Genomic DNA, 115,343 nt, shown 5'->3' with positions numbered 1-115,343 from the left:
TTCAGTAAAGTCTACTAAATCTATTTCTTTTATAGGTTCTAGCATGAATAAACCTACTAAAATAAGAGCTGGTGCTGTAGCCGGCGATGGTATCATTATGAATAATGGAGATAAGAATAATGCAATTATAAACATTACTGCTGTGGACACAGCTGTAAGTCCAGTTCTTCCCCCTTCTGCTACTCCTGAGGCACTCTCTACATAAGCAGTTACCGCACTAGTACCAAATACAGCTCCTAGAGTTGTACCTATAGCATCTGCTAATAAAGCATGTTTAGCTCTTGGTACATTTCCTTTTTCATCTATCATATTAGCCTTTGTAGCTACTCCAACTAAGGTTCCTATAGTATCAAATAAATCCATAAATAACAAAGTAAATAGTACTACCAGCATATCTAAGCTGAATACATGGTTCCACTCAAACTGCATGAAAGTAGATTTTATGGATGGTGGCATACTTACGAAGCTAACAGGCACCTTAGTTATTCCCATAGGTAATCCTATGATGGTGGTAATTATTATTCCTATAAGCAATGCACCTTTTACATTTCTAGCTATGAGTATGCTTGTTATTACAATACCTATGATAGCTAATAAAGCTATAGGCTCTTTTAAATTTCCAAGAGCTACTATAGTTCCACCCTCTTGGTGTATAACAATTTTTGCGTTATCTAATCCTATGAAGGCTATGAACAATCCAATACCTACAGAAATAGCTTTCTTTATATTAAGAGGTATACAATTTATGATAGCTTCACGAACATTAAAGGCTGTTAAAAAAATAAATATAATTCCTTCTAATAAAACCGCTGTTAAAGCAAAGTTCCATGAATATCCCATACCCTTCACTACAGTAAAGGCAAAGAATGCATTAAGCCCCATACCTGGTGCTGCGGCAAAAGGTAGTTTAGCGTATAAACCCATTAGCAAAGTAGTAATAATAGCTGCTAAGGCCGTAGCTGTAAATACTGCTCCAAAATCCATGCCTGCTTGGGATAATATAGCTGGGTTAACCACTAATATATAAGCCATGGTCATGAAGGTTGTAATTCCTGCTAATATCTCTGTCTTTATATTTGTATTATTTTCCTTCAATTTAAAAAAGGACTCAAACATATAAACCCTCCTATAATATGAGATTGATTTTCAACACAATTTAAAATATTACTATTAAAAATTAATTATGTCAATAGATTTACGAATAATTTTGTATTAATATAAGATATATTTCGTAAAATGCTTTTTTATTGACGATTTTTGTCTTAATTTTTCCTGCTATATAATTATGAAATTAGTTATTGACAATTACGTAGCGGAATGAACTATACTAAAATTAATAAAAGTACTTTTAAAAAACAAATTATGAAATGGGGCCTTTTAATGAATATAAGAGATATCTCTAAAAAATATAATATATCTGTAAGAACTATAAGGTATTATGAAGAGTTAAATTTAATAAAAGCTGAAAGAAACTCTTCTAACATAAGAGAATTTTCTCAGGTAGAAATTAATAAGCTAGAGATAATACTTATTTTAAAAAGCTTGCACTTTTCTTTAATAGAAATAGATGGGCTTCTTAATAAGCATGATGAAAAAGACTTAATAGGTCTTCTTGAGGAAAAAGCTCATGAAGTTCAGAAAGAAATAAACACTCTAAACAACACAAAGCAAAGCCTCTACAGTATTATGACCTTAATTCACCAAAGAGGGCTTGAGAAGCTAAATATAATGGATTTTATTAAAGAACAGATTTATATAAACAAAAATAACGAGAGGATGTTAGTTATGAACAAAGATGAGTTAATTATAGAAATAGGCGAAAAGCTAATCCCTTTTGCCGATAAACAGCAAGATGGAAGTCTGCTTGATGCTATAAAGCTATTAAGAGAAAAAATGGACAAAGAATCCGGATTCAAATTACCTCTAATAAGGGTTAGAGATAACATAAAAGACTTAAAGCCTTTTGAATTTAGAATTATGAAAGGAAGCGATACACTGATTAAAAAGGATCTAGAAGGAATGAATATACTTAGCTGTAGTTCTATAATTACGGAGGAGTTAAGCCTTAAGTATGAGGAACTTAATAGATAACTTTTAATAGGCAACAAAAATATACTTCAGTAATTTTGCTGAAGTATATTTTTTATGGTTAATTTTCTAAAAACATTTTTTTAGGCTGATTTTTTAAATATTTTTCATAAATACTATAGGCTATATACAAAAATATCAATCCAAGCAAAATGGAAACCAACGCATTTCCTAGAGGGTTAAATACAAAAATATAATCTGTAACACCAGTGAATGCTACTATAATAACTATGAAATTATTTAAAAAGTGTGCAAATATACATAGGTATAAAGATCTTGTCTTAAAGTATATATATCCAAAAATTAATCCAATAAAAAATGCATTCACTCCCTGATGTAGATTAAGATGAATTATGCCAAATAGTAGAGAGGAGAAAAATATAGCCTTTTTGTAATCGTATCTCTTTAAAATCCCAGATAGGATCATTCCTCTAAACAAAAACTCCTCGAATATAGGCGCAACGAAAACTATATAAAGAGCACCAATAACAATATCTCCTCCTTTAATTCCCTCTGCAAACCTTACTAATGTATCCGACACTGAAATTAAATCCACTAAGGCTCCAATACTGCCGCTATATATATTAAAATAAGCTAGGATTATAAGTAGCAGTAATACTAAATGAATAGCTTTAATATTGAATCTCTCTTTAATAGTTATAGGTTCCTCTTCAAAAACCTCAGTATATTTTCTAACCGCTCTCTTTACCATAAAAAAATATACAATAATATTCAAAACAAAATCAACATAGAGAAGCACCCTTGGACTTCCTAAAGCATAGTTTAAAATCGCATAAGGCATCAATATTAGTGATCTAAGTATATCTACATACAAAACTAAACCCAAAGCCCGCCAAAACCCTAAGGCTCTTATACTTATCTTCCCCTCTTCCATCCTTTCAAATAGATTCATTTTTACCCCCTTATACCATTATTTATATATCCTTAATCTTTTATTATAGACTTTAGTTTTTCTATCTGCGCATCTCTTCCATCTATAATATCTTTTGCAGTTGTATATACTTCTATATCTGGAAATAAGGTATTATCATCATTTTTCTCCTTATCAGGTCTTATCCACTTTTTATGGGAGACAGAGAAAACTAGCTTTGCATTAGGGGTTTGAAAGCTCAATATATCACCATAGCTAGAAGGGGCATTGCCTGTAGGCTCTCCTAAAATAGTTCCTAGTTTATTATCCTTAAAAATTACTCCAAACCAATTAGCAGAGCTAAAGGTGATATTAGAGGTTAAGATATAAACCTTTCCTTTAAAAATTAAGTTTTTATTCTCTATCTTTTCATTCTTCACCACATTACCATTAAAATCTTTAATTCCTGATTCCTTTTCATAGCCTCTTTGTTCTACAGCCTCTTTTGAATATCTTATGGTACCTGAAAAGTCCTTATATTGCTTTACATCTAAGTACTTTACGAATTCATTTATTACCCTGGAGTCCCCTCCCATATTATTTCTAACATCTATAGCAATATTCTTTATGTTCTCCTTATAAACTTCTTCAAAAAAGTTATTTAAAAATGTCTTATAGGAGCCATTAAGAGAACATTGATTTATAGTAAAGACTCCTAAGGAATCTTCCTTATATATATTATAGCTAAACCAAGCCCCATTTTTATCACTGCTATTTGCTTTTTCAGAGCGAAAACCCAATAGATAATCTCCTCTTTTTCCATCTCTCTCAACGGTTATAGGGACTTTATCCTCTTTTAACATATCTAAATGCCTTAAAAAGCTTTCCTGTATTATATCTATTGGCGTAAAAACCTTTATAAAATAGTCATTTTCCGAGGGTATTATTTTTTTCATTTCTTTTAATAATTCCTCTTCCCTTAGGTTTCCAATGCTTAGTATTTTGTCCCCTTTCAATAAAGGTGCCGCATCTGCACTTACATAAAGTCCTTCCTTAAGCCATACCATAGGCAGATTAAGCCTTCTATCCTTCTCCGTGCTTTGTATGCTTATTCGAGTATGAGCATCTTCAAAGGAGGATACCACTTCATTTGCTATAAAATAAAACTCTCCCACATTCATAGGATTGTTTATTCTGCTATATGCATTTTCTATAAGCCTTTCCTGCTCCTTTGAAAATCCCTGTATAGATTTTGGATGAACATTTTTAAGCTTCTCAATGATATAATCCATGTCTGCCTTCATTTCCTCCAAGGACATTATACTATCTGCAGGCTTTTGAGGAAGAATTACAGGAGCTGAAGGTGATTCTGAAATAGACTTAAAGGTTCTAGTCCTAAAATTAAGTATATATATTAATCCTGCTATTAACGCTAACAAAGTCAATCCTGATAAAAGTACTGCTCTTTTTTTCATAAATACACTCCTTTGTATGAAACATCAAAGTCATATACTTAATTATAAGTTATATTCTGGAATAATTCTATAAAAAAATAGATAAACAATTTTTAAAAACTGTTTATCTAAATACTTTGACTATATAAAACTTTTTACTGGGTCTTTCTTAATTTAAAGTCTTCATTCCTAGAAGAAATATAAATTATCACCACAAACATCATTGCCCCTCCAAGTATTGGAAGTATATAGGGAGGTAATACATTTATTAAAGCTCCAGACAATATTAATGCTATGGGTGCTGTAGTTTTTACAATACTCATTAAAAGACCCATAACTCTTCCTCTGATATGATCTGGTATAGTCTTTTGTAATATATAAGCTATAGGTACATCTATAAAGGATATAACCACTCCCATTAATCCCTCTGCAACACAATAGTAAACTGTAAAAAAAGTTTTATTAGCTGTATTGACAAAGGGCAATACTGGTATAGCCGCAATAATCATACCTACACAAAGTAATATACTGGTAAAAGCTATAAGCTTATAATAATTAAATTTATCAAATATCTTGTTTATTATGATAGCTCCTATTATAAGCCCCACAGGAAAAGCCCCTTGTATTAATCCAAAAGCTTTATCTCCTAACTTTAAAATATTATTTATAATATAAGGTATAGGCACAGTTAAAGCTAGACTAATAAAGAAATTTAGTGCAGTAAAATATATACTTAAGGTTACATTATCCTTTTTTCCAAGCAAAAATTTAAGTCCTTCCTTTATATCCTCCACCATATTTATTTCTTTTTTCTCCAGACTTTCTTCCTTAACATTGAACCTAAAGTTTATAAACATTTCTGATATACCTGACATTATAAAAGATATACCGTTTAATATAATAATAGTTCTCATATCCGTAAAAGCGAATACAACTCCACCTATCATAGGTCCACAAATAGAGCATAAGGAGCTTATTATTTTACTTACAGCATTTATATCCATAAGTTTTTCATCTGAAACTATATTAGGCTTTCCTGCTTCCATGCTTATATCAAATATGGCGGTAAATACTGAAAGAATGAAGGTGCTAATATAAATTAAAGTGGTATTTAAACCATACATGGAACTTAGCAAGTATATAATCACTAACAATATACCACTAAAGATGTCCATCCCCACTACCAACAGCTTTTTATTAAAGCGATCTGCCATTAAACCTGCAAAAGGATTTATTAGAACCATAGGCAATAGCCCACAAGCTAAGGTGGCTGCAAAGGATAGTCCAGAACCTGTTATTTTTAGCATATAAAGCCCTATGGTAAAGGTGTATATGGATGAACCTAGTAGGGATACTAACTTACCCGCAGAAAATAATATGAAATTTGCATTTTCCTTAGAATTATTATTTAGCTTTGATGTTAACTGAGCAGTAGTCATTTTAATCCTCCTCTATTTATAGAGAAACAAAGGTCAACCTTAACTTGTACATATTTCAAAATGGCATCTTTAAGCCATTATGGTGCATATATAAGTTAATAGTTGAACTTGCTTCTCTAAATGAAAATTTTGTAACATTTTAATTTCATATATAGATAGTTTATAGTTAAGAAAAGATCAGCTTAGGGGAAACCATAAAAATTTATTTTAGACTTTTCTATAAGAAAAGTTTCCTTGACTACAAACTATCTTTCATCTAAATTAATTATAAATAATAGGCTTAACACCATCGCTATAGGTATTTTAAAAAATTTTTACCTTAAAACAAAGAAAAGATAGGGTTAACCCTACCTTTTTCCATAAAGTATATAAGAAAATACATATTCTCCTTTTTTAAAATAGCTTTCATAAACTCCACCTTCGTCTAAGGACTCTGAAATATGCTCCTCCATAGGCTTATATCCTAGCTTTCTTATCTCTTCCTTTATATTATTAATCATAAAATGTTTTCTATACTTTACATCAATAATATTATCCATTCTAAAATTCTTAAATGAAAGGTAGGAACCTATTAAATAAGAGTTATCCTTAAAATAGTGGTCCATAGCTTTTAATAAAAACTCTTCATTACTAAAAGCATAATTGCTAGTTCCCGTATAATCAAAAATTATATCAATAGCTTTATGTTTTAAAGGCAAATGTAAAAAGTCAGCGCATATAAACATAACTTTCTTTTTAATACCTGAAGCTTCTATTATAGCTTTCAAAAATTCCTGCCTCTTAATATCATGATCCATAGCTATATAAGTCAAATCGTCAGGAAGACTTTCATATATATATCTAAGTAAAAATCCCATACCTGAACCTAGATCTATAGCTACTTTCCCCTTAAATTCCTCTAAGTTTATCTTTTTATAAGTCCATTCTAAGCCTATAAACATCTTTGTAAGATAATTAGGACTAGTACTATTAATATATTCTTCTATGTATGCATAGTTATTCCTATCTCCGCTATGCTCTAAGAAGGTGTTGCCTATTAAAATTCCATCATCTATAATATATTCTTCTCCACAATGGCACCTAAGCTTGCCACTTAATATTTGATTGTTAGATACCTGAGCATCATGAAGAACTAAATCTCCTCCACATTTTGCGCAGGAAAAAAGATTTAACGCTGTGATGTCAATACCTAGCTTAAGCCCCGAAGCTTGGGTTTTAGTAGAAAGCCTAGCTATTTCCTCCTGGAGCTTTTCCTTTACCTCCTTTAATTCTTCCAGTTGTTTCACTACACTAGCGTACTTATTGTCAAAAAAAGCTTTATAATAACCATCTTGCTCATAGGGTGTAAGCTTTGCTAGTCTTTTATATAAAAATATAGATTTTATTTCACTTAAGGAAAAACCTAATTCCTTTAAATATATTATATCCGATAAATCCTTTTGGCATCTTTCATCAAAATCATATTGACCGCCTTGTTTTTCTGGTACTATAAGTCCTAAATCCATATAATGTCTTATAGCATCAACGCTGAGATTATTCTCTGAAGAAAACTTGCTGATCTTCATTATCCTATCCCCCATATCTATAAAATAGCTTATCTCTACTTCTATAATTAAATATACCATAAAACATGATGTGTAATAAAAATAACTCATATTATTTCAACAATCTTCCCGCAGAATTAAGCTTAACCTTAACCTTTAAATCTATAATGGCCTCTTCAAAAGAAGAATTTAGAGTTTTTAGCTTATTGCGCCCAAATTTAGCATAAGAAAACTTTTCAATATCAAATACATCGATCTTATACTCCTCTTGGGCCTTCTTGATAATAGCCTTCAAATTTTTCTCTAGCTCCTGCTCAAAGCTTTTCTCTACCTCCTCTATATCTTTCTTATCTAAAGCCACCTCTGTATGTTGTGTATCTAGCTTAATTTCGCCTTTTATATTAACTCTTATATCATATTTTATCTTATTGTCTACGTAGGAAACCTTTACCTTACGCCTTGAAGTACCATAAATATCTATATACTGATTTTTAATAGGTGTCATATTGCTTAGATAAGACTTTCCTTTGTGATTTCTTAGAAGATTTACGTATAATGCTTCATTTATGGGAATAATTCTAATCAGCATATCCTTATCAAAGACTGCAAGTCCTGATATTTTCACTATATCCTTTTCTTGTTCTATGTAGGGAATTATCATCCTCCTGCCTTCTTGATAATACATATAAAGTATATCTTTTAACTGATTTTTTTTATTAAAAAAATAGGCATCTGCTGAAGTTTCAATCATTCCTTCTAAGGCCTCAGAACTGGTGATATTTGATTTTGGTGTTAATCTTAATATATCCTCTGCCTTCCCTTTACATATGGCTACTACAGGAGTTAAGCTCCTTTCATAATCCCTTACATAAGAATCTAGTAAATCTTTAATACCTATTCGCGCCCTTTGCTCTCCTATTAAATATATTCTAACATTGCTTATTAAGGTTTTTTTAGGTATCCTTAAATGTCTATCATTTCTATTTCCGTAAAGGGTATTTCCCAAAGAAGAAATTACATTTTTTTGAATAGTTTTATTACCTCTAAAAAGCAAATACTCTATAGAATTTACATAAAAATCATTATCAACATCATATCCACTTCCTGCAGTCAAGGTTAATTTTTCAATAGGTACCCTATCATAGCATCCTCCCATAAAAAGCAAGGCTGACAGTAATATAAAAATTTTAATTCTTTTCATGAACTTCACCTGTCTTTTTCATAAAGCTTAAAATAAGTGTTAATGAACTCCAAAGCACAATAAATATTATTTGAAACTTCAAAGTTTTATTTGCAAAACTGCGTCTATTAGCCTCCGGAACCAGTATAAAAGTTACTAGGAATACAAGAAGTGAAGATAAGACACAGGCTTTTTGATAAGGCATCCTTGTAAGCTTTGAAGCACAATAGGATACTACAAATTGTTCGCAAGCAAGAGTTTTAATTATTACTCCACTCCATAGAAATAAAAATAGGGATTCAAGGTTTGATATTACAGGCAGTTCCCTAGTACCTACAAGAAATACCAGTGGATACTCAAGCTTAGAAGCTAAATTCCATCCAATACAGCCTATGGTTATAAATACTGTAAAAGTATAGATAAATATGGTTATTATACTTCCCATAATACCTGATTTAAGAGTTTTACTTTTATCTGTAACAAAGGATATAGAAAAAAATATCACCTCTATACCAACATAAGCCTCAAAGCTCCCTGGAACAGCTTTTAAAAGGCCCTTTACATCATCTACTATGGGTAGAAGGTTAGTACTGCTTATATTATTTATAAACAATGCAGGCATCAGTAAAAGTATCAAGGTAATATAAAAAACTAGCTCTGTTAATCTTCCTACGTTAGTTAATCCGTTCATAGTAGTTATAATTAACAATAATAAAGTGAAAAAAATGATAATGTAAGGTGAAAAAAAAGTTAGTATAAAAGATTGCAATACATTAGCAAAGCCTGCCAATAACAAAGCCTCTGTAACTATATAATGAATAAAAAACAAAATAATAAAAACATAGGATAAAGTTTTGCCATAAATTTTTCTGCACATTTCAAAAAAATCTACATAATTAACATTCTTAAATATTTTATTAACTATAGTTATAAGATATATAGGATAAGCTCCCCCTAAGAATGCAGCTATCCATCCAGAGTGGTGAGCTTTTTCGCTGACATCCGCTGAAAGAAATAAAATACCTATACCTATCATTGCCCCTTGAACCAAAAATAAATATTGATTTTTAGTTATAGAGTTACTCACCTTGCTCATCCTGATCTTCCCCCTTGTCAGTTATCTCATAACTCTTAGGCTTTTTAATTGTCCTCATTAAGGGGAACCTGATTAAGAAATCCTTTAAATCCTTTTGCCTTACAGGAGCTATAGGTGAAAAATAAGGAACTCCAAAGGATTCCATCTTAATTAATACAATCAACATTAGGTAGACCCCAAATATAACTCCATAAAATCCAAAAATCTGCGCCAATAAAAGCAATGGAAATCTCAACAGCCTTATAGATAGTGCCATTTCATAATTTGGTATCAAAAAACTTGATATTACAGTAATAGCTACTACAAACAAGGTAGAATAGCTGGCTAAATTTGCCCTGGTGGCAGCATCACCAATAACTAGTCCTCCTACTATAGCAAGAGTAGTTCCTATGGGACTAGGTAGCCTCAGTCCCCCTTCCCTCAAAATTTCTACTGCTAGCTCCATGCCTAGAATTTCAAAAAAGGGCGGCAAGGGTATATTAAGCCTTGAGTCTATTAGAACCGCTACCAGCTTAAAGGGTAAAAGCTCTGAATTATAGGCTAATACAACTAAGTAAATGGGGTCTAAAATTAGTACTAAAAATACTCCTATTAATCTTAAAATTCTTGAGAATGTGGCTATAAAGACCCTTTGAGAATAATCGTCAAAGCCTTGAAAAAACTCAATAAAGGTTGCAGGGACTACAAGGGCTGAAGAGCTTTCTGCTACTAATATTGATGCTTTTCCTTCTAGCAGATCCGCAGCTACCTTATCTGGGCGTTCTGTACTTTTAGCAGTGGGAAAAATATTCAATGTATAATTATCAATAAACTGCTCTATAAATCCTGCTGACAGCATAGAAGGAGTTTTTACTGAGGATATCCTTACTTTTATGTTTTCTAATACTTTTGCATCAATAATCCCATCTATATACACTAAATATACTGGTGTTTGAGTTATATCTCCTAGGATGTATTTATCCACCTTTAAACTATGGCTTGAAATTTTTCTTTCCAGCATGGTTATATTCATTTCTATATTTTCCACAAAGCTTTCTCTAGAAGCTTTTACAGATTTTTCTGTAGAAGATTCCTCAATAGCTCTATAATTATCGCTAGCAGTGTTACAAATAATAGCCTCTGCATATCCCTCTATTAAAATAATAGATTTTCCCTTTAATAAACTAGCACATAAAAATTCTATACTTTCTGACCTTTCACAACTGCTTGAAACTAAGTATTTCATCATAAGCTCTGATAGTAAGTTTTTATCCTGATTTAAAGGCTTCTTGATAAAAAATAATAGAGGATGTACAATGCATTCTTCAATATATCTTCTATCTGCTATATGGTTTACATATATTATGAAGCATCTAATACCTTCATTAATGATGATTTCTTTCTTAGTAAAATTATGATTATTGAAAAATCTCATGGTTATTTCATTAACATTATCTAATAAATCTATAGTTAACAATTTTTTATTCATAATCTCTCACCTTTAAATTAGTATTAAAACCTAAGGCAAAGTCATGTACCACCAGCTGAGCTGGTGGCTTGATTAAGCCCTATAAGGGCATGGTACTGGCGGCGCTACTCGCGCTCTGAAAAAACCGCCAATCGCAAAACTTTTACAGCGGCCACCCTCGTTGGGTGGCTTTTTTATTTGCTACCTTTTGCTGGCTCGCCCGTGAACGGGTCAATATATTCTTTCATACTTATCTGTTCTGCTATTTGATCTTCTTGAAGTTGATTTTGTATATATTTTGCAACTGCAGTTTTATTTCTTCCAACTGTATCTACATAATATCCTCTGCACCAAAAATGTCTGTTACCATATTTATATTTTAAATTTGCAAATCTATCAAAAATCATCAAGCTACTTTTCCCTTTTAATATTCCCATGAATTTTGATACACTCATTTTTGGTGGAATACTTACCAGCATATGTACATGATCTGGACATGCATTTGCTTCTATTATCTCTACTCCATTTCTTATACATATCTCTCGTAGTATCTTGCCGATTTCTGCTTTATATTTCCCATATATTATCTGTCTTCTATACTTTGGCGCAAATACTATATGATATTGACACCTCCATTTTGTATGTGTTAAGCTTTCTATGTCGTTACCCATACGACACACCTCCTATGATATTTTGTTTTGCGATTGTCAGTCGCTTTCATTTTATCATAGGAGTTTTTTTGTTCAGAGCTAAAGCCATTTTATCCACTGGCATAGCCAGTGGTTATCAAAGCAAATATACAAGGGCAAAATTCCTATTTTAGAATTTTGCCCTTGTATATCTTGAAATAACCTTTTTAATCTTCTTTACCCATTAGCTTTGTTATAAGCTCTAATACTTTTAAGTATATCCATATAAGCGTTACTGTTAATCCAAAAGCAGCATACCACTCCATATACTTTGGCGCACCTGCTCTTACATTCTGATTTATAAATTCAAAATCTACAATTAGATTTAAGGCTGCAATAATTAGAACTATAGCGGTAAAGGCTATGCCTATAGGTCCATTGCTATGAATATAGGGTATACTAACCCCAAATAACGCTAAAATAAAGGTTAAAAGGTATATCATGCCAATAGAAAGAGTGGCAATAATAACAAACTTAGAAATTCTAGCCCCTAGCCCTGGTACCGCCCTATATATTAATAGCATGGTTATAGATATAGCCATAGTCAATAATATAGCTGGAAAAACTACCCCTGGATACCTCTGATTTACTAATTGGGACACTACGCCTAGTACTACCCCCTCAGAAACCGCGTACAGAGGTGAGGTTATAGGAGCTAATAAAGGAATGAAACTAGTGATAAGTGTGGTTATCATTCCTATTACTACGGCTATTCCCATAAAAATAATATGAGTTTTGCTATAAAGTGAAAAATTAAAATATGAATAAAAAGCGCTTAGAGCTACAAGGATAACCAAAATAAGAGCTTTTATTTTCGTACCTCCTAAGGTCATATCATTATCATAAGCATTATGCTTAGTCTTTTTAAATCCATTTATCAATATAGTATTGGCTTTCATTTTCTATACTTCCTCCTCTCATATTTTAGATTATATATTAGTACTCTTAAACTAAGATTAAAAAAATCTTAAATTAACATTAAAATACTTTTATTGTATATCATATAGTTTTTAATAGGTTTATTATTTCCTTAACATAAATTATTAAGAATATGCTCAACATATAAATAACATTTCTTAATATTAATTGCCTAGAATTTAACATGAATTTAACAAAAATAGACTCTTATACAATGATATAATTATTTTGGAATTATGAAATATTAATTTCAAAGTCACCAAGACATCGGGAGGGCTCTCCCAATATTTTAAATTATTATTTTTTCTACTGCCCAAATACATATTTTTTATCTATATTTTTAGATATGGAGGATTCTTATGAAAGAGTTGATTTTTGGACTTATAGGCGGAACAGCATTATTAATGTATGGTGTTGACAAGATGGGAGAGGGACTTGAAAAAGCATCAGGAAATATGATGCGTAAGATCCTATCTGTGCTCACCGGAAAAGTATGGAGTGCCTTTTTAGTAGGTACTTTCTTAACTGCTCTAGTTCAGAGTAGTACAGCCATTACCGTATTGACAGTAGGCTTTGTAAATGCAGGTCTTATGAAGCTTCCTCAGGCTATTGGAATTATTTATGGTGCTAATATTGGAACTACCATCACTGCTCAGCTTATGGCTTTCAGCTTTAGCTTTAAATTAACCGATATCGCTCTGCCTGTACTTGGCGTAGGTTTTTTGGTAAGCTATTTTGCTAAAAACAAAACCCTTAAAAACTTTGGTGAAGCCTTAATGGGCTTTGGTATGATGTTCCTTGGATTAAAAATACTTAATTCAGGTATACCTTTTATGAAGGATAACGAAACCTTGAAATTTTTCTTTGAAACTTATGCTTCTATACCTGTAGTGGGAATATTATTAGGTGCCGCAGCTACTGCTCTAGTTCACAGCAGTAGTGCAACGGTAGGATTAGTAATGGTGCTAGGCCAAGCGGGTTTGATAGATATACAAACTGCGGTTTGCATAATGTTAGGAGATAATATAGGTACTTGTATAACTGCTCAGCTTGCAAGCCTTACTGGAAATATTCATGCAAGGAGAACAGCTTGGGCTCATACCTTATATAATATATTCGGTGTGGCTTTAACCTGGATTACACTGCCACTTTTTGTTAAGCTAGTTGAAATTACTACGGTTTATCTTCAACCAACATCAGACATAAGCGCACAGATTGCAAACTCTCATACTATATTTAATCTAATAAGCGCATTGATATTCCTTCCACTTACTAAGTATTATGTTAAATTCTTAGAAACCGTAATTACAAGCAAAGATGAAAAGCTCCAAAAGACCATGGTTTTGGATAGATTACTATTACATACCCCCGTAGCAGCTATTAAGGCCACTATATCTGAAATTACAAAAGGTACTGAGGTTACAAAGAAAATGGTAAAGCAAATTATAACTTCCTTCAGGGATGGTAATGAAAACATCATTGGGGAAGTAAGTGATAAAGAAGCTATTGTAAATCAGCTTCAAAAGGACGTTATTGGCTACATTGTAGATATATCTAAGCAGCCCTTAACAGATTCAGAGTCCTATATGGTTCCAGCTCTTATGACAGGTATCAACAATGTAGAGAGAATTGGAGACCATGTAATGGATATAAGCGTTTTGGTGAACAGCTCCATTCGAAATAATCTTTCCATCACAGAGGCTGCTAAATTAGAATTAGGTAAGCTTGAAAATGTATTAATGGATATGTTTGACAACACCATAAAGGTCTTTACAGAATATGATGAGGGTCTAATATCTAAAATCGAAGCTCTTGAGGATGAAGTGGATAGGCTATGTAAAGAATTTGAAGAAAATCACTTAAATCGTCTAAATAACAATGAATGCAGCATTGAGTCAGGAGTTGTATTCTTAGATATAATAAATCATCTAGAGCGTATAGCAGACCATATATACAAAATTTCTCTACTAACTAAAGAAAACTTTAATGAAATGATAACTAAAGCATCATAAAAAAAGCGACGAAAGTCGCTTTTTTCAATGCACAAGGCATAATTACAGTGTTCTTATAGCTTCCTCTAATCTATGCATTGCTTCTTCTATATAACTTCTAGGACATCCTATATTCATTCTTTGGAATCCCTCTCCTGCTTCCCCAAACATAACTCCACTATTAAATTTTATCTTAACTTTGTTAAGCAAGAATTCATCCAGCTCTTGTTGCTTCATTCCCAATGCCCTCATATCTAGCCATAGAAGGTAGGTCCCCTCTGGCTTAAACATTTTTATATTAGGTATTCTTTCTTCTATAAAGCTCTTTACATAATCCACGTTTTCCTCTAGATATTGCAATAAGTCCTTCAAGTAATCTTCTCCATATTTATAGCAAGCTTCCAAGGCAGTTATGCCAAATACATTTCCCCAGTTCATTCCTACTCTTGAGGCTATAAAGGTATCTCTTAATGAGTCATTAGTTATAATAGCAAAGGCTTGGCTTAGTCCTGCCACATTAAAAGTCTTGCTTGGTGCCATTAAAACTATAGAATTTTGAGCAAATTCTTCTGATATGGCTCCAAAGCAGCTATGTTTATTCCCTTTATATATTATGTCTGAATGTATTTCATCAGATACTATAATCACATCATTTTCTATGCAAGCATTTCCAAAGCTTATTAGCTCTTCCCTGCTCCATACTCTTCCCACAGGATTATGTGGACTACATAAAATAGCAAGTTTAGTATCCTCTTCTTTACATAATTTTTTTAAATTTTCATAGTCCATCACATACTTTTCGCCCGCAAGCTTTAATTGGTTGTTTTTTGAAACCCTTTTTAGACCTTTTACCACATTTTTAAAGGGATGATATACAGGTTCTTGTATTATAACCCCTTCTCCTTCTTTAGAAAAACCTTGCACTGATGAGGATATACCATCCACTACTCCTGGTAAAAACACTATCCATTCCTTTTTTATCTGCCAGCCATAATTCTCTCTTACTCTATCTATAATAAGCTTGTATACCTCTTCTTTTGGGTAGGTATATCCAAAAACAGCGTGGTCAGCTCTGCTCAAAATAGCTTCCTGCACTTCCTTAGGGCAAGGCAAGTCCATATCCGCTACCCACATGGGTAATAGTTCTTCTCCAGAACAATTTAAAGCTTCATCCCACTTTACACAGGTAGTATTTTTTCTATCTATAATTTTATCAAAATCATATATCATAAAAGCACCTCCAGCTTATTTTATTTTGAATGAATGTATTTAGGCATCAGATGGAAAATAGCAAATCAGGTATATTATTATGCTGAATAAGTATTTTTGAAGATGCCTTATCTTTAATTATAGCATTAAAATAAATATAACACTAAGAATTTACTGGGAGCTTAAAGTAAAAGACCACAAATATTTATTTGCAGCCTTTTAACATTATATACTTCTTTATAAAACTTTCTTCTATTAATACTATCTAAATACTAAACTTTTTAATCATGTTCTTTAATTTTTCAGCCATCTGCGATTGATCTTGAGCAGAAACAGCTAACTTTTGTATTAGGTTTGTAGTCTCATCTACACTGCTTAATATTTCTTCTGAGCCTGCCGCAGATTCCTCTGCCGTTGCAGAAACATTTTGTATAGCCTCATTAACCTGCTCAATGGATTCCAGCATCATTTTACTAGCAGAAGCGATGCCTGTAGCGATTTCGTTTACAAACTCTGCATCCTTTTCATACTGCACCCCAGTTTCTATAAGCAGCTCATAATTAGGCTTAACATTGTTTAGCATATAATCAAGTATATCTTTTCCACTATTTGAAAGATTGTCAAAGGCCTGTTGAACTTGACTTACTATACCTTGAATTTTATTCACAGCCGTTGAAGATTGTTCTGCTAACTTTCTAACTTCCTCTGCCACCACTGCAAAGCCTCTTCCTTGCTCTCCAGCTCTAGCTGCTTCTATAGCTGCATTTAATGCTAATAAATTAGTCTGCGCCGCAATATCACCTATGGAGTTGGCCATGGTCTTAACTTCTTCTACAATCCTTCCTTCTTCTATGGCCTTTACTATATTGGCTTCATTTTTAGCATATATATTATTTCCTGTTTCAATAGCCTTATAAGCTTTCTCCTTTATATCCGTAGCTCTATCTTTAATTTCTTCCGAAGAAAGCTTGGCCCCGTTAGCCTTATTTGCAAGCTCTGAGGTTGTAGAGCTGATTTCCTCGGCGGAGGCACTGACTTCTTCTGTAGTACTACTTAAATCTTCTGCTCCTTTAGAGATTTGCTTTGTGGATTCATTTACATTGACCATTCTATGTGAAATTACCTCCATGGTATTGTTAACCTCTAAGGATGACTTTACTATATTATCAGTGGTATTGGTAATCTCCTTTATTAGGTTTTGTAAACTTGAAATCATCTTATTATAAGAAGAAGCAATCTGCCCTATTTCATCCTTACTGTTAATATTAATTCTTGAAGTTAAATCTCCTTCGTTTTGTGCCAATTCATTTAATCTGTCTGATATATCTTTAAGTTTTGATATCTTTTTATATAAAATTACAAAGGTCATTATTATAAATATCCCTAGTAAGGCTACTAAAAAATTTGTTACATAGAGTGCTATATTTAAATTCCTTTTTGCTACTGAAGCCTCATTAGCAGCTCTTGTATTCATTTTATTTTGAAACTCGCTAATAGGAGCCGCGATTATATTTTTATTATTATCATAATTACTGCCAAACACTAATTTTCTAGCCTTATCATAGTCCCCTTGCGCCACTGCCTTCATAGCCTCATCTTCTATAACTACTAAGGCATCAGAACTACTCTTAGCCTTTTCTATTAGGTCTAGCTCTTCCTTAGGAGCATTTAAATCTTTTAATTTTTGTACCACTCTATCCCTAGTTTTAGTTTCGTTCACTTCTCTCCAATAGTTATCATAGTGGACTTTTTCGCCAAACTGTACGTATCTCCTTACTTCATTAGTAAGATAATCTGAGGCAGAGGCTAAATCTATACCTAATTGCTTGAACTCAGCCTGCCTTGCTACAGCTGTCCTTTCTTTTCCAAAGCTCACATTTAATACATATACACTGGAAGCTGTCATCAATAGAATGACCATAAAAATTCCGCTCATTAATTTCAGAAGCTTTGAGATACTCATCTTTTTCACTCTCCCTAAATATAAAAATAAATCAATTTTTAATAGTAACATAAGTTCAATTTAAATATGCACTATATCACTATTAAATTTTTGATATATATTCGATATTTTTTTACTAATTCCTTTATTTTTTTCACATTAAATTTTAGTTACTTATAGCCTTAAAACATCAATATTGGCAATATTCTTGCTGTAAGTATAAAATTCATTGCAATAAAAAAGTTGTAAAAATAGACATTTTTCTACTTTTACAACTTAATTAAATAATTATTTATTTACCAGAACGTACACTGTTCCATAGTAGGCTTTTCTTTGCATATAGTTCCTAGCGAATACTCCTCATCATCTTCCTCATATTGCTCTAGACTTATCAAAGCACCAATCAAAGCCGTTACCTCAGCTTCAATATGAAAACCTTCTATACTTAAGGTTTCAATATTCCCGTTTTCATTGATACAAGTAGCTACTGTATCAAAAACGTCTTCCTCAGAATTATATACTATATTAGTGCTTAAAATTTTTAGTTGTGCCCTTCTGATAATTTTTCTGTACTCTTCTGCATTTTCCTCATCACATACATCTTTCTCCCCAAAAAAAGCTTTAAACAAAATGCCCCCCTCCTTTAACACTATTTAAAGTCTTTTAGCAGCTCTAAAGCTATTTCTTTTTGATCTCCTCGAACTAAAACTCTCATAGGTACTCCCATCAATCCCCCATGAAGAGTGGAAAACTGTTCTCCTTGTACAAAATAAACTATTTCATTTGCCTCTAATATAGATTTTATTAAAGCCACATCTAAAGGTTTATACACATTTAAAATGTGCTCAAAATCTATAGGCTTTTCTTTTTCCATAGCTTTTTCTTTCATTAATATACTCACTCCTTTAATAAAGTTTTTATATCTTTCCATAAGAAGCCATATTCTTTATACAGCTTACCTCCTATCTCCACTTCTTTTTCTTTAGACCTAATCCCACCCATAGCCTCATAAAATCCGCAGGAAGGATTTTGCTTTAAGGCCCATATTATCATAGAATTAACCTTTAACTTGCCTTTTAATGCTTCACAAAACTTCTTAATTAATAGTCTTCCTATTCCTTTTTTATGATATTCCTTTAAGATGTACAGAGCATATATCTCTCCAAAATCCTTGCCCACATCCCATCTTGCAAAGCCACCTGCAGCAAAACCTACTACAGTGCCTCCTGCCTCTGCTACATAAATTATGTCATCTATATTTTTATTAATAATCCGTTCTTCCCAAGCTTTTTCTTTACACTCATAGTTAAGCTTATTTAAAAAATCTTTATCTATTATTCCCTCATAAGCACTCTTCCAGCTATCTACATGAACCTTTGCCAAAGCATTACAATCTTTTAATTCTGCTTCTCTTATAATAACCATAGCCTTCACCTCTTCTGTAAAATTCTCCTTATATAAAGTTTACCAAATTAAATGACGTATTTCAAAATTTTCTTAAAATTCTTTTTTTACAGCACATAACTTTATTAAATTGCCTTCAGCAATACTTATTAGCTTTTTTGCTGTTAAGTGAATAATTTTGCTATAACTGCTTAAAGTATTATATATAGGAGGATGTGAAAAACATAGGTGTTCTTTTTCACGGACCGCTCATGGGGCTCCATGCGCGGTGTAGGGAAACCTATAGAACACCTTTTTTCATAACCTCCTATAAAGCTACACCTTCATAAGGAGGACATCTAGTAATGAATGGAGAAACCACCGGCATACTTTCTAAACTCTTATGGATTATTATTTTAATTATAATAAATGCATTTTTCTCAGCCTCAGAGATGGCTATAGTTTCTGTAAATAAAGCAAAGATTGCACTTTTGGCTAACGAGGAAGATAATAAAAAAGCCCAAGGCTTATTAAAGCTGCTTGAAGAGCCAAGTAAATTTCTTGCTACTATCCAAGTGGGCATAACCTTGGCAGGATTTTTAGCCAGTGCCTCTGCAGCAACTTCTCTATCAAGGCCCTTAGCAAAATTTTTAGAGGATTTAAAAGTACCTGCTAGCACTCAATTAGCACTACTCATAGTAACCATAATATTATCTTACCTAACCTTGGTCCTAGGAGAACTATTTCCTAAAAGGTTGGCTCTGCAAAATTCAGAGTCCATAGCTATGTTTGCAGCAAAACCCATAGCTCTCGTATCAAAGATAACTCTGCCCTTCGTTAAGGTACTTACCTTCTCTACCAATATATTAATGAAGATATTCGGCATTGATATTAACAATATAGAAGAAAAGGTATCAAAAGAGGAAATCCGTATGATGATTGATGTAGGAGAAGAGAACGGTGTACTAAATCAGACAGAAAAGGAAATGATAGATGGTATCTTTGAATTTGATGACACTTTAGCTAGGGAGGTTATGACTCCTAGAATTGATGTTTTTGCTATTGATATAAATACCCCCATAGAAAAAATAGTGGAAGATATTTCATCAGAGCAATATTCAAGAGTGCCTGTATATGAATATGATATTGATAATGTAATAGGCATATTATACATGAAGGACTTATTTCCTAGAGTTATAAAAGGAGACTTAGATGAAAAAGTTTTAAGAAATATATTAAGACCAGCTTATTTCGTGCCAGAAACCAAGAATATAGATACCCTCTTTAGAGAACTGCAGTTAAATAACAGTCATATAGCCATATTAATAGATGAGTACGGAGGCTTCTCTGGTATTGTTACCATAGAGGATCTGATTGAAGAAATCGTTGGAAACATCTTCGATGAATATGATGAGATTGAAAATGAAGATATAGTAAAAATAGACCAAAATACCTATGTAGTAGGAGGATTAATACCCATTGATGATATAAACGAAACCCTGCATCTGAAGCTTCCTTCAGAGAATCATGATACCATAGGAGGCTTTGTAGTAGATCTTTTAGGTACCATCCCCAAGGATTCTGATAACCCACTAATAGAATATGAGAACATAACCTTTAAAATAGAAAAGGTGGAAGAGAAACGCATTGAGGAATTGATTATATATATTAATTGATATATAAACTTACAAAAGCAAGCATACCTAACATTTGTATGCTTGCTTTTATTTTGTTATATTAATGAATCATCTACTACTTTCTGTATCTCTGACTTTGTTAAATTATTGCCTTTTACTTTTTTAGCTGCTAATATATTTTGACTTATTAGTTTAATATTATCTGATTTTACTCCTGTTATTCCCAAGGTTGTATAATAACTTAGGGTTGTACTTCCTTGATTTATGTTTGTAAGTGCACTTGCTATTACATTTATATTACCTTGCAACTTACTTAGTGTACTGTTATCTTTTCCCTTTACCGCTTCGTTTATATCTACTAAGTTTATTTCTGTTACATTTGTTACTCCTACAATTTTATAGTCTTCTAAAGTTGCTAGTCCAGCATTTATTCTTGCAAATGCTTCATCTATACTCTTCAATGAATCATCTACTACTGCCTTTATTTCTGCCTTTGTTAAATTGTTTCCTTTTACCTTTTTAGCTGCTAATATATTTTGACTTACTAATTTAACATTATCTGATTTCACTGTTGTTATTCCTAAGGTGGTATAATAGCTTAAGGTTGTACTTCCTTGGTTTATGCTTGTAAGTGCAGTTGCCACTCCATTTATATTATTTTGTAATTTACTTAATGTACTGTTATCCTTACCCTTTACTGCCTCATTTATATCTACTAAATTTATTTCTGTTACACTTGTTGCTCCTACTAATATATAGTCTTCTAAAGTTGCTGCTCCGTTATTTATTCTTGCAAACGCTTCCTCTATACTCTTCAATGAATCATCTACTACTATCTGTATTTCTGCCTTTGTTAAATTGTTCCCTTTTATCTTTTTAGCTGCTACTATATTTTGGCTTATTAATTTAACATTGTCTGTTTTCACTGTTGTTATTCCTAATGTTGTGTAATAACTTAATGTTGTATTCCCTTGATTTATGTATGAAAGTGCGGTTGCCATTGCATTTATATTATTTTGTAATTTACTTAATGTACTGTTATCCTTCCCTTTTACTGCTTCATTTATATCTACTAAATTTATTTCTGTTACATTTATTGCTCCTACTAAAGCATAGTCATCTAAAGTTGCCGCTCCAGCATTTATTCTTGCAAATGATTCTTCAAGACTCTTCAACGAATCATCTACTACCTTCTGTATCTCTGCCTTTGTTAAATTATTTCCTTTTACTTTTTTAGCTGCTACTATATTTTGGCTGATCAATTTAATATTATCTGCTTTTACTGTTGTTATTCCTAAGGTTGTATAATAACTTAGGCTTGTACTTCCTTGATTTATGTTTGAAAGCGCGGTTGCCATTACATTTATATTACCTTGCAACTTACTTAGTGTACTGTTATCTTTTCCCTTTACCGCTTCATTTATATCCATTAAATTTACTTCTGTTACATTTGTTGCTCCTACTAATATATAATCTTCTAAAGTTGCTGCTCCATCATTTATTCTTACAAATGCTTCTTCAAGACTCTTCAATGAATCATCCACTATCTTCTGTATCTCTGCCTTTGTTAAATTATTTTCTTTTACTTTTTTAGCTGCTACTATATTTTGGCTTATCAATTTAATATTATCCGCTTTTACTGTTGTTATCCCTAAGGTTGTATAATAGCTTAGGTTTGTACTTCCTTGATTTATGTTTGAAAGCGCGGTTGCCATTACATTTATATTACCTTGCAACTTACTTAGTGTACTGTTATCTTTTCCCTTTACCGCTTCATTTATATCTATTAAATTTATTTCTGTTACATTTATTGCTCCTACTAAAGCATAGTCATCTAAAGTACCTATTCCTTCATTTATTCTTGAAAATGACTCTGCTACTTTATTAGGTAATTCTAATATTATTTGCTCTATTTCAGCTTTTATTAAATCAGTTCCCTTTAATCTTCTTGTTATCTTTACCATTTCATTTACTTGCTTTAAATTATCTGCAGTAACACCTTCCACTCCTATTGTTTTATAACTATTTAAAGTTGCTGTACCTGCATTTATTTGTGCAAAAGCTGCTTTGATATTTAGTTCTATTGTAATCTGATTTATGGCATCAAGCACATTCACTTGCACATTACTTGCATCTAGTTCTTTTCCTTTAATTCTCTCATTTAATAAATTTAAATTATTAATTTTTTTACTGTCTATTCCTACTATTTCATAATCTTTTAAGGTTGCATTGCCTAAGAATATATTGTTAATAGATTTTCTTATTTTATCATCTTCATATACTGGAACATTTACATAAAGATAATCCTTTTTAGGATAGTCCCCGGAGTTATATGGTGGTATTGTCACCACTTCAATATGATGTTTACCTGGGGTTAAATGCTTTACAACAAATGCCTTAAATGTATCATTACCTACAGTATTATAATCTATTAAATTTTCATCCTCCTTTCCTATTTGGTTTCCATCAACATATACATAAGTATAATTGGTATTATTTGTAATTTTAGTTTGTATTATAACTTCTTTTGTACTTACATTATATGTTTTTCCTGAAAAGTCTACAGCTTGCATGTTTTGCGGCTGAAAAGTAAATTCATCATATGTAAAATACCTTCTATTAGCGTCACCAACTTGAGTTATTTTAAAACTCCAAGTCGGGCCAGCAAGTGCCTGTACTTGTTTTGCACCTAAAGCTACTAATAAAACTGCTGGAATTAAAAATATTATCATAGCTCTTTTGAATTTTTTCACATTTATATCCTCCTTTTTCCTAATATTATATATATTAACCTATTTTTCTATATAAATCAAATTAATTTTTATTTTTACAAATATTTTCGAAATAATTTTAATTATAATCTAATTTATTATAAATTTATGCTTTTCGGCACATGTAATAATAAATCCTTTTATTATATTTCCTGATTTTTTTACGCCACTTACAATATTATATGAATAGCTATTTTTTTATTTTCCAAATCTTTATTATTTTTGTATATTAAGTATTTTGTTTAATATACGAGAATATTATTAAATTTAATCTAAAGGAGAATTGTCATGGAAAAAGTAAATACTAATACTAGTAATAATTATCAAAAACTTAATATTAATGGAAATCAAAATGTTTATCAAGTTTCTGCAAATTCCACATTAAATAAAGATGAAGTTGAAAAGGTTAAATATGCTGATAAAATAGAGATAAATGAGAAAAACGACAATATAATCAATGTAAAAAAAGCCCATGATGCTTTTAAAGAAGCTTGTTCTGAATTCGGAACTGTACAAACCTCTATGGGTGGTTCTTCCGATATGAGTTATTACTATAATACGGTTGTTGAGATAATGAAGTCTCGCGGCATCCCAGTATCAACTTTTGTTCTTGATGGACAAAATAACTCTAACTTTCTAGATTTCATAGATAAGGTAAAAGATTTTGCTAAAGAATTATCTATATCTAATCCCAACTTTTTGCCTGATGGCTTCTCTAATTTTTGTGACTTGTTTAAAGATAAGCTTACACAATATGGATGTAGATAAACATAAAAAGCACTATGCTACTAATAAAATTACGGAGATTTGTTATGGAAAAAATAAATGCTAGCACTAATTATCAAAAACTTAATATTAATTATAATCAAAATGTTTATCAAGCTTCTGCAAATTCCACATCAAATAAAAATGAAGTTGAAAAGGTTACATATGCTGATAAAATAGAAATAAATGAGAAAAATGAAAATATAATCAATGTAAAAAAGGCTCACGACGCCTTTAAAGAGGCTTGCTCTGAATTTGGAAGCGTCCCAACTTCTATGGGTGGGCTCTCTGATATGAGCTTGTACTACAATATGGTTGTGGATCAAATGAAATCTCGTGGCATCCCAGTATCCACTTTTGTTCTTGATGGAAAAAATAACTCAAACTTTCTAGATTTTATAGATAAGGTAAAAGACTTTGCTAAAGAATTATCTATAGCTAACCCTAACTTTTTACCAGATGGCTTCTCTAATTTTTGTGACTTGTTTAAAAATAAGCTTACACAATATGGTTGTAAATAAATTAATGCACAATGCACAGTTCACAATTCACAATGAGGGAATTTTTTTCTCCACTGACGCTGCGAAAAAATTGAGAATTTGTAAAGCGTGGCTAATGCTTAGCCACGACTTTCTTAAAGAAGTGGCGTAGCCACATAAAAAATATAATCATAGATTTTGCGTAGTGTAACGGAGAAAAATCCTCCTCAATTGTGCATTGTGCATTTTGAATTGTGCATTGAAAAAAGCGATCTGAGTTTTTAGTGTTGCATCAACCCATTATTTGGAGTGTTGACATCTAATTGAAGTAAATACAAGTAAAAAATAGCAGGAATTTAACCAATGTTTAGGTTAAAACTGCTATTTTTATTATAATTATTTACATTTTTATATTGTCAACTGGAATAAATTACTTTAATGCAACAACAGAAGATCTGAGTCGCTTTTTTCTTAAAATCTTCACCAATATTAATTTAAAATCTCTACTTCAATAACCCTATCAAAGCATCTAACTGATTACTTATGTTTTGTAATATTGGAGTTTTTCCTGTTTGCATATCAGGAACGGCTTTTAGATCCTTTAAAAGCTCTTCATAGTTTTTAGCTTGCCTATCTTCCTTAATTTCTGTGTTTTTTGCTTTTATTCCTTCATTAATAGCTTTTAGCTTTTGCTGTTCTGCTTTTATAGCCTCCTGCTGAGCTTTTATTCCATCCTTTTTATCTTTTAAAGCTCCAGTTCCTTTCAAACCCTTTGTTAGGTTTTTGGCTTCTTGCTTCTTTTGCTTTATAGCATCCCTTAAAGCTTTATTCGCATCTTTATTACTCTTTATAGTCTGAGTAATAGTCTTAATTTCTTGACCATAAGGATTCTTAGCCTTTTGTGTACCTTCTGCACGCACTATAGTAGCTGGAACTATTAATGCCGCTGCTAAAGCTAATGGTGCTAATCTTAACATAGTCTTTTTTGCCATAATTCTTACCTCCTGTAAGATTTATTTTTACAATTATATTTTATCCTACAATAATTAAAAAGTAATATTATAAAAATTAAACTTTATTAAAAATAATAAAGTCGCGGCTCATAAGGAATTTAAATTTACCTCTTTAATTTTCTAATTTTTATTTCCGCCCCAATAAATACAATAAAAAAAAGTACAACTTGAAAAGATATCCCTAAATAAGTAAACAATTGTGCGGCTTCTGCTAATTCCTTAGTATTCTCATAAAGAAGATAAGCTATGCTAACTACAAAAAAACCTACAGGTGTAGAAATAAAGGTATAATCTTTCATATTAAAAAGACACGCAATCCCCTTGCATGAAGCTATTAAATAGCATGAAGACTTAACAAAAACTCCAAATATAAAACTTAAAATTATAATTAGCTCTATTCTTTCAAAAAAGTTTCCTATACTAATCCTTCTTAAAGATGTATATGAAGGAAAGTAGGAAGATGCAAAAGTACTGTATCCCAAAATCATAATATCAAATATTGTCATGGAAAGAAGCATTAACCCTGAAAACAACACACCTTTAGTAAAAATTTTTGAAGTCAAAGCTTTATTTTTTGGTGAGTTATATATCATTAGAAGAACAAGACCCTCTGTAAAAGGAAAACTAATTGCAGATAATGCTCCATTAATTACGGGTTTTACGCCATCATACATAATAGGTAATATATTTCTAGGTGACATATTATTTATCGATAATATATATCCCATAGTCAACATAAAGACTATTATAGGAACGAAAAAAACACAGAATCTTCCTAATGTACTTAGACCTTTCTTTAACATATATATACATAATAGTATTACTATGGTCATTATAAAAACTTGAGATATCTCTCTAATAGATACTACTCCGGTTATATATAAAAATTCGCCAAAATCTCTTATTATAAGCGCGTTAATTAATATAGCATATAGCATAAATAATGAAATAAATATTTTACCAAATATCTTGCCAAATACTATTTCACATATTTCAAATAAGTTTTTACCATGAAACTTCTTTGATAGTCTTGCATGGCATAAGCCAATAATTAAAGATATTATTATAGCAAGAATAATAGAAATCCATGCATCTACTTTAGCAGGTCTTGCTACTCCTAAAATAATTGATGATCCAAGTATACATAAAAAAATAATGCTTACTGCCTGTTTATCAGTTATTGTTTCCTTCATATGTTTTCACCTTACTAATAGAAAGTTATTTATTTCCTATAAAAAAACCTGACATAGCCTTTAAAATACTTCTTGGAAGTATTTGAAAATATGAAAGTGAAGAAATAATTATTAAAATTGTAGTTATTACACTATATATTATTAGCTCTTGCTTTTTCTTATGTTTATATAAAGTTACTATTTCAATAATCACAAAGAATAAACATATCACAATCAGTAAAAACAACATATCTCTACTCCTTAATATCAAGTTGTTCAGATATTGAAGCAGTACCTTTAAGTTTAACATCTACGCTTACATTAAACCTCATAGCTTCAAATACATTTGGCCAATCTTCTTCATATTCCTTCCATGCTTTAGAATATTTTTCTTTAAACTTTTTTCCAATACCAATAGAATCACTTTTTAAAGAATGCTGAAGTTTAAACATTAGCTTTTCAATATCTGTTATAATTTTCTTTTCTGTTTCCTTTTTAAGCTTCTCTCTTCCATTACTACTTAGAACATCTACTTTATAATTCATTATTTCTGCAATTTCAGCTTTGGTAGTTATTTTAATATTAACATTGAGTTCTTTGTTATTATGAGATGGTTCCAGTTTCACTTTACTTCTAAAAACTTCAATAGTTACCTTTTGTAATTCATTATCTTCAACCCATTGTACAACAAGTAATCCACCTTTCTCTTTATTTCTTAGAAGCCTTAAGGTTTTACTTTCATTCTCATTTAATACTCCCACCATTTTATCTTTTTTAAACACTGCAACACCATAAATTGGTTGTTTTTTTTCAGTTATCATAGAATTCATACTAAAAAGAGGTAATACAGCGCTTTTTCCTTCATAGCTCATGTCTTCCATGAGTTCATAAAATTTAACATAATCATATTTTGAGACTTTATCAACATTTTTCATAGTATTATTAATAAAGCTTGATACTGGTTCATTAATCTTTTTCTTTCCCACATAAAATATATTATATGCAGTTTCATCATCTGAGATAATTACTGGAAATTCCTTTCTTATATGAGCACTTCTATTGAAATGGTCAAGTATAGGAGCTATACCTTCCTTGGCAATGTCCTTACTAATAATAAAAACTTTTAGATGAGTCCAGTAGCCTCTCTTACCTAGTTTAGTACCTAAATCTCTAATTCCATCGAATACAGTTAATCCTTCTACTTGCAGTATTTCAGTCCTAACTTGATTTTCCTTTTCTTTTGAAGTTTGTTGAGGTTTGAAAACTTCAACTGTTAAAAGATATTTACCATTATCCGATTTATCAACGGCAACTCCAAGAACTAATGGTAGATCATTTATTTCAATATAGGCAGTACAACCAGTAATATTTAAAAGAAGTGTCACCAAGACAAAAGCACAAATTAGCTTTTTATATTTTTTCAATGTAACCCCTTCCTTCTCTTACCCATTCGAACTCTGTTTTTTACAATATATTTTGGTCTATACTTCATAAGCCAGTGTGGTGCTCTAAATGCTGTATCCTGTAGATTCTCTTTGCTTATCATATCAACATATTCCATGTAGTTTATCCCAAAGGATTTTATTGACATTAAGTAAGTAAAAAGTCCAATTACCACAAATATATATCCATATAAGCCCAGCATGAATGAAGCAACTAAAAAAGTGAACCTCAAAACTCTTACAGCTTCCAAGGCTTGAGGAATAGCAAAACCAGATATTCCGGTTAATGCAACAATAATCACTATGGGCGCACTGATGAACTTGGCTGAAACAGCAGCTTCACCGAGTACAAGAGCACCAACTATGCTTATGGCCTGACCTATTTGTTTTGGAAGTCTAGTTCCTGCTTCTCTTAATATTTCAAATATCATAAGCATGACAATAGCTTCAAGTATTGTTGGAAAGGGAACTCCTTCTCTTGAGGAAGCAATACTCATAAAAAGACTTGTAGGTATCATTTCTTGATGGTACGAAACAAGAGAAACATAAACTGCTGGTGTACTGGTGGCTAAGATAAAACAAAAGAGCCTCAAAATTCTATTTAACGAAGAAAATACGTAATTATTATAATAGTCTTCACTTGCCTGAAATAACTCAATGAATAAGTAAGGAAGAGACAAAACAAAGGGAGTTCCGTCACAAATAATTACAACTCGACCTTCTAATAACTTTCCTGCAGCCACATCTGGTCTCTCAGTAGAGCCCACTGTTTTAAATATAGATAAAGGTTCATCTCTAATAAATTCCTCAATGTACCCTGATTCCAAGACTCCATCTATATCAATATCCTCTAATCTTTTTTTCACCTCATTAACAATCTCATCAGGTGCAATATCTTGAATATAAGTAATACAAACTTTAGTTTTTGTTCTTCTTCCTATTTCTTTAAATTCAACCTTTAAATTAGAGTCTTGAATTCTTTTTTTTATAAGGCCTATATTTACTATAATATTTTCTGTGAAGCCTTCACGGGGGCCTCTTACTACATTTTCAGAGAGTGGAATGCTTACAGATCTTTCTGAGCCTCCTTTAGTGTTTAAAATAATGGCTCCAAAAACACCATCTATAAAAAGGGCCGTTTTACCATACATGATGGATTTTGTTATTATATCTACATCCGTAGTCTCTTCAATTTGGTCACATAAGATAATATTATTCTTAATGTAACTGCATAGTTCATCTCCTTGTAAAGAATTATCATTTATGAAATTTACAATAGGCTTAATTATATTTTCATTTATAATCCTTCTATCGCTTAATCCATCTGTGAATACAATAGCGCATCTTAATTTAGAATCCTTACTATTAAAAGCTCTAAATTTAATAACATCATCTTTTAAGAAAAGCTCTTTTAATTGGCTTAAATTTTCTTTCAGCTGTGAACTTAAATTGAACATAATATTTTCATCCTTAGTATTATTTATAGTTTTCCTTAGTTTTTCACAAGTTATCTTTGAATATTCATTTTACTCATATAATGGTGATTGAGTAATGGCAGCATAGGAAGAAAATGCAAAAAGCAGCTTACGCCGCTTTTTTAAGGTTTTTATTAATATTAATTATATTATACTCATTATATCTAAATTATTCTATTAAATTTATCTTTCAAAGCAACTTATGCATATTTAAACTTCTATATTTACTTACAGTCCTAAGCAGCTCCTCCATATTGATTTCATCATTATAGTTCCCATTTCTCACAGCAGTACCTACATGAAAATTAGTATTTTTTAATTGTCTGAATAAGGATTCTAAATTGCTATTGCTTACTCCGCTTCCTACTAGTATATTAATATGCTCTCTATTTTCTATAACAGCCTTTAACACCTCTACATTATCTTGAGCTTTCCCTGGTCCTCCAGAGGTTAGGATAGTATCCACTCTATCATAGCTCTTTAATATTTCTAATGCCTTTAAAAGGTCAGAGCATTCATCAAAAGCTCTATGAAAGGTTATTTTTGCATCTGTAGAGGAAAGTACATATTCCATAGCCTTTATATCTGGCAATCCGTCCTGGTCTAAAATACCCATCACTAGGTTATTTGCTCCTAATTCCTTTATGATTTTTGCATCCTCTCTCATTACCTCCAAATCATACTTAGAGTAATTAAAGCTTCTAGAATGAGGTCTCACCATGACGTTTACAGGAATTTTTACTTTTTGTGCCACTTCCTTTACGGTTCCATAGCTAGGGGTTAGCCCTCCCTCCGAAAAGGCTTGAATGAGCTCTATCCTTTCTCCTCCTAAGCTTTCGATGGTAATAGCATCCTCTACACTTAATCCGATTATCTCTAACATATTTCTTATCCCTCCTAATTAACATATACACTAAAAATAGCTATAGTTATTTATTTGCTTAATTCTACTAAAGCCCTAGCATATATTCTCAAGGCTTTCTCTAATGAAGCAATCTCAATAAACTCATCCTTCTCATGAGCTGTATTAATATCATCTTTAAATAGTGGTCCAAAGGCTACGGTATTAGGCATCAGCTTTGCGTAAGTGCCTCCTGAAACGGCTAAAAGTTCAGCCTTTTCCTTTACTTCAGACTCATAGGCTCTTTTTAAACCTTCTATCAAAGGACTTTGTTCTTCAAAGAATAGAGGCTTTAAATGATTTTGTTTTACTAGCTTAAATCCTGTACTCCTAATCCTATCCTCCAATCTCTCATATATTTGCTCATAGGTTATGGAGTTAGGATATCTTATATTAAGCCTTAAGCTTATTTTACCATGATTAAAGCTTACTATTCCAAGGTTTACTGTTAGATTTCCCAAAATATTGTCCTTATGCAAGATCCCTAGTCTTTCTCCAGTAAAATCACCATTAAATATAAAACTAAAGTCTTCTAAAAAATCTCCAAACGAATCTCTAAAGCAGAGATTATTATTTAGAAACATAAAAAGATTAGATATAGCATTTACACCTTCATAGGGAGTACTGCCATGAGCAGCTTTTCCTAAGGATTCTATGTTTAGTCTTTTCACATCGTCAATTTTTCTATTTTCTATTACTTTAATATTTTTATTGTCTCTACTATAGCTTTGCAAATCATGTAATTCTGAAGACACCCTACTGCTTAAAGCGCCTAGTTCAACTATTGCTTTATCAGGAACTATGTTAGACCTTGTCCCTCCTCTAATGTCCACAATACTATATCCCTTCGTTTCTTTTATGTCATATTCTAATAAGAAGGTTAATATACCTTTTTCGCTGAACACTATAGGAAAATAAGCATCTGGCGTAAAGCACATAATTGGCGGTTTTTCCGCTTTTAAATAATATAAAATATCACTATCCCCAGATTCTTCGTTGCATCCAAAAATAATCCTAACTTTTTTATTTAGTTTTATGTTATTATCCTTTAACAGCTTTAAAGCATACAGAGCTGTAAGAATTGGCCCTTTATCATCTAATGCCCCTCTTGCATAAAGCTTTCCATCTTCTATTTTAGGATTAAAAGCTTCTTTATAATCATTAGCAGGTACCACATCTATATGACCTAATACCCCTATATAATCCTCTCCTTCTCCGTATTCAGCATAACCTATGTGATTATCTAAATTTTTCACTGTAAAACCATAGCTTTCAGCTATTTCTAAAACTTCCTTAAGTGCTAGGGCTATCCCCTCCCCATAAGGAGCATAAGCTTTTTCTTCACTTTTAACGGAATCTATTTTTAATATTTTAAATAAATCCTCTAAAAATCTTTCATCCAATTTAAAAGCTTTTATTTTATCATCATCCATTTATTCTCCTCTTAACCTTATATATATTCCTATTTACCTAAGTTATATACAGCATTAGCATAAATCTTAGCATTTAGCACAATATCTTCTATGTCCATGTACTCATCTATATTGTGAGCAATACCCTTTTGTCCTGGAAAGGATGGTCCGAAGGGCACAATATTGGGTATAATCTTAGCATAGGTTCCCCCTGTAGTGGTTACAGGAGTTCCATCTAAGTTAGTTACTTCCTCATAGGCCTTCTGCAGACTTTTCACTAAGAAGGACTCCTTGTCAAATACAACCGGATTGTAATTTTTTATAATCTCCATCTTTATTTCTTTATAAAGTTTTTCTCTTATGTTTTCTAATATTTTTTCTATAGTTATACCCCTGGGGTAGCTTATGTCAAATTTAAATACTAATTCATCCTCTTCTATATTAAAGCTGAAATTTCTCATTTCTAAGATTCCAAATTCACTGTCCTTATAATCTATTCCTAATCTCTCTCCATTAGGATTTCCCTGCAGGAAAAAGTAATTAACCTTTTCAAATAACTTATTAGCTAATTCCTTCTCGTTTTTTACTTTTAAGGCTATCTTTGTTCTGCCTCTTTCCCCATATACTACTGGATATTTACAATCTGGCGTAAAGCCATATATAGGGGGTTTTTCTTTGCTTAAATAATACATGGCATCCTTAAAGCCACTTTCCTCATTGGTACCAAAGATTATCCTTACTGGATATCTTAAATTAATATTCAATTTTTTTATGGCATAGAGCCCATAGAGCGCAGCAAAAATAGGGCCTTTATTATCTAGCACTCCTCTGCCGTATATCCTGTCATCCTTTACTATTCCCTCATAGGGCCCAAAGTTCCAACCTTCCTTAGCCTCAACTACATCTAAATGCCCAAATATTCCTATGTAATCTTCTCCTTCTCCATATTGAGCATAGCCCATATAGCCATCTATATCTTTTGTGATGAATCCTAAATTACCTGCTATGTCTAAAGCCTTATGTAAAGCCTTAGATACCCCTTCACCAAAGGGTTTTCCTGGTTGAGCTTTGGCTTCCACGCTCTCAATTTTAACTAATTCTATTATGCGCTTAATTAAATTATCCTTTTCTATTTCCATTATTTCATTTAGTTTATCCTTCAAAGCCCTATACCCCCTTTAAAATTCTTTATTAAAAAGTAGCCCTGAGGCTACTTTTTAATAACATATTTCTTTAATTCTATTTTCTTTATCCATTCCAGTATAGGTTATTCTTGCAGCCTCTATTATATTTTCTAAAGCTTCTGTTAAACCTGTTCCGCCTTTTTTAGGCATCTTAACTATATGAATTTTATCCTTATAGGCATCAATTATATCCATATTTTCTTTTGACATGGCTGTTATAGCTTTAGTTTTTGTTCTTCTATTTATATTATCTGCTAATATGGCACACATTCTTGAATAGCCAGCATAATTATAAGAGGGTCCTAGAATAACTATATCTGGGTTTAGTTTATCCATGCTTTCCACTACTTTATTTATTACCTTTTCTTCGTTATCGCTAAAGAATTTATCTCCTGAGTAGAAACATGCTATGATTTTATCTTCTTTATCTAGATGAGGTTCTATCATACTGCCGGCGCCTATAACTATACTGCTTGCTCCTAGGCTTAGATCATTTCTTTCTTTTCCTCCAAGACCAGCTTGAATCTGGTCGAAAAACATTATTATTCTCATTTTATAAATCACCTAGGGATAAATCTTCTAAGTTGATGGAATCCTCTTCAGAAACTTTTTCTTGATAGTTCTTTTCATCATCTAGATATTTTTTGTCAAGAATTTTAATAAATGGATAGTATACTAAGCAGCCTAGAGCTAGTAGGATAATTTGCCATATGCTTGCCACTATACTTCCTGTAGATAGGAATCCTGAGAAGCCTATGGGTGTCGTCCAAGGAAGAGTTATTCCCGTAGTATAAGGAATAATACCTAATTGTGTAACTATAGCTGACAACACTGTATTCATCACTGGTACAGTTAAAAATGGTATTATTAATATTGGATTTAATACTATGGGAAGTCCAAATATTATAGGTTCATTTATTCCAAATATTCCCGGTACTATAGATAGTTGTCCTAATTGTTTTATTCTTTTTGATTTACACAATACTAACATCAATATAACAAGTGAAAGAGTACTTCCTCCTCCTCCAAAGTTTCCAAAGAAATCTGAAAAAGTTGAAGTATATATGTTTGGTAAAGCTGCTCCTGCCTGGAAAGCTTCTAAATTTTCTACTGTTAATATTTTAAATATAGGTGAAAATACTGTATTAGTAACTGCTGGTCCATTAATTCCAAAGAACCATAGGAAGGTACTTGCAAATTGATAAATAACTTGCGCAGCTAAGGTATTTCCTGCACCCTTTAATGGGGCTTGCAAAAGTTTATATATTAAGTTATGTGCAGTCTCAAAGGAGGTCATACCTATTAAAATTCTAACTAAGAAGAATACAAAAATAACTATGGCACTTGGTATTAAAGCTGCAAAGGAATCACACACTGCTGGTGGAACTCCTGGTGGCATTTTTATAACCCAGCCCTTCTTGTAAACCCAAGTAAATATTAGCACTGATGTTAAGGAAACCACTAAGGCTAAGAATATTCCGTTTGTTCCTATATACTCGAAGCCAAGGGCACTTATAGTTGCTGGTCCCTTTGCTCCTTCATAGGGTATTCTTGTAGGCATAAGTATTATAAAAGCTACTAATGATATGATAGCGCCTTGTATTTTTTCCCCTTTTAGCTCTCTGGCATAAGCATAGCCTGTACCTACGCAAGTTAATATTGCTATAACGCTAAAGGTAGCACGAGAAACATTTGTAAAACTATTCTCCCACCCTTTTCCAAATATATTTGAAAAGAATTCAGACCAGCCTGGTATTGGAAAGTTTGCGATTAATAAAAATATTGAACCCACTATAATTAAAGGAGTAGTAAGCAAGAATCCGTCTCTGATTGCCACTAGCACCTTATTGCTTCCTAGCTTATCTGCTATAGGCATTAAAACTTTTTCCATAGATTTAAACATTATTATTCTTCCCCCTTTTGCTTAAATTTTTTCATTAATAGAACTGCTGCTTTTAAAGCCTTTTCTCCATCCATTCTTCCATAAGTTTCTGAATCGATTACCCCAATAGGCCTATTGTATTCTTTAAACTTCTCTATAGTATCTTCTAGTAAATATTTAACCTGTGGTCCTAATAATATACAGTCTGGCGTGTCATTAGCTACTATGTCCCCAATTTTGTTATGTGGAAAAGCTTTAACCTTTATGTCTAAATTAAATTTATCCGCTACCTGCTGCATCTTTTGTGCTAGTAAGCTTGTGGACATTCCATTAGTACAGAATAAATACATCTTTTTCATGTTTTCACCCCCTTCCTATTATGCTTTTATATGAATGTTTTTATAAACATTTATAAGCTCCTCTACTACTACCATTAAAGTTTCTACCGACATTAATTGATCCTCTGAATGCATTAACAGCAAATTGATTTCAACTTTGTTTCCCTCAGCCTCTTGCTGTATAACCTCCATATGAATGTCATGAGCCTTTAATAGTTCTTCCTTTGCTTTCTTTATAAGTTCTTCTCCCGTTTCATATTCTCCTTTTCTAGCTTCCCTTAAAGCCTGCATTAAATAGGACTTTGCCTCTCCGGCTGCGCTTATTATTTTAAAACATGTTAATTCTATATTTTCCATATATGTATCCTTTCTAATCGAAGAAAAGTTCTTCTTTGATTCTTTTACTATAGGCTTCAAGCCATTCTTCTGAAGCTTCCTCATAGGTGGTTTCACCTTCATGGTTTTCACATACATACACTGTGGTTTTGTGCTTCTCCGAGCTATATACAAAAGAGAAATTTTTAATATTTGTAGCTACTCCAAACTCTCCTTGATTATTTAGTGCTACTATAGATATCTCTCCTATTTTGCTTCCCTTAGCCTTTATTCTTCTTATAAACTCATTTAGGGCCTTATCTGCCGCCTTTTGGGGACTTAATCCCTCTGCCATAAGTCTCACTATCTCATAAGATAGACAACCCTTCATTATATCCTCTCCGAGGCCTGTAGCAGTGGCTCCCCCTACCTCACTATCCACATAAAAGCCTGAACCTGATACTGGTGAATCTCCTACTCTTCCTCTCTTCTTCATAAATAATCCGCTGGTAGAGGTTCCTACGGTCATGCTTTTTAAGCTATCTAATGCTATTATTCCTACAGTATCATGTCCATCATAAGGACTTAGCCCTTTCTCTTCTATATCTCTCTTTCTTATCTTATAATGAGTTTCTGCTCTTTTGGTTAGCATTGGTCTCTGCTCAAAACCATTTTGCTTTGCATATTCTTCTGCTCCTTTTCCTACCAAGAAGCAGTTGAATCTTTCCATGGATAGTTTTCTTGCTATGCTTATAGGATTTTTAAAATCCTTTATGCCTCCTATGGCTCCAAAGCTTAGGGTGTCTCCATCCATAAAAGCTCCATCTAATTCAACCTCGCAATGTTCATTTGGAAGTCCTCCATAGCCTACGGATTTATAGAAGGGGTAATCCTCCACCATTTTTATTGATTCCTCTATAGCATCTTTACTATTTCCACCAACACTCAATATCTCTGAAGCCTTCTCAACGCCTTCAAAAGCCATCCTCCAGGTTGCTACCATTGCCCATTTCATATGTCACATTCCTCCTTTACCTTTAGACATCCCCAAAACAATAACTGATCAGTCTACTCGTCTATTTGACTAATTTTTTTACGATGCCTTATGCTTTAATATATAGCAATCACCATGCCAATACATAAAAAAGCTTAACACCGCACTGAAAACCTTTACTTTTCAATGATTTAAAATATATCTTTTTAAAAGAAGGAATTAGTGTGTAGTAAATCGAATTTAATTTTAATACTTTTATACATTAATTTCACTAGTGTATAGTATATGACATATAATTTATACACTAAATTCATATTATTTACACACACCTTAGAAAGGATTTGATGGATAAATGAAAAAAATAGATATTATTTTAGACGCGGTTAAAACCTTAGCTGCTCAAGAGGGCGTTACCACTCAAGATCTAGCTTCCTTTCTTAAGCTTGAGAGGTGTAATGTTAGTAGAGCCTTAAATGAACTAGTAAAGAAGGATATCCTTTATAAAGATAATGGCAGACCTGTTAAATATCACTTAAAGAATAATTTTAATACTTCTAATATCGAAAGCCTTGATCAGCTAGCAGAACTTTATCCCTCTTTAATTCCTTCTATAAAGCTAGCTAAAACTGCTATTTTATATCCGCCTAATGGAATGAACTGTATTATCTTAGGAGAAACTGGTGTAGGTAAGAGCCTATTTGCCAGGCTCATGCATGAATATGCAAATTCCTTAAATAGGGCTGACAAGATGCCTTTTATACATTTTAACTGCTCTGACTATGCTAATAATGTTCAGCTTCTATCTGCCCATTTATTTGGTGTTAAGAAAGGTACCTATACAGGGGCTACCGAAGATAGGATTGGTTTAATTGAACAAGCGGATGGCGGAATACTTTTTTTAGATGAGATTCATAGCTTGCCTAGCGAAGGTCAGGAAATGCTATTTATTTTTATGGATACCGGCTGCTTTAACAGATTTGGTGATTCAAAGCACACTATAAAATCTAGCGCTAGAATAATTTGTGCTACCAATAAGGATGCTAATAGCTCCTTGCTGGAAACCTTCATAAGAAGAATTCCAGTAAAAATCAATCTGCCTAGCTTAAAGGATCGTTCCATAGAGGAAAGGCTCACATTGATTGAATATATTATAAGACAAGAAAGCCTACGCTTTAATCTTCCTATTTATATATCCTATAATTCTATGCTTGCTTTTCTGTCCTATGATTGTCCTTACAATATCGGTCAGCTTCAAAACGACTTAAAGCTAGCTGCTGCAAATGCTTATGCTGATTACTCCATAAATAATAAGAAGCAAATAAAAATAAACAGTCCTGATTTAAATGAAAGATTAACTAAATATCTACACACTCCATTAGCTAAGGAAAGAGAACTCTTGAACTCACTAGATAGACTGGATGGCTATTTCAAATATGACAAAGATAATGTAATAACAAGTCATTCCTATTTGAAGAAAAGATATACCATCATAGAAAGCTACAAAAAGCTTCTAAGAGAGGTTTCCATTGAGCTTTCTTTAAACTCTCCTAGCCTAGATAAGGCTAACAACTATTTTAATGGATACCTAACCACCGTAATTGAGAATATGTCAAATTATAATCATAATTTAAACACCAGAGCCTTCGATGAACTAATTGATGCTTTTAATGAATCCTTACATGAAATAAAGGATATCCTTAGCGATGATATAATAAAAAATTTCTTTCATATACATCTTGATATGATATATGAAAGAAACTCTATAATGAACATTAATTGTACAAAGTCTTTAGCAAAACTAAAAGTCTTACACTCACAAAACCATCAATATGCCCTAGCATTAAAGTCTCTAATAGAAAAAGTCTACAATATAAACCTAATAAACTCAGAGATCCTTTTTCTAAACCTATTTATTAATTATTTAAGATGCCAGCTCTCGCTTTAACTTCAGCGAGCTGCTGGTACCTATAGGAGGATGTGAAAAACATAGGTATTCTTTTTCACGGGCCGCTCGTGGAGCTCCACGCGCGGCGTAGGGAAACCTATAGAGCACCTTTTTTCACATCCTCCTATAAGGAAACAACTTCAACTATTAATTTATACATGTACCATAATGGCTTAATGCTGCCATTTTGGAACATGTATAAATTAAGTTTTCGTAGCGTTTCCTATAACTAATCCATCTTTTGAACATTAATGGCTTGAGGGCCTTTTTCTTTTTCTACTATATCAAACATCACCTGCTGCCCTTCATGCAAATCCTTATTATGATTTTTTTCCTTAACCTGAGTATGATGTACAAAAACATCCTTTCCATCATTTCCAGAAATAAAACCATAACCCTTTTCATTATCAAACCATTTTACTATACCAGTGTACAATACTATCACTCCTATTTTTTGCAATTTTATAATTCTTAATTCCTCATAAAATATATTATCATTATAAAAATTAGAATTATTTTTTGTTACGAAAATATTATTCCCTGATTTTTTTATATTATTTTGCATAAATATACTTATTATTTTCACTTTCTCTATTATGTCATCTTTCCATATAGCTTACATTTATGAAACACACTTAAAAGGTTTATGAATAATTATGCAAAATTTATAGTATTTTTATGTAGATTTTCATTAAAATTTTAACAAAAAAATTTGCAATTTAGCATTGAATTCCTAAGATTTTTATGTTATATTTTATTGCAGTTATAAATATGCACAACACTTACATTTTCTTGCATATTTATAACCCCATTTAATAAATCTCTTTATTGTTTGTTTTTGGATAAGCATTCAGTGTTTATTTATAAAATAAGGAGTTTTTATTTTTTTTGTAAAAATTTTTTAAAAAAGGAGTTGTTAAGGTGTGACAGGGGATGTTTTTGTTCAGTTGGCACAGGTTAGTAAAAGTTTTGATTCAGAGGAAGCAGTAGTTAAAAATCTGAACCTAGATATTAAAAAAGGAGAATTTTTGACTTTACTGGGTCCAAGCGGTTGTGGCAAAACTACCACATTACGTATGATCGCTGGTTTTGAAACACCAAACAGCGGTAGAATTTTAATTGAAGGTGAGGATATAACGTATAAAGCACCCCATGAGAGAAGTGTAAACACGGTATTTCAAAACTATGCTTTATTTCCTCACATGACCATATTTCATAATATTGCCTTTGGTCTAAAGATGAAAAACACACCGAAGGAAGAGATTAAAATTAAAGTATCTGAGATGTTGAAAATGGTACAGTTAGAAGGCTACGAAAATAGGATGCCTTCTCAGTTAAGTGGTGGTCAGATGCAGCGTGTAGCTATTGCTAGAGCCATAGTTAATAATCCTAAAGTATTACTTTTGGATGAACCGTTAGCAGCCCTGGATTTAAAACTTAGAAAACAGATGCAGCTGGAATTAAAGCATCTTCAGAAAAAATTAGGTATAACCTTTGTATTTGTAACTCACGATCAAGAGGAAGCTCTTACTATGTCCGATAGAATCGTTGTTATGAACGGTGGAATTATCGAGCAGGTAGGCACTCCAGAAGAGCTTTATGAAAAGCCCACAACAAAGTTCGTAGCAAACTTCTTAGGAGAGACAAACCTTCTTGAAGGAGAGGTAACAAAGGTTAAGGATCGTGAGGTACTTCTTCACCTTCCTATAGAGGATGATATCATAAGAATACCTAATTTCGCTTATACCTTAGGAGATAAATTTACCGTATCCGTAAGACCGGAAAGAATAAAAATAAAAGAACAATTTGAAGAAGACGATGTATATCTTCAGTGTACTTTCAAGGAAAGAATATATACAGGCTCCTCTATAAAAACAGTGCTTACTATGAAAAATGGAAGAGAGATCACTGTTAATGAACCTATAGGACAAAATTTCAACTTTAAGAATGATAAGGAACCGATTTATGCCACTTGGAAATCAGTTCATACCATTGTAATTAGAGCTTAAGGAGGGGATTTACATGACTGAAAAAATCTCCATAAAAAAATTAGCTCATTCACCAAAAAAAATAATAGGACCAGCTTTAACCCTATTGCCTATAATATTATGGATGTTAGCTTTCTTTTTAGTTCCTTTAATGTTCATAGTGGTGGTAAGCTTTTGTACTAGAGGTGAAGTAGGGGATATAATATATACCTTTACCTTAAGCAATTACACAAAGCTGATAAATCCTTTGTATATAAAAATATTTATTAACTCAGTACTCATAGCACTATTTACTACTATACTGTGTTTAGTATTCGGTTATCCCTTTGCCTTTATTATTGCAAAAGCGAAAAAGAAGTTTAAGCCTTTTTTACTGCTTTTGATAATATTACCCTTTTGGACAAATTCTTTAATTAGAACCTATGCCATGATAATACTATTAAGAACAGAGGGCTTGCTAAATTCATTTTTGCTATACATTGGCATAATAAGGGAACCTTTAAAACTTATGTATAATGACACTGCAGTAATGATCGGGATGCTTTATATGATGTTTCCCTTTATGGTGCTTCCTCTATATTCTTCCATTGAGAAGCTGGACATGAGATTTATTGAGGCTGCCAAGGATTTAGGAGCCAGCCCACTAAAGGCCTTTTTAAAGATAACTCTGCCCCTTACTAAGGGTGGAATATTGTCTGGTTCCTTACTAGTATTCGTGCCTACTTTAGGACTGTTTTTTATAACAGATCTTATGGGTGGAAGCAAGGTAGTACTCATGAGCAACCTTATAAAAAATCAGTTCCTTACTGCTAGAGATTGGCCCTTTGGATCTGCCATATCTGTAGTACTTATAATAGTTATGATATTATTTATGTCCCTATATACAAAGCTAGGCGGCACTAAAGAGAAAAGCGGGGTGTTATAGGAATGAAGAAAAAGAGTGTGTTAAAAAATTTATATGCATTTTTGATGTATATGTTCCTATATATACCCATCCTGGTGCTTATAGCCTTCTCCTTTAATGAGTCAAAGCTAAATGTTCAGTGGACAGGATTTACTTTCAAATGGTACAAGAGTTTAATGGGAAATGTAGGTATTTTAGAGGCTTTAAGAAACTCTTTTATTGTAGCCTTTGCCAGCACCATATTTTCTGTTATCATAGGTACTTTAGCCTCCATAGGCTTATATCGCTATAAATTTAAGGGCAAAAATTTATTGGATACCCTGCTATATATCCCTTTAGTAATTCCTGAGATAGTAATGGGTATATCCTTATTAGCCTTCTTCGCCATGGTAGACATTCCTTTAGGTATGACTTCCTTGATTATAGCTCATATTACCTTTAGCGTGTCCTATGTTATAAGCGTAGTTAAAACAAGATTAGATGATTTTGATAGATCTCTCGAAGAAGCTGCGGCAGATTTAGGGGCTACCCCTGCTCAGACCTTTTTTAAGATTACTTTACCAATAATAGCTCCTGGTATAGTAGCCGGCGGCCTTCTTGCTTTTACATTATCCCTAGATGATGTTATCATAAGCTTCTTCGTAGCAGCGCCAGGCAGTACCACCTTACCTTTAAAGGTGTTCTCCATGGTGAAGTTCGGAGTTACCCCTGAAATAAATGCATTATCTACCATTATACTGCTATTTACTTTAGTAGCTATTGGACTATCCGTAATGCTTCGTAATGTGCATTTAAATACAAAGAAGATTTCTATTATACTAGCTTCCTTATTTTTAATAGTGAGCACCCTAGGCTATGGCTTTTGGTCCGCTGGTAAAAAGGTAGCTCCAAAGGAAGTTCTAAATGTTTTTAACTGGTCTGAATATTTGCCTCAGTCCGTTATAGACAAGTTTGAGGAAACTTATAACATCAAGGTAAATTACAGCACCTTCTCCTCCAATGAAGAAATGCTAGCAAAGCTTATGGCTGGAGGAGCTCAATACGACATAGCTGTAGCCAGTGATTTTATGGTGGAAATACTGATAAAGCAAGGCATAATTCGAGAAATAAATAAAGACAATCTTCCTAACCTTAAAAATATAGGCTCTCAATTTTTAAATCTACCCTTTGATAAAGGAAATAAATATAGCGTGCCTTATATGTGGTTAGCAGGTATCATAGCCGTAGATACCTCAAAGGTCCCAGATGGAGCCGTAACAAGCTATGCAGATCTTTGGAAAAGTGACTTTAAAAACTCCATAACCCTTTTAGATGACGAAAGGGTCATCATAGGAATGACTCTTAAAAAGCTTGGCTATTCATTGAATGAAACTAGCCCTGAAGCCCTCGCTAAGGCTAAGGAAGAGCTTAAAAAGCTTCAAGCAAATGTTAAAGCCTATGACAGTGACAGCCCTAAAACCTCTTTAATAAACGGTGAAGCAAAGATGATTTTTGCTTGGGGTGCTGAAGGAAACTTAGCAAAAAGAGAAAATCCAAATATAAAAATGGTAATTCCAAAAGAAGGTTTATTCCTTCAACAGGATAACTTTGTAATACCAAAGAACGCTCCTAATGTTAAGGCCGCAGAGCTATTTATGAACTTCTTAATGGAGCCCGAAATAAGTGCAGAGATATCCCAAGCTTTCCCTTATGGAAACACCAATACCGCTGCTTATCCATTAATTGATAAGAGCATTATGGAGGATGAGGGAATATACCCACCAGAGGAAGAGCTTAAAAAAGGAGAATATCTTAAGGATATAGGGGATTCTATAAAGCTTTACGATGCAATCTGGTCCGAGGTAAAACAATAAAAGTTGCAAGGCAACTTTTATTAATTCACAATGCACAGTGCACAATTCACAATTAAGGATGTTCTTATTAACTGCATTAAGAAAAAATTCAATATACGATAACAAAAAGCTTACGGCTAATATTTAGCCGTAAGCTTTTTTAGTACAATAAATTATACAATTGTAGATTTTTCGTAGAGAAGTAGAGAAAAATCCTCCTTCATTGTGCATTACCTAACAATATCCTCTACTGCCTTTAGCAGCTGGAAATTAGTTAAATCAAAATGTAAAGGTGTTAAAGTAACATATTTTTCTCTTATATAGTCCACATCATCTTCTTCAAATTTCTTTTCATTCATAGTTCCCCTAACATTATAACCTCTGCCCTTTTCATCTACGTATTCAAAGTAACTGTGTCTATAGCTTGTTTTCCCTACCTTACAAACCTTAAGACCTTTTATTTCTTCTTCACTGCACAAGGGCACATTTAAGTTTAACACCACATCTTCTCCTAGAGGCTTATCCTTAAGCATTTCTAATACTTTTAGGGCATACTTAGCTGCGACCTCATACTGCTCCTCATCTCCATTTGTTTCTTGTGAAACCGCTAGGGAAGGTACTTCATATATAGCTGCTTCCATAGCCGCCGATACAGTACCAGAATATATCACATCGGTACCTACATTTAATCCTCGATTTATACCAGATACCACCATATCAACTTTACCCTCAGACAGCATATCTAAGCCCATCCTTACGCAATCTGCCGGAGTACCGCTTATGGAATATGCTTTTGACTTTATTCCCTCTAGCTTACACGCCTTTATGATAATAGGACTTGTTATGGTAATAGAGTGACCGCAAGCGCTTCTCTGATTGTTTGGTGCCACCACTATAACCTCATGAACCTTTTCTAATTCCTTAACCAAGGTATATATACCTTTTGCATCTATTCCATCATCATTTGCCACTAATAATCTCATATAATCACTGCCTTTCTTATAATATATTACAATGCAAAATCAAAAACAGATTTTACATTAATTTTTAATTCAGGAAACCTGTCTGTTTTAATTATACCATTATACCTCTAAGTATGGTCTATTTTAAGGCTAAATATATACATTATATTAAGAATCTGCAAAAAATAGCTAAGGAGGAAGCATTCCTTCCTCCTACAATATCAAATTCACAGCTCCACCTAGTGGGTCAAATATTACTCTTTGTATACCGTCATTTTCTCCAATATCTATTATATCTGTATGAAAAATAATTTTATGAGCAAATTTTTTAATTATATTTGGCACAAATCTACTCTTAGTTAAAACCTTCATAAATTCTCCTGGATATAAATGAGCATATATCTCTACCACCATAGAGCCACTAGAAACCTTAAATTCCTTACCTAAAAAGTCCCTATAACTTTTTCTTAAATATCTAGAAAGCTTTAGAGCTGCTAGCTTTTCTTTCTTTAAGTAGGCTCTAAAAGCTTGGTCATTTACTATATGGAAAGCTCCACCTTCCATAGCTACCTTTATTAAATTACCATTGATATTTATAACCTTGTTTACCATAACTAACAGCTCCCTTTCTCTAATCTTTAATTTAGGCATCTCCAAAAAAATAACTAGTCAGTCTACTCGTATGTTTGATTAGTTGTTTTTTACCATGCCTTAATTATAAGAGAAAGGCCTGTCCTAATCCATTGAACTGAATTACAAAAGCATATTCTAAGCTTACATTGTTGTAACTTTGAACTCTAACTATTACTCAAAGTCATTCTAAGTCTCAAATTAGCATTTCGTTGTGGATACTGCTTTACATGTTCCTTACATGCCTCAGAACAGAATCCCTGATGTAATTTTTCACACTCTTCGCAGCAAATGTGCTGATCATGGCAATCATCATTACTGCAATTTATATATCTGTCACTAGGCTTGCCACAATACTTGCACTGGCTTATAACTATATCTTCTTCTGTATTATTTATTTTTACAGCTATTCTTTCATCGAAAACATAGCACTTTCCATCAAAGAGCCTACCTTCTACCTGAGGATCCTTACTATAAGTAACGATACCTCCCTCTAATTGAGCTACATCCTTAAATCCCTTATTTATGAGAACTCCAGTGAGCTTTTCGCATCTTATACCGCCAGTACAGTAGCTTATAATCCTCTTATCCTTATATTCACTCAAATTTTCTTCAATCCACTTAGGAAATTCCTTAAAATTCTTTACCTCTGGCCTAATGGCATTTCTAAAGTGTCCTATTTCGTATTCATAATCATTTCTTCCATCTACCACTATGGTGTTTTCATCTTGAAGAGCCTCATAAAATTCCACAGGACTTAAATACTTTCCTGTAAGCTCCTGCGGATTTACATCATCCTCAGGCTTTAGCGTTATAATGCTCTTTCTTGGACGAACAAACATCTTCTTAAAGGTATGTTCCTCTACTTCGTCTATTTTAAATACCATATCCTTAAATCTTTCATCTTTATGCATAGCCATAATATATTGCTCTGTAGCTTCAACAGTTCCAGAAACGGTCCCGTTTATACCCTCTTCCGCCACAAGAATACGGCCTTTAAGCCCTATAGACTTACAGAACTCTAGGTGTTCCTTTGCAAAATCCTCTACATTATCAAGCTTTACAAATTTATAATAAAGCAAAACTCTATAATTTTTATCCATATAAACTTTCCTTTCTCTATGAATTGCATATTCATATTGCTATATACATTTCAAAAGTTCTAATACCCTTCGACCAAGATATAATTAAGAACTTTAACATTATGCATATAGTACATATTATATGATAATAATTATCATCCGTTTTGTAAATGGTAATATTTATTAATTGATATAAATTATCAATATTCGCTTTACCATATAAAAGTATTGAATTAAGTTAAATCAACTGATATCATATTTTATAAAAAGCTTTTAAGGGGGGGTACCTTTGAATTCACTACTTAAAATCATTATCTCTATGATCATTTGGGGAAGCATCGGACTTTTTGTAAAGAATATAGACTTGCCTTCTATGGAAATAGTATTTCTAAGAGGAGTCATAGCAAGTGTTTTTCTTATTTTATATGTAATCATATTTAAAAGAACAGAGAAGAGTAAGTTTGAAAAAAAGAATGTAATATTATTAATTTGTTCAGGCATAGCTATATCTATTAACTGGATCTTTCTATTTCAAGCCTACAAATACACCACTATAGCCAATGCTACTCTAAGCTACTATTTTGCTCCAGTATTCATAATACTTTTATCTCCTATAGTTTTAAAGGAACAGTTTACTAAAGCTAAGCTTATCGCCGTTATAGGTGCTATGTTTGGCTTATATTTGGTACTTAGCAATCAGATCATCGATACCACTACCTCCTATAACCACAGCTTAGGTATTACTTTTGGGATTCTGGCAGCCATATTCTATGCCTCAGTAGTATTGATGAATAAATACATAAAAGGTTTGTCAGGTTACATAACCACCCTGATTCAAATTTCAACAGCCACTTTAATACTGCTGCCTTTTATAATTTATAGAAATAACTTACACATTTCTAATTCAAACACTATTTTCTTTATTTTAATTGTAGGCATAATACATACGGCACTGCCTTATGCAATGTATTTTTCTTCTATTAAAGATATAAAGGCTCAAACTGTAGCTTTAGTAAGCTATATAGATCCCATATCCGCAGTGGTTTTTAGCACTTTGTTTTTAAAAGAAAACTTGACTTTACTTCAAATCCTTGGAGGGATTCTAATATTAGGTTGTACTTTCTTAGGTAATAAGAAAAATTCTTAGGATTTTTAGTTATCGTATGATTTAGCCTTTTACTCTTAATAAAAAATGTATGGGAGGAAGCTATTACTTTGCGCTTCCTATCCCATACATACTATCTATTTTAAGGTCTATTCTATATTTAACTCTCTTAACACCTTATGAATTCTACTTTTATATAGCTCGACACCTTCCATACTTCCAATGTAAAGATATCTAAACAGTATATCTGCATCCTTTAATAGCTCTTCATAAGCATCTCCCTGCTCATGATAGTTTCTGCAATTTAATATCATTTTACTAACTAATTCTATCTCTTCCCTTGTAAAGCATCCTTGAACTCTCATTAATCTTTCGACTTCAGCTGCACAAACTCTAGTATTTACTTCTTCTTTAATTTTATAAATTCCATACTCATAAAGCATGGCTGCTATAGCACAAAGCTCCACATCAAGCTTTCGTCTTTGCGCTAATAACTTAGCAAAAAGACAGGTTCCATTAAGCCGTAACGTCCCATACATAATCTCGTTCTTATCTTTAGACTCTTTTAACATATTGTTTACACAATCCTGTATAATTCTAAATTTCTTCATTCTATTAGTACCCTTCTCTTAATTATTTTAAAAGGCTTTACTCCCCTATATAGTGATAATATTTATCTATACTCTTCAGTACCTTCCTTAAGTCTCCAGTAGATTTATTATATATTTGTAAAAAACTCTCCTTTTTTTCTTTCCTCTCTCCAGGGCTTATTAATACCTCTAAAGCCTTTTTATATAAGATATATTCCTCAGAACTCTTAAACTTTAACTGCATACCTTTTATATTCGCCTTCAAGGCTTCCTTATCAATTTTGTAGAAGCTTAAATTACAGCTATCTAAAAACTCCTCCCAAGACTCTTCTAAATAAAGCCTTAGTAATACCCCCTCAAATCGCATATCCTTACCATACTTATTCTCTTCTAAGGCTTTACCATACATCTTTGAGGCTTCCTCTAATTTACCTAATCTCCTATAGTTCAAGGCTATATCAAAATAATAGTAATAGGGTATGTGCTCTCCTTTTAATTTATCATATTCCTTTTCTAGCAGCTTAGCCTCCTCTACATTTAAATCTTCTAAGCTGCGAGTCTCTATTTTAAAAAGGCTTTCTATAAAATAGTCTCTATCCTTAGTAATATCATATATAGCATTGTTTAGCTCAAGAGCTTTTCTAACATCTCTATATTTCGATTCTTTGAAGTCCCTATCATAAATCATACCAGCAGAATAGATAGTTAGCAGCACTTTAGCATCTTTGATATTTTGAGGATTTTCAGACACTGACTTTTCATAGTACTTAAAGGCCTCTTCATAATCACCCTTAGCTATAAGCTTTTCGCCCTCAGAAAGTTCCCTAGGGGCTTCTTTTATGCTGGTTATATCTTTGGGATTTGATATATGAGCCTTAGAGCTATTTATAAGATTTCCTTCCTTATCATAAGCTTCTATATATACATTAATGCCCTGACCAGGTAGCGGTCCTATAAAATATTCTGGATTTATCTTACCTTCATCAGATATAGTGCGCGACATTTGAGCTTGTAATAAGTCGTTGTAATTTAAATCAAGTTCCTCTTTCAATATATTTTCAGCAAAAATTCTACTTGCTATTGCTCCACCCATATTCATATCGTATCCGAGTCTGTAATAGCTAGTCCCTTCCACTTTAGGCCAAGCTAATTTAACCTTTCCATCCTTGGGTATGACTTCTCCTTTAGGACTTAATGAGAATATCTTTACAAAATTATAGTCTTTATTTGTAGTTTCTCCAGTTCTTATATTAACATATCTATAATCACTTCTCTGAAGTACAGCATCTGTAAGAAGATGTCTTGGCACATATAGGCCCTGTACATAAATTCCCGCTTCTACATCTTTAATCACATACTCTCCTTGAGAATTAGTAATAGCAAACCTTCCTCCATCTAATCTCCAAGTATCAAAAATCGTACTATCATCCTTATCAATCCATACTAAGGCAAAAGCTATGGGTTTACCGTCTACTATTACCCTTCCTCTCACTTCTCCTTTTCCTTCAATAGTTTTATCCTCATAATCCTCGTTACTCCTCCTATTATAGGGTATGACTAAAGAATACCAAAAGGAAACGTAATTTTCAGCTTTTTCATAGTTATACCCCTTATTACTCTGGGCTGTCCAATATTCTTTTGCTTTATCCTTATCTCCCTTAAAGTAATATATATAGCCTACTATTATATTTAAATCCATATCCTCTTTATTGTTTTCTAATAACTTTAACCCTAGATCTTCTGCTTCCTGCTCCCTTCTCTCTGATAGTAAATAAATTATTTTATGCTTTGAGGCTACTAGGCTTATATAATTTTTTTTGTTAATTCCTTCTTCTATAAGTGATTGAGCTTCCTTATGATTTCCGTTCAAGTAATAAAGCCTTATAATGCCATTATAAGCTCTTTCATAATAGAGATTATCCTCTCCTAGCTCCATAACCTTCTTATAGCATTCTATAGCATTATCAATATCACTTTTCTTTATAAGCTGAGTTCCTCCAGGATTAAAGTGTCCATTGCTTGAAATTATACTATTAAGATTGTTTGGTTTTATACCAGCTAGCTTATATAGTCCTTCTCCCCTCTGTGCTTTAGTGAGGCTCATAGAGGTATATATTTTCAATAATTTATTAGCTGCATCAGGATTTTTTTCTGCTATCTTATCTGATATATAGACAAGGGCTTTGGGAATCATAAGAATCATGAAAATAATACAACACATTAAAATTAATATATGCTTCACCTTAAGGGTTATTTTTCTCATAAAGCTTTTTCCCTCCCTGTTCTTTCTCTGATACTATAATATTAAAGGTTCCTACCGTTACTATCCTTTCTTTTGGTATGGTTTTATATTGAAGATTTAACTTATTATAATTCACCATAATATTTATAGCTGGAAGAGAGATGAATATTAAAACAATACCCAATGCGAAAGCCGGTAAGGACAGGGTTATTTCTTTATTTAAAAATCTTTTAAGCCAGTTGGCTTTTGAAGTTTTATAAAGTATTTGTTCTCTTAAGTCCTTGGACATTTTTATATCTCCTAGTTCCTTTTCTAAGCTATCTTTTATTAGCTCCTTAAAATCCTTCTGCTTCATTGGCTATTCCCTCCTTTATAAACTCTTGCTTTAACAATTCCCTAGCTCTAAATAGCTTTGATTTTATAGTACTTTCTTTTTCCTCTAATACTTCAGCTATATCTTTGATGCTTAAGTCCTCAAAATAATATAAAAGTATTACCTCTCTATAGATAGGCTTAATGCCTGTTATTATATCCTTTATTTTCGCTGAACTTATTGATCTTACTACACTTTCCTCTAAACTCAACTCTTCTTCACTGAAGTCATTGTCAACTAAAAGATTTATTTCCTCACTATCAAAATAAACCATCCTGCTATGCCTTTTAGCATAGGTCCTGCATTTATTAATGGCTATCTTATAAATCCAAGTATAAAGGGAGCTTTCTTCTCTAAACTTACTTCTGCTTTTATAAACTTGAATAAATACTTCTTGAGTTAAATCCTGTGCCGCATGGAGATCTTTCAATATTATATAGCATAATTTCAATACTCTATCTCCATAGCTTTCTAATACGCCTTCCATAAAATCCATAATTTACCCCCTTTCACCCTTTAGACTACTATAAGGATAAAAAGGTTGCAATAAAATAAAGCCTTATCTGTAGGATTTTATTGCCTAATAGTCTCTATCCTTTGGTTTTTAGCAAGAGAGATTAGCCTTGACCTGAATGTGTCTACAAGAACCTGCACAGAGCTAGCTTTCGGAATTTTGGGTTATGCCTTTGCACTCTCTTATCTTAAAAGGAAATATTAGTTACAAATATGGTTTAAAATGGTATTATATATGAGGGTACCTTTAAAAGTACTCACTAAAATGAAAAATTTAACCCTATAAAAAGCTCAAAAATTAAGTAAACAACTTCAACTAAAAAGCAAAGCTTACAGCTAATTATTTAGCCAAAGCTTTGCTTTATAATTTATATTTTTTCGTAACGCAGTGGAGAAAAAATTTCCTCAATTGTGAATTGTGCATCGTGCGTTGTTAATTAGCCCTAGGCCATGCTCTTAAATCCGTCTCCCAAGGTTTCAAAAACCTCAGTAACATTGACAAAAGCGTTTTTATCCACAGTCCTTATAAAATTCTTTATCTTTATGAGTTCCTTTGTATCTACCACAGTACATAGCACCTCTATGTCCTTTTGGCTAAAGGAACCTTTAGCATAATAGGTAGTAGCCCCTCTGCCTAATTCTTTTAATATAAATTCCTCTATTTCCTTATTCTTATTGCTTATGATTCTAATTTCCTTGCAAGAGTTTAAGCCTTCTATCATTCTATCTATAACCACTCCATTTAATATTACAGATAATAAGGTATATAATCCCTCTTGTAGACCAAAGGTAAAGCCCGCTAGCAAAGTAACACTTAAATCCGCTGTCAGAACCCCTTTACCTATGTTTATATGTAAGTATTTATTAAGAATTTTTGCAATTATATCAGTACCTCCTGTGGAGGCATCCTCATTAAATATTATGGCCATGCCTACACCTTGTACTACTATACCGAAAAACAGCTCTAGTAAAACATCATTAGTAAAGGGTCTATCCATTGGATATATATATCCAAATAACCATATAGCACCCGAGAGCGAAAAACTGGCATAGACTGTTCTTGCTCCAAAGCTTGGCCCTATAACCAAGAAAGCCACTACGAATAATATTATGTTCATAATTATCATAAGAGCTCCCACTGGTATTATAGGGATGTAATGATTAATAACCATGGCTAAGCCATTAATCCCTCCGGCTATATTATTAGGCATAAGGAAAAAATATATAGCTCCAGCCACTAAAAATACGCCTAAAGTAATAATTAAATAATCTTTAATCTCTTTTTTTAAATCCCACATAAACTCTCCCCCAATCTCACCAAATCAAAGTTGATGAAATCCTTTTCAAAAGTAACCATACTTTTTTACCTATGTATTAGAAAATACTAATATTACAATTTAATTATACATTTTTGCAATTTATCAGTCAACACACCTTCATTTTTGAATAAATTACGTTAATTATTTTATAATTATGCACACTTCTCATAGTTTCTATGAATATTTTTATATCTAAAATATTCACGCTAATGCCACCTAGCTAAATTACATCAAGTACATGCATTTACATTAAATTCTTGTATAGTAATGCCTCTTTATGCATTTTTCTATAAAAATTGCATAAAAAATCCTTTAAATTATTTTCAATTTAAAGGATTTTTCTACAATTTATTTACTTGTCATATATGAAATAAGAAGTTTAATATTGTTTTCTATGGAAGAAATATGAGTTCTCTCATAGTGATGAGTACCTTCAACCCCTGGTCCTACACAAGCAAATTTTAAATCTGCTCCTTGATGTATAGCTTGAGTAGCATCTGAGCTATAGCTATTGAATACATCTATTTTATAGTCTATAGCATTCTTTTCTGCTAGATCTATAAGTTTTTCTCTGAGTTCAAAATCATATACAGTCTTTTTATCCTTTGCTGCTATGGTCACAGCATACTCTGAAGATTGCTGACCTTCACCTACTGGAGCTATATCTATTGCTACCATTTCCTTAACCTGCTTTGGTATGCTGCTCATGGCAACACCATGTCCCATTTCTTCGTAATTGCTGATAAAAAAGTGAGTGGTATATTCAGGTACTAGTCCATTTTCTTTGAAATATCTAGCTATCTCAAGTACCATAGCCACTGCCGCTTTATCATCTAAGTATCTGGACTTTATAAATCCACTTTCAGTGATTTCAGTTCTGGTATCCATGTAGATAAAGTCCCCTACATTAATACCTAACTCTAATACATCTTTTTTGCTATGTACCTTTTCATCTAATCTTATGGTCATATTGCTTTCATTTCTTTGACTATTTGCTATCTCTTGTCCATAGATATGAGTAGAAGCTATTTTAGGTATTACAGAACCTCTTATATGCTTTCCTTTTCTAGTTATAACAGTGCAGTTCTCTCCTTCTATAGCACTCCAGCAGCCGCCACCTATTCTATGATATTTTAGCCTGCCCTCTGGAGTTATATCCTTTACCATAGCTCCTAAGGTATCCATGTGAGCCGTTATCATTATATGCTCTTCTTGGTTTTTACCCTTAAGAGTGGCCATTAATGCGCCCTTTTTAGTTATAAGGGTTTCTAACCCTAGCTCTTCAAAATCCTCTTTAACCTTGCTTATGGCGTTATGAGTGTATCCTCCAGGGCTTGGTATCGCCATGTACTTCTTCATTACTTCAATAAAATTGCCCCTATTTATTTTCATGAATATCCCCCTCTTTTGTTTCCATATATTTTGAATATTTATAATTATTAGTTTTTATAATTATAGCACAAAAGAGCATGCTGGTAAAAAATCCAACATGCTCTTATTAAAATCCCTAGGACATTATCTTATTGTAACTAAACCCTTCTGCCCTTTTCTCACTAAAGCTCCAGTTTTAACCTTTATTGCTTTTCCTTCAGGCAAATTAGTAAAAATTATTGGAGTTATTATTGAAGGTACCCTTCCTTTTATGCTTTCTATATCAGCCTTTAGGATCAACTGACCTGCTTTTACTTTATCGCCTTGAGATACCTTAGCTTCTAAGCCCTCACCCTTTAAATTAACTGTATCAATTCCAAAGTGAACTAATATCTCTAAACCATTGTCTGAAGTTATGCCTATAGCGTGCTTTGTAGGGAAAACTGTAGCTATAGTTCCATCTACTGGAGAAACCACCTCTCCGTTTTCTGGCTCTATGGCAAATCCGTCTCCCATTAGCTTTTGAGAAAATACCTCATCTGGCACTTGAGATAGATCTAATAATTTTCCATCCATAGCAATGGCAATATCCTCACCATCATTTAATGCTGCTTCTTTTTTATCATCCCTTAACTCTATAGGTTCTTCTACTATCTTTCCTGCCATGACATCTTTTATTTGGCCTTTTAATTGATCTGACTTTGGTCCAAAAATAGCTTGAATATTATTTCCAACTTCCATTACACCAGAAGCACCTAATCTCTTTAATTCTTCTTTATTTACATCTTTTATATCCTTAACACTTACTCTTAATCTGGTTATACAAGCATCCAAGTTACCTATGTTTTCTCTTCCGCCTAAAGCCTTTAATACTTGAACTGCTAATTGATCGCCTTTAGCTGAAGCTGCTGTTGTAGCTGCCTCTTCATCGGGCTCTCTACCTGGGGTCATTAAATTCCATCTTCTAATGGCAAATCTAAAGCCAAAGTAGTATATTACTGCAAAGCCTAAGCCTACTGGAATTACTAACCACCAGGCAGTTCTTCCTGGCATTATTCCAAATAGAATAAAGTCTATTACACCGCCTGAGAAGGTCATACCTATTTTAATATTTAATATATGCATTATCATAAAGGAGAACCCTGCAAATATACAGTGTATTCCAAATAATACTGGCGCTACGAATAAGAATGAAAACTCAATAGGTTCTGTAATTCCTGTTAAGAAAGAAGTCAAGGCTGCTGAAGCCATAATGCCCGCTACCAGCTTTTTCTTTTCTAGTCTTGCTTCTTTATAAATAGCATAAGCTGCTGCTGGTAACCCGAACATCATAAATGGAAACTTACCTGTCATGAAGGTACCTGCTGTGAAGGCAACTCCATCCTTCATTTGAGCAAAGAATATTTGCTGGTCACCATTTATCACTTGCCCTGCTTTATTAACATATTCTCCAAATTGATACCAGAATGGATTATAGAATATATGATGTAACCCAAAAGGTATTAATGCTCTTTCAATTATTCCAAATACAAAAGCTGCTAAAGTTCTATTAGCATCTATCATATTCTGTGAAAATGCATTAAGTCCATTTTGAATTGGAGGCCATATAATAGTCATTATAATACCTAAGCCTACTGCCACTGCTGCTGTAACTATGGGTACAAATCTTTTTCCTGCAAAGAAACCTAGGTATGGAGGTAATTCTATGTTATAAAATTTCTTATAAACCTGTGCTGCTATAACCCCAACTATAATTCCACCAAAAACTCCTGTTTGAAGGGTAGGAATGCCTAATACATTTGCATAAGCCTTGCTGGATGCTACTATTTCAGGAGTTATACCTACGATAAGTCCCATTGTAACATTCATGATTAGGAATCCAACTATAGCTGCAAGTCCTGCTACACCTTCTCCATCCGCTAAACCTACTGCCACACCTACTGCAAATAGTAATGCTAAATTAGAAAATATAATTCCGCCTGCTTGTTCCATTACTCTGGCTAAACCTTGAAACCAAGCTACATCTAATGCTGGCACTGCCCCTAAAAATTGAGGGTTTTGAAACATGTTACCAAAAGCAAGTAACAGTCCTGCTGCTGGCAATAAAGCTACTGGAAGCATCAAGGCTTTTCCTACTTGTTGTAATACACCAAAGGATTTTTTAAACACTTATAATTCCCCTTTCATTATTTATAACTATTTTTTAAAGTAATAATATTTTATCTTTGTTTACAACAATATATACAGCAACTTTTGTGCCAACATTAGTGTATTAATTTTTTAGTGATAAAGGCTTTGATTTCTCTTAAATATTCTATGAAAATAATTACATATTAATACACTAATACACTTGATTTTACTTTTTAATACACTTATCTTATTTTTATTACTTATTTGCTAAGTTTTAATACACAAAAATACCCTTCGGCCAATTGGATTTTATCTACTACAATTTAGCTAAAGGGTTATTCTATTTATGAGACAGTAGTTCTATAAAAAACTATTGTAGACTTCTATAATACTCAGGATATTTTTGCGACTTATTTTTTTCACAAATAGCTATGGAGTCCACCTTGTTCAACGGGAGTATTCCCTTTGCTTCTTTATATACTTGTCTATTTATTTGCTGAGCAAAACATCCATTCTTAGGTATTCCCATGGCTTCGTTCATTTCTTTCCATAGTGTTTTAATACTTTGCTCTCTCACGCTGCCAAAATTCATGGGTACGAAATCACAGGGGTATAGATGACCTGAAGCACTTATATAGGAATGCTGAGTACCTGCTCCACAGCCAAATTTTTCTTCACTTTCCGTATAAGCAAAGGAGGTGATTTTAGGAAAACCCTTCATTTTATTTGCTTTATGCTGTATCTCTATCAGCGCTGCTCTGTCTTTTTTCTCGTACAATATATCCTTTAAATTCTGCTCCGTTAGAAGATTGCCGCTTAATATAGGCTCTAATATTTTAACTTCGTGAGCACCATTTTCTTTTGCTAATTTAAAAAGTTTAAATAAACTGTTCTCATCTATATCTTTTTTTAGAATTACTGTCTGTGCCATAGTATAGAGACCTGCTGCTCTTGCGTTTTGAAGGGCCTCAAGAGCATAATCAAAGGCTTTTTCATTATTCCTATTTGCATTATGTTTATTCTTATCATAGGAGTCTAGGCTTATTCCTATACCAAATAATCCGCAGTTCTTAAGCTTCTTTGCTCTTTCTAGAGTAAGATTAAATCCACTGGTAAACAGTATAGATGTACTTCTATCATCTATAGCCTCTATGATTTCATATATATCCTCTCTAACCAAAGGTTCTCCCCCTGTAATCCCTATAATGGGAGTTTTCATCTCTTGAAGATCTTTTATAACCTGAAGCCATTCTTCCGTAGTAAGCTCTCGCTCTCCATTTCTATTTTTGCTGCTGCAATAAATGCAGTTGTTAGGACACTTATGGGTTATACATAAATACATGGATATGGGACCACTTCTTTTGGCATAAATCTGCTGGGTAAAAATGTTTTTCGATGATTTTACTGCTAAAAGATTTTCGATAAAAGCTCTGGAAGGAAAGGGAGGTAAAAAGGTGCTCAGCACATATTTGTCCTGAAACTTTACTATCTTTTCACCCTTTAACATATTATAGATTAATTTAATATACTTTTTTATATTAAAGCTCTTATCCTCCTTTAGGATATTGTACATATGAAATAAGTTCTTTATAACCTTTTTATCCACTGCCATTTTCGCCATCATTCTAATATCAAGCCTCATGCTATCCACCTACACCTTTCTAAAAATGCCATAAGCAAATTTATGGTTAATGCTATATCTACCCTCTTTACATTTTTCTCCTTTAATTTCCTCTACAATCTTATCCTTCACCATATCATAGTTTCTAAAAATCTGAGCCGTTCCTGCCAAAGCTCCTGTTTTATTTAACCACTCTAAAAGTTCCTCGGGTTTATTAAATAGAAACTCCACTTCATTCTCTTCAGTTTCTAAGGCTTCAAAACCATACTGCTTGAACCACCTGATTAATCCTAAACTCCCTTTTGGTAAATTAAATCTTATATCCATGGGCTTTATAATCTCTTCACTATTTTCCTTCATTACCTTTAAAAATATTTGCTCCATTCTATAAAGAGTTCCTTGAGTATTTGTTATTATAGCTACTACGCCTCCCTTATTCAATACCTTATTAAATAAGCTAAAGAGCTCCTTATAATTAAAATATGAAAGGGCCCATCCAAAGAATATAATATCAAAACGCTGTTCTGTATTTTTCAGAAATTCTATGCCATCAGCATGCACCACATTTACTCTATGTCCTAAATTTACTCCTTGTTCTAAGGTTTCTCTCCATTCTTTTAGCATGTTTTCAGAAAAATCTACCGCCGTTATTTCACCTTTAAAGTCTTTCTCTAAAAGGCTTCTTGTTATGTATCCTGTACCGCAGGCGAAATCCAGTATTTTAGATTCTTTAATTTCAAGTATGTGCTTTGAATTTATTATTCTATCCGTATACTTACCCATTTCCCTAAGCCAGTATTTATAGGTTTCAGCTACTTTATTATATTCTTTTACATAGTCTTTTTTATTTACTACCTCTCTCTTTAATAACTTGTATCCCATCTTAGTATAGAACACTAATTTATTTAACATATTTTTTCTCCTTGAATCAAGAAATAATACCCTCTATCTACAAACTCAGTTACTAAAAATCTTTCCCTTAGCAATTCTATTATTTCTTTGCTAGTTCTAAAATAGAGCCTTCCAAACAATATGTATTCAAAATATTTTAGTATTTTGGCCTTCAAATTATTCTTCTCAAAGTCTAGTATTACAAGCTTTCCATCCTTTTTTAAAATTCTATGTAGCTCTTCTATAAGCTTTGATTGTTCCTTTATGTGGTGGAACACATCTGAAAGTATAACCCTATCAACGCTTTCAGTGCCTAGCTTAGTGTTTAATGCATCACCCAACATGGCTATAACACCGTCTCCAGCCTTTATTTTCGAAAGCATGCCCTGGCTCTCATCTAACACATAAACCACTTTGCATTTACCCTTTAAACACTCTGCTAGGCGCCCTGTGCCTCCCCCTATGTCCACCACAACCTCATTACCCTTTAGCTTCAGTAAATCAGTTATTTCCTCTACCTTATACAGCTTAAAAAGCTTCATAAAATTATCATAGTGTTTATGTACCCTATCAAAATCTTTCATATATCTCTCCACTATCCATTTTATTTATATAATACCATATACTTGCTAAATAGTTCTTCTTAAATTTTCATATCTTTAAGCTCCTGAATTATCTGAGAAATACCCTTCTCTATATGCTCTTCCTTTACATTTGTGGCGTTTAATTTAAGCATTTTTTCTCTTGGGAATGAACTTAAATAATGCCCTTGCTCTGTAGCTACTATAATAGATTTCTTCTTTAATCTACTTATGAGCCTCTCCCTGTTTATTTTCTCATCAAAGGTTATATAGGTGTGTATGCTAGGATTTTTAATAGACTCATATTTAAAAACATCACTATAAGCTTCATATTGTTTCTCTAAGGTGGACGCTAAACATTGACTTCTCAAGGAATAGGAGTCTTTAATCTTCTGTTTATGACGCTGAAACATACCACTTTTTATATAGATCTCTAAGGCTGCTTGAGAAAGCATAGGACTGTCTACATCTATAAGCCTTTTATACTTACCAAAGCTCTCTAAAATTGCATCAGGAATAACCGCAGCCCCTATACGCAAACCAGGAAATATAATCTTTGAATAGCTCTTTAAATAAATAACATGAGAAAAGTCACCATAGGCATATAAAGGATCCGCCTTTGAGTCTTCTTCTAAATCAGCTAAATAATCATCCTCCACAATAAATACATCATATTTTTCGGCTAGCTTTACAATAGCCTTCTTTTCCTTTTGAGAATAAGAGGTGCCTAAAGGATTGTGAAATCTTGGCATAGTGTAGAAAAACTTAATACTTTCTGTTTTAAATATCCTCTCAAGTTCATTTAAATCAATGCCTTTACTGGTTCTTTTAATGCCTATTACAGGAACCTTATGAGTTTCTAAATAATCTATAAATAAATGATAGCTAGGCTGCTCTATTAAAATAGCCTCTTTCTTATTTGGAAAGGTTAAAGTAGTCAGTATGGCCAAGGCCTGTTGAACCCCAGAGGTAATAAAAATATTATCTTTATTTGTGAAGACCTGATAATTAGCTAAATGCTTTTGCATAATATTAATTAAAGAAGGTAATCCTTTAGAGGTTCCATATATAAATAACTCATTTTTATATATATCAATGGCTTCATTAATGCAATGCTGAAAATCTAAATAAGGAAAAACCTGTGGATCGGGAGCAGAAGACGCAAAATCCAATAACAATTCTTTATTACTATTAACAGTATTTTTTCTCTTAACCACATAATATCCGCTTTTAGGTACAGAATAGACCCTATGCTGCCTCTCTAGTTCCTCTAAAGCTCTTATGATAGTACTTTTATTACAGCCATAACTCTCGGTAAAAGCCCGAATAGAAGGTAACTTATCTCCTTCTTTATACTTACCAGCTTGAATTAAGCTCTCCAGATGATTTAATATTTCTAAATATTTATACATAGCTTTCCACCTCTATATTTAAATCTGTCCCGGTATAGATTGTTTTTATTTGTATTGTACCATAACTACTAATCTACTAACATATAAGTATGCCCTATGGTATAAATTTAAAGCTATAGACATCTATGGCTCTAGGAGGAATATATAATGAAATTTTCACATAAAAAAAAGGCCTATATTGCCGCTATGCTATACGCTCTTATAATAGGCTTCTCATTTTTATTCTCAAAACTAACTCTAACTTTAACTAGCCCTCTTGATACGCTAGCTCACCGCTTTACAGTATCTTTCATATTCGCTTCCATACCTGTTCTATTAGGATGGATTAAATTAGATATAAATAAAAGGGATCTACTTCGCATTCTTCCCCTTTCATTGTTCTATCCCACCATGTTTTTTGGCTTTCAGATTTTTGGACTAGTTTATATTTCCTCTTCTGAAGCAGGGATTATTCAAGCAACTATCCCCATTTTTACAATGATATTTTCAACAATCTTCTTAAAGGAGCGCCCTAGCATATTACAGAAAATATCAATGTTGTTATCTGTGGCAGGGGTAGTATATATCTTCTTCATGAAGGGTATAAACTTAAAAAGCAATATTTTTATAGGTATAGTGCTAATTCTTTTATCCGCTCTTTCCTCTGCTGGTAATAATGTATTGGCGAGAAAGATGACCGGAAAATATACCCCCATATGCCTAACTTATATTACAACTGCTATAGGTTTTGTATCTTTTAATATTATGGCTATTATTGACCATGCTCTAAAGGGAACTCTCAATGCTTACTTTAAGCCCTTTACCAATCCATTATTTGTGGGCTCAATAGTTTATCTAGGCATATTATCTTCACTTATCACATCACTGCTTGTAAACTATGCGCTATCTAAAATAGAGGCTTCTAAGATGAGCGTATTTAATAATCTTTCTACCTTGATAACTATGCTTGCAGGGGTAATATTTTTAGGAGAAACTCTACAATATTTTCATATCCTTGGAGCAGTGATGATTATTCTTGGGATAATTGGAACTAATTTTGGGGATAGAATACTATTTTCACGTAAACACTCTTAAATTCAAAGGGTGTTGAGGATATGGAACCTACCTATAAAGCATTGATATATCTGCCAAACTCTACTGAATCTAATGGAGATAATTCTGCTTTAACCATAATTCTAAAAGATAATTTAGTGGTTAGCTATAAAATTGATGACTTTAACGGGTTACATTACTCTTATATACCAAATATATTTAATAATTAAAGAAAGATGGCGGAAAATTAAGTAAATTTTCCGCCATCCTAATATATCTAGCGTTAATTGTATACAATGTAGATTTTTTTATTTTGAACGCGGCTTAATAGGTCTAAAAATTTCAAGTTGTCCATAGCCTAATATCTTATCACTTGTTGGAGAACCTGCAATATGATACATAGGATAATGTCCTAAACGGTCATCTGTCTCAAAACATCCGCTGTTTACTATCCAATCATAGATCCCATTCATTACTCTCGCACCATCATCATGATCTCCATCTTTTGATATGGCAGCAGCATAGATACCTCCTTCAAAGTCAATAATCTCAAAACCTTCAGTATCCCTTTCTGTTACCCAGTCTTCTATGGCATACCACCATACCGTTCCTTTGGTTTCTGGGTCATACCACATAAAATCTCGAGCAAAAAACCTGTCTTTTCTTTTTTCATCAAGTCTTGTCCACATTCTATCAAAGCGCATTAGTGTGCCATCTGGCGAGAAAAGGTCTGGCTCTGTAGATGTTCCTGATGTTACCATCCTGCATTTTGGAAATTCAACAATCCTGATATCTGGCTTTTTTTCCAGTTTTTCAGCTACATCAATAAGTCGCTTTACTGAAGCAGAATTTCCATTATAATCTACATTGACAATTTGCTGCTCAATATCCTTTGCTTTTTCATATAGAAGCTTAACATCACTATCATTCTGAAAATCAAATTTTTCAATCTGTTTTATAAAATCAAGTATAATGTCCTTTAACTCGTGCAACAAAGCAACCTCATCGTCAATATCTGTTACCTTTTGAGTAAGAACTTCAAGAACAACATCAGAGCTGTCAGAATTAAAAATTCTTTGAATATCCTTTACTTTAATATTAAGTTTCCTTAAAATAAGAATTTGTTCTAACCGTTTTATTGCGATTTCATCATAAAGTCTATATGCATAGTTATCGCTTCTTGTGCTTTGTATGAGCCCCATATCTTCATAATACTTTAATGCACGGGCAGAAACATCATACTTTAATGAAACTTCTCGAATTTTAATTAAATCACCCATATTCAACACCCCTGTTAACATTTCTTACAACTATGATACAGTGCGACGCAACGTTGCAGTCAATAGGTTTTTGAAAAATATATAAATATTTTTTGCACAACTCTAAAATATCTTATTTTATATCATATAAGCCTTTTCTTCCGTAAGCTTCTTCCCAATCCTTTTCAAACTGCTCTATACTCCAATCTGTTAAAGGATGTTCCAATAATTTATCCATTAAATCTGCTGCGATAGTTATGGCATGAACCCCTCTTTTAGCTACTTCATGAACTTGTTGAATATTTTTAAAGGAAGCTGCCACCACCTTAGAAGGTAAGTTGTAATGATTTATCCCCTTTAAAATATCCTCTACTACCTGTACCCCATTGCCGCTTATATTATCAATTCTGTTAACATAAGGCGCTAGATAATCCGCTCCTGCTACTGCTGCCATAAGAGCTTGAGAAGGAGTGATTATGGCTGTGGCAGTGACATTAAAACCCTCTGCCTTAAGCTTTTTTATAGCCTTAATTCCTTCTGCCATCACTGGAATTTTTATATATACCCTATCATCAATATTCTCTTTTATATAGTAGGCTTCTCTTATTATCTCCTCTGCTGTAGAACCTAGAGTCTGTGCATGAAGGGTTAAATCTTTTCCGATAATTTTCCTGATAGTCTTTAGATGTTCTATGGGTTCCCTTTTTTCCTTCGATAATATGGTAGGATTAGTAGTGATTCCTGCTATGGGATAATAATCTAATGCCCTTTTTATATGTTCTATATTGGCAGTATCTAATAAATAAAGCATAGTCCTTCTCCTTTCTAATTTTATACCATCTCTAAATGTTCAAACATCTCTCTAGATATCAATATGCTTATAAAGCTTATAAGTGTATTGTATATTATAACTACTAAGTAAGAGGTATATGCACCAAACAAAGGTCTAAAGGTGGTCATAAACACTATGGATACCACAATGCCTGGTATCGCTAATATTATTAATATAATTATTTTCAAAAATACCGTTACCATTTTGCTTAGCTTAGAGCCTAAAAATCTTCTTATAACCAGATCCACATACATAAATAATGCTCCAAAACTAGCATAGGCTAGGGCTGCAAAGATTCCTGCTATTATGTCCGATTTAAATAAAATGGAAGATATTATGAATATAAATAATCCATCTACTAAATTTTTAATATTATCCGCCATGGTTGCATAAAATATCTTTGATTGAGAGGAGCAAGGAATTAAATATATATAATGCTTATCTAATTCCTGTGACCATTTGCCTTGGAAGGAGAATATCAAAAGCATATAGGCAGAAAAATATAGTACCGACATAATGCTCTTTTCTGGCCCAAAATACCCAAATACCACGCTGCTAAAGGTTATGATAAAAGTATTCTTATCTACAAAGATCATACCTAACTTTCTCTGCTCTAAAATCTGTTTCTGGAATATAGCTTTTGCCCCGGAAGCACTGAAGTCAGCCTTTACTTTCCTTACCTTGGCATTCTTAGCTGCAAGGGCTGCTCCACTCTTTCCTTCCTTTGCCATCCTATATAGCTCTTCTCTAGTTTCAGTGGCAGAAAGAGCATCCTCATAATAATCTGTATTTATATTATAAATAATGTAAAGTAATAGTATTATAAAAGCTATGGACAATAATAAATAAACAATAGACATAACATCTATACCATTTATAGCCGATATAAACAAGGCTCTTAACCAGCCAACAAAGGGCACATAAGCAAATATATCACTGCCCATATAATTAATAAGAGCAGTGCTTAAATCCTTTGCTTTTAAAAGATTCAATAAAAATCCCCCTGCTAATAAGGCTAAAACACCGTATAATGCTCTTTTTATATTCTCCCTTATAGCTAGGGATTTTGAAGCTATGGAATAAGTGAGAACTCCTAATATAGAGCTAGCAAAAGTCAATAAGAATATAGCTAAAAATATTAAAAGTGCTCCATAGTCCTTTATAGGAAAAAAATTATATAAATTAGGTATCTGAAATAGAAGAAAAAATATCATTATTATGGAAGCATATATCTGCTTAAGAAAGCCATATATTAAAACTCTCTGTGGCGAAATTGGCGCAGTAAATAAAAAATTCACATCACTTAGCCTAAAAAAGGTTCCGCCCTTCTTCAACCCTGTGCTTATTGAGGTATATAAAGAAAAAAGAACAATGGCTAGGGCCCCAGCCTTATACATTTCAATGGCATTCTTTAAATAACTTTTATTTGCTGGTCTCTTTGTGCCGAAAGTTATAGAAAGCACCATTAAAGCTATGAAGATTACATATACTATAAGCTTGGCAGGGTGCTTTTTCAGTTCTTTAAGGCTATTTTTAGCACTTTTCTTAATTATATATATTAAGGGTTTCATAGCTTATCCCTCCGTAACCTCAAAGAATATTTGCTCTAGAGATTCGTTCTTGTCGACTAGCTCTTGTCTAGTCCTTGCGAAAACTACCTCTCCATCTTTCATTATAAGAGCCTTGTCCCATAATTCGTCCACACTATCTATGATATGAGTGCTTATTATTATAGCCGCTCCCTGCTCCCTAAGCTCTAAAAACACCTTTTTTAGTTCCTTAATAGCCTTAGGATCCAACCCTACCATAGGCTCATCAAATAATATAACCTTAGGACTAGTTATAAGAGCACAGCAAATACTTATCTTCTGCTGCATTCCCTTGGAGAGTTCTTTTCCTAATTTATCCCTTTTATCACTTAGCTCAAATCTTTCTAAAAGCGCCTCTGCTCTTTCTTTATAATTCTTAATATCATAAGCCTTAGCCATGAATTCTATATGCTCATATACCGTAAGCAAGTCGTACATGGAAGGCACCTCTGGCACATAGGAAAAATCTCTCTTAGCCTGAAGAGTCTTGTTGTGCTTATCACAAATATTTATATCCCCTTCATATTTTAAAAGCCCTGTAACGCATTTTATAGTAGTACTCTTACCTGCGCCATTAGGTCCTAATAATACAGCGATTTCTCCAGCCTCCACCTGAAAGCTTATACCCTTTACCGCTTCAACTTTATGATAGGTTTTTCTAAGATTAGTTACTTTTAGCATTTATTTTCCCCCTTAAAACCATATAACCTTATTGTAATACTTAATTGTAAAAAAATAAATTAAATTTGCCTTAAATAGCATATTTCCCTTTACCCCTTTAAAGAAACAAAAAAAGCCCCTAGTATTATAAGTCCAATACCTATCCATCTTGTAAAAGGTATTTGCTCCTTAAAAAACAAAAACCCTACCAGTGCAGCTAACACATAGCATAAGCTTTGAAGAGGATATACTAAGGATAACTCTCCCTTAGATAGTACGTAAAACCATATTAAGGTAGCTACGATATAAATCAATAAACCTATAAAGATATAAGGATTAAAAATTAAGCCCATAAGTGTTTTAAAGGAAAGGTTTAATTCTTTGCCGCTTAACCCTGCTTTCCAAAGACTTTGACCTAATACCAGAAGTATTATATTGATAAAAATTAACCTGTACATCATTTATCCAACCTATTCCCTTCGCTTTTTAATATTCCTATTTCTTGAGTTAAACGAGTTATATTCCTTTGCATATTGGATATTATTATGGTCATATTTAAAATTAGCAGAAAACAAAATAAAATTCCTATCAAAAAAAGTAAAGAAGGTGCATAATTCACATTCATGGCCAAAGAAAAATACTCAATTATGTTCTTATTTAACGATATCAGCAGCATAGCAAAGCTTATAAATATCCACAAAAGGCTATATCTTATATCTATCAATCTTCGCTTAATAAAAAATAAAGTAACCATAATGAACATCAATGACATAATTACACAAAAACTATAAATACTCATAAATCATTCCTCCCTTGCCTATGAACTTTAAAGTAACTATACAGCTTAAGCCCAAACATCTCTGTTCTCAGCTTAGTATTATCCTTTAACTGCTTATTTATAACAAATAGACAAAAATAAAGGATTTATCTCTGTAAGGCAGTGATAAATCCTTTATTTTTTATCCTATAGACTTATATTTATCTTTAACATCATTTTTAATCTTCATATTTATTTCCTTATTTACTATATATAAAGGCCTTTTATTATTTTCATCATAAATTCTTACTATGTATTTACCTTCAATGCCTATAGCCATTAATATTATTGAAGTTATAAGATTTATATAAGTAACTACATAGAAAGCTGGGGCAATATTTCTTGAAACTATCAATGCTACAAAAATGTAGATCAGTTGGAGGAAAAATATCCCCATAAATAATACACCTAATTTAGTAATCATCTTTATAGGCTTATGAGAAAAGGATATTATGCCATCTTCAGCCAGCTTTAGCATCTTCTTTAGAGGATACTTAGTCTCGCCTGCAAAGCGTTCCTGCCTTGTAAACTCTACATAGGTTTGCTTAAAACCTAGCCAAGAAACCATTCCCCTTATAAACCTATTTTTTTCAGGCATATTCTTAAATACTTCCACAACCTTTCTATCCATTAATCTGAAGTCCCCGGTGTCTTTTGGTATGTCTATATCTGACATAAAGTTTAAGAATTTATAAAAGTATTTTGCAGTTATAAGCTTAAAAAAAGTTTCTCCTTCTCTCTTTTTCCTTTTTGCATAAACTACTTCATAACCTTCCTCCCATTTTTTTATCATGTCATATATAAGCTCTGGAGGATCTTGTAAATCTGCATCTATAACCACTACGGCCTCTCCCCTAGCTCTATCTATTCCTGCGGTAACTGCTATTTGATGACCAAAATTTCTAGAAAAATCAATTACTTTTACTCTGCTATCCTTCTGAGCTATATTAGAGAGCATCTCTAGAGTATTATCTGTACTTCCATCATTAACAAATATTAATTCATAATCATATGAAGAGTTCTTCATAACCTTTGTTAACCTAGAATAGCACTCGTTAACTACCTTCTCTTCAAAATACATAGGTATAACCACTGATATTAATTTATTCATAAACTACACTACCCTTTCCACTTAAACTTCCTTTATTTCTTCTATGTTAAAAGTCCAAAATTTATTAGCCAGATAATTAACTATCATACCTGATGCTATAGCTCCTACTTGGGCTATGGACTTATTAAAATCTAATATTGAAACCATGCCATATAGCACAGCGCTATTTATTGCTAGAGATAATATATTTACTGATAGAAACTTTATAAAGGTTCCTATCTTATTGCTTTTCATTTTAAAAACCCAATTATTATTTAGAATATAGCTATTAATGGTACCAAACCCATAGCCTATCACATTGGCTATTAAATAATTGACACCTAAAGCTACTAATAAATTGTAAATTGTCATTGTTATTAAGGTATTTATTACCCCCACAAAACCAAACTTCATCAATCTTTCCATAGTTTTGTCCTTTCTCCCGCTGTTAAGGCTAATATTAAAAATAACCAGCAGACAATGAATGAATATCTATCTTGGGACTCTGTTATTAGATAAAGCAAACCATATCCGCAAAATATGATGTAAAACAAATTAATAATAGGATTATCTAAGTATTGTTTTTTATTAAAAAGTCCTTTATAAGCTAGGAATAGTAATATACAATAAAACATCTGCATATACACTACAGCATTTTTTTCCAAATCTAACTTTATATCCTTTTCCTCAACACCTTCCTTAGCCCAGTAGGTTCCTGAAAAGTCTCCTTCTATCCATTGAAATATATATTTTCTAGCATAAAATTTAGCCAGCTCTCCTTTTGGTGTACTTGTGAGTCTATGTCTTATAACTTCTTTTGCTGCTTTTTCTACCTTTTCATAATCCCCATCATATTTATCTGGCAAAGCAGCATCTTCTTCATTCCATCGTCCTCCATGCTCAATGTTTGTTCCTTTTAAAACTGAGGTCCAAGAAGGCTCACTGCCCTTCCAAAGCTGAAATTCCGTAATATCTAGAACTCTTAAAAGATTACTTACTAATATCAAAGGTATTAAAAATCCACCTAATATATAAAGAGCGCTTTTTCCTTTATCCTTCAATTTCTTTTCCCCATATATGAATAAGTACATTAAATAAGCAATAACCATTACCGGTGCTACCATTCTGAACAAGTTACCTATAGATAACAACAGGGCTGAAAACAACAACCAAGTATCCTTTTTCTTGTGCTTCATCACTAATATAAAATAGTAAACACTAGCTAAATAAAAAGGTATGGCTATATTTTCTGTGCAATACACCGCTACATAAGTTATTAGTGGAGGATATAAAGCTGTAATAAAAGCTCCCCACAACGCTTTTCTCTCATTATTAAATACCTCTTTTGCTATAAGGTATATAAACAGTACATTTAATGTAGAAAATAAAGCGTTGAAAATTTTAATCACCATTAGTGGATAAGCAAAAAACTTTTGTATAAAGGCAAAATATAATACAAGTACAGTTAAATGAGGAAATCTAGCTATATAACCAGTACCTTTAAAAGCACCATAGCTTCCCTCTAAAAAATGACTTCCAGATTCATAAATTATTCTAAAATCTGATATAGGACGACTATTGATGGACAATATCCAAGCTATTCTAATTAGTAGAGCTCCTAATAAAATTAAACTTAATACTATTTTTTTATTATATTTGTCCCTTGTTTTTATATATAGTAAAACGGCTAACCCTATAAAAACCAATGTCATAGCTATATTAAAAGGCTGTATTCCGTTCTTGCAATAATCTATAAGCTTTATAAAGGAACTTATTACTATAAGTGAAATCAATACCTTCAAAGCTATATTGATAAATTTTGTAAAATTTCTTGCACTGCTTCCCATGTCCTTCTCCCTTCACTCTTTAACTAAAGTCTGCAAACTTTAAAATAATGATGCCTTATTTACTACTTTAAACCATAATTGTTTATAAAAACTTATAAAGCTATTTCAATACTCTTACAAAATTATTAAGAATTTATTAAGGTCTATGAAAAGAAGCGATGTAAATGATTATTATCTAATAAATGATTACATTTGCTAGACTTTGTTATATAATATAGGTATATACAGCATAATATGATAAAATATGGTTTTAACTGTAAAAATCTGACCTTTTTCAGCTGTATCAAATAATATAATTTGGGGAAAGTGATTTAAATGAGCTATACTATTGCCATATGTGATGATGACTCTGCTCAAGTAAAGATAATAGAAAACTATTTAAAGAAATTTATGGAGGAATCAAAAAAGGAAATATCCATTATAACCAGCTCTAGTGGGGAAGAAACTCTTAAAAAAATAGTAGGTAAGACCATTGATATTTTTCTGTTGGATGTAGAAATGAAGGGTATGGATGGATTAGAATTAGGTAAAAAATTAAGAGAAATAAACCCTAAAGCCATTATAATTTTCATAACTGGCTTTAAAGACTATGCCCTAAATGCCTTTTCTATTAGAGCCTTTGATTATATATTAAAGCCTATATCCTATGATAAGTTTAAGCCTTTGCTGAAAGAATGTATGCAAAGACTTAAAGAGATTCGTAGTTTATCCTCTACAGAAAAGCTTTTTCAATTAAATACTAAAGATTATACCAATAAGATAAAATACTCTCATATATGCTATTTTGAAAAAATCCTAAGAAAGGTTAAAGTAGTATGCTCTGATAATGAGTATGAGTTTTATGGTTCCTTTAAAAATTTAATGGATGAGCTTGATATGGAGTATTTTACTCAATGCCACCAAAGCTTTATTGTAAATAACAATCACATTGCTTCATATAAGAATCAGCAAATATATGTAAAAGATGTGGACAAGTATCTTCCTGTAAGCAGAAATTTTATAAAAAATGTTAAAGAATCTCTAAGCAAATCTTTATTTAAGTAGGAGGGATTCATAATGACATTACCTTGGAAAATTTTCGAGTTTGTTGTAGCTGTAATAGAGGTTTATTTGCTATATATATTTTCAAACTCCTTTTTAGAAGAAAGAAGCTTTAAAAGTATACATAAGTTTTTAATCTTTTTACTTCAAGCTTCTATCATTTTCTGCGCTAATTTTATTTTTGGTGTTGCTAGCCCTTTTGTAGTAATTACATCTATAGTAACTATAACTATAAACTTTATAATTATTTTTAAATCAAATTTTATTTATATACTTTTAAATATATTAACATTTTTAATTCTTATTTCTTTGTTTGAATTTATAGGTGTACTTATTGTTACTTCTGTGTTTAATGTTAGCACAAACTCAATCACCCAATATACAATTTACAGAGCTATATCATCCGTATTAATAAGGTCTCTATTCTTCATATTTATACTTATATTAAAAAAATTAAAAATCAAAGTAATAACTTTAAAGAAAGTTCAAATATATGAGATAATTATCGTTTTACTCTTCTCTATTAGTTTAGTTATATCTATATTTAATTTGTACAAAAGCGAATATATAGCTAACACAAAAAAACTAGTGGTATTCATAATAAGTCTTGCAACTATAATTTTTATATCAATTCTTATAAAAATTATAAATGAAATTATAAAATTTTCTCAAGAGGAAGTCGAATGGAAGTTAAGAGAGACCGAATACAAAAGACAAATAAACTATATTAAAAGCATGGAAGATTTAACTCATAGCCTTAGAGCTCAGAGACATGATTTTAATCACCATATTGGCTGCATTTATGGACTTTTACAGACTTGTAATGTTGAAGATGCTAAGCTTTATACTGAAAATTTAGTGTCTACCATGCAAGAGATCAATACTATCGTGAATATAGATAATGCAATCATTGCTTCCATATTAAATTTTAAGTTTGCTATAGCTAAAGCTAAAAATATTGATCTAGAGGTAGACGTAAAAATTCCAAAAGAGCTAAGGATTGATTCTACAGATATCAGCATAATTTTAGGAAATGCTTTAGATAATGCCATAGAAGCCTGTGAAAAATGCAAAGAAAAGAATATAATAGTAAAGATGTACATACAAAGTGATCATCTAATAATTAAAATATGTAATAATAAAAATTTAGATTTTATAAATTCTTCTCTTAATACTACAAAAGAAGATAAAGAAAACCATGGCTTTGGTATTGAAAATATACGCTATGTAGTTGATAAATATGATGGACTTCTTAAAATTGAAGACTTGGGAGACAAGTTTTCAATTAATATAGCACTATAGGAAAAAGCGACATGAGTCGCTTTTTTAGTATACAATTATAGTTGACTTTTACTCTAAATTCTTCTTCATATAACTTCATATAGTTACATTAATTTCAAACAATCGTCTAGTTATTACATTTCAACTACCTCTTTTGCAAAACCCCTTTTAAATTTAGTTCCGCTGCTATAAAATAAAAATTGAGATGGACAAGCCGTCATATTAATATTATGAATAGGTGAATTTTATGATTAATACTATGGCTAAAAATTTATCAAAAAAACTCGTAAACCTAGACATCATAAAATTTGATGACTATGATGTCATCATTTTCGGTTTAGAAGTTATATTATCAACTATTTTCGAAATATTAGGACTTTTGATATTAGGGTTCTTTTTAGATTCTATTATGGAATTAATTGTATTTATAGGCTTCTTCAGTTTATTGAGAGTGAATTCTGGCGGCTACCATGCTAGTACTTGCTTTAGATGCTTTATTATTTCAAGTGTATTAAGCTTTTCAAGCATATTGACCTTTAAAAACATAGCTTGGCTCAATAACTCTTTAACTTTATTTTTACTAATCATAGTAGCTACGGTAATCACTATAATTTACGCTCCTATAGATACTCCTAATAAGCCGTTTTCTAAAGAAGACTATGTTATATATAGGAAAAAGAGCTTATTAATTCTAAGTTTTGAGGTTCTTTTAATAATATTATTCTTTGTTTTAAATAAAGAATTTATTATATATTGCAATATAGCAGCAGCGTCAATTTTTTTCCAAGGCATTACCTTAATACTTGGAAAAATACAAAATAAATCCTTAAAGGAGTGAATCCTATGTCAAAGAAATTATTAAATTTATTAGCATCTGCTGCAAAATCAGGTGCGGACTTCGCAAGTACTAATGCTTGCATAATGTTAACTTATCAACCAAAGATGCCTGATAAGCTAAAGAAACAAAAATAAGGAATGTATAAATTATCATTCTTTATTATAAATTCTAATTTATTCACATAACTTAGAATTTAATGTTCCTCAAACTTACTAAATTACATCTATCTCTGCACATTTCACACCTGAATGTGCAGAACACCGTATAAAATTAAATTTATATATAAAAATTTAAATCACTCTTCCCTTTCCCTCATCTGAATTAGGATGGGGGAATATTGTTATGGATTTGGATTTTGGTTTAGGGGGATTTTCAATGAAATTTTCAAATTACAACATAGTTATGGATTTGGAAGAGGACTATTCTATTATATATAATACCTATTCTAAGGAATACATTGTATATAATAAAAGTGAGAGTTCAATTATAAAGGAGTTGATGGATAATTTAGTAAAAAGAAGCTACAATGTTAAAGAAATTAATTGCCTCGTTAAATTATTGGAAAAAGGAATTGTATTAAAAAAGAATATTAACGAATTAGAAAAATTGAACTTCCAATATTTAAAGGAAAGGTTTAATAGTAAAACCTTAAGAATAAAAATACAAACCAATTTAGATTGTAATATAAAATGCGATCAATGCCATTTTAAAGGAAATACGCATATTAGTAATGACACCCTAAATAACATTTTAAAATTTATTAATAACAATATGGGCAATTATAATAAGATACAACTGGTTTGGTGTGGCGGCGAACCGTTGCTTAAGGCAAATCAAATTTTAAATGTATCAAAAAAGATAGTGGATTTATGCGAAAATAATAATATAGCTCTTGAAAGCAGAATTATAACTAACGGTTATCTATTTAATGAAGATATTATAAAAAATTTAAAAAGTATAAAGCTAAAAAATGTACACATTAATTTACCCTTGGGAAGTCGTCAGGACAACGAAGCCCTGTATACAAAATATATGAGATCCTTATATAAAGCTATAATATCTAATATAAAAAAAATTCTAGATAACTCTATTGATGTTAAGCTTACTCTAAACATAACAAGGCTTAATTATGACATTCTTCTTTCATGTATAAAGTTCATACCATTATATTATAGAAAAAATATAGATATTAAAATAAACTTAATGGACTGTTCAAAGGACATTCCCTCTGCTTATGAATTACATAGATATTTAATTGACCAAGGATTTTCTTTTGACATGGAAAAAGCTTACTTAAATCATTGCCCTGCTTCTAATAATAATTTTATAACTATAAATCCTGATGGAAAAGTAGTTCCCTGTCCTGTTTCATCTAGCCTAGGCTACTATTATGGACATATTAGTGATCAAGGAGAATTTATAATTTCTGAAGAAGAACTTTATTATAGACATAAGAATATGGCATTGAATAACAAAGAAAAATGTATTAATTGTGCCTACCTGCCCTTACATTCAGGAAATTGTGCTATGGCCAAAGAAAATACATTAATAAAATGCCCTTATAATAATCATCATTTCTTAAATCCAAAGGAAAAAATATTATTACATTATTATAACGATTTAAAACATAAGGAAAACTTTAAAGAAAATATTTTAGAGCTATAGCATAGGTTCATTATCTATAGGAAAACTTAACTTGTATATGTTTCAAAATGGCATCTTTAGACCATTATGAGCCATATACAAGTTATTAGCTTAAGTTGTTTCCCTATAGACTTTTTATTTTTTTTAAAAAATAGGTGACATTTGAAATAAATATGGTATAATATAATTAATAATAATTATAAAGTAATATTAATTATTATTAGCTAGTGGTATGAATTTTATAATTCTTATGAGGGTAATATATTTATGTATTTGTAATTATATAAATATATTGCTGATAAACAATTTTCTACAAATTATAATTGTTTATCTTTAAGGAGTGAATCATATGGGAATATATACAAAAACTGGTGATAAAGGTAGCACAGGAAATCTTTTAGGTGAAAGGATATCTAAAGCCAGCAATTTTATAGATTTACAAGGTAGTATTGATGAAGTAAATTCACATATAGGCTATCTAAATGCTTTAATAAGCAAAAATGAAATTATTGATGAAAAAGAAAAAGAGCATATAACTAATTTAATTATAGATATACAGAATGCTCTATTTAATATGGGTGTAGAGATATCTATGAACTTTACTAAAATTAAAATATCCAAAGAAAATGTAGGAATTTTAGAAAAGGAAATTGATAGAATGGCCTCTATTATGCCTATTCAAAGGAAATTTATTCTTTATAGCGGCAGTGAGGAAGGAACCTATGCTCATGTGATTAGATCAGTGGTTAGAAGAGCTGAGAGGGTTTTCGTAAAATATTTAATTGAGAAGGAAGTCAGTGAATATCCTGAGAGCTATTTGTATATAAATAGATTATCAGATTTTATGTTTACACTATCTAGATTTTTAAACTTCCTACAAAACAAACCGGAAACCATAATGAAAGAATGGGTTTAATCCCAATATTAAATTCGCAATTATCTTTTTAAATAGATACACATTATATCATATACTTCCATTAATTTCCCATCCCTTCAAAGTCAGGTGAGTCCATCACCTGACTTTTATTTTTAAGCATATTACATACTAGACCTTGCCTTTTATAACATATTAAAAATTAATTCTCTAGTAAGCTCTATGTCCTTAAAGCTTACCATTTCTTCATTAGTATGAAGATATCTACAAGGTATGCACAAGGTGCCTGTTTTTACTCCATCTACTTCTTTATGAATGGTTCCACCCTCTGAGGCATCCTCTCCTACAAAATAATTAATATCTAATTCCATTTTATTAGCGGCCCCCTCTATAATATTCTTTATTTCATGATGCATTATAAGAGTCCTATCCATTATTTTAATGGCTGGTCCTTTGGATAACTCAAGCTTTCCTTTAGCTCCTATACAGTCTTTAGTGTCTTCCATATCTATTACTATGCAATATTCAGGCTCTATGGCATAGGCTGCAGCTCTGGCCCCTCTTCCCCCTAAATTATTTTGTGTAGTAAATGCAAAATATAGCTCTTTATCTATATTAGATAAAAACTCTTTATTTTCTACAAGCTTTTCTATGGTCTTCAATAATATATAGCAGCCTACTCTATTATCTAAATTAGGGGCTGTTATAAAATCTTCATTTTCTAAAACATATCCATTTATAGAGGCTACATGCCCTTCTTTAATTTTCTCTAAAGCCCCTTCTCTATTGTTTACTGCAATATCTACAAATAAATCCTCTATATCTCCACCATCTTTTTCTATACCAACCCTGCCCAAAACTCCGTTTTCAAATTGGACAAAATTGTTTACCATGTTAGCTGGCTTAAAGCCCCCTAGCGCTCCCATTCTACAAAAACCCTTTGAATCTATATAAGTACAGATCATTCCTATAGAATCCATATGAGCAGTAAACATATATTTTTTATTATCTTGTTTTCCTTCTTTATTATTAAGAGCAACTATTAGATTACCCATCTTATCTATAGTATAGTTTACCTGAAGTCTTTCTAGATCCTCTATAATAATATTTCTTACAGCATCCTCATGTCCGCTTACACCAAAAGCAGTAACTAATCTATTTAATAATCCATCCATAAATATTACCTCTCCCTCTCCCTATAATGTTTTTAAATACTCAATCATCAATTTTTTTGTATTTTCTATGTCCTCAATAGAAGCTACAGATACAGAAGAATGAATGTACCTGCAAGGCACTGATACTGTAGCTATTTTAGCTCCGTCATTAGACATATGAATAGCACCAGCATCATTCCCCCCTGCTATAGCTCTTCTTCTTTGAAAGGATATGTTATTCTTTTCTGCTACCTTAATAATATCTTCTGCTATATCATCATTGAAAATACTAGTCCTGTCCATAATAGATATAGCCGGTCCCTTCCCTACCTCTGTAGCACTTAAATGGGGGGGAATGTTAGGCATATCTGCACAAATTGTGCCTTCCAAGGCAATACCTATATCCGGCTTTACATTGTAAGAGGCTACAAAAGCTCCTCTTTCGCCAATTTCTTCTTGTACATTAAACACTCCATACAAATCACAGTCATAACTTTCCTTCAAAATCTCTATTAAAACATAACAACCCATTCTATCATCAAAGGCCTTTCCTTTAATAAGTCCATGGCCAAAAGTTCCATACTCTGTAGGAAAAACTACGTACTCACCTAGCTTTATTAGCTCTTTTGTTTCCTCTTTTGAGTTTGAACCAATGTCAATACAGCAATCACTATAGCTTATACCTTTTTTTCTCTCCTCTGAGGATTGAAGGTGAATTGGTTTTAGTCCTATAACTCCAGGTATTTTGTCTTCTCCAATAGTCACTACCTTTGAAGGAATTATTTTATTGTTAATTCCACCTAAAGCCTGAAATCTAAGGGTCCCATCCTCATTAAAGCCTGTAATTATAAAACCTACCTCATCCATATGAGCATCTACCACTACTTTAGGACCCTTTCCCTTCTTATGAGCTATTATATTCCCCATTTTATCTACCTTTAGCTCATCTACATAATTTATAATTTCCTTTTTTATAAGCTCTCTTACTTCTCCTTCATAACCAGAGGGTCCTGCTGCATTGCATAAACTTTCTAAAAGCATAAAATCTCCTCCAATACTTCAAAGTTTAGTTTCTCAATAAGCTTTGCTATAATTCTTCCTGTATTTTTTATATCCTTTAAATTTACCATCTCCACTGAGGTATGCATATACTTTATAGGTATAGATAGTAATAACGTAGCAATTCCCTCTCTGGTTATCTGAATGTCCCAAGCATCCGTGCCTGTATTACCTGGTTCTACTTCTACTTGAAAAGGAATATTGTATTCTTCTGCTATATCCATCAACTGTTTTCTAAGCCTGGGATGAATGTTAGGTCCAATACATATTACAGGCCCTGCTCCTAATTTATTTCCTCTTTCCTCATCTCCTAGTCTTCCACCATCAAAGGTAGTATCTATAGCTATTCCTACATCTGGTCTTATTATATGAGAAGCGGTTTTCGCTCCTCTATGGCCAACCTCCTCTTGAGCGGAACAGACAAAATATACATCTAAATCATGCTTTACATTATTTAGCTCTTTAGCGCAGCTATACATAGCTGTAATACCCGCTCTATCATCCGTAGCCTTGCAAATTACATTATTATTCAACAATTCGCAAAATTCTCTTTTGATGGTGACAAAATCACCTATATTAACCAATCCTTTAATTTCTTCCTCCGAAAATCCCGTATCAATTAAAAGGTTATCTATATTAATTGCAGTATTCCTCTCTTCATCCTTCATTAAATGCGGGGGCTTGATACCTATAACACCAAGAATATCCCTCTTTCCATGAATTATAACTTCTTGAGAAACCAAGGTTTTTGCATCTATCCCATTAGCTTTGAATTTTAAAAAACCTTTGTCTAATATTTCTGTAACCGTTAAAAACACCTCATCCAAGTGAGCCATTATCATTATCTTACCTTTTCCGCTCCCTTGCTTTTTCATGATTATATTGTTTAAGTTGTCCATAAGCAAATTATCAACAAGAGGTTCAAATATAGCTTTTACATTATTATATAACCAATGTTCTCTGCCACTAGGACCATGGGCCTCACATAGCTCCTTTAAAACTTGCTTTTCCTCCATAAATACCCTCCTTAGATTAAATATAGTAAATTTACCTTCTATATATTATTTTAACATAAAAAAATCATTATCTCTAAGCGCAAAGAAAACATTTACTTTTTTCTACTTTTATAATCCTATTAACTTTTTATTGAGAAATCTATTTTTTTGTAGTGCAGACTACAGAAAATTTTTTGAAAACTCAATATAATGAATTTATATAAAAAATACTCTTCTTTTTTATAGGACAAGTTTCTTTAAGAAAGAATATATTTTGTGAGAAAGGATGATATTATGATTAAATTAATTGGTGTCCTCATTGTTATTATCGGTTTCGCATTAAAATTGGATACTATCGCCGTAGTTCTAGTATCCGGACTAGTTACTGGTTTAGTAGCTGGAATGAGTTTTACAGAAATACTTAACACCCTAGGTAAGGCCTTTGTAGATACAAGATATATGACTCTATTCGTCTTAACCTTACCTGTAATTGGAATCTGTGAAAGATATGGTTTAAGAGAAAAAGCTACAGATCTTATAAGCAGAGCTAAAAACATAACTACAGGAAGACTTCTAACTTTATATCTATTTATAAGAGAAATAGCCGCTGCTCTTTCCATAAGAATTGGTGGTCACCCTCAGTTTATAAGACCTCTTATAAATCCTATGGCTCAAGGAGCAGCTATTGCTAAACATGGAGAGCTTGATGATGAAGATGAAGATAAAATAAAAGGTGCCGCTGCAGCTATGGAAAACTACGGAAACTTCTTTGCCCAAAATATATTTATGGCTAGCGCCGGAGTGCTTTTAATACAAGGAACTCTTCAAAAGCTTGGATATGCCGCTGAAGCTTCTGCCATAGCTAAAGCCTCTATTCCTGCAGCTATAGCAGCTTTCTTAATAGCATTAATTCAAAATTATATTTTAGATAAAAAACTTGAAAGAAAATCCAATAAAAAATAGTTAGGGGTGATATTATGAGTATTCAAACATTTAATAATATTTTTCTTGAAGTATTTTATACAATAATGGGAGTAGTAATGTTAATTACAGCTTTTATGACCTTCAACGATAAAGAACTAAAGACAAGAATGGGAACCTCTGCCTTTTGGCTTATACTTGGTTTTATTTTTATAGCTGGAAAGTATATTCCTGCAACTTTTGTGGGCGTTCTTATATTAGTTTTAGGTTTCTTAACTGCAGCTAAACAAGTTAAAATCGGAAAAATAAGTACTCCAACAGAAAGCTTTAGACTAGAGCAGGCTAAAAAAATTGGTGGAGCAATATTCTTACCCTCTGTAACATTAGCCATTTTCGCTCTAGGTATTACTCAATTTACAAAAATCAACGGTCAAGTGGCTATAGGTCTTTCTTCTGCAGCCGCTTTGATAATAACTTTAGTAATTACAAAATCTCCAGCTAAAAACATTGCTTTAGATGGAGATAGAATGTTACAGCAAGTAGGTCCATCCAGTATATTGCCTCAATTATTGGCGGCTCTAGGAACAGTATTTACTACCGCTGGCGTAGGTAAGGTTATTTCTGATGGTATCTCCACTGTAATTCCTCAAGGCAACATCCTAGCTGGTATAACAGCTTACTGTATAGGCATGGCAGTATTTACAATTATAATGGGTAATGGCTTTGCAGCCTTTACTGTTATAACTGCAGGCGTGGGAGTTCCATTTGTACTATCCCAAGGAGCTAACCCTGCTGTTGCTGGAGCTTTAGCTCTAACTGCTGGCTACTGTGGAACTTTATTAACTCCAATGGCAGCTAACTTTAATGTAGTGCCTGCTGCCTTACTTGAAACTAAAAACAAAAATAGGGTAATATTAACACAAGCTCCTGTAGCTATAGCTATGTTAGTTATTCATATATTCTTAATGTACTTCTTAGCCTTTTAAGGTGTTTTGAAGACATTAAATTATAATTTAAAAACGAGGTGAATTGATTTGAAAGTATTAATAACAGGCTTTGATCCCTTTGGTGGTGAAAAAATTAACCCTGCTCTAGAAGCAGTGAAAAAGGTTAAAGAGGAAATTGCTAACGCTCAAGTAATAAAAGTTGAGATTCCTACAGTTTTTAGAAAGTCTTTAGAGGCCTTAGAAACTGCTATAGAAACTCATAAACCTGATATAGTTATCTGTATTGGTCAAGCTGGTGGACGTTTTGATATAACTCCAGAAAGAGTAGCTATAAACTTAGATGATGCTAGAATAAAGGATAATGAAGGCAATCAACCTATAGATATGCCAATCTATGAGGATGGTGAACCAGCTTATTTTGCTTCCTTGCCTATTAAAGCTATGGTAAAGGAAATCAGTGACAATGGCATTCCAGCTTCCGTATCAAACTCCGCAGGAACCTTTGTATGCAATCACATAATGTATGGTCTATTATATCTAATAGACAAGAAATATAATAATATTAAGGGCGGCTTTATCCACGTACCTTTCATTCCTTCTCAAGTAGTGGATAAAAAGAATACTCCAAGCATGTCTTTAGAAGATATAACTAAAGGTTTAGAATGCGCTATAAAAGCAGCCGTTGAAAATTCCGAAGACATAAAAGCTATAGGCGGTAAGATTTGCTAAACAAAACCACTGATAAATATCCGTTATTTGTATATGGCTCTCTATTGAAAGGCTTCTATAATTATGATAAATACCTGCAAGGTAAAGTTACTTCCTCAGTAGAAGCTAAAACCTCAGGTAAGCTCTTTCATTTGAGCCACAAAGGATACCCTGCATTGATAGATGGAAATGATGAAGTATACGGAGAATTAATTGAAATTAAAGATTATGAAGAAACTCTTAAACAACTAGACGAATTAGAGGGGTTTAAGGGTAGTAATAATATAGAAAATGATTATGATAAAGTTTTAAAAGAAGTAGAAGTTATTGATATGTCTGCTGAAGGCGGTTATCTGCAAAGCAACAAAAAGCTTAAAGCTTATGTCTATATGTATAATTTAAATAATCCTCTTCAAAAAGAAGAAATTAACAAAAAAGCGCTATATCTTCCCGAAGGAAGTTGGAGAAGGTATATGGAAGAAAGATAAATAAAACCCAGTGATTTTTGATTTAAATCACTGGGTTTTATTTTATATATTATCTTAGAAAAATAATACCTAAAACAAATAAGAAAACTAATATTCTCAATATATGCCTATACATTTTTCTCCCCCTATTTAATCCAAGCTCCATTTGAACCAAGCTTGTCCCTAACTATTGCAGTGCTATACGTCATATATTTAGGCTTATATACACAATAATATCATTCATATATACAAATATAAACATGTATATATCAGCACTTAAGGGTCATAATGTATATAATGGAATTGTATACATTGCAAGAGTTCATAACTTTTACGTAATGTACTTATTATGCTATAATATCTTAAGCATATTTTCACTTAAAAATAAGAAAGGAATTTTTACTATGTATAAGCGGTTGTTTGATGAAGAAAAGCAAAATCATATGAGAAACTTTTTTCTTAATACCATGGCTCCTTTAGGCAAAGAAATTCATCTTCATAAAAATGAGGTTTTTACTACCAATATTGAAAACTATGTGGGTATTGTTACTAAAGGGAAGATTAACCAAGCGTTATATCACTCAAATGGGGCTGAAAAAATACTATTTTTTCTAATACCTGGTGAAATTTTTGGAGAAACCAACTACTTTGTTGAAGGTGGCTATAACTTGCAGACAAGAGCTATGGAAGATTCAACTGTCTCTATAGTTGAGAAGACTACATTAGATGAATTTTTAGACTCTAATGCCGAAGGCTATAGGTATTTCATACATAGTATAACAAGAAAATATAGGATATCCCTATCTCAAATGTCAGATATACTATTTACCTCGTCAAAATCTAAAATAGCTAATACTTTATATAGACTTGCTATACAGGGAGTTAATGTTAATTTAAATGGTAAAACCATATTAGATTTTTCCTTTACCCATCAAGAGCTGGCAGATTTAATTGGTTGTTCCAGAGTTACGGTAACAAAAATATTAAATGAACTTATCCAAGATGGCATAATAAGCATTCAAAACAAAAAAGTCACTATAAACGATTTGAAAAGGCTGGAGAGAATGGTGGAATACTAAAAGGCGACTTTCGTCGCCTTTTATTTGTAAACTTCTTCAATCCCTTTTGCTATGGCTTCCGCTGACTTTTTTTGATATTCTCCGGAACTTAACAGCTTATCTTCCTCAACATTTGAAAGAAAACCCATTTCTAATAATACCACTGGTACCTTTGACCAATTAAACCCTGTCATGTCATCTCTAAATTGTAAACCTCTATTTTTTAAACCTAATTCCTTGGCATAGGTGTCTATAATAATTTTTCCTGCTCGTTTACTCTCCTCATATATGCTCTTGGTATTATCATTAATGGCTTTAGGTACTAGCATAGAGGCTCCTCTTATAGAAGGATCCTCCATAGAATTCGCATGGATTCTTATGACCAAATCCGCCTTTGCTTTATTGCCTACCTCAGCTCTTTCTATATTCCCTAAGCTCAAGGCATTATCTGTTTTGGTCATCATCACATTAAAGCCCTTTTGCTCTAATATACTTTTAAGATTTAAGGCGATCTTCATACAGATTAGATATTCTGGAGTTTTAGTATTTACTCCTTCAGCTCCCCCTCCATCCTTTATCTTCATAACATTAGAACCAGGTGCCATTGGCTCCTTATCAAGGTTTGCTTTAGAAGCATGCCCTGGATCAATGACTATGGTTTTATTATTAACACTTTGGCTTTTATCTTCATTCTTCTTTATAGGTATATCTTTATTAGAATTTTGTAATTCAGTACTCTTAGGAAGCTCTTCCTTAACACTTTCTTCCTTTGCTTTATTTGATTGTATCTCGTTACTATTTCCTATTACTTTTTCGTCCGAAGTTAAGGAAGGCTTATTATTTTGACAACCAGTGATAAATAGGCTAAAGCATATAATAATAAAAACCATTGTCTTCTTCATTTTTATCCCTCTTTATCTATCTAATTTTCTATTCCTATATAATAAAAGACATATTACAAAACTAATTATACACCATATAAGCATATTGACTAATTCCATTGTCATATTAGATAATCCATAGCCATTTAACGATTTATACATGGCCTCTGAAAAATGATAGGTAGGTAATAACTTAGCTATTTTCTTTACAAATTCTCCAGCTCCAACTGCAAATACTGGTATCATCATGAATATCATATATACTGGAAAGCCTACTACCCCTGTTTCCATGGAGTTCTTTGAATATAGACCTACTATGGTTCCTAGGATTATTGAAAACACTATTACTAATGTGTTAAAAATTATGAAGATTAATATATTACCAATGCTTTCTCCTACAGCAAAAATACACAATATGCTTACTATATAAGAAACTACAAAGGTTATAAAGCTCTTTCCAAGCAGCACCTCCAGCTCTGTGGCAGGCGAAAGCATTAGAACTCTTAGGGTATTCTTTTCTTTTTCTTCCGCTATAATCATAGATTGTACAAAGCTGCCTACTAGCATACTAGACATTAACAAACATAGCACTAATCCCATCTTAGCAGGAAAATCCTCTATAACTCTTCCATAAATAAAAGCTAAAAATATTGGTAAAAAGCACATCAATAAACTATTATAATTATTTTTTAAATCCTTAGCTTCCTTTAAAACAATGGCACTAAATCTATTAAATGAAAAACTCATAATTATAACTCCCTTCCTGTTAGCTTTAAGAATATCTGTTCAAGGGTAGGTTCCTTTGAATGAATAGATATAAGCTGACCTTTGCTCATCCATTCCTTGATTCTTTCAGCCCCTTCTAAATTTTTAGGTATGATAACTTTTTTTCTTTCTTCCATATTTAATAATACTTCGATAGAATCCTCTGCGTATTTTATTTTCAAATTCTCTGGTGTATCAAGAGCTGAAATGGTTCCTTCATTTAAAAAAGCTACTCTATGGCAGAGCTTATCTGCCTCCTCCATATTATGAGTGGTTAGAAATATAGTAGTACCACTGTTATTTAATTCTCTTAATACATTATGAATCTGATGGCAGTTTGAAGGATCAAGGGCTGCCGTAGGTTCATCTAGAAACAATAAGTCAGGCTTACTTAATATGGCTCTAGCTAAAATAACTCTCTGTTTCATACCTTTGGAAAGCTTTTTTACTACGGTTTTAGCATCAGCTTTTAAATTTACTTGCTCTAATACTTCAAATATCTTTTCTTTGTTCACCTCATAAAGTTTAGAAAATAGCTCTAAATTATCATATACTGATAGCCTTTCATACAATCCGCTATTATCTGTTAATATACCTATGTGCTTAAAAATCTCCTTATTAAAACTTAAAACATTTCTATTAAATACCTCGGCTTCTCCACAGCTAGGTTTTAATTGTCCTGTTAATATTTTAATAGTAGTAGTTTTTCCCGCTCCACTAGGGCCTAGGAATCCAAAAATTTCACCCTTCTTTATACTAAAGCTTAAATCCTTTAGTGCCGCTTTTCCATCAAAATCCTTTTTAAGGTTTTTTACCTTAATTATACATTCTTTATCCACAAAAATTCTCCTTTCTATTTTACCTTTTGCTGTTGATTAAAATTATGCCTTGTTTTCTGTGCTTCAGCTATAAAACCGGCATAAACAGAGAAGTTATTTTCATGAAAGGAGTAAATTTCACTATGAATACCTCTAAAAAAGGGTTGAACGGCTATATTAAAACCCCAATATATCCTTCAATTCTTCAAATCTTCCCTTGGATAAAGGTATGGAGGTTTTATTTACATCATCTAATATTAAACTATAGCTATTTCTTGTCCAGGTCACTACTTCTCTTACTCTTTGAAGATTAACTAAATAAGATCTATGACATCTGAAGAAACCTAAAAGCTTAAGCCTATTTTCTAGTTCTGATAAAGTAAAGGTACAAGGAAACTTTTCATTACCTATAGTTATGTAAGAAACCCCTTCTTGGCTTTCTATATAAATAATCTCTGTAGGATTAAACAGAATTATTTTATCATTTACCTTAGCAGGGATCTTCTCGATTTTTATAGGCATAGACTCCATAGCTTGAGATACCTCATGCTCCGATGGTTCCTTTAAACTCTCTTCCTCCTCTTCAGCCTCTACTTTATAAAAGGAAGTTTCATCTAGGGAGTACACTTCTTCGCTTAACAATAATCCATCCTCTAAAGAGGAAGTAGTAGCTAATATACTAACTCCCTTATCCTTTAATATGTCTATAAAATTTTTTATGATAAGCCTACTCTCCATGTCTACATTTTGAAGAGGTTCTTCAAGAAGAATAAGCTTCGCACTATTTATCCAAGATCTCCCAATACGCAGCCTTTTTTTCTCTGAATAATTTAAGCTGCTAATTTTGGCATTTTTCTTATCTATAAGTCCTACATAAGATAATACTGTTTCTACGTTAGTATCAGAGCTATATAAACCTTTAAAAAATTTCATATAGTCCTTTACCTTCATTCGCTCATATAGACCTTCCTCTAAAAAGCTTATGCCAATTTCATAACAAAACGTAGAATAATTATTTAACACAGAATGTTCTTTAAAATAAATATTACCCGTGGAAGGGCTTGTATTACCTATTATCATGGATAACAGAGTGTTGCCTATTACCTTATTACACTTTATGACAATACATTGACCTTCCTCAACCTTTAAGCTCATCTGATTTATGAGCCTATGATCAGCATTCTGTTTAGAAATATTATTTATATTTAAAATACTCACTTGTATATCACCTCTAGTTTAAAATAACCTATCTTTAATTATATAATAAGATAGATAACTTGTATTGTAATTGTTGGGATTTTTTATACAAAAGTAAAATCTGTATTGATAATTCCTAAAATCATTATTTAAATTAAAGGTATTAGTATGTTTTATATTGAAATAAGTAATGAAGAATATCTATTTTTAGCTTTGAGAGGAGTATTATTATGATTAAAACAAATAAAGAAAGACTAATTAAACAATCTGTTCAAGGAAAAATTCATCACCCAACCTCCGCCCCTTCACCTTATAGAATAAGCCATAAAGGTGAACCTTTTGTAGTTCCTGCTACAGGCGGTATTACTTATAATGTTAGACTAGGCGATGCTGCTTTTGGCTGGGTTGGAGATCATATCGAACCTGGAGTATCTATAAAAAATGATAATGCGCAAGAAAATGTGGCTTTAAATACTCTTGCTTGCATAGGAAATGAAGCCAAAGTAGTTTCTGGAGATGCCAAGGGAGCAAAGGGCTTTGTTACAGGTATGCACGGTGGAATAGATCATGTGCTTGTTTACTTTAAACAGGAAGATTTAGAAAAAATGGCCGTAGATGATAAAATACTTATAAAAGCCCACGGTCAAGGCTTAAGCCTTCCAGAAGTTCCTGAGGTTATGGTGATGAACATAGATCCTGAATTATTTTTAAAGCTTGGTATAGAAATACGAAAAAATAAAATTAAAATCCCTGTAGTAGCTGAAGTGCCACCATATTTAATGGGCTCTGGTATAGGTTCTTCTACTTCCTTTAATGGAGATTATGATATTATGACTGCTGATGAAGCTGCCGTAAAGAGTAATGGCTTGGATAAGCTTAGATTTGGAGATTTAGTTTTACTTAGAGATTGTGACAATACCTATGGAAGGGGTTACCTAAAAGGAGCCGTAAGCATAGGAGTGGTAATACACAGCGATTGCATTAAGATGGGACATGGTCCTGGAATAACTACTATAATGACTTGCAAAGAGTCTTTAATAGAAGGCATCATATCTGAAAAAGCAAATATAAAGAACTTCTTACCCATAGAAGAATAGAATTTTTAAAGCCGCTTGGGATTTTTACATCTTGGGCGGCTTTCGGCATCTCCAAAAAATAACTAGCCAGTCTACTCGTATATTTGACTAGTTATTTTTTTACGATGCCTTAAATTAATATTAAAATAAGGGCGTAAAGTACTATCTATTTATAGATCTAGCTATTCTAGTAAAGGTATGTCTCTTTCCTCTAATAGCTATGCTGTAATCCATTATATTTTCTGGAATAGCAATGCCGGTAAGTCCTGCATCACCTATATGGTGCATGTCGGTTCCTGTCATTTTACACATTAAAGCTATTTGCTTTATTGTACCACTATCAGCACCTTCTTGTGAAGTGCCAATTGCTGTTAGGGTTAATGCTCCTAAATCATGTGAATACTTAACAAGCTCTCTTATATATTCCATAGTTATTCCTGGTACTGTACCAGGTGCAGGAAGTAATATTATATCAGCTCCAGCTTCCCTAAAAGCCTTTATATCTTCCTTTGTTATTATATTCTCTCCCGCCTCTTTAAGCGAACCTGCTGCATGCATCTTTCCAACTACTAATACGATTTCTTTTCCTAATTCGTTACCTATTTCCTTTAAGGAGCTTATAATTGCAGCATTGGATACACCTGTTCCAGGATTTCCTGTTAGAACAACCATATTAAATCCCATTTCATAAGCCTTTTTAGCATTGTCTAAGGTACCTAGCCTTCCAGGAGATATATTTATTATTTCACCTAAAGTTTCTTGATTTGCATCCACAGGCTCCAAGTTTATTCCTACCACTCTGCCCGTAAGTCTTTTTAGTTCCTTAACTATGTCTTCTTTGGCCACTTTAGGAATGCCTTGCATTACCGGTTCATTAACATCAAACATATTAAATAATAATATATCTGCTCCAAAGGCTGCTGCTAACTCTGCATTGCTAATATTATACAACACTGGTTGTACTAACCCTATAACCTCAGAAACTAATACTCTGCCCTCACTGGCGGCTATAGAATGCAATAGTTCCTCTTTATTCATCTTAATAAAATCCGATGCATTGCAGTCTAATAATCTCTTAGTCATACTTTACTCTCTCCCTTTACCATAAATTTAATTAAGGCATCTCCAAAAAAATAACTAGTCAGTCTACTCGCATCTTCGACTAGTTATTTTTTTACGATGTCCAAAAGGGGCACCCTTAAAATTTGGGAGCCCCATTATAGATAAAACTATTTCTTCATTAAACTCTTCATATGAGTAACTAGTATATCAGCTATAGTTCCTACAACTATTTGATAATTCTTTGAACCCATCTTCATAACTCCAGTGGCACCTAGTTGTTTTAATCTATCTTCTTTTAATAATGCGCCGTCTTTTAAAGTCAATCTTATTCTAGTTACACAAGCATCTATTCCCTCTATATTAGCTTTTCCACCGATAGCTTCTATTATTTCCCCTGCCTTAACGCTTAGTTCTGATTCTCCTAAGCTTGATAACTTAGAAGAAAATTCCTCATCATCTCTTCCCGGAGTAGGAATATTTAATGCCTTAATCAAGAATACAAATAAGAAATAGTATACTACTGCAAATATTAATCCAATTACTAATAGTAAAACTGGTTTAGTTGAAATTCCAAGATTTAATAAATAGTCAATTAAACCTGCAGAGAATCCAAAACCTGATTTAATTCCAAGGGCTGAAGTAACAGCTAGGGATACCCCTGTTAACACTGCGTGTACTCCATATAATACTGGTGCCAAGAACATAAATGAAAATTCTATTGGCTCTGTTATACCTGTTAAGAAGGATGTGAAGGCTATACCTAATAGCATACCTGTAACAGCCTTCTTATTTTCTTTCTTAGCAGTAGTGATCATTGCTAAACATGCTGCTGGTAAAGCAAACATCATGATTGGGAAGAACCCAGTCATATAAGTTCCAGCGCTTGGGTCAAGAGCAAAGAATCTGTTTAAATCTCCAGTTACGATCTTTCCAGCTGCATCTGTAAAGGAACCAAATTGGAACCAGAATAAAGTATTAACTACATGGTGTAACCCTACAGGAAGTAATGCTCTGTTTAATAATCCGAATACAAAAGCTCCTAGAGCTCCTGCTCCCGCTACCGAGTTACCAAAGGAATTAATAGCGTCCTGAATAGGTGGCCATACATATCCTGCTACAACACCAAGAATTACAGCACAAAAGGATGTTACAATAGGAACAAACCTCTTTCCTCCAAAGAAGCCTAGGAAATCAGGAACCTTAATTGCTTTATATTTATTATATAAATAACCTGCTAATATACCTATAATAAAGCCTGCCAATACCCCCATATTTATCTTAGGATTAAAAGCTGTAGCAACCTTAGTTAATACAAAGTATCCCACTGTAGCCGCAATACCTGCAACTCCATTATTTTCTTCTGCTAATCCTACTGCAATACCTATAGCAAAAATCAATGGAAGATTTCCGAATATAGCATCTCCTGCTGCCGCCATCCATGGTATACCTGCCTCTAAGGCCTTTAATCCAGTCCATTTCCAAACGTCTGCTTGACCTAATCTTAATAAAAGAGCCGCTGCTGGCATTACTGCCACTGGTGTCATTAAAGCTTTACCCAGCCTTTGTAAGTTTGATAAAAGCTTGCCGTTATTAGCCATTTTATAATTCCTCCTTTTTAATATTATGAATATTATGAATAATTATGAAGCCAAAAATACCCCTGCTTAAGCTCATGCCGTACGCTCATAAGCTTAAATGTATTTTCTATATTAGTATATGACTTTAATTATGGTACTATTAATTTAATTAAACAAAAAAAGCCGAAAAGACAATCCTTTTAGGATAACCTTTTCAGCTTTTGCCCACTTAAATAATATGGTTACACGCTGATTTCATATACCAACATATTAACTTTAATTTTATTATAACTTTTTCATTTCAAATGTCAATAACTATTTTAAAATATTTTTAAAATGCAGTAATTTCTTAATTAATCCTTCATTTAACTTCATAGATAAAATATAAATATCAATTAACCTTTATATTATATTGAATATATTTTTTAGTATAATTAATAAATACTTAACAATTTATCTTTGCGTAAATATTGACAAAGTATTAAGGTAAATATATAATTTAAATAAAAACGTGTTACTGTTAAATCAGGCATAAGTTTTATAACTTATGCCTTTTTATTTTGATAAAAATACGTTTTCATAAAACAAATTTGAAATTAGAATGAATACTATAAAGAAATATTGGAAACAATATAGTAAGAAAGGAAGATATTATGTTTGGATTGTTTAAAAAGACCTATGAATTATTAGCTCCTGTAACAGGAAAGGTAGTAGATTTATCTCTAGTACCAGATCAAGTTTTTGCTCAAAAGATGGCAGGTGATGGAGTAGCAGTAGAATCAACAGGCGATACTATAGTAGCCCCTGCTGATGGTGTTTTAACTTTAATATTTAAAACCAATCACGCTTTTGCAATGACTTTAGATAATGGTGCAGAAATTTTAGTTCATATAGGAATAGATACTGTAGAGCTTCAAGGAGAAGGCTTTGAAAGATTAGCAGATGAAGGTGCTAAAGTAAAAGCTGGAGACCCTATAATAAAGGTAAATAGAGATTTTATTACTTCAAAAGGATTCTCTTTAATAACACCAGTGCTTATAACTAATATTGATATAGTAAAAGATATAAACTACAAAACAGGCTTTAATGCTGAAGCTGGAAAAGAAGTTGTAGTTGAGTACAAAACTAAATAAGGCATCGTAAAAAATAACTAGTTCATTATACCAGTAAACTGACTAATTATTTATTTGGAGATGCCAAATTCCCCCCAAATAAAAACCTGTTAGAGTATCCCCTTATTCTAACAGGTTTTTATTTATGCATCCCTAAAAATCATTAGTGACTTACTTGCTTAAGTCTTTCAATATGTATAGCCAAATAAGCTATTTCGTCTTCTATTACCTCTATACAAAGCTGATTCTCAATTATTTTAGCAGCTTTTCTAGCAACTTTGTAGGAATCCTTATATTGTTTTTTAATAGCAGAAATAAGATCATTTTTAATAGGATTATTATTTAAAATTCTTTCTATAGCAAATCTTATATGAGTTAAAAATCTTGCATAGTCTAAGGATTGCCTATCTATTTCTATCTTCATTTCATCTTCTAAAAACTCTACAACACTATTAGATACAAAATTATATTTTATAGTATTAGATAAACCACCCTTGTTTCTAGCAGAATGTATATGTAGGGCTATAAAACCTGCCTCTCCATCAGGTATCTCAATGCCTATAGCTTTCTCTATCATAAGAGCTGCTTTCTTTGCAATGTCAAACTCCCTTTTGTAAAGGGTTTCCGTCTCCACAAGAAAGGGATTTTGAATTTCCTCATTATCTTCTAACCTCTTTAACGCAAATATCATATGATCTGTTAGAGATATATGTATTTTTTCATCTAGCTCCTCTTGAAGCTCATTGGATATCATTGCGATTATCTCTTCACTTAAGGCGATTATGTTCTGGTCTGCGTAATTCATTAGTTCATTAAAATTCGCTGAATTAGTTTTGTCCTCTATAGTAAAAATCTTATCTACTTCTAAACCCGCTTTAATTATATCTCCTATCTTTTTCCCAAAACCTATACCTTTTCCAAATAAAATCTTTTCTTTCTCATTTTCACTTACGAATAGTACATTATTGTTAAATACCTTTATAACCTTGCAGTCATGGAGTACAAAATTGCCCATTTAAAAAACCTCCACCTCATATTTATAAAACCCTTATTATAATTATATATAAATAGTTTTCATAATTTCAATACATATGCTTATCTATATCTTCACATTATTATAATATATTTATCTAAGGTTATATATACCTAAAAAAAATAACTAGTCAGTGTCCATATTCGACTAGTTATTTTTTATTATATCCTTATTATCTAATTTGCATTATGAATTGCAATTAAAAATGCTGTGTTATCTCCTTCTGAATTCTTGTTAGATCTTTTTCCCTAAGCCTAGTTTCTTCTCTGATTTTATTCCAGTCTTCTCCAGCTATCATCATTTCTCTTGCTCTCTCATGTGCATCAACCTTCTGGCCAATCTTACCCATAATTATACACTCCCTTTTCAATTAACCTAATTAATATAATGTATTATTATTTTTTCAAAATAAATTAATAGTATTCTAAGTAATTTATGTATTTCGTCAGAATTGTTAATTTTATAACGAATTATTAATTTTGATATTGAGTTTAAACAAAGTATGAAGTATAATTTATATGTAATAACAATTATTATGTAGTAAATTTTGGTATATATTTTCTCTGTATAATAGGAATTTCTTGTTATATGGACTTTTTAAAAAAGCTTCACCCAACTGCAAAGAAATAGTCTGAGCAAAAGGAAGAGGGCCATATAATGCATTATGAAAAAGTTAATTTTTTGAAAAATTAACTTTTTTGAGGCTACCTTCAATGCTTGTATTGGAGGTATTTTTTGTTTTTAGGAGGATGTTTTATGGATAAAAGAGTAGGGGTAATAGGAATAGTAATTGAAGAATTCGCTAATGCACCTAAGGTAAATGAAGTGCTTCATAACTTTGCTCAAATAATTGTAGGAAGAATGGGAATTCCCTATAAGGAAAGAGGTGTTTCTGTAATCTCCTTAATAGTGGATGGAACTACTGATGAAATCAGTGCCTTAACAGGAAAACTTGGAAAGATATCTGGAGTAAATGTAAAATCAGCTATTACAAAAAAATAGAACTCTATTTAAAGAAAGGAGGCACTAACTTTAAAAACATATAAGTTAGTGGCAATATTATGAGAGAATACTTAGCAGAAGAGTTTATAGTAGATTCAGAGATATTAGAAAGCATAAAAAAAGGGGAAGAACTCGCCTCAGATAAAAACTATGTGAATAGTCTTCTAGAAAAAGCTCAAAGCTGTGCAGGGCTGACTCATGAAGAAGCAGCCGTTTTATTAAATATAGAAGACGAAGAAGTTTTAAATAAAATGTATAGTGTAGCCAGCGAAATCAAGAAAAAAATATATGGAAGAAGAATTGTGCTTTTTGCTCCTCTTTACGTGAGCAATTACTGTGTAAATAACTGCGAATACTGTGGATATAAACATTCAAATTGTGATTTTAAAAGAAGAAAACTTACTATGGAGGAACTTAAGGAAGAAGTTAAGGTTTTGGAGTCCTTAGGTCATAAAAGATTAGCCTTAGAATTAGGCGAAGACCCGGCAAATGCTCCTTTAGACTATGTGCTAGATTGCATAAAGACCATATACTCTATAAAATTTGATAATGGAAGCATAAGAAGAATAAACGTAAATCTAGCTGCAACTACTGTAGAGGATTATAAAAAGCTAAAGGATGCTAATATAGGTACCTATATATTATTCCAAGAAACCTATCACAAACCTACCTATGAAAAACTCCATCCTCAAGGACCAAAGCATAATTATAATTGGCACACCACTGCTATGCATAGAGCTAGAGCTGCAGGGATAGATGATGTAGGTATGGGTGTTTTATATGGATTATATGATTACAAATACGAAACCATAGCTTTATTAATGCACGCTGAGCACTTAGAAAAAGAAACCGGTGTAGGCCCTCACACTCTATCTGTACCAAGGATGAGAGCAGCAGAAAATGTGAGTTTAAGAAATTATCCTTACCTAGTAAATGATAATGACTTTAAGAAAATTGTGGCTATATTAAGACTAGCTGTACCTTATACTGGAATAATATTATCTACTAGGGAGGAATCTAGCTTTAGAGATGAGGTTATGGCCGTAGGAGTTTCTCAAATAAGTGCTGGTTCCTGCACTGGTGTAGGTGGATATGTAGAATCTCAAAATCCAAGCTCAGATGAAAAGCCTCAGTTTGAAGTGGGAGACCATCGTTCTCCTATAGAAATAATAAAAAGCTTATGTAAATCTGGCTATATACCTAGCTACTGTACCGCTTGCTATAGAGAAGGCAGAACTGGTGACAGATTTATGCGCCTAGCTAAGATTGGAGAAATTCAAAATGTCTGTCAGCCTAATGCTCTACTTACCCTAAAAGAATATTTATTAGATTATGGTGATGAAGAAGCTAGGGCTCTTGGTGATAAGCTTATAGAAGAAGAGCTTAAGGCTATACCAAAGGAAGCCGCAAGAAATGCAGCTAAGGAAAAGCTTAAACATATTGAAAAGGGTGAAAGAGACTTAAGATTTTAATTTAGGCATCGTAAAAAAAATAACTAGTCAAAGATGCGAGTAGACTGACTAGTTATTTTTTGGAGATGCCTTAGGAGGTATAAAAATGTTAGATACACCTAGAGCCAATAGACTTCACATTGCAGTATTTGGAAAAAGAAATGCTGGAAAATCCAGCATCGTAAATGCTCTTACTAATCAATCTATATCACTAGTATCAGACACCCCGGGTACTACCACAGACCCAGTATTCAAATCCATGGAGCTGCTTCCTTTAGGTCCAGTGGTTATAATCGATACTGCGGGCTTGGACGATGAGGGTGAGTTAGGCGAATTAAGAATACAGAAAACCTTAGAGGTTATGGATAGAACAGACCTTGCCTTATTGGTTTTTACTGGTGAAAATGAAAACCTAAATATGGAATTACAATGGTACAAAGAGCTTGAAAACAGAAAAGTACCTATGATAGGTGTCATCAATAAAATTGATGTTGTAGATTTGGACTTAAATATTTATAAAAAAAGCTTTGATATACCCTTTGTGAAGATAAGTGCAAATAAGAGAAGCAATATAGCAGGACTAAAGGAAGCCATAGTAGAAAATGCACCTACAGATTTTGAGATCCCCACCATTGTAGGAGACCTTCTAAAGCCTAAGGCTACGGTGGTGTTAGTGGCTCCTCAAGATATACAGGCTCCAAAGGGAAGGTTAATCCTGCCACAGGTACAGGTGATTAGAGATGTATTAGATAATGATTGTATGGCACTCACCGTTAAAGATACTGAGCTTCGGGATATTTTAGGTACATTAAATAAGAAACCAGACCTAGTTATTACGGATTCTCAGGTGTTTAAAAAGGTGAATGAAATTCTCCCTAAGGATGTTCCTCTAACCTCCTTCTCCATCCTTATGGCTAGATATAAGGGAAACCTTCAAATGTTTGTAGAGGGTGCTAGGGCTATAAAAAATCTAAGGCCTGGAGATAAAGTGCTCATAGGCGAGGCATGTACCCATCATGCTTTAAAAGGAGATATAGCTAGAGAAAAACTTCCTTTATGGCTTAATGCAAAGGTAGGCGGAGAGCTAAATATAGAAGTAAAGTCAGGTATAGACTTCCCTGAAGATTTATCCCAATACAAATTAGTAATACACTGCGGCAGCTGTATGTTTACAAGAAAACAGCTTATGTCAAGGCTTATAAGAGCCGAAGAACAAAAGGTTCCTATGACTAACTTTGGTGTGGCCATAGCGGAAATTAACGACATACTAGATAGGGTAGTTAGCATGTTTCCTGAACTATAGAACTTACTGCGCAGCTTTTCTAGTCCTCAATGCATAATTAGAATTGTTTTTCAAATTAAAAAGCAGAGTCTAAGACTAAAATTTAGCCTTAGACTTTGCTTTTTATATAGCTTTAATTCTTTCACCACTATCCCTATTTAGAAAAAACTCAGCTATTTCTTTAGGATTATTAAATATAAGCTCACAATCAATATGATCTATCATTTTCATAAACCTACAATGTCCAAATTCTATACCTGCTGCCTTTGCTGCCTCATAATCAACCACGGCATCCCCTAGATATATAGCATCTCCTGCTGTTATCCCTGCCTTATCTAAAGCTTTTAAAAGAGGCTCTGGATTTGGCTTATGCCTTACTGTATCCTCTTTACATATCCATAGCTTAAAATAGTCCAGCAAGCCCCTTTTAGTAAAATCTTCATGGAGCTGCTCATAAGTCTTTGAAGTTACTATGGCAAGAGAATACTCTTTGCTAAGATCTCGAAGCATTTCTTCTACACCTTCAAAAACATAATTATGGTGCGCATAATCCTTTACTTTTAGTCTCCAATACCTCCAAGTATCCATGAGTTCCTCTTCTTTAATGCCTATTTTTCTTAAGGCTTCATCCCCTGGTATACCCATCAATCTATGCAGTTCCTCATCAATATATTCTCTTTTATACAAATCTCTCATGGTCTGCTGAAGGCCCCTCATATTTGATAACGCAGTTTCAATTAGGGTTCCATCAATATCAAAAATAATCCACTTAATCATAAATTTTCTCCTTTATATACACTTTTTAAACATTGCTAGTTATATGTTTTATAAAATTACTCTTTAAAAGTATACTATACACTCTATGAATGTAGCTATACAAGAAATAAACATTGTTAAAATCTATAATTATTTACATACCACACACTTGTATAAATGTATGGTATAATTAAATATGTAATATAGTAACAACAAAGGAGTCATGAAATGAAATATAAACGCATTATTTACATTGTAATTTCCTTCTTAGTTATTGGTTTCATTGGATATAAGCTTTTTCTTTCCATTAACAATAAAAGAATCAGGGAAAATGCTTTAAAGATAGCCCGACAGGATATGAATTTAGCTAAACAGACAATTGATAAATACTATTTAGGTCTAGAGAATAGCAAATTTAATGATAGCTTAAATTCAGTGGATTATTCCAATGATAAAACTAAAGAAACAGACCAAAAATGGCTCAACGAGAATAAAAATGATTATGTTATTGGGTATTCTAATTCTCAAGGTGGATTTGTTAGTTTCACCTATTCAATAGAAAAAAAGCAATATAGGATTTCTACTTCAATTAGGTTACAAGATAAGATTAGTAAAATAGAAAAAATGATTAACGAAGAAATATATTTAAAAAAGATAGATAGTGATTATAAAATAGTCCATATCTCAAGCTACGATACAAATTTAAAATATCGCTGTAGCAACTATGACAATACTCCTGAATTTGTATATGATAAAGGAAATTATAAGGCTATAAAAGCAAATGATTGAATTTTCTAGAAAGAAGAGGATTAAATGAGCTTTTTAACTAATCTTACTGTAGTTATAGCGGCTATATTTATGCTGATAAATAAGGTAATAGTTATAGTAAAGTCATTAAAAACTCGAAAATATAGTGAGGCATTTTTTAATGGGGCAGGCTTCTTTGCCTTTGGATCACTGTTATTCTATATGCTTTTCACTAATTTGCGCTATGGATTTCTCATCTATATTTCATGTATATCCGGTATAGTATATTGCGTCTATATGTTTAAGAAAACTTTTTTAATACAATAAGTATAATTTAAAATTCAACTAATTGCATAAAAACATACTTTATTACAAGTATGTTTTTATGCATCACTACAACCTAAAATACACTATAGATTTATAAGATTTTTTATAATTTTGTTTCTTTATGATCTAAATCAAATAGCTTGCCATCACACTTAATACAGCCTTTTTCCTTAAGCTCCTCTATAGTTTTAAAGTGCTCTGAAGTTCCTACCTTTATTACTTCTCCACAATTTTTACACTTATAAAGTCTAACTGTAACTTTCAATTCTCCCGTATAGATTAACTCATTATAATCCCCTTCTATTAAAGGTTTACTACCATTAGTGGTTTTAAGAACGATCATCTGCCCCACTCCCCCTATAATTCCCGCTCCATCATAAGCATTAAAGGAGGTCAGTATTTCTGAAACCCTAAGTCCCATAGCTACAAAATTTTTCTGCATAGCTAGCTCAAACTCCGGAGACTTATGCGCATAGGAAAGAAAAACATTAAGTCCACACTGATATTTTAAGGCTTCGATTCCTCTGGAAAGAAACAGATTCATTCCTTGAAGAGTATAAGGTGGGTCGGTAAAAAAGCTGTCAAACTCACCTCTAAATTTTTGTGGTAAAGGCTTTCTTAAATCTACATATTCACTTTTAACAGGCAGCTGTTTTTCTTCTGCTATATTGTTTATATAATTAATTATTCGCTCATCTATATCCAAAACCAAAATTGATGTCTTGCTATATTTTATGTCAGTAAAAAGTTTTTTTAATAAGAATCCTAAGGCTATACTTACTAAATCGTCATCGCCTACACATAAAACCCTCTTTCCTATTAATGAAGAATTTTTTAGACATAATACCGCTCTTTTCATAGCTGTATCTAAAGTGCATTTAGATTGATCTATCGTAACATCAGCTTGAGGGCGATTCATAAATATCTCACTTAATTCTTCTCTAACTTCCTTGATCTCTTTATGTTCCTTCCAAGGCTCTAAGCATAATTTCATGTATAATTCCTTATTTAAGCCATAAAAACCTAGTTCCTTTTCTACGAAGTCCTTTCCTTTGCTTGTAAGTCTTATACCTCTATCTTGAAGTAAAATTTTCTCTTTAATAAACTCTTTCTTTATAGCTGTTACTAAGGGTATAGGCAAAAGATTGCTCTTAGCTAGCTCCTTTGTGGAAATACCCTCCTTAAAATATATATTAACTAAAGTATTTATTATTACTTCCTTTCCTTCCTCTATATTTATATTTTGAATTACCTTTTGTAGACAATTATCCATTATTATCTCCCTTTCTTATACAGTTAAATTTTAAGATACTTGTATTCCCAACTAAATAGCAATGAAAGATGTATAAGTTATAAACATGGACAAATTGTAAAGTAATTCCTTATATAAATTAGTAAAAACAAAAAGACCATAGCAACACAAAGTCACCACAGCCTCTTATAATTTACACCCTCTAAATACCCAATTTCTTAATTATATATGCTGTAGATTCATTATTCATTGAAACTTCAAATAACGAATCTACTCATATTAATAAAATACGAAATCAAATATTCATAATAATTTTGGACATAAAAACACCATGCCTAGGCACGGTTCCATAAGATATATAATAAGGTTGAATGTTGTCCGTGTTCTAACTTATTCTTAAAAATGCTCAACAAACAAACCTGATATAATGTCAGATTTTAAAGCTTTTTAAGAATCAACTATTTAGTTAGTTAGTTACGAACACTCTCACTCATACAACACTCTTCCTTTATTTTTTAATATGATATTCTCCCATAGTATAACATATGAAAGTATAGTATACAATATATAAATTTTACTATAAAATAATTTTTCACATATTTTAAATTTTCAAAATATTTTATTTAACACTCTCTTAATATTAAGTTATAATTAATACTATAAAATTAAATAAAAGCACTTATACTTTTACTTTTACAAATTAAGGTTAAAGGGGGAATTATCAATGACAAAACAAGAGAAAGCATGGATAATGGAAGACTGGGCCAACTCTGCCTATTCTATTGCTATAACCACTGCAATACTTCCTGTATTTTTTAAAAGTGTTGTGGCCAAGGATCTCTCTAGTTCACTATCTACCGCCTATCTAGGCTATTCTAATTCCATCTATACTGCAATACTGGCAATACTGGCTCCCATCCTTGGAGCTATTGCAGACTACAAGGGCTATAAGAAAAAGCTCTTTACTTTTTTTCTATTAATTGGAGTATTCTCTACAGGCTTACTTTCCATTATAAGCCAAGGAAACTGGTTTCTATGCCTTGCCATTTATGCCCTTAGCGCTATCGGTTTTTCTGGGTCTAATATTTTTTATGATGCTTTTTTAGTGGATGTAACCGAGGATAGCCGGATGGATGTAGTATCTTCCTATGGTTTTGGTCTAGGATATATAGGAAGCACTATACCTTTTATTATCAGTATACTTTTTATTAGCAAACCATCCTTAATCGGTATGGACACCATAGGTGCTACTAGATTATCCTTTATAATAACTGCTTTATGGTGGCTTGTATTTAGCCTTCCCATGTTAAAGCATGTAGATCAAAAATATTATATAGAACCCTCTAAGACTCCTGTAAAAGAAAGCTTCAGAAGGTTATATGATACCTTTAAAAACGCTAAAAAAAATAGAAACGTATTCTTATTCTTAATAGCTTACTTCTTCTATATAGATGGTGTATCTACAATAATTAAAATGTCTACTGCCTATGGCATGGACATAGGACTAAGCTCCAATACCTTGATGATAATACTATTAGTACTTCAAATTGTAGCTTTTCCCTTTGCCATACTCTACGGAAAGCTAGCAAAAAAATTCTCAGGAAAAGTCATGATATTAGTAGGTATAGTGGTTTATACTATAATATGCATCTATGCTTATTTTATAAAGACCGCTTTGGATTACTGGATTTTAGCCATATTAGTAGGAAGTGCTCAAGGAGGTATACAAGCTTTAAGCCGTTCCTTCTTTGGTAAGATAATTCCTAAGGAAAAATCCTCTGAATTCTTTGGCATATATAATATCTTTGGAAGATTCTCAGCAATTTTTGGTCCCTTAATGATGGGTGGTATATCACAAATAACTGGAGACTCAAGAATCGGAGTTTTTAGTATAGTAGCTCTTTTCATAATAGGAGGCTTACTATTCTTGAGGGTAAAAGAGGAGGACTCTTCAACCTATCATGGAAGCTCTGCAAATATTAATATTTAATGCACAGTACACAATTCAAAAAAAGCGACCAACGTCGCTTTTTTATGCATTCTCCTTCACACTGTCCTCTATTTCATCTTTTTTAGTGTTTTGTTTCTTTTTATAGCTCTTCATTAAGTATTCTCTTACCTCTGAAGATTTAGATGCTATATTTTTTCCTATGGATTCCATAACCTCAAAAGGCATTCTTTGAAATTGTAGCTTAGCAATATCCATTATGGGTTCAATTAAGCTTTTAGCATCTTCATAACCTTCAAAAATCCTTTTTTGAATAGCATCCTTAGAAAAATCTAACACTCCAGAAATTATTCCTCCCGGCTCTTCGCTAGGTATAATCTCTACTATCCTAGCTCCCGGAAACTTGCTCTTATCTATATAACAGTCCCTAGATAAATGTACTACAAATATTATATTGCAGCCCTCCCCATATAAGGGCTGAATTGGAACATTGTCTGCCATACCTCCATCTATATACTTTCTGCACTGAATTTCTTCGCTTTCATATAGTAAAGGTAGTGCAGAAGATGCACATAATATTTTCTTTGCCACCTCTTCATCATAGTCATTTAGTTTAAAATATCTAGCATTTAGCTCAGGAATTTCACTGCAAGCAGCATAACAAGTCCTACTTCCTGTTAAAAGCTTTTTAAAATCAATATGTTCTTCCATTATTTCTAATAGCCCTTCTCTAGATAGTCCACCTTGCTCTAGGCTCTTTGGGGATACCTTTTTTATGAGGTTCAAGCTTTTACTTCCTATAAAAAGCATCATTCCTTTTTTCACTAACTCTTTATTGTCTATGGGCAAAATTTTTTCTCTAGTTAAATTAAGCCATATATTTTCTGCCACTTCATAATCTCCCTGTGCGAAAAGCACAGCATTCAACGCTCCTATAGAGGTTCCAGATACAGCAGTTATATGCTTATCAATGCCTAATTCTTTGAGAGCCTTCCAAACTCCTATTTCATAGGCTCCCTTGCCTCCCCCTCCAGCTAACACTAATCCTATCTTTAACATTCTTATCACTCCAAAAATAACTTTATCTAAATAATTGCCTTATACCTCCAAAATATTCATTGGCTATGTATAAGTTACAAATTTATAATGCAAAAACTCTTATATATTTAATATAGCATATAAACTTATACAAACTATTAATAATGTTAAAATTTATGTTAACATAAATCATTAGCTATTCTCTATGAATCTTTAAGATATCTTAAGCAATGCTTACTTATTTTAAAATAATAACTTAAGTGCACTTAAAATCTCCTTTTATAATAAAGACACGCACCTTATCATAAATATCTATATAATTTTATATGTGATATTATTAAAATAGGATATATATTTTAATTTATAAGGGATGATAACTTTGAGTGATGAGTTTAAGAGACTTACTCCTGAGGAAGCCATGGAAAAAGTTCATAAAGAGCTTCAACAAGAAAATAAAGGTTCTTTAAAAATTTTTCTTGGATATGCTCCTGGAGTAGGAAAGACCTATTCCATGCTTAATGAAGCCAATAGAAGAGCCGCTCGTAATCAAAAGGTGATTATAGGCTGTGTTGAAACTCACGAAAGAAAGGACACCTTAGAACAGATAAAAGATCTTTATATAGTTCCTAAAAAACAGATAGAGTATAATGGCAAGCTATTAGAAGAAATGGATACAGATGCCATTATAAAGTTAAAACCAGATGTAGTTTTAATAGACGAATTAGCTCACACTAATGTGCCTGGATCAAAACATAATAAAAGATATGAAGATGTAGAAGAAATATTAGATCATGGCATAAGCGTAATAACCACCTTAAATATACAACATCTAGAAAGCCTTAATGATGTTATGAAACAAATAACTGGTATAAATGTAAGGGAGACTGTGCCAGATAGACTCGTAGAGGATGCTGAAGAGGTGGTAGTGGTGGACATTACTCCCGAAGCTTTGCAAAATAGATTAAAACGCGGCGACATTTATAAAACTGAAATAGATAGAGCCTTAAAAAACTTTTTTAGAAAAGGTAATCTAAATGCACTGAGAGAATTAACCTTAAGACAAACCGCTGAAGAAGTAGATGAAGACCTAGAAGAATACATGAAAGAACATGGTATAAAAGAAAACTGGTACACTGCCGAAAGAGTAATGGTTTGTATAAGCTCCAATGAATCCTCTAGAAAGCTCATAAGAAGGGGTGCAAGAATAGCTAAAAAATATAAATGCCAATGGATTGTGGTAGAAGTTATATGTACTCACTTCTTTGCAGCTAGGCTTACAGATAAAGACAAGGAAATGCTTGAAAAGCATAAATCCTTAGCTAAGAATTTAGGTGCCGAAATAGTAACCTTAAAAGGAAAAAGTATTTCCAAGGCCTTAGTAAATTTTGCTTTAGAAAAGCATATAACTCAAATTATCATAGGCCATAGCAATCGTTCTAACTTTGAAACTATTACCAGAGGTTCTACAGTGTATAAGCTCTTAAAACAGGCAAAAAATATTGAAATTCATGTGATTCCTAACTAAAGCATTCTTAATGTAAAATTAAAAGGCAAAGCTTACTGTTGTTTACCTGACAGCAAACTTTGCCTAATCTATTAATTTAACAAACCTAATTTATTTGCTATTTGTAAATTTAACTTAAGCACATTTACTCTCTCTTCTCCAAAAACTCCTATATCCCTTCCGTCTTTTGCTTTTTCTATCATGGAGTTAAGCTCTTCCATGCCTATACCACTAGCCTTTGAAACAGAGGCCATTTGAACCTTGGCACTATCTAAACTTATATGAGGGTCTAGCCCTGATCCACTGCTAGTAAGCAAGTCACCTGGGATATCCTCCTTCTTAACAGTAGGATTAGCTTTTAAAAACTCATCAATGTCCTTAGCTACTCTCTCCTTTAATACCTCACTAGAAGGGGCTAGGTTCTGTGAGCCAGAAACTACTCCAGCATAATTAACCTTTCCATCCTTATCTGGCTTTTTATCCTCTTCTGTATAGGTATTATAGTTTACAGCTGAAACCCTTCCTCTAAAGAATCTAGCGTCTGTGAAGCTTTGACCTATAAGCTCAGAACCTACTTTTTTCCCTTTTACTTCTATCATGCTTCCATTAGCTTGCTTATTGAATACTAATTGGCTTATGCCTGTCATAGCTAGAGGAAACAGTAAACCGCATAATATAAGCATTACCACACTTATAATTATTGATTGTTTTAATATCTTCATAAAATTTCCTCCCCTCTCTACATTACTAAGGATATTAAAAGAGGACTTATGATTAAATCAATTAATTTTATTCCTAAGAAAGGAACTATAATTCCTCCTAATCCATATATAGATAAATTCTTTATTAAGAGTTTTTCTGATTTCATTGGCTTATAATCTACGCCTTTCATGGCAATAGGTATGAGCAAGGGTATTATTATAGCATTAAATATCAAAGCTGATAATATAGCACTAGTTGGACTTGAAAGCCTCATTATATTAAGAATATTCATCTGTGGTATAGCTAAAGAAAACATAGCAGGTATTATAGCGAAATATTTAGCTATGTCGTTAGCTATACTAAAGGTAGTTAAGGAGCCTCTAGTTATTAGAAGCTGTTTACCTATCTCCACTACCTCTAATATCTTAGTAGGATCTGAATCTAGATCCACCATATTAGCTGCTTCCTTTGCTGCTGTAGTACCGCTATTCATAGCAATACCCACATCTGCCTGAGCTAGGGCAGGTGCATCATTGGTACCATCCCCAGTCATAGCTACAATCTTGCCTTGTCCTTGTTCTCTTTTAATAACATCTATTTTATCCTCTGGTTTACACTCTGGTATAAACTCATCCACTCCAGCTTCCTTTGCTATAGTTTCTGCCGTAAGTGGGTTGTCTCCTGTACACATTATAGTTTTTATGCCCATCTTTCTTAGTCTTTCAAACCTTTCAGGAAGGCCAGGCTTCACAGTATCCTTTAGGTATATTACTCCATAAATCTCTTTATCCATAGCTACAACTAAAGGAGTACCACCAAGCTTTGAAATTCTAGTAACTATTCCCTCTAAATCCTCTGGTATATCTCCTCCAAGCTCTTTAACAAAGACTTTAACAGCTTCATTAGCTCCTTTTCTTATAGTCCTGCCATTTTTGAGATTTATACCACTCATTCTTGTTTGAGCTGTAAAAGCTATGAATTCAGCTTCTTCATATTCTTTCATGTCTAGTTTTTCCAGGCCTTGCTTTTCTGCTAATTGTATCACTGAACGTCCTTCAGGAGTTTCATCCTTTAAGGAGGATATATAAGCGTACTTTGTAATCTCCTCTTTAGAGTGTTTTTCCACTGGTATAAATTCTGAAGCCATTCTATTACCAAAGGTTATAGTTCCTGTTTTATCTAATATCATTGTATCTACATCACCACAAGCCTCTACAGCTTTTCCAGACATGGCAATTACATTAAATCTAGTTACTCTATCCATTCCAGCTATGCCTATAGCCGATAATAATCCACCTATGGTAGTAGGTATTAAGCATACCAATAGGGCTATCAAAGTAGATACGGGTATATCTATCTTTGTATATATGGCCATAGGATATAGGGATACAATTACCACCAAAAATATTATAGTTAAGCTCACAAGAAGAGTGTTAAGGGCAATTTCATTTGGAGTTTTTTGCCTCTTTGCCCCTTCTACTAGGCTTATCATCTTATCTAGGAAAGATTCCCCAGGTACGGCGGTTATTTCAATTTTAAGAGAGTCACTTACTACTCTAGTTCCCCCAGTAACGGAGTTAAAATCTCCACCTGCTTCTTTCATCACCGGAGCAGATTCTCCAGTGATAGCAGATTCATCTACAGAAGCTATTCCTTCTATTACAATACCATCATTAGGAATGATGTCTCCTGTTTCTACAAGAACTATATCTCCCTTTTTTACCTCTGAAGAACTTACTATAGTTATACTTCCATCAACTCCTGTAACCTTTGCCTTAGTATCCTTCCTGGTTTTTTTCATGCTTTCTGCCTGAGCCTTTCCTCTTCCCTCAGCCACAGCTTCTGCAAAATTTGCAAATAGCACAGTGACGAATAATACAACAGTAACTACTATATTATAGCCTCTTATAGAAGCATCTACTTCTCCAAATAAATTTGGAACGATGCTAAGCAGAAGGGTTATAAAGAATCCTATTTCCACTACAAACATCACAGGATTTTTAATCATATATTTTGGATTTAACTTTATAAAAGCCTCTTTTATAGAAGTTAAAAATATTTCTTTGGTTACAAATTTAGATTTTTCTCCTCTATTCATAAAATAACTTCCTTTCTACTGCTATAGGGTTAAATGCTCTGCTATAGGTCCAAGAACTAAAGCAGGTAAGAAGGTAAGAGCCCCTATGATCAATACTATAAATATAAGTATTAATACAAAGGTCTTATTATCCGTTCTAAAGGTAGCCATGGTTTCTGGCACAGTTCTCTTAGCTGCTAAAGAACCCGCTACAGCTAATAATATAACTATAGATAAATATCTACCAAAGAGCATTACCAACCCCGTAGAGGTGTTCCAAAATATAGTATTATCTGCTAACCCTTCAAAGCCTGAACCATTATTAGCAGCGCTAGATGCATATTCATAAACCACCTGAGTTAATCCATGGAAGCCACTATTAGTTATTCCCGCAAGTCCACTTTTTGTTACCACTGCTATAGCAGAAGGTATAAGAATTAATATAGGGTGTATGAGTATAGCTAGTGCTACAAGCTTTATCTCTTTTCCCTCTATCTTTTTACCTAAAAACTCTGGAGTTCTTCCCACCATAAGTCCACAAATAAATACAGTGATTATGGCATACATCATCATGCCCATAAAGCCTACGCCTTTTCCTCCAAAGACCACGTTAAGCATCATGTTCCATAGGGGAACCAGTCCGCCTAATGGAGTAAGAGAATCATGCATATTATTTACTGAACCTGTGGTAAAAGCTGTAGTTACTGTAGTAAATAATGAGGATTGAGCTATGCCAAAGCGTATTTCCTTCCCCTCCATATTTCCCATGGATTGGCTTAATCCTATATTAGCCAAGGCCGGATTTCCTATTAATTCAGCCCTATAACATACTCCTAAGGCTATAAGGAATAATATAGACATGGCTGCATATATAGCCCAGCCCTGCTTCTTATTTTTTAAATATAATCCAAAGGCATAAACCAAAGCCCCTGGTATAAGCATCATAGCTAGCATTTCTATCACATTAGTTATTGGAGTTGGATTCTCAAAAGGATGTGATGCATTAGCTCCAAAAAAACCTCCTCCATTGGTACCTAAGTGCTTTATAGCTTCTAAAGAGGCTACAGGCCCTAGAGCTATATCTTGAAGCTTATTTTCTATGGTAGTAACAGTTTCATTAGGCCTTAGGGTTTGAGGAACTCCTTGCCATACTAAAAGCAAGGTTATTACCGCTGAAAATGGTATCAATACTCTGGTAGTAATCCTCACAAAATCCACGAAAAAGTTCCCAAAATTCTTTTTTCCGCATATTCCTCTAATAAAGGCTATGGCCGCGCAAAAGCCTGTAGCCGCAGAAGTAAACATTAAAAAGGTTATGGCTATCATCTGGCTTAAATATGAAAGTCCTGATTCCCCAGCATAATGCTGCAAATTTGTATTAGTTATAAAACTTATGGCAGTATTAAAGGATAAGTCTGACGACATATTCCCTATGCCATTTGGATTTAAGAAATGGAATTTTTGAGTTTTCAAAATAATATACACCACTAAGCACATAAAAACATTAGAAGCTATTATGCTTAATGCGTACTTCTTCCATCCCATTTCCTCATTTTTTATTCCTGTAATTTTATATATAAAATTATCTATTTTATCAAATATAAAATCTCCCTTTGTTTTCTCCATAGCCATTACCTTGTACAAGTATCTTCCAACAAAAATCGATAAGGTAACGAAGATCACTAGTACCAAGGCTATTTGAATGATTCCCATAATTTATACCTCCCTTATTAAAACTTTTCTGGATTGAAAAGCGCATAAAATAAATATATAAACATTAATAAAATTAAAAGCAAAAGAAAAATCAAAATTCTCACTCCTCATAAATTAATTATTGATTTACTTTTCACATCACTGAGTCATAAAAAGATTCCTAAGGAATATCTAAATTATAGTCCTGAAACATGGAAAAAATAAAATGGCTTTTAAAAGCCATTTTAAAGTTATCAGCCTTGTTAGAAGCTATGTAAACAAAATATCTATCTTGTCCATACTTATTTAAGGGTTTTTCTATTTTTAGTATGGGTATAGTACATTGAAGCTTTTTTTATAGCAATCTATACTATATATAAGGCATCGTAAAAAAAATAACTAGTCAAAGATGCGAAGTATATTTTGCGTAAGACAAGGACACAGGTTCCATTAATAGTGGGGCTATTAGTGGGTTCTGTGGACGCAGTATTACGCAAAATAGACGAGTAGACTGACTAGTTATTTTTTTGGAGATGCCTAAGATTAAAATATATAATATAGGTGAATTTTGCATGAAAACATTAAGTTCAAGAATAAAATTTATTTACCTTATACTACTTCTTATATTAATATTAGTTAGCAGTTTTTCTATATTAAATCTATGGAGAATCAACAACGGCTTAAATAAATTTATGAATAATAACTACCACAATATAAGTAGGATCTCAGAATTAAAGTTTAAATTAGAAGATCTAAATCGAAAGGTATTCTTATATTCACATTCTGATAAGAATTTTAATATATCTGATGCTATCAATGAATATACTGAAGGTTTTTATGGTGGGACTAATAACATTGATGATAAGGATATAGCAGAGAATCTAAATAGGGATTATAAAGCGTATGTAAATTATTTAATGCAGATAGAAATTATAAGAAATAAATATGGACAAAATGAATCTTCTAAATATTTTAATGATAATGTACAAAAGGCTTTTTATTCCCTGGATAAAAACTTAGATTATTTGATAATCTCTAATGAGGCTAGTATGTTCGAAAGTAAATCTTCCCTATATAAAACCCTATCAAATTCTTCTGTTATAATATTAATCTTTTCCATAATTATAATTTTAGGAGGCTTTTTAATATGTTCCTATATGCTAAAGAAATTTCTTGCTCCTGTAAATTCATTGATAACAAATATAGCCTCTATTAAAGAAGGAAATTTTGATGTAGAGTTTCAAAGCAATTGGAACAATGAAATGGGCATCATTGCAAAGGAATTTAATGAAATGCTGTCAAGAATAAGAACCTATGAAGAGAGCTCTTATGGCAAGCTTACCAAGGAAAAAGACAGGTTTTTAGCTATCATAGAAAGCATTAAAGATCCTCTATGCATTATAAATAAAAATAAAACTATACTTCTTTATAATCAAGCTTTTAAGAATATTTTTATTCTGAACCAAGATAAGGATATTGATCTATCATCAATTATAGACAGTTCTTTAAAAAAAGATGACTCAGCAGATAATATTATGAAAACTACTCTTAATAAAAATAATCACTATTTTATACCACATAAGAGCCTAATGACTTTAGATGAGAAGTATTTTATCCTCACGTTCCAAGACATAACTCCTATCAAACAGGCCGAAGGCTTAAAGTCACAATTTATATCCACCATTTCTCATGAAATAAAAACTCCTTTAACCTCTATGCTTATTGGAATATCATTATTAAAGGATTCTTCCGCAGGAATTATTACAAAACCTGGTATGAATACTTTAAACAATATGGAAGAAGACATTGAAAGTCTTTCTGAATTAATTACCAACATGCTTCATATGTCTAAAATCGAGTATGAAAAATCTAGACTATGCTTAAAGGAATGCTCAATAATAGGTATAATAGAAAACTCTATTAGAGATTATGATAAACTAAACAGTAGGGAGATAAACTTATATTATGAAGCCGATGAAGATTTGCCTAAAATAATTGGAGATGAAGAAAAATTAGAATGGGTTATTCATAATTTATTGGACGTACATCTTAAATTTGCAAAAGCCGGAGATGAATTTTGTATCAGCGCTTACAAAGATTTGGAAAAAGTATTCATATCAATTAAAAGCACAGGTATAAATATAGAAAATAACTATTTCAATGATATCTTCGGAGAGTTTTCTCAATTACAAGGAAGAGATTTTGAGTTTAGAGCTTCAGGTTTATCCCTTAGTTTATCTAAAAAAATTATAAAGCTTCAAAACGGAGATATCTTTTACGAAAAATTTACTAATTCCTTTACTTTCTCTGTACCAATTAGTCAAGGAAAAGAGTAATTATAACTAGAGAGCTGAATAATCCTTTATCCAGCTCTCATATATATTTTAAAGTAAATTTATTTAAGAGCTTCTTGAACCTCATTTATCATAGTGTTAGTTCCCGTAAAGCCTCCTATAGATACGTACCAAATCTGCGAATCAAGGTATACTATTTTATTATTTTTATGAGCTGAAGTAGTCTTAATCAAAGCATTATCCAAGGTTTGTTTAGCAGAGGTTTTACCGCCCTTTACTATAGCCCCTCTATCTATAACAAATAAGTAGTCTGGATTCTTTTCTGCTATATATTCAAAGGAAATATTTTGACCGTGGGTAGCGTTTTGCAGCGACTTGTCTACTGGGGTAACCCCAAACTCCTTGTGCATAACACCGAATCTTGATCCCTCACCATAGGCACTGATGGAACCTTCGCTAACCATAACTATTAAAGCTTTTTTACCATTGACAGCAGCCTTTGTATTTAAATCCTTAATACTATTCTCAATGTTCTTAAGTTCTTTTTCTACAAATTCTTTCTTATCGAAAATCTCACCTAATATGTTCATATTTCCTTTAAAGGAACCCATATAGTCCTTATCAGCTATAGCAAGGTATACTGTAGGCGCAATCTTTTTAAATTCCTCATATAATTTTGCTTGTCTTGCTGAAATGATAATCAATTCTGGTTTAAGCTCACTTATTTTTTCAAAATTAGGCTCTTGTAGTGTTCCTGCATCTTTATATTTATCATCTTTAAATTTTTCAAGATAAGCAGGAATATTAGATTTTGGTAGCGCGGCTACCTCTATTCCCATTTTATCTAGAGAATCCAATACTCCGTAATCGAAAACTACTACATTCTTAGGATTCTTCTTTACTGTAGCTTCACCTAATTCATGCTTAATGTTCACTGTAATACTTTCATTATTTTTAGCAGTAGTTTTGCTTTCTTCTTTTGCACAACCAGCAAAAGCTAACATGGCTATTATTAATATTGATACTATTAAACCTAATCTTTTTTTCATTTTTCCACCTCATAATTTTTAAATTTCATTATTAAAAGTAAATGCATATCTTATTGTTTTCTATATCCTCTATCCTAAAATCCATATCATAGATTTCATCTAACACAGTCTTATCAATAATGTCATTAATATCACCTTCTTTGGCTATAACTCCATCTTTCAAAGCTACGATATAATCAGAATAGCAGGAGGCAAAATTAATATCATGGACAACTAAAACAACGGTTTTCCTAAGATCTTCCACTAATTTTCTTAAAATCTTCATAATTTGCACGGAATGCTTCATATCTAAATTATTCAAAGGTTCATCTAGGAGAATATATTCTGTGTCTTGAGCTATCAGCATGGCTATATAAGCCCTTTGTCTTTGTCCACCGCTGAGTTGATCGAGATATTTATACTGTATTTCCTCAAGCTTCATATAAGCTATGGCCTTATCTACGTAGCTCCAATCCTCGCTATTTAGATTTCCTTGTGAATAAGGAAACCTTCCAAAGCTAACTAATTCTCTTATAGTTAATCTTATATTTATATGATTAGATTGCTTTAATATAGACAATTTCTTAGCTAAATCAGTATTACTCCACTTCTCAAGCTCCTTACCCTCTATGAATACCTTTCCATTGTCCCTTTTAATAAGACGACTTATCACGGATAATAAAGTACTTTTGCCTGCTCCATTAGGTCCAATAAAAGAAGTAATTTTTCCTTTTGGTATTTTTACACTTATATTATCTACCACATTTTTATTTCCATATTTCTTTGTTAGATTTTTTACTACTATCATGCCTTGCTCTCCTTTAACAGCAGATATATGAAATAAACTCCACCAACAAAGTTTATAACAACGCTTAATGGTGTGTTAAAATTCATAACTCTTTCTATAACTAGCTGCCCTCCCACCAAAGCCACTATGCTAATTAATATAGAGTAGGTCAGCAGATACTTATGCTTATATGTGTTTAAAAACTCTCTAGAAAGATTTACTACCAATAATCCTAAAAAGGTTATGGGGCCCACTAAAGCCGTGGATACAGAAACAAGTATGGATATAACTATTAGCATCTTTTTTACAACTCTATCATATTCTACCCCTAAATTTATAGCTTGTTCTCTTCCCAAGGATAAAGCGTCTAAAATCTTTACGTACCCATAGGTATATCCAATCACTAAAATTACTATAACAACAGACATCAATAAAATCTTGAGATTAATACTATTAAAGCTAGCAAACATCCTATCCTGTATAACAGCAAATTCATTTGGATCTATTAATAGCTGCATAAAAGAAGATAGGCTTTGAAATAGAGTACCGAAAATCAAACCCACTAGTAATAAAAACAAAATATTACTATTACCCAGTTTAAACATCACTTTATATAAAGCCATGGAGAACACTATCATCAAACTCACAGATATAATAAAATTTACATTATTATTTGCCACTGTTAGGTTCTTAGCTCCAAATAGAAACACTACAAAGGTTTGTATAAATACATATAAGGAATCTAATCCTAATACACTTGGTGTCAGTATACGATTATTGGTCACAGTCTGAAATATCATTGAAGAGAAAGCTATGGCTCCTCCAGTTATAATAATGGCAATTACTCTTGGAATACGCCTAGAAAGAACATATTCCCAATTGTTTGCATTTACACCTATACATAAAAATAGTGCTATAAGTATGCCTGATAAAACTACAGCATAAACTATTTTCTTTCTAATGCTCATATACACCCCTCCTAAATAGTAAGTAAAGGAATATAATACTTCCTAATATACCTACAGTTAGTCCAATGGGAATTTCATAGGGATATATAAGCAATCGTCCTAATATGTCACAGCATAAAAGAAATACTGCACCTAATAAAGCAGTATGTCCAATGCTCTTTTTCATATTATCTCCTTCATAAAGGCTAACTATATTAGGGATTATAATTCCTAGGAAAGGTATTTTGCCTACTGTAATTACTACAACCGACGACACTAAAGAAACAATAACAATCCCTATATTAACTATCTTATGGTAATTTAATCCTAAGTTAGATGCAAAATCTTCGCCCATACCTGCCACTGTGAATTTACTTGCATATAAAAAAGCCACTACTACAAGGGGTATACTAAAATATAAGAGCTCATATCTTCCCTTAATAACCATAGAAAAATTACCTTGGAGCCATGCAGATACATTCTGAACCAGATTGTACCTATAGGCAAAAAAGGTGGCTATGGAATCAATAATATTCCCAAGCATTATGCCTATGAGAGGTATAAAAATCACATTTTTATATTTTACCTTTCTTAATATAGTCATAAATAAAAAAGTTCCTGATAAGGAAAATATAAAAGATATTATCATCTTTTCAATAGATCTTGCAGAAGGAAATATCAATAATGAAACAAGAATACCTAATTTAGCGCAATCTATAGTTGCCGCTGTGGTAGGAGATACAAATTTATTTCTGCTTATCTGCTGCATGATTAACCCACTTATACTCATACTAATTCCAGCTACAATAATGCTAATTAAACGAGGCAATCTGCTGATATATATTATTTGTATTTTCTCTTCATTAAGGCTTAATACATCTAAGAGGCTTATATCCTTTACTCCAATAAAAATTGAAACCATTGATAAAAATAGTAGTATTAAAAATAAATATCGCTTTTTCATAGAACCTCCTTACTAGTATTTTTACCCAGAATTTGACACCTCCTTATGGTATTGATATAATTATCACATATAGTAATTAATTATGAATTTCATTTTCAATTAATTTTAACATTATTTTAGTATTTACTCTTAAATATGTTTATTTTTTTATAACTATGTTTAGGTATTTTTACAAAAGGCGGTTTAAAATATGTTAATTAAAAATCATGTATATGAAACTATTGATAATTTTTTCTTATGTACTCATATGCCCGTAAAAGCTTTTAAAGCTAATGGCAATATTATATATTCAGGAGGATATAACGATAAGTTAGATGAGTTATTTAATAAAAGTAATGTATATGAAAAGGCAGAAAAGGCTTTGACTGCAAAGGATGATAACTCTATTTTCGTAACCGTAGCCAGCTTAAGTGATATTAATTATATAGTTTGTAACATTTGTCCAAGCCGTATTATGGAAGGAATATTTATAATAGGTCCTTATTCCTCCAATAAATGCAGCACTCTTGAAATTTCATATAAACCTAGCTTTTGTATTCCTCACTTAGTGTCACTTTTATATAGTATCAGAAAAGATATCATCCTTAAGCACAAAAAAACTATAAGTATAACCCCTTATAGTTACTATGTAAAAAAAGCTATAGATTATATTAATAATAACTATACCAAACCAATAACATTATGTCAGCTTTCTAATTATCTTAATATTAATCGATGCTATTTTTGTTCTATATTTAAAAAAGAAACCGGAAAGACCTTTTCTCAATTTTTAAATGAACTTAGAATTGAAAAGAGTAAACATCTATTATTAGAGCAAAATTCTTCTATATTAGATATAGCCCTTTCTGTAGGCTTTAATAATCAAAACTATTATACTATTTTGTTTAAAAAGCTTAACAATATTACGCCCTTTGAATTTAGAAATAATATTAATGAAAGCATTTAAATATAATAAAAAATAACTAGCTACGCAGACAAGAAATTTGTCTAGTTATTTTTAATATACCTTAGCTTTAAAAAGTAAAAAACCCACTCTTATGAGTGGGTTTGGTGGCTCACCGGGGAATCGAACCCCGGACACCATGATTAAAAGTCATGTGCTCTACCGACTGAGCTAGTGAACCACGTAACCTGGCGACGACCTACTCTTCCACAAAGTCTCCCTTGCAGTACCATCGGCGCGGTAAGGCTTAACTTGCGTGTTCGGTATGGGAACGAGTGTTACCCTTACGCCATAATCACCAGATTTTCTTATTTAGTTCTGAAAGAAACATGTTCTTTCAAAATTGCACATAGAATTGGATTCGTGTATATTGATCAAGCCCTCGATCTATTAGTATCAGTCAGCTGAACATGTTACCATGCTTACACCCCTGACCTATCAACCTT

109 protein-coding genes, 1 tRNA gene and 1 rRNA gene (1 of these 111 running past the window's edge) are annotated in these 115,343 nt (G+C 32.3%); 34 read left to right on the top strand and 77 right to left on the bottom strand.

The annotated features are described in order from the left end of the window. Positions 1–1,116, bottom strand: partial view of an NCS2 family permease gene (locus tag BN2665_RS04315; RefSeq protein ID WP_055665893.1) — the 5' portion only. Its footprint begins 177 nt before the window's first position; the window shows 1,116 of its 1,293 coding nt (coding positions 1–1,116); the start codon lies at positions 1,114–1,116; its stop codon lies beyond the left edge, outside the window. Positions 1,117–1,380: 264 nt separating this feature from the next. Between BN2665_RS04315 and BN2665_RS04310 the strand changes: the two genes are divergently transcribed. Further along, positions 1,381–2,091 (top strand): MerR family transcriptional regulator, encoded by a 711-nt coding sequence (locus tag BN2665_RS04310; RefSeq protein WP_055665892.1) that lies wholly within the window; start codon positions 1,381–1,383, stop codon positions 2,089–2,091. Between the two features lie 58 nt (positions 2,092–2,149). On the opposite strand, the gene BN2665_RS04305 is transcribed toward BN2665_RS04310, so the two are convergent. The 9 genes from BN2665_RS04305 to BN2665_RS04265 form a co-directional block, all read right to left on the bottom strand. Next, complete coding sequence (locus BN2665_RS04305) at positions 2,150–3,001, bottom strand: CPBP family intramembrane glutamic endopeptidase (RefSeq protein ID WP_055665891.1); 852 nt, start codon at positions 2,999–3,001, stop codon at positions 2,150–2,152. A gap of 32 nt (positions 3,002–3,033) precedes the next feature. Next, positions 3,034–4,434 carry a S41 family peptidase gene (locus BN2665_RS04300; protein ID WP_055665890.1) on the bottom strand — a complete coding sequence of 467 codons (1,401 nt, stop codon included), beginning with the start codon at positions 4,432–4,434 and terminating at the stop codon, positions 3,034–3,036. A 134-nt stretch (positions 4,435–4,568) separates the two neighbouring features. Continuing rightward, positions 4,569–5,852: an MFS transporter gene (locus BN2665_RS04295; protein ID WP_055665889.1), complete on the bottom strand. Its 1,284-nt coding sequence runs from the start codon at positions 5,850–5,852 to the stop codon at positions 4,569–4,571. A gap of 347 nt (positions 5,853–6,199) precedes the next feature. Further along, positions 6,200–7,417 carry a MerR family transcriptional regulator gene (locus tag BN2665_RS04290; protein WP_055665888.1) on the bottom strand — a complete coding sequence of 406 codons (1,218 nt, stop codon included), beginning with the start codon at positions 7,415–7,417 and terminating at the stop codon, positions 6,200–6,202. Positions 7,418–7,508: 91 nt separating this feature from the next. After that, on the bottom strand, positions 7,509–8,597 hold the full coding sequence (locus BN2665_RS04285) for a Ger(x)C family spore germination protein (protein ID WP_055665887.1): 1,089 nt from the start codon (positions 8,595–8,597) through the stop codon (positions 7,509–7,511). Beyond that, complete coding sequence (locus tag BN2665_RS04280; RefSeq protein ID WP_055665886.1) at positions 8,584–9,672, bottom strand: GerAB/ArcD/ProY family transporter; 1,089 nt, start codon at positions 9,670–9,672, stop codon at positions 8,584–8,586. Before BN2665_RS04280 ends, BN2665_RS04285 begins: the two co-directional genes overlap by 14 nt. After that, a complete protein-coding gene (locus BN2665_RS04275; RefSeq protein WP_055665885.1) occupies positions 9,656–11,140 on the bottom strand; it encodes a spore germination protein in 1,485 nt (494 codons plus the stop codon). The genes BN2665_RS04280 and BN2665_RS04275 overlap by 17 nt, the downstream gene beginning before the upstream one ends. 173 nt (positions 11,141–11,313) lie before the next feature. Further along, positions 11,314–11,790, bottom strand: a complete 477-nt coding sequence (gene tnpA, locus BN2665_RS04270; RefSeq protein ID WP_055665884.1) for an IS200/IS605 family transposase — start codon at positions 11,788–11,790, stop codon at positions 11,314–11,316. 185 nt (positions 11,791–11,975) lie between these two features. Then, positions 11,976–12,707: a Bax inhibitor-1/YccA family protein gene (locus tag BN2665_RS04265; protein WP_055665883.1), complete on the bottom strand. Its 732-nt coding sequence runs from the start codon at positions 12,705–12,707 to the stop codon at positions 11,976–11,978. 378 nt (positions 12,708–13,085) lie between these two features. Between BN2665_RS04265 and BN2665_RS04260 the strand changes: the two genes are divergently transcribed. Continuing rightward, on the top strand, positions 13,086–14,738 hold the full coding sequence (locus BN2665_RS04260; protein WP_055665882.1) for a Na/Pi cotransporter family protein: 1,653 nt from the start codon (positions 13,086–13,088) through the stop codon (positions 14,736–14,738). Positions 14,739–14,780: 42 nt separating this feature from the next. Here the strand turns inward: BN2665_RS04260 and BN2665_RS04255 are convergent, their stop codons facing one another. The 5 genes from BN2665_RS04255 to BN2665_RS04235 all read right to left on the bottom strand — a co-directional run bounded on the left by BN2665_RS04255 (position 14,781) and on the right by BN2665_RS04235 (position 19,293). After that, complete coding sequence (locus BN2665_RS04255; RefSeq protein WP_055665881.1) at positions 14,781–15,947, bottom strand: MalY/PatB family protein; 1,167 nt, start codon at positions 15,945–15,947, stop codon at positions 14,781–14,783. 244 nt (positions 15,948–16,191) lie between these two features. Then, a complete protein-coding gene (locus BN2665_RS04250) occupies positions 16,192–17,889 on the bottom strand; it encodes a methyl-accepting chemotaxis protein (protein ID WP_055665880.1) in 1,698 nt (565 codons plus the stop codon). 275 nt (positions 17,890–18,164) lie between these two features. Next, entirely contained in the window at positions 18,165–18,497 is a 333-nt protein-coding gene (locus tag BN2665_RS04245; RefSeq protein WP_055665879.1) for a hypothetical protein, read from the bottom strand. A 20-nt stretch (positions 18,498–18,517) separates the two neighbouring features. Then, positions 18,518–18,757 (bottom strand): putative signal transducing protein, encoded by a 240-nt coding sequence (locus tag BN2665_RS04240; protein ID WP_195892656.1) that lies wholly within the window; start codon positions 18,755–18,757, stop codon positions 18,518–18,520. 8 nt (positions 18,758–18,765) lie between these two features. Beyond that, positions 18,766–19,293 (bottom strand): GNAT family N-acetyltransferase, encoded by a 528-nt coding sequence (locus BN2665_RS04235; RefSeq protein ID WP_055665877.1) that lies wholly within the window; start codon positions 19,291–19,293, stop codon positions 18,766–18,768. Between the two features lie 323 nt (positions 19,294–19,616). Here BN2665_RS04235 and BN2665_RS04230 point away from each other — a divergent pair, with 323 nt between their 5' ends. Further along, on the top strand, positions 19,617–20,927 hold the full coding sequence (locus tag BN2665_RS04230; protein ID WP_055665876.1) for a hemolysin family protein: 1,311 nt from the start codon (positions 19,617–19,619) through the stop codon (positions 20,925–20,927). 56 nt (positions 20,928–20,983) lie between these two features. On the opposite strand, the gene BN2665_RS04225 is transcribed toward BN2665_RS04230, so the two are convergent. Continuing rightward, entirely contained in the window at positions 20,984–23,641 is a 2,658-nt protein-coding gene (locus BN2665_RS04225; protein ID WP_055665875.1) for a hypothetical protein, read from the bottom strand. A gap of 306 nt (positions 23,642–23,947) precedes the next feature. Here BN2665_RS04225 and BN2665_RS04220 point away from each other — a divergent pair, with 306 nt between their 5' ends. Both BN2665_RS04220 and BN2665_RS04215 read left to right on the top strand, forming a co-directional pair. Then, on the top strand, positions 23,948–24,427 hold the full coding sequence (locus BN2665_RS04220) for an alpha-amylase family protein (RefSeq protein ID WP_055665874.1): 480 nt from the start codon (positions 23,948–23,950) through the stop codon (positions 24,425–24,427). 44 nt (positions 24,428–24,471) lie between these two features. Next, entirely contained in the window at positions 24,472–24,945 is a 474-nt protein-coding gene (locus BN2665_RS04215; protein ID WP_055665873.1) for a hypothetical protein, read from the top strand. Positions 24,946–25,406: 461 nt separating this feature from the next. Here BN2665_RS04215 and BN2665_RS04210 read toward each other — a convergent pair whose 3' ends face one another. From BN2665_RS04210 to BN2665_RS04150, 13 genes are all read right to left on the bottom strand, one after another. After that, positions 25,407–25,895 carry a hypothetical protein gene (locus BN2665_RS04210; protein WP_055665872.1) on the bottom strand — a complete coding sequence of 163 codons (489 nt, stop codon included), beginning with the start codon at positions 25,893–25,895 and terminating at the stop codon, positions 25,407–25,409. Positions 25,896–26,020: 125 nt separating this feature from the next. Then, positions 26,021–27,109: a GerAB/ArcD/ProY family transporter gene (locus BN2665_RS04205; RefSeq protein WP_055665871.1), complete on the bottom strand. Its 1,089-nt coding sequence runs from the start codon at positions 27,107–27,109 to the stop codon at positions 26,021–26,023. A 25-nt stretch (positions 27,110–27,134) separates the two neighbouring features. Beyond that, positions 27,135–27,338, bottom strand: a complete 204-nt coding sequence (locus BN2665_RS04200; RefSeq protein WP_055665870.1) for a hypothetical protein — start codon at positions 27,336–27,338, stop codon at positions 27,135–27,137. 4 nt (positions 27,339–27,342) lie between these two features. Then, positions 27,343–28,512: a Ger(x)C family spore germination protein gene (locus tag BN2665_RS04195; RefSeq protein WP_055665869.1), complete on the bottom strand. Its 1,170-nt coding sequence runs from the start codon at positions 28,510–28,512 to the stop codon at positions 27,343–27,345. Beyond that, on the bottom strand, positions 28,509–29,987 hold the full coding sequence (locus BN2665_RS04190) for a spore germination protein (protein ID WP_055665868.1): 1,479 nt from the start codon (positions 29,985–29,987) through the stop codon (positions 28,509–28,511). Before BN2665_RS04190 ends, BN2665_RS04195 begins: the two co-directional genes overlap by 4 nt. A 208-nt stretch (positions 29,988–30,195) precedes the next feature. Then, complete coding sequence (locus BN2665_RS04185; RefSeq protein WP_055665867.1) at positions 30,196–30,888, bottom strand: copper homeostasis protein CutC; 693 nt, start codon at positions 30,886–30,888, stop codon at positions 30,196–30,198. Between the two features lie 50 nt (positions 30,889–30,938). Further along, complete coding sequence (gene pepV, locus BN2665_RS04180; RefSeq protein WP_055665866.1) at positions 30,939–32,339, bottom strand: dipeptidase PepV; 1,401 nt, start codon at positions 32,337–32,339, stop codon at positions 30,939–30,941. A gap of 29 nt (positions 32,340–32,368) precedes the next feature. Beyond that, complete coding sequence (locus tag BN2665_RS04175) at positions 32,369–33,481, bottom strand: Sapep family Mn(2+)-dependent dipeptidase (RefSeq protein ID WP_055665865.1); 1,113 nt, start codon at positions 33,479–33,481, stop codon at positions 32,369–32,371. 54 nt (positions 33,482–33,535) lie between these two features. Further along, positions 33,536–34,054, bottom strand: a complete 519-nt coding sequence (locus tag BN2665_RS04170; RefSeq protein WP_055665864.1) for a GrdB-related putative oxidoreductase — start codon at positions 34,052–34,054, stop codon at positions 33,536–33,538. Position 34,055: 1 nt separating this feature from the next. After that, entirely contained in the window at positions 34,056–35,405 is a 1,350-nt protein-coding gene (locus tag BN2665_RS04165) for a PTS sugar transporter subunit IIC (RefSeq protein WP_055665863.1), read from the bottom strand. Positions 35,406–35,407: 2 nt separating this feature from the next. Then, complete coding sequence (locus BN2665_RS04160) at positions 35,408–35,743, bottom strand: PTS sugar transporter subunit IIB (protein ID WP_055665862.1); 336 nt, start codon at positions 35,741–35,743, stop codon at positions 35,408–35,410. Between the two features lie 18 nt (positions 35,744–35,761). Next, positions 35,762–36,079 carry a PTS sugar transporter subunit IIA gene (locus BN2665_RS04155; RefSeq protein ID WP_055666365.1) on the bottom strand — a complete coding sequence of 106 codons (318 nt, stop codon included), beginning with the start codon at positions 36,077–36,079 and terminating at the stop codon, positions 35,762–35,764. Positions 36,080–36,092: 13 nt separating this feature from the next. After that, on the bottom strand, positions 36,093–37,052 hold the full coding sequence (locus BN2665_RS04150; protein ID WP_055665861.1) for a glycosylasparaginase: 960 nt from the start codon (positions 37,050–37,052) through the stop codon (positions 36,093–36,095). Between the two features lie 331 nt (positions 37,053–37,383). Here BN2665_RS04150 and BN2665_RS04145 point away from each other — a divergent pair, with 331 nt between their 5' ends. After that, positions 37,384–38,976, top strand: coding sequence for a sigma 54-interacting transcriptional regulator (locus tag BN2665_RS04145; protein ID WP_055665860.1), 1,593 nt, complete (start codon positions 37,384–37,386; stop codon positions 38,974–38,976). A 229-nt stretch (positions 38,977–39,205) separates the two neighbouring features. Here the strand turns inward: BN2665_RS04145 and BN2665_RS27520 are convergent, their stop codons facing one another. Next, positions 39,206–39,418 (bottom strand): cold-shock protein, encoded by a 213-nt coding sequence (locus BN2665_RS27520; RefSeq protein WP_055666364.1) that lies wholly within the window; start codon positions 39,416–39,418, stop codon positions 39,206–39,208. A 481-nt stretch (positions 39,419–39,899) separates the two neighbouring features. Here BN2665_RS27520 and BN2665_RS04135 point away from each other — a divergent pair, with 481 nt between their 5' ends. The 3 genes from BN2665_RS04135 to BN2665_RS04125 are packed head-to-tail and all read left to right on the top strand — an operon-like array spanning position 39,900 to position 43,721. Next, the gene (locus tag BN2665_RS04135) at positions 39,900–40,985 is read left to right on the top strand and encodes an ABC transporter ATP-binding protein (RefSeq protein WP_055665859.1); all 1,086 of its coding nucleotides are present in this window, start codon (positions 39,900–39,902) and stop codon (positions 40,983–40,985) included. 13 nt (positions 40,986–40,998) lie between these two features. Continuing rightward, complete coding sequence (locus tag BN2665_RS04130) at positions 40,999–41,889, top strand: ABC transporter permease (protein WP_055665858.1); 891 nt, start codon at positions 40,999–41,001, stop codon at positions 41,887–41,889. 2 nt (positions 41,890–41,891) lie between these two features. Then, positions 41,892–43,721, top strand: coding sequence for an extracellular solute-binding protein (locus BN2665_RS04125; protein WP_055665857.1), 1,830 nt, complete (start codon positions 41,892–41,894; stop codon positions 43,719–43,721). A 209-nt stretch (positions 43,722–43,930) separates the two neighbouring features. On the opposite strand, the gene surE is transcribed toward BN2665_RS04125, so the two are convergent. The 3 genes from surE to trhO form a co-directional block, all read right to left on the bottom strand. Then, a complete protein-coding gene (surE, locus tag BN2665_RS04120; RefSeq protein WP_055665856.1) occupies positions 43,931–44,683 on the bottom strand; it encodes a 5'/3'-nucleotidase SurE in 753 nt (250 codons plus the stop codon). Between the two features lie 192 nt (positions 44,684–44,875). After that, positions 44,876–45,274, bottom strand: coding sequence for a hypothetical protein (locus tag BN2665_RS04115; protein ID WP_055665855.1), 399 nt, complete (start codon positions 45,272–45,274; stop codon positions 44,876–44,878). Positions 45,275–45,459: 185 nt separating this feature from the next. Next, complete coding sequence (trhO, locus tag BN2665_RS04110) at positions 45,460–46,395, bottom strand: oxygen-dependent tRNA uridine(34) hydroxylase TrhO (RefSeq protein ID WP_055665854.1); 936 nt, start codon at positions 46,393–46,395, stop codon at positions 45,460–45,462. Between the two features lie 268 nt (positions 46,396–46,663). Here trhO and BN2665_RS04105 point away from each other — a divergent pair, with 268 nt between their 5' ends. Then, positions 46,664–47,521, top strand: coding sequence for a DMT family transporter (locus tag BN2665_RS04105; protein ID WP_055665853.1), 858 nt, complete (start codon positions 46,664–46,666; stop codon positions 47,519–47,521). 107 nt (positions 47,522–47,628) lie between these two features. On the opposite strand, the gene BN2665_RS04100 is transcribed toward BN2665_RS04105, so the two are convergent. From BN2665_RS04100 to BN2665_RS04050, 11 genes are all read right to left on the bottom strand, one after another. Continuing rightward, the gene (locus BN2665_RS04100) at positions 47,629–48,090 is read right to left on the bottom strand and encodes a hypothetical protein (protein WP_055665852.1); all 462 of its coding nucleotides are present in this window, start codon (positions 48,088–48,090) and stop codon (positions 47,629–47,631) included. Positions 48,091–48,127: 37 nt separating this feature from the next. Beyond that, positions 48,128–50,332 carry a carboxypeptidase regulatory-like domain-containing protein gene (locus tag BN2665_RS04095; protein WP_055665851.1) on the bottom strand — a complete coding sequence of 735 codons (2,205 nt, stop codon included), beginning with the start codon at positions 50,330–50,332 and terminating at the stop codon, positions 48,128–48,130. Continuing rightward, the gene (locus BN2665_RS04090; protein ID WP_055665850.1) at positions 50,313–50,666 is read right to left on the bottom strand and encodes a hypothetical protein; all 354 of its coding nucleotides are present in this window, start codon (positions 50,664–50,666) and stop codon (positions 50,313–50,315) included. The genes BN2665_RS04095 and BN2665_RS04090 overlap by 20 nt, the downstream gene beginning before the upstream one ends. Beyond that, a complete protein-coding gene (locus BN2665_RS04085; RefSeq protein WP_055665849.1) occupies positions 50,647–51,180 on the bottom strand; it encodes a sigma-70 family RNA polymerase sigma factor in 534 nt (177 codons plus the stop codon). Before BN2665_RS04085 ends, BN2665_RS04090 begins: the two co-directional genes overlap by 20 nt. Before the next feature lie 460 nt (positions 51,181–51,640). Then, a complete protein-coding gene (locus BN2665_RS04080) occupies positions 51,641–52,495 on the bottom strand; it encodes a YitT family protein (protein ID WP_055665848.1) in 855 nt (284 codons plus the stop codon). A 369-nt stretch (positions 52,496–52,864) separates the two neighbouring features. Beyond that, on the bottom strand, positions 52,865–53,908 hold the full coding sequence (locus tag BN2665_RS04075) for a M42 family metallopeptidase (protein WP_055665847.1): 1,044 nt from the start codon (positions 53,906–53,908) through the stop codon (positions 52,865–52,867). A 123-nt stretch (positions 53,909–54,031) separates the two neighbouring features. Next, complete coding sequence (gene ptsG, locus BN2665_RS04070) at positions 54,032–56,056, bottom strand: glucose-specific PTS transporter subunit IIBC (RefSeq protein WP_055665846.1); 2,025 nt, start codon at positions 56,054–56,056, stop codon at positions 54,032–54,034. 331 nt (positions 56,057–56,387) lie between these two features. Then, a complete protein-coding gene (locus BN2665_RS04065) occupies positions 56,388–57,659 on the bottom strand; it encodes a radical SAM/SPASM domain-containing protein (protein ID WP_055665845.1) in 1,272 nt (423 codons plus the stop codon). A 9-nt stretch (positions 57,660–57,668) separates the two neighbouring features. Further along, positions 57,669–58,550: a class I SAM-dependent methyltransferase gene (locus BN2665_RS04060; protein WP_055665844.1), complete on the bottom strand. Its 882-nt coding sequence runs from the start codon at positions 58,548–58,550 to the stop codon at positions 57,669–57,671. Continuing rightward, positions 58,544–59,113, bottom strand: coding sequence for a class I SAM-dependent methyltransferase (locus tag BN2665_RS04055; protein ID WP_055665843.1), 570 nt, complete (start codon positions 59,111–59,113; stop codon positions 58,544–58,546). The genes BN2665_RS04060 and BN2665_RS04055 overlap by 7 nt, the downstream gene beginning before the upstream one ends. A gap of 59 nt (positions 59,114–59,172) precedes the next feature. Next, on the bottom strand, positions 59,173–60,522 hold the full coding sequence (locus BN2665_RS04050; RefSeq protein ID WP_055665842.1) for an aminotransferase-like domain-containing protein: 1,350 nt from the start codon (positions 60,520–60,522) through the stop codon (positions 59,173–59,175). Positions 60,523–60,669: 147 nt separating this feature from the next. Here BN2665_RS04050 and BN2665_RS04045 point away from each other — a divergent pair, with 147 nt between their 5' ends. Both BN2665_RS04045 and BN2665_RS26860 read left to right on the top strand, forming a co-directional pair. Continuing rightward, a complete protein-coding gene (locus BN2665_RS04045; protein WP_055665841.1) occupies positions 60,670–61,596 on the top strand; it encodes a DMT family transporter in 927 nt (308 codons plus the stop codon). A gap of 20 nt (positions 61,597–61,616) precedes the next feature. Continuing rightward, positions 61,617–61,784, top strand: coding sequence for a hypothetical protein (locus tag BN2665_RS26860; RefSeq protein ID WP_154674860.1), 168 nt, complete (start codon positions 61,617–61,619; stop codon positions 61,782–61,784). A 78-nt stretch (positions 61,785–61,862) separates the two neighbouring features. On the opposite strand, the gene BN2665_RS04040 is transcribed toward BN2665_RS26860, so the two are convergent. The 9 genes from BN2665_RS04040 to BN2665_RS04000 all read right to left on the bottom strand — a co-directional run bounded on the left by BN2665_RS04040 (position 61,863) and on the right by BN2665_RS04000 (position 69,648). Next, complete coding sequence (locus tag BN2665_RS04040) at positions 61,863–62,834, bottom strand: MerR family transcriptional regulator (protein WP_055665840.1); 972 nt, start codon at positions 62,832–62,834, stop codon at positions 61,863–61,865. A gap of 112 nt (positions 62,835–62,946) precedes the next feature. Beyond that, entirely contained in the window at positions 62,947–63,624 is a 678-nt protein-coding gene (locus BN2665_RS04035) for a fructose-6-phosphate aldolase (RefSeq protein WP_055665839.1), read from the bottom strand. Positions 63,625–63,644: 20 nt separating this feature from the next. Continuing rightward, on the bottom strand, positions 63,645–65,216 hold the full coding sequence (locus BN2665_RS04030; RefSeq protein ID WP_055665838.1) for a putative ABC exporter domain-containing protein: 1,572 nt from the start codon (positions 65,214–65,216) through the stop codon (positions 63,645–63,647). Positions 65,217–65,219: 3 nt separating this feature from the next. Beyond that, positions 65,220–65,915 carry an ABC transporter ATP-binding protein gene (locus BN2665_RS04025; RefSeq protein ID WP_055665837.1) on the bottom strand — a complete coding sequence of 232 codons (696 nt, stop codon included), beginning with the start codon at positions 65,913–65,915 and terminating at the stop codon, positions 65,220–65,222. An 89-nt stretch (positions 65,916–66,004) separates the two neighbouring features. Next, positions 66,005–66,355: an EamA family transporter gene (locus tag BN2665_RS04020; RefSeq protein WP_055665836.1), complete on the bottom strand. Its 351-nt coding sequence runs from the start codon at positions 66,353–66,355 to the stop codon at positions 66,005–66,007. Continuing rightward, on the bottom strand, positions 66,352–66,693 hold the full coding sequence (locus BN2665_RS04015; protein ID WP_055665835.1) for a DUF2304 domain-containing protein: 342 nt from the start codon (positions 66,691–66,693) through the stop codon (positions 66,352–66,354). The genes BN2665_RS04020 and BN2665_RS04015 overlap by 4 nt, the downstream gene beginning before the upstream one ends. Before the next feature lie 160 nt (positions 66,694–66,853). Continuing rightward, positions 66,854–67,822, bottom strand: a complete 969-nt coding sequence (locus BN2665_RS04010; RefSeq protein WP_055665834.1) for a glycosyltransferase family 2 protein — start codon at positions 67,820–67,822, stop codon at positions 66,854–66,856. 21 nt (positions 67,823–67,843) lie between these two features. Then, positions 67,844–68,227: a GtrA family protein gene (locus BN2665_RS04005; protein ID WP_055665833.1), complete on the bottom strand. Its 384-nt coding sequence runs from the start codon at positions 68,225–68,227 to the stop codon at positions 67,844–67,846. Continuing rightward, complete coding sequence (locus BN2665_RS04000; RefSeq protein ID WP_055665832.1) at positions 68,215–69,648, bottom strand: glycosyltransferase family 39 protein; 1,434 nt, start codon at positions 69,646–69,648, stop codon at positions 68,215–68,217. Before BN2665_RS04000 ends, BN2665_RS04005 begins: the two co-directional genes overlap by 13 nt. A 315-nt stretch (positions 69,649–69,963) precedes the next feature. Between BN2665_RS04000 and BN2665_RS03995 the strand changes: the two genes are divergently transcribed. The 6 genes from BN2665_RS03995 (at position 69,964) to BN2665_RS03975 (ending at position 75,368) form a co-directional block, all read left to right on the top strand. Continuing rightward, on the top strand, positions 69,964–70,692 hold the full coding sequence (locus BN2665_RS03995; protein ID WP_055665831.1) for a LytR/AlgR family response regulator transcription factor: 729 nt from the start codon (positions 69,964–69,966) through the stop codon (positions 70,690–70,692). A gap of 12 nt (positions 70,693–70,704) precedes the next feature. Continuing rightward, positions 70,705–71,991 carry a sensor histidine kinase gene (locus BN2665_RS03990; RefSeq protein ID WP_055665830.1) on the top strand — a complete coding sequence of 429 codons (1,287 nt, stop codon included), beginning with the start codon at positions 70,705–70,707 and terminating at the stop codon, positions 71,989–71,991. Positions 71,992–72,217: 226 nt separating this feature from the next. Further along, positions 72,218–72,808: an accessory gene regulator ArgB-like protein gene (locus BN2665_RS03985; RefSeq protein ID WP_055665829.1), complete on the top strand. Its 591-nt coding sequence runs from the start codon at positions 72,218–72,220 to the stop codon at positions 72,806–72,808. 5 nt (positions 72,809–72,813) lie between these two features. Further along, positions 72,814–72,942 carry a cyclic lactone autoinducer peptide gene (locus BN2665_RS26160; RefSeq protein WP_082435787.1) on the top strand — a complete coding sequence of 43 codons (129 nt, stop codon included), beginning with the start codon at positions 72,814–72,816 and terminating at the stop codon, positions 72,940–72,942. A gap of 241 nt (positions 72,943–73,183) precedes the next feature. Further along, complete coding sequence (locus BN2665_RS03980; protein WP_195892655.1) at positions 73,184–74,473, top strand: radical SAM/SPASM domain-containing protein; 1,290 nt, start codon at positions 73,184–73,186, stop codon at positions 74,471–74,473. 328 nt (positions 74,474–74,801) lie between these two features. Then, positions 74,802–75,368, top strand: coding sequence for a cob(I)yrinic acid a,c-diamide adenosyltransferase (locus tag BN2665_RS03975; protein ID WP_055665827.1), 567 nt, complete (start codon positions 74,802–74,804; stop codon positions 75,366–75,368). A 143-nt stretch (positions 75,369–75,511) separates the two neighbouring features. Here the strand turns inward: BN2665_RS03975 and BN2665_RS03970 are convergent, their stop codons facing one another. Genes BN2665_RS03970 through BN2665_RS03960 form a run of 3 tightly spaced genes read right to left on the bottom strand, consistent with a single transcriptional unit; the run spans position 75,512 to position 78,555 of the window. Then, a complete protein-coding gene (locus BN2665_RS03970) occupies positions 75,512–76,501 on the bottom strand; it encodes a hypothetical protein (RefSeq protein WP_055665826.1) in 990 nt (329 codons plus the stop codon). 21 nt (positions 76,502–76,522) lie between these two features. Continuing rightward, positions 76,523–77,521: a M42 family metallopeptidase gene (locus BN2665_RS03965; RefSeq protein ID WP_055665825.1), complete on the bottom strand. Its 999-nt coding sequence runs from the start codon at positions 77,519–77,521 to the stop codon at positions 76,523–76,525. Further along, complete coding sequence (locus BN2665_RS03960) at positions 77,512–78,555, bottom strand: M42 family metallopeptidase (protein WP_055665824.1); 1,044 nt, start codon at positions 78,553–78,555, stop codon at positions 77,512–77,514. The genes BN2665_RS03965 and BN2665_RS03960 overlap by 10 nt, the downstream gene beginning before the upstream one ends. A 276-nt stretch (positions 78,556–78,831) precedes the next feature. Between BN2665_RS03960 and BN2665_RS03955 the strand changes: the two genes are divergently transcribed. From BN2665_RS03955 to BN2665_RS03935, 5 genes are all read left to right on the top strand, one after another. Beyond that, positions 78,832–79,497 (top strand): DUF969 domain-containing protein, encoded by a 666-nt coding sequence (locus tag BN2665_RS03955; protein WP_055666363.1) that lies wholly within the window; start codon positions 78,832–78,834, stop codon positions 79,495–79,497. Positions 79,498–79,511: 14 nt separating this feature from the next. Further along, positions 79,512–80,441: a DUF979 domain-containing protein gene (locus tag BN2665_RS03950; RefSeq protein ID WP_055665823.1), complete on the top strand. Its 930-nt coding sequence runs from the start codon at positions 79,512–79,514 to the stop codon at positions 80,439–80,441. Between the two features lie 48 nt (positions 80,442–80,489). Further along, positions 80,490–81,131 carry a pyroglutamyl-peptidase I gene (gene pcp / locus BN2665_RS03945; protein ID WP_055665822.1) on the top strand — a complete coding sequence of 214 codons (642 nt, stop codon included), beginning with the start codon at positions 80,490–80,492 and terminating at the stop codon, positions 81,129–81,131. Continuing rightward, positions 81,125–81,598, top strand: coding sequence for a gamma-glutamylcyclotransferase family protein (locus BN2665_RS03940; protein ID WP_055665821.1), 474 nt, complete (start codon positions 81,125–81,127; stop codon positions 81,596–81,598). Before pcp ends, BN2665_RS03940 begins: the two co-directional genes overlap by 7 nt. 383 nt (positions 81,599–81,981) lie before the next feature. Continuing rightward, complete coding sequence (locus BN2665_RS03935; protein ID WP_195892654.1) at positions 81,982–82,656, top strand: Crp/Fnr family transcriptional regulator; 675 nt, start codon at positions 81,982–81,984, stop codon at positions 82,654–82,656. A gap of 20 nt (positions 82,657–82,676) precedes the next feature. Here BN2665_RS03935 and BN2665_RS03930 read toward each other — a convergent pair whose 3' ends face one another. From BN2665_RS03930 to BN2665_RS03915, 4 genes are all read right to left on the bottom strand, one after another. After that, positions 82,677–83,537 (bottom strand): N-acetylmuramoyl-L-alanine amidase family protein, encoded by an 861-nt coding sequence (locus BN2665_RS03930; RefSeq protein ID WP_055665819.1) that lies wholly within the window; start codon positions 83,535–83,537, stop codon positions 82,677–82,679. A 12-nt stretch (positions 83,538–83,549) separates the two neighbouring features. Next, a complete protein-coding gene (locus BN2665_RS03925) occupies positions 83,550–84,263 on the bottom strand; it encodes an ABC transporter permease (RefSeq protein WP_055665818.1) in 714 nt (237 codons plus the stop codon). 2 nt (positions 84,264–84,265) lie between these two features. Further along, positions 84,266–85,120 (bottom strand): ABC transporter ATP-binding protein, encoded by an 855-nt coding sequence (locus BN2665_RS03920; RefSeq protein WP_055665817.1) that lies wholly within the window; start codon positions 85,118–85,120, stop codon positions 84,266–84,268. A 156-nt stretch (positions 85,121–85,276) separates the two neighbouring features. Next, positions 85,277–86,317: a LytTR family transcriptional regulator DNA-binding domain-containing protein gene (locus tag BN2665_RS03915; RefSeq protein ID WP_055665816.1), complete on the bottom strand. Its 1,041-nt coding sequence runs from the start codon at positions 86,315–86,317 to the stop codon at positions 85,277–85,279. Positions 86,318–86,526: 209 nt separating this feature from the next. Between BN2665_RS03915 and BN2665_RS03910 the strand changes: the two genes are divergently transcribed. After that, positions 86,527–87,393, top strand: a complete 867-nt coding sequence (locus BN2665_RS03910) for a DUF4438 domain-containing protein (RefSeq protein ID WP_055665815.1) — start codon at positions 86,527–86,529, stop codon at positions 87,391–87,393. A 141-nt stretch (positions 87,394–87,534) separates the two neighbouring features. On the opposite strand, the gene BN2665_RS03905 is transcribed toward BN2665_RS03910, so the two are convergent. Continuing rightward, positions 87,535–88,455, bottom strand: a complete 921-nt coding sequence (locus BN2665_RS03905) for a DUF7916 family protein (protein WP_055665814.1) — start codon at positions 88,453–88,455, stop codon at positions 87,535–87,537. A 146-nt stretch (positions 88,456–88,601) separates the two neighbouring features. Beyond that, complete coding sequence (gene nagE, locus BN2665_RS03900; protein ID WP_055665813.1) at positions 88,602–90,032, bottom strand: N-acetylglucosamine-specific PTS transporter subunit IIBC; 1,431 nt, start codon at positions 90,030–90,032, stop codon at positions 88,602–88,604. Between the two features lie 632 nt (positions 90,033–90,664). Between nagE and BN2665_RS03895 the strand changes: the two genes are divergently transcribed. Next, positions 90,665–91,144, top strand: a complete 480-nt coding sequence (locus BN2665_RS03895; RefSeq protein ID WP_055665812.1) for a PTS sugar transporter subunit IIA — start codon at positions 90,665–90,667, stop codon at positions 91,142–91,144. Positions 91,145–91,286: 142 nt separating this feature from the next. Here BN2665_RS03895 and glcT read toward each other — a convergent pair whose 3' ends face one another. Beyond that, the gene (gene glcT / locus BN2665_RS03890) at positions 91,287–92,138 is read right to left on the bottom strand and encodes a glucose PTS transporter transcription antiterminator GlcT (protein WP_055665811.1); all 852 of its coding nucleotides are present in this window, start codon (positions 92,136–92,138) and stop codon (positions 91,287–91,289) included. 217 nt (positions 92,139–92,355) lie between these two features. Continuing rightward, on the bottom strand, positions 92,356–92,505 hold the full coding sequence (locus BN2665_RS27275; protein ID WP_195892653.1) for a hypothetical protein: 150 nt from the start codon (positions 92,503–92,505) through the stop codon (positions 92,356–92,358). Positions 92,506–92,912: 407 nt separating this feature from the next. Between BN2665_RS27275 and BN2665_RS03885 the strand changes: the two genes are divergently transcribed. From BN2665_RS03885 to hydF, 3 genes are all read left to right on the top strand, one after another. Next, the gene (locus tag BN2665_RS03885) at positions 92,913–93,158 is read left to right on the top strand and encodes a TM1266 family iron-only hydrogenase system putative regulator (RefSeq protein WP_055665810.1); all 246 of its coding nucleotides are present in this window, start codon (positions 92,913–92,915) and stop codon (positions 93,156–93,158) included. A gap of 59 nt (positions 93,159–93,217) precedes the next feature. Further along, a complete protein-coding gene (gene hydG, locus BN2665_RS03880) occupies positions 93,218–94,630 on the top strand; it encodes a [FeFe] hydrogenase H-cluster radical SAM maturase HydG (RefSeq protein WP_423229844.1) in 1,413 nt (470 codons plus the stop codon). An 85-nt stretch (positions 94,631–94,715) separates the two neighbouring features. Beyond that, complete coding sequence (hydF, locus tag BN2665_RS03875; RefSeq protein ID WP_055665808.1) at positions 94,716–95,912, top strand: [FeFe] hydrogenase H-cluster maturation GTPase HydF; 1,197 nt, start codon at positions 94,716–94,718, stop codon at positions 95,910–95,912. A gap of 102 nt (positions 95,913–96,014) precedes the next feature. Here the strand turns inward: hydF and BN2665_RS03870 are convergent, their stop codons facing one another. Beyond that, the gene (locus BN2665_RS03870) at positions 96,015–96,668 is read right to left on the bottom strand and encodes an HAD family hydrolase (protein WP_055665807.1); all 654 of its coding nucleotides are present in this window, start codon (positions 96,666–96,668) and stop codon (positions 96,015–96,017) included. A gap of 207 nt (positions 96,669–96,875) precedes the next feature. Between BN2665_RS03870 and BN2665_RS03865 the strand changes: the two genes are divergently transcribed. Both BN2665_RS03865 and BN2665_RS03860 read left to right on the top strand, forming a co-directional pair. Continuing rightward, positions 96,876–97,436, top strand: a complete 561-nt coding sequence (locus tag BN2665_RS03865; protein WP_055665806.1) for a hypothetical protein — start codon at positions 96,876–96,878, stop codon at positions 97,434–97,436. 24 nt (positions 97,437–97,460) lie between these two features. Next, the gene (locus BN2665_RS03860) at positions 97,461–97,721 is read left to right on the top strand and encodes a hypothetical protein (RefSeq protein WP_055665805.1); all 261 of its coding nucleotides are present in this window, start codon (positions 97,461–97,463) and stop codon (positions 97,719–97,721) included. Positions 97,722–97,824: 103 nt separating this feature from the next. On the opposite strand, the gene BN2665_RS03855 is transcribed toward BN2665_RS03860, so the two are convergent. Next, entirely contained in the window at positions 97,825–98,994 is a 1,170-nt protein-coding gene (locus BN2665_RS03855; protein WP_055665804.1) for a bis-aminopropyl spermidine synthase family protein, read from the bottom strand. Positions 98,995–99,697: 703 nt separating this feature from the next. On the opposite strand from BN2665_RS03855, the gene BN2665_RS03850 reads away from it, so the two are divergent. Then, positions 99,698–100,963 (top strand): MFS transporter, encoded by a 1,266-nt coding sequence (locus tag BN2665_RS03850; RefSeq protein ID WP_055665803.1) that lies wholly within the window; start codon positions 99,698–99,700, stop codon positions 100,961–100,963. Between the two features lie 42 nt (positions 100,964–101,005). On the opposite strand, the gene BN2665_RS03845 is transcribed toward BN2665_RS03850, so the two are convergent. Next, positions 101,006–101,980: a patatin-like phospholipase family protein gene (locus BN2665_RS03845; RefSeq protein WP_055665802.1), complete on the bottom strand. Its 975-nt coding sequence runs from the start codon at positions 101,978–101,980 to the stop codon at positions 101,006–101,008. Between the two features lie 349 nt (positions 101,981–102,329). On the opposite strand from BN2665_RS03845, the gene BN2665_RS03840 reads away from it, so the two are divergent. Then, on the top strand, positions 102,330–103,484 hold the full coding sequence (locus BN2665_RS03840; RefSeq protein ID WP_055665801.1) for a universal stress protein: 1,155 nt from the start codon (positions 102,330–102,332) through the stop codon (positions 103,482–103,484). Positions 103,485–103,555: 71 nt separating this feature from the next. Here the strand turns inward: BN2665_RS03840 and BN2665_RS03835 are convergent, their stop codons facing one another. Genes BN2665_RS03835 through kdpF form a run of 4 tightly spaced genes read right to left on the bottom strand, consistent with a single transcriptional unit; the run spans position 103,556 to position 108,059 of the window. After that, on the bottom strand, positions 103,556–104,185 hold the full coding sequence (locus tag BN2665_RS03835) for a K(+)-transporting ATPase subunit C (protein WP_055665800.1): 630 nt from the start codon (positions 104,183–104,185) through the stop codon (positions 103,556–103,558). A 17-nt stretch (positions 104,186–104,202) separates the two neighbouring features. Next, complete coding sequence (kdpB, locus tag BN2665_RS03830; RefSeq protein ID WP_055665799.1) at positions 104,203–106,263, bottom strand: potassium-transporting ATPase subunit KdpB; 2,061 nt, start codon at positions 106,261–106,263, stop codon at positions 104,203–104,205. A 21-nt stretch (positions 106,264–106,284) separates the two neighbouring features. Beyond that, entirely contained in the window at positions 106,285–107,955 is a 1,671-nt protein-coding gene (kdpA, locus tag BN2665_RS03825; RefSeq protein WP_055665798.1) for a potassium-transporting ATPase subunit KdpA, read from the bottom strand. Positions 107,956–107,972: 17 nt separating this feature from the next. Next, complete coding sequence (gene kdpF, locus BN2665_RS27855) at positions 107,973–108,059, bottom strand: K(+)-transporting ATPase subunit F (protein ID WP_074042218.1); 87 nt, start codon at positions 108,057–108,059, stop codon at positions 107,973–107,975. A gap of 447 nt (positions 108,060–108,506) precedes the next feature. On the opposite strand from kdpF, the gene BN2665_RS03820 reads away from it, so the two are divergent. Further along, positions 108,507–110,270, top strand: a complete 1,764-nt coding sequence (locus tag BN2665_RS03820; RefSeq protein WP_055665797.1) for a sensor histidine kinase — start codon at positions 108,507–108,509, stop codon at positions 110,268–110,270. A 59-nt stretch (positions 110,271–110,329) separates the two neighbouring features. Here BN2665_RS03820 and BN2665_RS03815 read toward each other — a convergent pair whose 3' ends face one another. The 4 genes from BN2665_RS03815 to BN2665_RS03800 are packed head-to-tail and all read right to left on the bottom strand — an operon-like array spanning position 110,330 to position 113,954. Next, positions 110,330–111,277, bottom strand: a complete 948-nt coding sequence (locus BN2665_RS03815) for a siderophore ABC transporter substrate-binding protein (RefSeq protein ID WP_055665796.1) — start codon at positions 111,275–111,277, stop codon at positions 110,330–110,332. Between the two features lie 31 nt (positions 111,278–111,308). Further along, positions 111,309–112,064, bottom strand: coding sequence for an iron ABC transporter ATP-binding protein (locus tag BN2665_RS03810; RefSeq protein WP_055665795.1), 756 nt, complete (start codon positions 112,062–112,064; stop codon positions 111,309–111,311). After that, a complete protein-coding gene (locus BN2665_RS03805; protein WP_055665794.1) occupies positions 112,061–113,011 on the bottom strand; it encodes an iron chelate uptake ABC transporter family permease subunit in 951 nt (316 codons plus the stop codon). The genes BN2665_RS03810 and BN2665_RS03805 overlap by 4 nt, the downstream gene beginning before the upstream one ends. Then, positions 113,001–113,954, bottom strand: a complete 954-nt coding sequence (locus BN2665_RS03800; protein ID WP_055665793.1) for an ABC transporter permease — start codon at positions 113,952–113,954, stop codon at positions 113,001–113,003. Before BN2665_RS03800 ends, BN2665_RS03805 begins: the two co-directional genes overlap by 11 nt. 190 nt (positions 113,955–114,144) lie before the next feature. On the opposite strand from BN2665_RS03800, the gene BN2665_RS03795 reads away from it, so the two are divergent. After that, entirely contained in the window at positions 114,145–114,900 is a 756-nt protein-coding gene (locus BN2665_RS03795) for a helix-turn-helix domain-containing protein (protein ID WP_055665792.1), read from the top strand. 102 nt (positions 114,901–115,002) lie between these two features. On the opposite strand, the gene BN2665_RS03790 is transcribed toward BN2665_RS03795, so the two are convergent. Together BN2665_RS03790 and rrf are read right to left on the bottom strand one after the other, a co-directional pair. After that, positions 115,003–115,078: transfer RNA gene (locus BN2665_RS03790), tRNA-Lys, on the bottom strand. A 5-nt stretch (positions 115,079–115,083) separates the two neighbouring features. Further along, positions 115,084–115,200, bottom strand: a 5S ribosomal RNA gene (rrf, locus tag BN2665_RS03785). Between the last annotated feature and the right edge of the window lie 143 nt (positions 115,201–115,343).

Source organism: Desnuesiella massiliensis, assembly GCF_001403615.1.
Lineage (GTDB): Bacteria > Bacillota > Clostridia > Clostridiales > Clostridiaceae > Desnuesiella > Desnuesiella massiliensis.
The sequence above is the reverse complement of the archived record's forward strand: the minus strand, read 5'-3'. Positions and strand labels throughout refer to the sequence as shown.

Excerpts from the sequence above, each read along its gene's own strand:
- BN2665_RS04310 (WP_055665892.1), top strand. The coding sequence starts at position 1,381 with ATGAATATAAGAGATATCTCTAAAAAATATAATATATCTGTAAGAACT.
- BN2665_RS04305 (WP_055665891.1), bottom strand. The coding sequence starts at position 3,001 with ATGAATCTATTTGAAAGGATGGAAGAGGGGAAGATAAGTATAAGAGCC.
- BN2665_RS04300 (WP_055665890.1), bottom strand. The coding sequence starts at position 4,434 with ATGAAAAAAAGAGCAGTACTTTTATCAGGATTGACTTTGTTAGCGTTA.
- BN2665_RS04295 (WP_055665889.1), bottom strand. The coding sequence starts at position 5,852 with ATGACTACTGCTCAGTTAACATCAAAGCTAAATAATAATTCTAAGGAA.
- BN2665_RS04290 (WP_055665888.1), bottom strand. The coding sequence starts at position 7,417 with ATGAAGATCAGCAAGTTTTCTTCAGAGAATAATCTCAGCGTTGATGCT.
- BN2665_RS04285 (WP_055665887.1), bottom strand. The coding sequence starts at position 8,597 with ATGAAAAGAATTAAAATTTTTATATTACTGTCAGCCTTGCTTTTTATG.
- BN2665_RS04280 (WP_055665886.1), bottom strand. The coding sequence starts at position 9,672 with ATGAGCAAGGTGAGTAACTCTATAACTAAAAATCAATATTTATTTTTG.
- BN2665_RS04275 (WP_055665885.1), bottom strand. The coding sequence starts at position 11,140 with ATGAATAAAAAATTGTTAACTATAGATTTATTAGATAATGTTAATGAA.
- tnpA (WP_055665884.1), bottom strand. The coding sequence starts at position 11,790 with ATGGGTAACGACATAGAAAGCTTAACACATACAAAATGGAGGTGTCAA.
- BN2665_RS04265 (WP_055665883.1), bottom strand. The coding sequence starts at position 12,707 with ATGAAAGCCAATACTATATTGATAAATGGATTTAAAAAGACTAAGCAT.
- BN2665_RS04260 (WP_055665882.1), top strand. The coding sequence starts at position 13,086 with ATGAAAGAGTTGATTTTTGGACTTATAGGCGGAACAGCATTATTAATG.
- BN2665_RS04255 (WP_055665881.1), bottom strand. The coding sequence starts at position 15,947 with ATGATATATGATTTTGATAAAATTATAGATAGAAAAAATACTACCTGT.
- BN2665_RS04250 (WP_055665880.1), bottom strand. The coding sequence starts at position 17,889 with ATGAGTATCTCAAAGCTTCTGAAATTAATGAGCGGAATTTTTATGGTC.
- BN2665_RS04240 (WP_195892656.1), bottom strand. The coding sequence starts at position 18,757 with ATGAAAGAAAAAGCTATGGAAAAAGAAAAGCCTATAGATTTTGAGCAC.
- BN2665_RS04235 (WP_055665877.1), bottom strand. The coding sequence starts at position 19,293 with ATGGTTATTATAAGAGAAGCAGAATTAAAAGATTGTAATGCTTTGGCA.
- BN2665_RS04230 (WP_055665876.1), top strand. The coding sequence starts at position 19,617 with ATGAATGGAGAAACCACCGGCATACTTTCTAAACTCTTATGGATTATT.
- BN2665_RS04220 (WP_055665874.1), top strand. The coding sequence starts at position 23,948 with ATGGAAAAAGTAAATACTAATACTAGTAATAATTATCAAAAACTTAAT.
- BN2665_RS04215 (WP_055665873.1), top strand. The coding sequence starts at position 24,472 with ATGGAAAAAATAAATGCTAGCACTAATTATCAAAAACTTAATATTAAT.
- BN2665_RS04210 (WP_055665872.1), bottom strand. The coding sequence starts at position 25,895 with ATGGCAAAAAAGACTATGTTAAGATTAGCACCATTAGCTTTAGCAGCG.
- BN2665_RS04205 (WP_055665871.1), bottom strand. The coding sequence starts at position 27,109 with ATGAAGGAAACAATAACTGATAAACAGGCAGTAAGCATTATTTTTTTA.
- BN2665_RS04200 (WP_055665870.1), bottom strand. The coding sequence starts at position 27,338 with ATGTTGTTTTTACTGATTGTGATATGTTTATTCTTTGTGATTATTGAA.
- BN2665_RS04190 (WP_055665868.1), bottom strand. The coding sequence starts at position 29,987 with ATGTTCAATTTAAGTTCACAGCTGAAAGAAAATTTAAGCCAATTAAAA.
- BN2665_RS04185 (WP_055665867.1), bottom strand. The coding sequence starts at position 30,888 with ATGTTAGAGATAATCGGATTAAGTGTAGAGGATGCTATTACCATCGAA.
- pepV (WP_055665866.1), bottom strand. The coding sequence starts at position 32,339 with ATGGATGATGATAAAATAAAAGCTTTTAAATTGGATGAAAGATTTTTA.
- BN2665_RS04170 (WP_055665864.1), bottom strand. The coding sequence starts at position 34,054 with ATGAGAATAATAATGTTTTTCGACCAGATTCAAGCTGGTCTTGGAGGA.
- BN2665_RS04165 (WP_055665863.1), bottom strand. The coding sequence starts at position 35,405 with ATGTTTAAATCTATGGAAAAAGTTTTAATGCCTATAGCAGATAAGCTA.
- BN2665_RS04160 (WP_055665862.1), bottom strand. The coding sequence starts at position 35,743 with ATGAAAAAGATGTATTTATTCTGTACTAATGGAATGTCCACAAGCTTA.
- BN2665_RS04155 (WP_055666365.1), bottom strand. The coding sequence starts at position 36,079 with ATGGAAAATATAGAATTAACATGTTTTAAAATAATAAGCGCAGCCGGA.
- BN2665_RS04150 (WP_055665861.1), bottom strand. The coding sequence starts at position 37,052 with ATGAAATGGGCAATGGTAGCAACCTGGAGGATGGCTTTTGAAGGCGTT.
- BN2665_RS04145 (WP_055665860.1), top strand. The coding sequence starts at position 37,384 with ATGAAAAAAATAGATATTATTTTAGACGCGGTTAAAACCTTAGCTGCT.
- BN2665_RS04130 (WP_055665858.1), top strand. The coding sequence starts at position 40,999 with ATGACTGAAAAAATCTCCATAAAAAAATTAGCTCATTCACCAAAAAAA.
- BN2665_RS04125 (WP_055665857.1), top strand. The coding sequence starts at position 41,892 with ATGAAGAAAAAGAGTGTGTTAAAAAATTTATATGCATTTTTGATGTAT.
- surE (WP_055665856.1), bottom strand. The coding sequence starts at position 44,683 with ATGAGATTATTAGTGGCAAATGATGATGGAATAGATGCAAAAGGTATA.
- BN2665_RS04115 (WP_055665855.1), bottom strand. The coding sequence starts at position 45,274 with ATGGTAAACAAGGTTATAAATATCAATGGTAATTTAATAAAGGTAGCT.
- trhO (WP_055665854.1), bottom strand. The coding sequence starts at position 46,395 with ATGGATAAAAATTATAGAGTTTTGCTTTATTATAAATTTGTAAAGCTT.
- BN2665_RS04100 (WP_055665852.1), bottom strand. The coding sequence starts at position 48,090 with ATGAAGAAATTTAGAATTATACAGGATTGTGTAAACAATATGTTAAAA.
- BN2665_RS04095 (WP_055665851.1), bottom strand. The coding sequence starts at position 50,332 with ATGAGAAAAATAACCCTTAAGGTGAAGCATATATTAATTTTAATGTGT.
- BN2665_RS04090 (WP_055665850.1), bottom strand. The coding sequence starts at position 50,666 with ATGAAGCAGAAGGATTTTAAGGAGCTAATAAAAGATAGCTTAGAAAAG.
- BN2665_RS04085 (WP_055665849.1), bottom strand. The coding sequence starts at position 51,180 with ATGGATTTTATGGAAGGCGTATTAGAAAGCTATGGAGATAGAGTATTG.
- BN2665_RS04080 (WP_055665848.1), bottom strand. The coding sequence starts at position 52,495 with ATGTGGGATTTAAAAAAAGAGATTAAAGATTATTTAATTATTACTTTA.
- BN2665_RS04075 (WP_055665847.1), bottom strand. The coding sequence starts at position 53,908 with ATGAAAATAAATAGGGGCAATTTTATTGAAGTAATGAAGAAGTACATG.
- BN2665_RS04065 (WP_055665845.1), bottom strand. The coding sequence starts at position 57,659 with ATGAGGCTTGATATTAGAATGATGGCGAAAATGGCAGTGGATAAAAAG.
- BN2665_RS04060 (WP_055665844.1), bottom strand. The coding sequence starts at position 58,550 with ATGTTAAATAAATTAGTGTTCTATACTAAGATGGGATACAAGTTATTA.
- BN2665_RS04055 (WP_055665843.1), bottom strand. The coding sequence starts at position 59,113 with ATGAAAGATTTTGATAGGGTACATAAACACTATGATAATTTTATGAAG.
- BN2665_RS04050 (WP_055665842.1), bottom strand. The coding sequence starts at position 60,522 with ATGTATAAATATTTAGAAATATTAAATCATCTGGAGAGCTTAATTCAA.
- BN2665_RS04045 (WP_055665841.1), top strand. The coding sequence starts at position 60,670 with ATGAAATTTTCACATAAAAAAAAGGCCTATATTGCCGCTATGCTATAC.
- BN2665_RS26860 (WP_154674860.1), top strand. The coding sequence starts at position 61,617 with ATGGAACCTACCTATAAAGCATTGATATATCTGCCAAACTCTACTGAA.
- BN2665_RS04040 (WP_055665840.1), bottom strand. The coding sequence starts at position 62,834 with ATGGGTGATTTAATTAAAATTCGAGAAGTTTCATTAAAGTATGATGTT.
- BN2665_RS04035 (WP_055665839.1), bottom strand. The coding sequence starts at position 63,624 with ATGCTTTATTTATTAGATACTGCCAATATAGAACATATAAAAAGGGCA.
- BN2665_RS04030 (WP_055665838.1), bottom strand. The coding sequence starts at position 65,216 with ATGAAACCCTTAATATATATAATTAAGAAAAGTGCTAAAAATAGCCTT.
- BN2665_RS04025 (WP_055665837.1), bottom strand. The coding sequence starts at position 65,915 with ATGCTAAAAGTAACTAATCTTAGAAAAACCTATCATAAAGTTGAAGCG.
- BN2665_RS04020 (WP_055665836.1), bottom strand. The coding sequence starts at position 66,355 with ATGATGTACAGGTTAATTTTTATCAATATAATACTTCTGGTATTAGGT.
- BN2665_RS04015 (WP_055665835.1), bottom strand. The coding sequence starts at position 66,693 with ATGAGTATTTATAGTTTTTGTGTAATTATGTCATTGATGTTCATTATG.
- BN2665_RS04010 (WP_055665834.1), bottom strand. The coding sequence starts at position 67,822 with ATGAATAAATTAATATCAGTGGTTATACCTATGTATTTTGAAGAGAAG.
- BN2665_RS04005 (WP_055665833.1), bottom strand. The coding sequence starts at position 68,227 with ATGGAAAGATTGATGAAGTTTGGTTTTGTGGGGGTAATAAATACCTTA.
- BN2665_RS04000 (WP_055665832.1), bottom strand. The coding sequence starts at position 69,648 with ATGGGAAGCAGTGCAAGAAATTTTACAAAATTTATCAATATAGCTTTG.
- BN2665_RS03995 (WP_055665831.1), top strand. The coding sequence starts at position 69,964 with ATGAGCTATACTATTGCCATATGTGATGATGACTCTGCTCAAGTAAAG.
- BN2665_RS03990 (WP_055665830.1), top strand. The coding sequence starts at position 70,705 with ATGACATTACCTTGGAAAATTTTCGAGTTTGTTGTAGCTGTAATAGAG.
- BN2665_RS03985 (WP_055665829.1), top strand. The coding sequence starts at position 72,218 with ATGATTAATACTATGGCTAAAAATTTATCAAAAAAACTCGTAAACCTA.
- BN2665_RS26160 (WP_082435787.1), top strand. The coding sequence starts at position 72,814 with ATGTCAAAGAAATTATTAAATTTATTAGCATCTGCTGCAAAATCAGGT.
- BN2665_RS03980 (WP_195892655.1), top strand. The coding sequence starts at position 73,184 with ATGAAATTTTCAAATTACAACATAGTTATGGATTTGGAAGAGGACTAT.
- BN2665_RS03975 (WP_055665827.1), top strand. The coding sequence starts at position 74,802 with ATGGGAATATATACAAAAACTGGTGATAAAGGTAGCACAGGAAATCTT.
- BN2665_RS03970 (WP_055665826.1), bottom strand. The coding sequence starts at position 76,501 with ATGGATGGATTATTAAATAGATTAGTTACTGCTTTTGGTGTAAGCGGA.
- BN2665_RS03965 (WP_055665825.1), bottom strand. The coding sequence starts at position 77,521 with ATGCTTTTAGAAAGTTTATGCAATGCAGCAGGACCCTCTGGTTATGAA.
- BN2665_RS03960 (WP_055665824.1), bottom strand. The coding sequence starts at position 78,555 with ATGGAGGAAAAGCAAGTTTTAAAGGAGCTATGTGAGGCCCATGGTCCT.
- BN2665_RS03950 (WP_055665823.1), top strand. The coding sequence starts at position 79,512 with ATGAGTATTCAAACATTTAATAATATTTTTCTTGAAGTATTTTATACA.
- BN2665_RS03935 (WP_195892654.1), top strand. The coding sequence starts at position 81,982 with ATGTATAAGCGGTTGTTTGATGAAGAAAAGCAAAATCATATGAGAAAC.
- BN2665_RS03930 (WP_055665819.1), bottom strand. The coding sequence starts at position 83,537 with ATGAAGAAGACAATGGTTTTTATTATTATATGCTTTAGCCTATTTATC.
- BN2665_RS03925 (WP_055665818.1), bottom strand. The coding sequence starts at position 84,263 with ATGAGTTTTTCATTTAATAGATTTAGTGCCATTGTTTTAAAGGAAGCT.
- BN2665_RS03910 (WP_055665815.1), top strand. The coding sequence starts at position 86,527 with ATGATTAAAACAAATAAAGAAAGACTAATTAAACAATCTGTTCAAGGA.
- BN2665_RS03905 (WP_055665814.1), bottom strand. The coding sequence starts at position 88,455 with ATGACTAAGAGATTATTAGACTGCAATGCATCGGATTTTATTAAGATG.
- nagE (WP_055665813.1), bottom strand. The coding sequence starts at position 90,032 with ATGGCTAATAACGGCAAGCTTTTATCAAACTTACAAAGGCTGGGTAAA.
- BN2665_RS03895 (WP_055665812.1), top strand. The coding sequence starts at position 90,665 with ATGTTTGGATTGTTTAAAAAGACCTATGAATTATTAGCTCCTGTAACA.
- glcT (WP_055665811.1), bottom strand. The coding sequence starts at position 92,138 with ATGGGCAATTTTGTACTCCATGACTGCAAGGTTATAAAGGTATTTAAC.
- BN2665_RS27275 (WP_195892653.1), bottom strand. The coding sequence starts at position 92,505 with ATGGGTAAGATTGGCCAGAAGGTTGATGCACATGAGAGAGCAAGAGAA.
- BN2665_RS03885 (WP_055665810.1), top strand. The coding sequence starts at position 92,913 with ATGGATAAAAGAGTAGGGGTAATAGGAATAGTAATTGAAGAATTCGCT.
- hydG (WP_423229844.1), top strand. The coding sequence starts at position 93,218 with ATGAGAGAATACTTAGCAGAAGAGTTTATAGTAGATTCAGAGATATTA.
- hydF (WP_055665808.1), top strand. The coding sequence starts at position 94,716 with ATGTTAGATACACCTAGAGCCAATAGACTTCACATTGCAGTATTTGGA.
- BN2665_RS03870 (WP_055665807.1), bottom strand. The coding sequence starts at position 96,668 with ATGATTAAGTGGATTATTTTTGATATTGATGGAACCCTAATTGAAACT.
- BN2665_RS03865 (WP_055665806.1), top strand. The coding sequence starts at position 96,876 with ATGAAATATAAACGCATTATTTACATTGTAATTTCCTTCTTAGTTATT.
- BN2665_RS03860 (WP_055665805.1), top strand. The coding sequence starts at position 97,461 with ATGAGCTTTTTAACTAATCTTACTGTAGTTATAGCGGCTATATTTATG.
- BN2665_RS03855 (WP_055665804.1), bottom strand. The coding sequence starts at position 98,994 with ATGGATAATTGTCTACAAAAGGTAATTCAAAATATAAATATAGAGGAA.
- BN2665_RS03850 (WP_055665803.1), top strand. The coding sequence starts at position 99,698 with ATGACAAAACAAGAGAAAGCATGGATAATGGAAGACTGGGCCAACTCT.
- BN2665_RS03845 (WP_055665802.1), bottom strand. The coding sequence starts at position 101,980 with ATGTTAAAGATAGGATTAGTGTTAGCTGGAGGGGGAGGCAAGGGAGCC.
- BN2665_RS03840 (WP_055665801.1), top strand. The coding sequence starts at position 102,330 with ATGATAACTTTGAGTGATGAGTTTAAGAGACTTACTCCTGAGGAAGCC.
- BN2665_RS03835 (WP_055665800.1), bottom strand. The coding sequence starts at position 104,185 with ATGAAGATATTAAAACAATCAATAATTATAAGTGTGGTAATGCTTATA.
- kdpB (WP_055665799.1), bottom strand. The coding sequence starts at position 106,263 with ATGAATAGAGGAGAAAAATCTAAATTTGTAACCAAAGAAATATTTTTA.
- kdpA (WP_055665798.1), bottom strand. The coding sequence starts at position 107,955 with ATGGGAATCATTCAAATAGCCTTGGTACTAGTGATCTTCGTTACCTTA.
- BN2665_RS03820 (WP_055665797.1), top strand. The coding sequence starts at position 108,507 with ATGAAAACATTAAGTTCAAGAATAAAATTTATTTACCTTATACTACTT.
- BN2665_RS03815 (WP_055665796.1), bottom strand. The coding sequence starts at position 111,277 with ATGAAAAAAAGATTAGGTTTAATAGTATCAATATTAATAATAGCCATG.
- BN2665_RS03810 (WP_055665795.1), bottom strand. The coding sequence starts at position 112,064 with ATGATAGTAGTAAAAAATCTAACAAAGAAATATGGAAATAAAAATGTG.
- BN2665_RS03805 (WP_055665794.1), bottom strand. The coding sequence starts at position 113,011 with ATGAGCATTAGAAAGAAAATAGTTTATGCTGTAGTTTTATCAGGCATA.
- BN2665_RS03800 (WP_055665793.1), bottom strand. The coding sequence starts at position 113,954 with ATGAAAAAGCGATATTTATTTTTAATACTACTATTTTTATCAATGGTT.
- BN2665_RS03795 (WP_055665792.1), top strand. The coding sequence starts at position 114,145 with ATGTTAATTAAAAATCATGTATATGAAACTATTGATAATTTTTTCTTA.